Source organism: Actinoplanes sp. URMC 104 (assembly GCF_051386375.1).
In the GTDB taxonomy this organism is placed as follows: domain Bacteria; phylum Actinomycetota; class Actinomycetes; order Mycobacteriales; family Micromonosporaceae; genus Actinoplanes.
Map to the genome: position 1 here is coordinate 954,300 of NZ_JBPQTO010000002.1, position 112,723 is coordinate 1,067,022.

At 71.5% G+C, this 112,723-nt stretch carries 107 protein-coding genes and 1 riboswitch (1 of these 108 running past the window's edge); of the genes, 35 read left to right on the forward strand and 72 right to left on the reverse strand.

Translation table 11 applies throughout. The annotated features are described in order from the left end of the window. Positions 1-1,124: the 3' portion of a 3-hydroxyacyl-CoA dehydrogenase NAD-binding domain-containing protein gene (locus ACSNN8_RS05365; RefSeq protein WP_436647278.1), read on the forward strand. The gene continues 931 nt to the left of window position 1, outside the view; the window shows 1,124 of its 2,055 coding nt (coding positions 932-2,055); its start codon lies off the left edge, out of view; it ends in the stop codon at positions 1,122-1,124. 151 nt (positions 1,125-1,275) lie between these two features. Further along, positions 1,276-2,232, forward strand: coding sequence for a hypothetical protein (locus ACSNN8_RS05370; RefSeq protein WP_436647279.1), 957 nt, complete (start codon positions 1,276-1,278; stop codon positions 2,230-2,232). Positions 2,233-2,288: 56 nt separating this feature from the next. Here the strand turns inward: ACSNN8_RS05370 and ACSNN8_RS05375 are convergent, their stop codons facing one another. The 9 genes from ACSNN8_RS05375 to dxs form a co-directional block, all read right to left on the reverse strand. Then, positions 2,289-2,585 carry a hypothetical protein gene (locus ACSNN8_RS05375; protein ID WP_436647280.1) on the reverse strand — a complete coding sequence of 99 codons (297 nt, stop codon included), beginning with the start codon at positions 2,583-2,585 and terminating at the stop codon, positions 2,289-2,291. A gap of 404 nt (positions 2,586-2,989) precedes the next feature. Then, entirely contained in the window at positions 2,990-5,560 is a 2,571-nt protein-coding gene (locus ACSNN8_RS05380) for a trypsin-like serine peptidase (RefSeq protein ID WP_436647281.1), read from the reverse strand. Then, positions 5,550-5,837 carry a CU044_2847 family protein gene (locus ACSNN8_RS05385; protein WP_436647282.1) on the reverse strand — a complete coding sequence of 96 codons (288 nt, stop codon included), beginning with the start codon at positions 5,835-5,837 and terminating at the stop codon, positions 5,550-5,552. Before ACSNN8_RS05385 ends, ACSNN8_RS05380 begins: the two co-directional genes overlap by 11 nt. Before the next feature lie 287 nt (positions 5,838-6,124). Further along, on the reverse strand, positions 6,125-7,342 hold the full coding sequence (locus ACSNN8_RS05390) for a sensor histidine kinase (RefSeq protein WP_436647283.1): 1,218 nt from the start codon (positions 7,340-7,342) through the stop codon (positions 6,125-6,127). Further along, entirely contained in the window at positions 7,339-8,013 is a 675-nt protein-coding gene (locus ACSNN8_RS05395; RefSeq protein ID WP_436647284.1) for a response regulator transcription factor, read from the reverse strand. The genes ACSNN8_RS05390 and ACSNN8_RS05395 overlap by 4 nt, the downstream gene beginning before the upstream one ends. Positions 8,014-8,079: 66 nt before the next feature. Next, complete coding sequence (locus tag ACSNN8_RS05400; protein ID WP_436647285.1) at positions 8,080-9,360, reverse strand: hypothetical protein; 1,281 nt, start codon at positions 9,358-9,360, stop codon at positions 8,080-8,082. Between the two features lie 35 nt (positions 9,361-9,395). After that, positions 9,396-10,745, reverse strand: a complete 1,350-nt coding sequence (locus tag ACSNN8_RS05405; RefSeq protein WP_436647286.1) for an outer membrane protein assembly factor BamB family protein — start codon at positions 10,743-10,745, stop codon at positions 9,396-9,398. 9 nt (positions 10,746-10,754) lie between these two features. Further along, positions 10,755-12,059 (reverse strand): outer membrane protein assembly factor BamB family protein, encoded by a 1,305-nt coding sequence (locus ACSNN8_RS05410; RefSeq protein WP_436647287.1) that lies wholly within the window; start codon positions 12,057-12,059, stop codon positions 10,755-10,757. Positions 12,060-12,138: 79 nt separating this feature from the next. Continuing rightward, a complete protein-coding gene (gene dxs, locus ACSNN8_RS05415; protein WP_436647288.1) occupies positions 12,139-14,055 on the reverse strand; it encodes a 1-deoxy-D-xylulose-5-phosphate synthase in 1,917 nt (638 codons plus the stop codon). 162 nt (positions 14,056-14,217) lie between these two features. Further along, a riboswitch (ZMP/ZTP riboswitch) is annotated at positions 14,218-14,297 on the forward strand. A 15-nt stretch (positions 14,298-14,312) separates the two neighbouring features. Here dxs and ACSNN8_RS05420 point away from each other — a divergent pair. After that, entirely contained in the window at positions 14,313-15,185 is an 873-nt protein-coding gene (locus ACSNN8_RS05420; RefSeq protein WP_436647289.1) for a bifunctional 5,10-methylenetetrahydrofolate dehydrogenase/5,10-methenyltetrahydrofolate cyclohydrolase, read from the forward strand. Here ACSNN8_RS05420 and ACSNN8_RS05425 read toward each other — a convergent pair. The 3 genes from ACSNN8_RS05425 to ACSNN8_RS05435 all read right to left on the reverse strand — a co-directional run bounded on the left by ACSNN8_RS05425 (position 15,172) and on the right by ACSNN8_RS05435 (position 19,273). Beyond that, the gene (locus ACSNN8_RS05425; protein ID WP_436647290.1) at positions 15,172-15,867 is read right to left on the reverse strand and encodes a carbonic anhydrase; all 696 of its coding nucleotides are present in this window, start codon (positions 15,865-15,867) and stop codon (positions 15,172-15,174) included. The two genes, ACSNN8_RS05420 and ACSNN8_RS05425, sit on opposite strands and share 14 nt — an antisense overlap. Before the next feature lie 62 nt (positions 15,868-15,929). Beyond that, a complete protein-coding gene (locus ACSNN8_RS05430) occupies positions 15,930-17,183 on the reverse strand; it encodes a class I SAM-dependent RNA methyltransferase (protein WP_436647291.1) in 1,254 nt (417 codons plus the stop codon). Further along, positions 17,180-19,273 (reverse strand): APC family permease, encoded by a 2,094-nt coding sequence (locus ACSNN8_RS05435; protein ID WP_436647292.1) that lies wholly within the window; start codon positions 19,271-19,273, stop codon positions 17,180-17,182. Before ACSNN8_RS05435 ends, ACSNN8_RS05430 begins: the two co-directional genes overlap by 4 nt. Before the next feature lie 35 nt (positions 19,274-19,308). Here ACSNN8_RS05435 and ACSNN8_RS05440 point away from each other — a divergent pair, with 35 nt between their 5' ends. Further along, a complete protein-coding gene (locus ACSNN8_RS05440; protein WP_436647293.1) occupies positions 19,309-19,974 on the forward strand; it encodes a potassium channel family protein in 666 nt (221 codons plus the stop codon). Next, the gene (locus tag ACSNN8_RS05445; protein WP_436647294.1) at positions 19,971-20,654 is read left to right on the forward strand and encodes a potassium channel family protein; all 684 of its coding nucleotides are present in this window, start codon (positions 19,971-19,973) and stop codon (positions 20,652-20,654) included. The genes ACSNN8_RS05440 and ACSNN8_RS05445 overlap by 4 nt, the downstream gene beginning before the upstream one ends. Here the strand turns inward: ACSNN8_RS05445 and ACSNN8_RS05450 are convergent. The 4 genes from ACSNN8_RS05450 to dut all read right to left on the reverse strand — a co-directional run bounded on the left by ACSNN8_RS05450 (position 20,651) and on the right by dut (position 23,100). Beyond that, positions 20,651-21,451, reverse strand: coding sequence for a DUF3159 domain-containing protein (locus tag ACSNN8_RS05450; protein WP_436647295.1), 801 nt, complete (start codon positions 21,449-21,451; stop codon positions 20,651-20,653). The two genes, ACSNN8_RS05445 and ACSNN8_RS05450, sit on opposite strands and share 4 nt — an antisense overlap. Further along, positions 21,448-21,825 (reverse strand): OB-fold nucleic acid binding domain-containing protein, encoded by a 378-nt coding sequence (locus tag ACSNN8_RS05455; RefSeq protein WP_436647296.1) that lies wholly within the window; start codon positions 21,823-21,825, stop codon positions 21,448-21,450. The genes ACSNN8_RS05450 and ACSNN8_RS05455 overlap by 4 nt, the downstream gene beginning before the upstream one ends. 102 nt (positions 21,826-21,927) lie before the next feature. After that, the gene (locus tag ACSNN8_RS05460; RefSeq protein WP_436647297.1) at positions 21,928-22,599 is read right to left on the reverse strand and encodes a DUF3710 domain-containing protein; all 672 of its coding nucleotides are present in this window, start codon (positions 22,597-22,599) and stop codon (positions 21,928-21,930) included. A gap of 18 nt (positions 22,600-22,617) precedes the next feature. Further along, positions 22,618-23,100, reverse strand: a complete 483-nt coding sequence (gene dut, locus ACSNN8_RS05465; RefSeq protein ID WP_436647298.1) for a dUTP diphosphatase — start codon at positions 23,098-23,100, stop codon at positions 22,618-22,620. A gap of 92 nt (positions 23,101-23,192) precedes the next feature. Here dut and ACSNN8_RS05470 point away from each other — a divergent pair, with 92 nt between their 5' ends. Then, positions 23,193-23,696: a DUF3093 domain-containing protein gene (locus ACSNN8_RS05470; protein WP_436647299.1), complete on the forward strand. Its 504-nt coding sequence runs from the start codon at positions 23,193-23,195 to the stop codon at positions 23,694-23,696. On the opposite strand, the gene ACSNN8_RS05475 is transcribed toward ACSNN8_RS05470, so the two are convergent. Both ACSNN8_RS05475 and ACSNN8_RS05480 read right to left on the reverse strand, forming a co-directional pair. Next, positions 23,693-24,505, reverse strand: coding sequence for a hypothetical protein (locus ACSNN8_RS05475; protein ID WP_436647300.1), 813 nt, complete (start codon positions 24,503-24,505; stop codon positions 23,693-23,695). The genes ACSNN8_RS05470 and ACSNN8_RS05475 overlap by 4 nt on opposite strands. A gap of 139 nt (positions 24,506-24,644) precedes the next feature. Next, positions 24,645-24,941, reverse strand: a complete 297-nt coding sequence (locus ACSNN8_RS05480; RefSeq protein ID WP_436647301.1) for a DUF4193 domain-containing protein — start codon at positions 24,939-24,941, stop codon at positions 24,645-24,647. Positions 24,942-25,311: 370 nt separating this feature from the next. On the opposite strand from ACSNN8_RS05480, the gene ACSNN8_RS05485 reads away from it, so the two are divergent. Beyond that, positions 25,312-25,860, forward strand: coding sequence for a LytR C-terminal domain-containing protein (locus ACSNN8_RS05485; RefSeq protein ID WP_436647302.1), 549 nt, complete (start codon positions 25,312-25,314; stop codon positions 25,858-25,860). A 14-nt stretch (positions 25,861-25,874) separates the two neighbouring features. Here the strand turns inward: ACSNN8_RS05485 and ACSNN8_RS05490 are convergent, their stop codons facing one another. Next, on the reverse strand, positions 25,875-26,705 hold the full coding sequence (locus tag ACSNN8_RS05490) for an inositol monophosphatase family protein (RefSeq protein ID WP_436647303.1): 831 nt from the start codon (positions 26,703-26,705) through the stop codon (positions 25,875-25,877). Between the two features lie 215 nt (positions 26,706-26,920). Between ACSNN8_RS05490 and ACSNN8_RS05495 the strand changes: the two genes are divergently transcribed. Both ACSNN8_RS05495 and ACSNN8_RS05500 read left to right on the forward strand, forming a co-directional pair. Then, complete coding sequence (locus ACSNN8_RS05495) at positions 26,921-28,552, forward strand: RNA polymerase sigma factor (protein ID WP_436647304.1); 1,632 nt, start codon at positions 26,921-26,923, stop codon at positions 28,550-28,552. Between the two features lie 242 nt (positions 28,553-28,794). Next, positions 28,795-29,034 (forward strand): DUF7455 domain-containing protein, encoded by a 240-nt coding sequence (locus ACSNN8_RS05500; RefSeq protein ID WP_436647305.1) that lies wholly within the window; start codon positions 28,795-28,797, stop codon positions 29,032-29,034. 94 nt (positions 29,035-29,128) lie between these two features. Here the strand turns inward: ACSNN8_RS05500 and ACSNN8_RS05505 are convergent, their stop codons facing one another. The 4 genes from ACSNN8_RS05505 to ACSNN8_RS05520 form a co-directional block, all read right to left on the reverse strand. Continuing rightward, complete coding sequence (locus tag ACSNN8_RS05505) at positions 29,129-29,383, reverse strand: helix-turn-helix transcriptional regulator (protein WP_436647306.1); 255 nt, start codon at positions 29,381-29,383, stop codon at positions 29,129-29,131. After that, on the reverse strand, positions 29,383-29,874 hold the full coding sequence (locus ACSNN8_RS05510; RefSeq protein WP_436647307.1) for a hypothetical protein: 492 nt from the start codon (positions 29,872-29,874) through the stop codon (positions 29,383-29,385). Before ACSNN8_RS05510 ends, ACSNN8_RS05505 begins: the two co-directional genes overlap by 1 nt. A gap of 79 nt (positions 29,875-29,953) precedes the next feature. Next, positions 29,954-31,687, reverse strand: a complete 1,734-nt coding sequence (locus tag ACSNN8_RS05515; RefSeq protein ID WP_436647308.1) for a DEAD/DEAH box helicase — start codon at positions 31,685-31,687, stop codon at positions 29,954-29,956. 112 nt (positions 31,688-31,799) lie between these two features. Further along, positions 31,800-32,018 carry a DUF3039 domain-containing protein gene (locus ACSNN8_RS05520; RefSeq protein ID WP_202990106.1) on the reverse strand — a complete coding sequence of 73 codons (219 nt, stop codon included), beginning with the start codon at positions 32,016-32,018 and terminating at the stop codon, positions 31,800-31,802. A 151-nt stretch (positions 32,019-32,169) separates the two neighbouring features. Here ACSNN8_RS05520 and ACSNN8_RS05525 point away from each other — a divergent pair, with 151 nt between their 5' ends. Further along, complete coding sequence (locus ACSNN8_RS05525) at positions 32,170-33,120, forward strand: pseudouridine-5'-phosphate glycosidase (protein ID WP_436647309.1); 951 nt, start codon at positions 32,170-32,172, stop codon at positions 33,118-33,120. Beyond that, the gene (locus tag ACSNN8_RS05530; RefSeq protein ID WP_436647310.1) at positions 33,117-34,007 is read left to right on the forward strand and encodes a carbohydrate kinase family protein; all 891 of its coding nucleotides are present in this window, start codon (positions 33,117-33,119) and stop codon (positions 34,005-34,007) included. Before ACSNN8_RS05525 ends, ACSNN8_RS05530 begins: the two co-directional genes overlap by 4 nt. Here ACSNN8_RS05530 and ACSNN8_RS05535 read toward each other — a convergent pair. From ACSNN8_RS05535 to ACSNN8_RS05610, 16 genes are all read right to left on the reverse strand, one after another. Beyond that, complete coding sequence (locus ACSNN8_RS05535) at positions 34,004-34,399, reverse strand: DUF3099 domain-containing protein (RefSeq protein ID WP_436647311.1); 396 nt, start codon at positions 34,397-34,399, stop codon at positions 34,004-34,006. The genes ACSNN8_RS05530 and ACSNN8_RS05535 overlap by 4 nt on opposite strands. Positions 34,400-34,465: 66 nt before the next feature. Further along, positions 34,466-34,978 (reverse strand): GAF domain-containing protein, encoded by a 513-nt coding sequence (locus ACSNN8_RS05540; protein WP_436647312.1) that lies wholly within the window; start codon positions 34,976-34,978, stop codon positions 34,466-34,468. Continuing rightward, on the reverse strand, positions 34,975-35,244 hold the full coding sequence (locus ACSNN8_RS05545) for a hypothetical protein (RefSeq protein ID WP_436647313.1): 270 nt from the start codon (positions 35,242-35,244) through the stop codon (positions 34,975-34,977). The genes ACSNN8_RS05540 and ACSNN8_RS05545 overlap by 4 nt, the downstream gene beginning before the upstream one ends. 19 nt (positions 35,245-35,263) lie before the next feature. Further along, positions 35,264-36,313, reverse strand: coding sequence for a methyl-accepting chemotaxis protein (locus ACSNN8_RS05550; protein WP_436647314.1), 1,050 nt, complete (start codon positions 36,311-36,313; stop codon positions 35,264-35,266). A gap of 49 nt (positions 36,314-36,362) precedes the next feature. Then, the gene (locus ACSNN8_RS05555; RefSeq protein ID WP_436647315.1) at positions 36,363-36,734 is read right to left on the reverse strand and encodes a response regulator; all 372 of its coding nucleotides are present in this window, start codon (positions 36,732-36,734) and stop codon (positions 36,363-36,365) included. Next, the gene (locus tag ACSNN8_RS05560; RefSeq protein ID WP_436647316.1) at positions 36,731-37,003 is read right to left on the reverse strand and encodes a hypothetical protein; all 273 of its coding nucleotides are present in this window, start codon (positions 37,001-37,003) and stop codon (positions 36,731-36,733) included. The genes ACSNN8_RS05555 and ACSNN8_RS05560 overlap by 4 nt, the downstream gene beginning before the upstream one ends. Then, a complete protein-coding gene (locus ACSNN8_RS05565; protein ID WP_436647317.1) occupies positions 36,984-39,329 on the reverse strand; it encodes a chemotaxis protein CheA in 2,346 nt (781 codons plus the stop codon). The genes ACSNN8_RS05560 and ACSNN8_RS05565 overlap by 20 nt, the downstream gene beginning before the upstream one ends. Beyond that, positions 39,326-39,712: a response regulator gene (locus ACSNN8_RS05570; RefSeq protein WP_436647318.1), complete on the reverse strand. Its 387-nt coding sequence runs from the start codon at positions 39,710-39,712 to the stop codon at positions 39,326-39,328. Before ACSNN8_RS05570 ends, ACSNN8_RS05565 begins: the two co-directional genes overlap by 4 nt. Then, a complete protein-coding gene (locus ACSNN8_RS05575; RefSeq protein WP_436647319.1) occupies positions 39,709-40,584 on the reverse strand; it encodes a CheR family methyltransferase in 876 nt (291 codons plus the stop codon). The genes ACSNN8_RS05570 and ACSNN8_RS05575 overlap by 4 nt, the downstream gene beginning before the upstream one ends. Beyond that, on the reverse strand, positions 40,581-41,180 hold the full coding sequence (locus ACSNN8_RS05580; RefSeq protein ID WP_436647320.1) for a HEAT repeat domain-containing protein: 600 nt from the start codon (positions 41,178-41,180) through the stop codon (positions 40,581-40,583). The genes ACSNN8_RS05575 and ACSNN8_RS05580 overlap by 4 nt, the downstream gene beginning before the upstream one ends. A gap of 33 nt (positions 41,181-41,213) precedes the next feature. Continuing rightward, the gene (cheB, locus tag ACSNN8_RS05585; protein WP_436647321.1) at positions 41,214-42,266 is read right to left on the reverse strand and encodes a chemotaxis-specific protein-glutamate methyltransferase CheB; all 1,053 of its coding nucleotides are present in this window, start codon (positions 42,264-42,266) and stop codon (positions 41,214-41,216) included. 13 nt (positions 42,267-42,279) lie between these two features. Beyond that, positions 42,280-43,830, reverse strand: coding sequence for a chemotaxis protein CheW (locus ACSNN8_RS05590; RefSeq protein ID WP_436647322.1), 1,551 nt, complete (start codon positions 43,828-43,830; stop codon positions 42,280-42,282). Between the two features lie 5 nt (positions 43,831-43,835). After that, entirely contained in the window at positions 43,836-45,770 is a 1,935-nt protein-coding gene (locus ACSNN8_RS05595; protein ID WP_436647324.1) for a methyl-accepting chemotaxis protein, read from the reverse strand. 930 nt (positions 45,771-46,700) lie between these two features. Next, complete coding sequence (locus tag ACSNN8_RS05600) at positions 46,701-47,267, reverse strand: HhH-GPD-type base excision DNA repair protein (RefSeq protein ID WP_436647325.1); 567 nt, start codon at positions 47,265-47,267, stop codon at positions 46,701-46,703. 62 nt (positions 47,268-47,329) lie between these two features. Next, positions 47,330-47,977: a response regulator transcription factor gene (locus ACSNN8_RS05605; RefSeq protein WP_436647327.1), complete on the reverse strand. Its 648-nt coding sequence runs from the start codon at positions 47,975-47,977 to the stop codon at positions 47,330-47,332. Continuing rightward, positions 47,974-49,143 carry a sensor histidine kinase gene (locus ACSNN8_RS05610; RefSeq protein WP_436647329.1) on the reverse strand — a complete coding sequence of 390 codons (1,170 nt, stop codon included), beginning with the start codon at positions 49,141-49,143 and terminating at the stop codon, positions 47,974-47,976. Before ACSNN8_RS05610 ends, ACSNN8_RS05605 begins: the two co-directional genes overlap by 4 nt. 121 nt (positions 49,144-49,264) lie before the next feature. Here ACSNN8_RS05610 and ACSNN8_RS05615 point away from each other — a divergent pair, with 121 nt between their 5' ends. From ACSNN8_RS05615 to dtd, 6 genes are all read left to right on the forward strand, one after another. Further along, positions 49,265-49,999 (forward strand): ABC transporter ATP-binding protein, encoded by a 735-nt coding sequence (locus tag ACSNN8_RS05615; RefSeq protein WP_436649420.1) that lies wholly within the window; start codon positions 49,265-49,267, stop codon positions 49,997-49,999. Then, entirely contained in the window at positions 49,993-52,302 is a 2,310-nt protein-coding gene (locus tag ACSNN8_RS05620) for an FtsX-like permease family protein (protein WP_436647330.1), read from the forward strand. The genes ACSNN8_RS05615 and ACSNN8_RS05620 overlap by 7 nt, the downstream gene beginning before the upstream one ends. Before the next feature lie 112 nt (positions 52,303-52,414). Next, complete coding sequence (locus ACSNN8_RS05625) at positions 52,415-52,765, forward strand: hypothetical protein (RefSeq protein ID WP_436647332.1); 351 nt, start codon at positions 52,415-52,417, stop codon at positions 52,763-52,765. 76 nt (positions 52,766-52,841) lie between these two features. Next, positions 52,842-53,219, forward strand: a complete 378-nt coding sequence (locus tag ACSNN8_RS05630) for a phosphotransferase (protein WP_436647333.1) — start codon at positions 52,842-52,844, stop codon at positions 53,217-53,219. Positions 53,220-53,278: 59 nt separating this feature from the next. After that, positions 53,279-53,428 carry a hypothetical protein gene (locus ACSNN8_RS05635; protein WP_436647335.1) on the forward strand — a complete coding sequence of 50 codons (150 nt, stop codon included), beginning with the start codon at positions 53,279-53,281 and terminating at the stop codon, positions 53,426-53,428. Continuing rightward, positions 53,428-53,850 (forward strand): D-aminoacyl-tRNA deacylase, encoded by a 423-nt coding sequence (gene dtd / locus ACSNN8_RS05640; protein ID WP_436647336.1) that lies wholly within the window; start codon positions 53,428-53,430, stop codon positions 53,848-53,850. The genes ACSNN8_RS05635 and dtd overlap by 1 nt, the downstream gene beginning before the upstream one ends. 10 nt (positions 53,851-53,860) lie before the next feature. On the opposite strand, the gene ACSNN8_RS05645 is transcribed toward dtd, so the two are convergent. Further along, on the reverse strand, positions 53,861-54,634 hold the full coding sequence (locus ACSNN8_RS05645; RefSeq protein ID WP_436647338.1) for a sporulation protein: 774 nt from the start codon (positions 54,632-54,634) through the stop codon (positions 53,861-53,863). Positions 54,635-54,943: 309 nt separating this feature from the next. Between ACSNN8_RS05645 and sigB the strand changes: the two genes are divergently transcribed. Continuing rightward, positions 54,944-55,894, forward strand: coding sequence for an RNA polymerase sigma factor SigB (gene sigB, locus ACSNN8_RS05650; protein WP_436647340.1), 951 nt, complete (start codon positions 54,944-54,946; stop codon positions 55,892-55,894). Positions 55,895-56,012: 118 nt separating this feature from the next. On the opposite strand, the gene ACSNN8_RS05655 is transcribed toward sigB, so the two are convergent. Then, positions 56,013-58,559: a bifunctional acetate--CoA ligase family protein/GNAT family N-acetyltransferase gene (locus ACSNN8_RS05655; RefSeq protein ID WP_436647341.1), complete on the reverse strand. Its 2,547-nt coding sequence runs from the start codon at positions 58,557-58,559 to the stop codon at positions 56,013-56,015. Positions 58,560-58,588: 29 nt separating this feature from the next. Beyond that, on the reverse strand, positions 58,589-59,773 hold the full coding sequence (locus ACSNN8_RS05660) for an acetoin utilization protein AcuC (protein ID WP_436647342.1): 1,185 nt from the start codon (positions 59,771-59,773) through the stop codon (positions 58,589-58,591). Positions 59,774-59,980: 207 nt separating this feature from the next. Between ACSNN8_RS05660 and ACSNN8_RS05665 the strand changes: the two genes are divergently transcribed. Further along, on the forward strand, positions 59,981-60,697 hold the full coding sequence (locus ACSNN8_RS05665) for a metal-dependent transcriptional regulator (RefSeq protein ID WP_436647344.1): 717 nt from the start codon (positions 59,981-59,983) through the stop codon (positions 60,695-60,697). Between the two features lie 55 nt (positions 60,698-60,752). Here the strand turns inward: ACSNN8_RS05665 and ACSNN8_RS05670 are convergent, their stop codons facing one another. Then, entirely contained in the window at positions 60,753-60,986 is a 234-nt protein-coding gene (locus ACSNN8_RS05670) for a DUF5522 domain-containing protein (RefSeq protein WP_436647346.1), read from the reverse strand. A gap of 54 nt (positions 60,987-61,040) precedes the next feature. On the opposite strand from ACSNN8_RS05670, the gene ACSNN8_RS05675 reads away from it, so the two are divergent. After that, complete coding sequence (locus ACSNN8_RS05675; RefSeq protein ID WP_436647348.1) at positions 61,041-61,505, forward strand: hypothetical protein; 465 nt, start codon at positions 61,041-61,043, stop codon at positions 61,503-61,505. Next, positions 61,505-62,407 carry an alpha/beta fold hydrolase gene (locus ACSNN8_RS05680; RefSeq protein ID WP_436647350.1) on the forward strand — a complete coding sequence of 301 codons (903 nt, stop codon included), beginning with the start codon at positions 61,505-61,507 and terminating at the stop codon, positions 62,405-62,407. Before ACSNN8_RS05675 ends, ACSNN8_RS05680 begins: the two co-directional genes overlap by 1 nt. Before the next feature lie 17 nt (positions 62,408-62,424). Here ACSNN8_RS05680 and ACSNN8_RS05685 read toward each other — a convergent pair whose 3' ends face one another. Both ACSNN8_RS05685 and ACSNN8_RS05690 read right to left on the reverse strand, forming a co-directional pair. Beyond that, on the reverse strand, positions 62,425-63,612 hold the full coding sequence (locus ACSNN8_RS05685) for an MFS transporter (RefSeq protein WP_436647351.1): 1,188 nt from the start codon (positions 63,610-63,612) through the stop codon (positions 62,425-62,427). A 43-nt stretch (positions 63,613-63,655) separates the two neighbouring features. Further along, a complete protein-coding gene (locus ACSNN8_RS05690) occupies positions 63,656-64,252 on the reverse strand; it encodes a hypothetical protein (protein WP_436647352.1) in 597 nt (198 codons plus the stop codon). A 546-nt stretch (positions 64,253-64,798) separates the two neighbouring features. On the opposite strand from ACSNN8_RS05690, the gene ACSNN8_RS05695 reads away from it, so the two are divergent. Beyond that, positions 64,799-65,284, forward strand: a complete 486-nt coding sequence (locus ACSNN8_RS05695) for a hypothetical protein (RefSeq protein ID WP_436647354.1) — start codon at positions 64,799-64,801, stop codon at positions 65,282-65,284. 168 nt (positions 65,285-65,452) lie between these two features. Here ACSNN8_RS05695 and ACSNN8_RS05700 read toward each other — a convergent pair whose 3' ends face one another. The 4 genes from ACSNN8_RS05700 to ACSNN8_RS05715 form a co-directional block, all read right to left on the reverse strand. Further along, complete coding sequence (locus tag ACSNN8_RS05700; RefSeq protein WP_436647356.1) at positions 65,453-65,830, reverse strand: hypothetical protein; 378 nt, start codon at positions 65,828-65,830, stop codon at positions 65,453-65,455. Positions 65,831-66,096: 266 nt separating this feature from the next. Continuing rightward, positions 66,097-69,003: a vitamin B12-dependent ribonucleotide reductase gene (locus ACSNN8_RS05705; RefSeq protein WP_436647358.1), complete on the reverse strand. Its 2,907-nt coding sequence runs from the start codon at positions 69,001-69,003 to the stop codon at positions 66,097-66,099. A 32-nt stretch (positions 69,004-69,035) separates the two neighbouring features. Continuing rightward, positions 69,036-69,551: a transcriptional regulator NrdR gene (nrdR, locus tag ACSNN8_RS05710; RefSeq protein WP_436647359.1), complete on the reverse strand. Its 516-nt coding sequence runs from the start codon at positions 69,549-69,551 to the stop codon at positions 69,036-69,038. Between the two features lie 271 nt (positions 69,552-69,822). Beyond that, complete coding sequence (locus ACSNN8_RS05715; protein ID WP_436647360.1) at positions 69,823-70,146, reverse strand: LysM peptidoglycan-binding domain-containing protein; 324 nt, start codon at positions 70,144-70,146, stop codon at positions 69,823-69,825. Positions 70,147-70,430: 284 nt separating this feature from the next. Between ACSNN8_RS05715 and lexA the strand changes: the two genes are divergently transcribed. Then, entirely contained in the window at positions 70,431-71,216 is a 786-nt protein-coding gene (gene lexA / locus ACSNN8_RS05720; protein ID WP_436647361.1) for a transcriptional repressor LexA, read from the forward strand. A 45-nt stretch (positions 71,217-71,261) separates the two neighbouring features. Here lexA and ACSNN8_RS05725 read toward each other — a convergent pair whose 3' ends face one another. Together ACSNN8_RS05725 and hflX are read right to left on the reverse strand one after the other, a co-directional pair. Next, entirely contained in the window at positions 71,262-73,163 is a 1,902-nt protein-coding gene (locus ACSNN8_RS05725; protein ID WP_436647362.1) for a hypothetical protein, read from the reverse strand. Between the two features lie 82 nt (positions 73,164-73,245). Further along, positions 73,246-74,661 (reverse strand): GTPase HflX, encoded by a 1,416-nt coding sequence (hflX, locus tag ACSNN8_RS05730; protein ID WP_436647363.1) that lies wholly within the window; start codon positions 74,659-74,661, stop codon positions 73,246-73,248. 171 nt (positions 74,662-74,832) lie between these two features. Here hflX and ACSNN8_RS05735 point away from each other — a divergent pair, with 171 nt between their 5' ends. After that, a complete protein-coding gene (locus ACSNN8_RS05735; protein ID WP_436647364.1) occupies positions 74,833-76,296 on the forward strand; it encodes an NAD-dependent malic enzyme in 1,464 nt (487 codons plus the stop codon). A gap of 205 nt (positions 76,297-76,501) precedes the next feature. Here ACSNN8_RS05735 and ACSNN8_RS05740 read toward each other — a convergent pair whose 3' ends face one another. The 3 genes from ACSNN8_RS05740 to miaA are packed head-to-tail and all read right to left on the reverse strand — an operon-like array spanning position 76,502 to position 78,991. Beyond that, positions 76,502-77,224, reverse strand: coding sequence for a glycerophosphodiester phosphodiesterase (locus ACSNN8_RS05740; RefSeq protein WP_436647365.1), 723 nt, complete (start codon positions 77,222-77,224; stop codon positions 76,502-76,504). Further along, positions 77,224-78,054: a diaminopimelate epimerase gene (dapF, locus tag ACSNN8_RS05745; protein WP_436647366.1), complete on the reverse strand. Its 831-nt coding sequence runs from the start codon at positions 78,052-78,054 to the stop codon at positions 77,224-77,226. Before dapF ends, ACSNN8_RS05740 begins: the two co-directional genes overlap by 1 nt. A gap of 7 nt (positions 78,055-78,061) precedes the next feature. Further along, entirely contained in the window at positions 78,062-78,991 is a 930-nt protein-coding gene (gene miaA / locus ACSNN8_RS05750; RefSeq protein WP_436647367.1) for a tRNA (adenosine(37)-N6)-dimethylallyltransferase MiaA, read from the reverse strand. Positions 78,992-79,150: 159 nt separating this feature from the next. Here miaA and ACSNN8_RS05755 point away from each other — a divergent pair, with 159 nt between their 5' ends. Further along, positions 79,151-80,359 (forward strand): DUF349 domain-containing protein, encoded by a 1,209-nt coding sequence (locus ACSNN8_RS05755; RefSeq protein WP_436647368.1) that lies wholly within the window; start codon positions 79,151-79,153, stop codon positions 80,357-80,359. A gap of 127 nt (positions 80,360-80,486) precedes the next feature. On the opposite strand, the gene ACSNN8_RS05760 is transcribed toward ACSNN8_RS05755, so the two are convergent. Continuing rightward, positions 80,487-81,428 (reverse strand): threonine ammonia-lyase, encoded by a 942-nt coding sequence (locus ACSNN8_RS05760; RefSeq protein ID WP_436647370.1) that lies wholly within the window; start codon positions 81,426-81,428, stop codon positions 80,487-80,489. 84 nt (positions 81,429-81,512) lie between these two features. Between ACSNN8_RS05760 and ACSNN8_RS05765 the strand changes: the two genes are divergently transcribed. Continuing rightward, on the forward strand, positions 81,513-82,436 hold the full coding sequence (locus tag ACSNN8_RS05765) for a LysR family transcriptional regulator (RefSeq protein ID WP_436647371.1): 924 nt from the start codon (positions 81,513-81,515) through the stop codon (positions 82,434-82,436). Here the strand turns inward: ACSNN8_RS05765 and miaB are convergent. Together miaB and ACSNN8_RS05775 are read right to left on the reverse strand one after the other, a co-directional pair. Beyond that, a complete protein-coding gene (miaB, locus tag ACSNN8_RS05770; RefSeq protein ID WP_436647372.1) occupies positions 82,360-83,844 on the reverse strand; it encodes a tRNA (N6-isopentenyl adenosine(37)-C2)-methylthiotransferase MiaB in 1,485 nt (494 codons plus the stop codon). The two genes, ACSNN8_RS05765 and miaB, sit on opposite strands and share 77 nt — an antisense overlap. A 27-nt stretch (positions 83,845-83,871) precedes the next feature. Beyond that, positions 83,872-84,318 (reverse strand): hypothetical protein, encoded by a 447-nt coding sequence (locus tag ACSNN8_RS05775; RefSeq protein ID WP_436647374.1) that lies wholly within the window; start codon positions 84,316-84,318, stop codon positions 83,872-83,874. A gap of 141 nt (positions 84,319-84,459) precedes the next feature. On the opposite strand from ACSNN8_RS05775, the gene ACSNN8_RS05780 reads away from it, so the two are divergent. From ACSNN8_RS05780 to ACSNN8_RS05800, 5 genes are all read left to right on the forward strand, one after another. After that, entirely contained in the window at positions 84,460-85,203 is a 744-nt protein-coding gene (locus tag ACSNN8_RS05780; protein WP_436647375.1) for an amino acid ABC transporter ATP-binding protein, read from the forward strand. Positions 85,204-85,237: 34 nt separating this feature from the next. After that, the gene (locus ACSNN8_RS05785) at positions 85,238-86,098 is read left to right on the forward strand and encodes a glutamate ABC transporter substrate-binding protein (RefSeq protein ID WP_436647376.1); all 861 of its coding nucleotides are present in this window, start codon (positions 85,238-85,240) and stop codon (positions 86,096-86,098) included. Between the two features lie 63 nt (positions 86,099-86,161). Then, the gene (locus ACSNN8_RS05790; RefSeq protein ID WP_436647377.1) at positions 86,162-86,836 is read left to right on the forward strand and encodes an amino acid ABC transporter permease; all 675 of its coding nucleotides are present in this window, start codon (positions 86,162-86,164) and stop codon (positions 86,834-86,836) included. Next, positions 86,833-87,726, forward strand: a complete 894-nt coding sequence (locus tag ACSNN8_RS05795; RefSeq protein ID WP_436647378.1) for an amino acid ABC transporter permease — start codon at positions 86,833-86,835, stop codon at positions 87,724-87,726. Before ACSNN8_RS05790 ends, ACSNN8_RS05795 begins: the two co-directional genes overlap by 4 nt. Positions 87,727-87,783: 57 nt before the next feature. Further along, positions 87,784-88,284, forward strand: a complete 501-nt coding sequence (locus ACSNN8_RS05800; protein ID WP_436647379.1) for a DinB family protein — start codon at positions 87,784-87,786, stop codon at positions 88,282-88,284. Here ACSNN8_RS05800 and rny read toward each other — a convergent pair. From rny to ACSNN8_RS05835, 7 genes are all read right to left on the reverse strand, one after another. Continuing rightward, on the reverse strand, positions 88,258-90,021 hold the full coding sequence (gene rny / locus ACSNN8_RS05805) for a ribonuclease Y (RefSeq protein WP_436647380.1): 1,764 nt from the start codon (positions 90,019-90,021) through the stop codon (positions 88,258-88,260). The genes ACSNN8_RS05800 and rny overlap by 27 nt on opposite strands. Positions 90,022-90,383: 362 nt before the next feature. Next, a complete protein-coding gene (locus tag ACSNN8_RS05810; protein ID WP_436647382.1) occupies positions 90,384-90,998 on the reverse strand; it encodes a hypothetical protein in 615 nt (204 codons plus the stop codon). A 663-nt stretch (positions 90,999-91,661) separates the two neighbouring features. Then, complete coding sequence (locus ACSNN8_RS05815) at positions 91,662-92,444, reverse strand: regulatory protein RecX (RefSeq protein ID WP_436647383.1); 783 nt, start codon at positions 92,442-92,444, stop codon at positions 91,662-91,664. A gap of 15 nt (positions 92,445-92,459) precedes the next feature. Further along, positions 92,460-93,506 carry a recombinase RecA gene (gene recA, locus ACSNN8_RS05820; RefSeq protein WP_436647384.1) on the reverse strand — a complete coding sequence of 349 codons (1,047 nt, stop codon included), beginning with the start codon at positions 93,504-93,506 and terminating at the stop codon, positions 92,460-92,462. Between the two features lie 199 nt (positions 93,507-93,705). Beyond that, complete coding sequence (locus ACSNN8_RS05825) at positions 93,706-93,906, reverse strand: DUF3046 domain-containing protein (protein ID WP_436647386.1); 201 nt, start codon at positions 93,904-93,906, stop codon at positions 93,706-93,708. A gap of 35 nt (positions 93,907-93,941) precedes the next feature. Next, positions 93,942-94,721: an ABC transporter permease gene (locus tag ACSNN8_RS05830; protein ID WP_436647387.1), complete on the reverse strand. Its 780-nt coding sequence runs from the start codon at positions 94,719-94,721 to the stop codon at positions 93,942-93,944. Next, the gene (locus ACSNN8_RS05835) at positions 94,718-95,662 is read right to left on the reverse strand and encodes an ATP-binding cassette domain-containing protein (protein ID WP_436647389.1); all 945 of its coding nucleotides are present in this window, start codon (positions 95,660-95,662) and stop codon (positions 94,718-94,720) included. Before ACSNN8_RS05835 ends, ACSNN8_RS05830 begins: the two co-directional genes overlap by 4 nt. Positions 95,663-95,739: 77 nt before the next feature. Here ACSNN8_RS05835 and ACSNN8_RS05840 point away from each other — a divergent pair, with 77 nt between their 5' ends. Then, positions 95,740-96,501, forward strand: a complete 762-nt coding sequence (locus tag ACSNN8_RS05840) for a TetR/AcrR family transcriptional regulator (protein ID WP_436647391.1) — start codon at positions 95,740-95,742, stop codon at positions 96,499-96,501. Here ACSNN8_RS05840 and ACSNN8_RS05845 read toward each other — a convergent pair. Together ACSNN8_RS05845 and ACSNN8_RS05850 are read right to left on the reverse strand one after the other, a co-directional pair. Beyond that, positions 96,473-97,135 (reverse strand): UdgX family uracil-DNA binding protein, encoded by a 663-nt coding sequence (locus ACSNN8_RS05845; RefSeq protein ID WP_436647392.1) that lies wholly within the window; start codon positions 97,133-97,135, stop codon positions 96,473-96,475. The two genes, ACSNN8_RS05840 and ACSNN8_RS05845, sit on opposite strands and share 29 nt — an antisense overlap. A gap of 46 nt (positions 97,136-97,181) precedes the next feature. Continuing rightward, a complete protein-coding gene (locus ACSNN8_RS05850) occupies positions 97,182-98,528 on the reverse strand; it encodes an aminotransferase class I/II-fold pyridoxal phosphate-dependent enzyme (protein WP_436647393.1) in 1,347 nt (448 codons plus the stop codon). A 49-nt stretch (positions 98,529-98,577) separates the two neighbouring features. On the opposite strand from ACSNN8_RS05850, the gene ACSNN8_RS05855 reads away from it, so the two are divergent. Together ACSNN8_RS05855 and leuE are read left to right on the forward strand one after the other, a co-directional pair. After that, positions 98,578-99,840 (forward strand): bifunctional pyridoxamine 5'-phosphate oxidase family protein/GNAT family N-acetyltransferase, encoded by a 1,263-nt coding sequence (locus ACSNN8_RS05855; protein WP_436647395.1) that lies wholly within the window; start codon positions 98,578-98,580, stop codon positions 99,838-99,840. 9 nt (positions 99,841-99,849) lie between these two features. Next, complete coding sequence (gene leuE, locus ACSNN8_RS05860) at positions 99,850-100,503, forward strand: leucine efflux protein LeuE (protein WP_436647396.1); 654 nt, start codon at positions 99,850-99,852, stop codon at positions 100,501-100,503. A 60-nt stretch (positions 100,504-100,563) separates the two neighbouring features. Here the strand turns inward: leuE and ACSNN8_RS05865 are convergent, their stop codons facing one another. The 6 genes from ACSNN8_RS05865 to ACSNN8_RS05890 all read right to left on the reverse strand — a co-directional run bounded on the left by ACSNN8_RS05865 (position 100,564) and on the right by ACSNN8_RS05890 (position 107,768). Further along, entirely contained in the window at positions 100,564-101,577 is a 1,014-nt protein-coding gene (locus tag ACSNN8_RS05865) for a sporulation protein (RefSeq protein ID WP_436647398.1), read from the reverse strand. 42 nt (positions 101,578-101,619) lie between these two features. Continuing rightward, positions 101,620-102,678, reverse strand: a complete 1,059-nt coding sequence (locus tag ACSNN8_RS05870; RefSeq protein WP_436647399.1) for a hemolysin family protein — start codon at positions 102,676-102,678, stop codon at positions 101,620-101,622. After that, the gene (locus ACSNN8_RS05875) at positions 102,675-103,967 is read right to left on the reverse strand and encodes a hemolysin family protein (protein WP_436647400.1); all 1,293 of its coding nucleotides are present in this window, start codon (positions 103,965-103,967) and stop codon (positions 102,675-102,677) included. The genes ACSNN8_RS05870 and ACSNN8_RS05875 overlap by 4 nt, the downstream gene beginning before the upstream one ends. 108 nt (positions 103,968-104,075) lie before the next feature. Beyond that, complete coding sequence (locus ACSNN8_RS05880) at positions 104,076-105,731, reverse strand: serine/threonine-protein kinase (RefSeq protein ID WP_436647402.1); 1,656 nt, start codon at positions 105,729-105,731, stop codon at positions 104,076-104,078. 78 nt (positions 105,732-105,809) lie between these two features. Then, positions 105,810-106,907, reverse strand: a complete 1,098-nt coding sequence (locus ACSNN8_RS05885; RefSeq protein WP_436647404.1) for a class F sortase — start codon at positions 106,905-106,907, stop codon at positions 105,810-105,812. A 9-nt stretch (positions 106,908-106,916) separates the two neighbouring features. Next, positions 106,917-107,768, reverse strand: coding sequence for a DUF4397 domain-containing protein (locus ACSNN8_RS05890; RefSeq protein ID WP_436647405.1), 852 nt, complete (start codon positions 107,766-107,768; stop codon positions 106,917-106,919). A 184-nt stretch (positions 107,769-107,952) separates the two neighbouring features. Here ACSNN8_RS05890 and ACSNN8_RS05895 point away from each other — a divergent pair, with 184 nt between their 5' ends. Continuing rightward, positions 107,953-112,494 (forward strand): ATP-dependent helicase, encoded by a 4,542-nt coding sequence (locus tag ACSNN8_RS05895; protein ID WP_436647407.1) that lies wholly within the window; start codon positions 107,953-107,955, stop codon positions 112,492-112,494. The last annotated feature ends 229 nt before the right edge of the window (positions 112,495-112,723 follow it).

Consider the following 112,723-nt stretch of genomic DNA (forward strand, 5'->3'; position numbering starts at 1 on the left):
CCGACAAGTCGCTGGCCCGCAAGGTCACCAAGGTCGGCATCGTCGGCGCCGGCCTGATGGCCTCGCAGCTCGCGCTGCTGTTCGCGCGGCGGCTTCAGGTCCCGGTCGTGCTCACCGACCTCGACCAGGCCCGCGTCGACAAAGGCGTGCAGTACGTGACCGGCCAGATCGACAAGCTGGTCGGCAAGGGCCGCCTCGACGAGGGCACGGCCGCCAAGCTGCGCGGCCTGGTCAGCGGCTCGGTCGACAAGTCGGTCTTCGCGGACGCGGACTTCGTGATCGAGGCGGTCTTCGAGAACCTCGACCTCAAGAAGCAGATCTGGGCCGAGCTCGAGAAGATCGTCACGCCCGAGGCCGTCCTCGCGACGAACACCAGCTCGCTGTCGGTGACCGAGATGGCCGCCGACCTCGAGCACCCCGAGCGGGTCGTCGGCTTCCACTTCTTCAACCCGGTCGCCGTGCTGCCGCTCCTCGAGATCGTCAAGGGCGAGCGGACCGACGACGCGACGCTGGCCACGGCGTTCGCGGTGGGCAGGGAGCTCAAGAAGTCGTCCGTGCTGGTCAAGGACGCCCCGGCGTTCGTGGTCAACCGGCTGCTCACCCGGGTCACCAGCGAGATCTTCCGGGCCATCGACGCCGGCACCCCGCTCGAGGTGGTGAACGTGGCGATGGACCCGCTGGGCCTGCCGATGCGTCCCATCGCGCTGCTGCAGCTCGTGGGGCCGGCCGTCGCGTACCACGTCGGCGAGACGCTGCACCGGGCGTTCCCCGACCGGTTCGCCGAGTCGCCGAACCTCAAGAAGATCGTGGACTCCGGGCTGCCGGTCATGGTCGACGACGAGATCAACCCCGCCGTGGCCGAGCTGGTGGCGGGCGGCTCGGAGCCGCTGACGGCCGAGGACGTACGGCGGAAGGCCCTCGACGCTCTGGCCGAGGAGATCCGCATCATGCTCGACGAGGGCGTGGTCGCCGAGCCGCAGGACATCGACCTATGCATGATCCTCGGCGCCGGCTATCCGTTCCACCTGGGCGGCGTCACGCCGTACCTGGACCGCAGCGGCACCTCCGAACGGGTGACCGGCAAGCGGTTCCTGCCCCGGGGCGTCGCGAGCCTGCCCGCCTGACGTTCCCGCCGCCGACGTCCCGCGCCCTGCCCCCGGGCGCGGGACGTCGCCCTTTTCGCCCGTACGACCCGTCTCACCTCGCAGAACGGCTGACGTGCGAGATCATCGGCGGCCGCTAGGCTCGGCCGGTACCCGATCTCTGGAGCGCTTGATGTCGCAGCCCCCGTACCCCGGCCAGCCGTACCCCGGCGAGTCCTCCTCCGGCCAGCCGCCGTACCAGCCGCCCGCGGGGCAACCCGACTACCCGCCGACCACCCCGTACCCGTCCTCCGGCCAGCCTTCCTACGGGCAACCGTCGTACGGTCAGCCCTCCTACGGTCAGCAGCCCGAGTACGGCCAGACGCCGCCGCCACCCCCGCCGCCGTACGGGCAGCAGTACGGCCAGCCGCAGTACGGCCAGCAGCCCGGATACGGCCAGCAGCCCGGATTCGGCCAGCCCGGCTTCTCGCCGCAGCCGCCCCCGAAGCGGAAGTCCAAGGTCCTCCCGATCGTCCTGATCTCGGTCGCGATCGTGCTGGTGCTCTGCGTCGGCGGCGTGGTCGCGCTCTACATGATCGGCAAGAACCAGATCGACGACACCACCGTCACCGGCGTCACCACCACCGCGCCGACCGGGACGACCGGCGACCCCGCGCCCGAGCCGACGACCGCGACCGTACGCATCTCGGAGCCCACCAAGCTGGGCGGCCGCGACAAGCTGACCTCCAACCGCTTCGACGCGATCGCCGAGCAGCTCAAGAACGGCCTCGCCGACGTGCCCGGCGCCACCGACACGGTCGGCGCGCTCTACGGCGACGTGGCCGACCGCGACATCGTCATCCTCGCCGCCGCCGAGGCCCCCATCCCCGACCCGCAGAAGGAGCTCGACGCCACCTTCACCGGCGCCGGCATCGGCGGCCTGAAGATCGACAAGATCTCGAACGCCCCCACCGGAGCGCTGGGCGGCGCCGCCAAGTGCGGCGCCTCCGAGACCTCGGACATCGACCTCGCGATCTGCGCGTGGGCGGACGAGGGCAGCGTCGGCATGTTCATCTGGTACTTCAAGTCGGTCGGCAGCGCCAAGTCCGAGTTCCCCAAGCTCCGCGCCCAGGTCGAAAAGAAGGACTGACCCTGTCAAGCATGGCCGCCGCGGCCTCCAAAAATGAACGTTATACTCCACCCAACTTAACCGAGGGGGCGGTCGACTCCACCGGCCGCCCCCTCGCGTGTTGCACCAAGGCCATGCTCAGCGGCCAGGCGCGAATCAAGACGCAATATAGCGTCCTTCAGTACATCCATCGCCGCCATGACTTCCCCATGCGCCTCGGTCTTACTGGCGAGGTCGTTCCATGCATTCATAATTGGAGCCCACCAACTTTCCGAAGCGCGAAAGCTATCGGATAGCCGCCGGAACTCATCGAGTCGCGCCATGTTCAAATCCTGGTCTGGATGGCGATCAAAATGCAGTAGAGCGACAAGCATAGGGTCCGAGTATACTGTTTCCTTCATATACCGGAGACGCTCTGTTAGTGCCTTATCAGCCCTCGAAGCTGCCGCAATCTGACGCGCGTCTTCCGCTACTGAAACGCGGACTTCGGCAGTTAGGTCCCGAAACGTGCCTTGCCTACTGTCGACCGGGACACCAAGGCAAGCGTTGATTGCATCTTCGAAGCTTCTTGGCTGGTCTGCATCCCAGCCGGTGCTAACTTCACATATTACATCCGCGACGTACGCACGAACGCAGCTTAGAGGATCTCGATGAAACGCTGGACCGCATTTGAAGTAGGCCTTGAAGGCAACTGAGAAATTAGCACCTGCAGTGGCCGACGGTGCCCATAACGGCTCTAAGCTAAAGGCGCTCATCTGCGACCGACCGGGCCATAACTTCATACCGCGGGAGCACCTTCACCATCAAGGTTTCCTACGTGGCTCAATTTCATACGAGCCGACAAATCTCGAAGGACATCTCTCGAGGGAACATCGTCGAGGCGTCGAATTCTGTCAGCCAACCGCATCAGAACGCTGATCGATCCAGTGAAGGCTGCAGCGGAAGCGAGGCTATCAACCGCCCTGGCGTACATAAGAGGATCATCCCCGACCTCCTGCAAAAGATTTACGAGCGGTTCAGCCAACGAAGCATCATAGATTACCTCACTCAACATCACATTGAGGTCAAACCCATGAGCCTCCGCGGAAAAAATCCAGGGAATGCTGCCGACACGAACGGTCAATAGAGCAGCGAAAGCCATTCTGGAGGATTTCATTGTGGGCGCTTCGCGAAACCAGGAAATAAGCGCTGGTAATACCTTTTCCCTAATGAGGTCTTCGCCGAACGCCCCAGCGAAGACGTCTTGTACTTTACTTAATGACGTAGCCGCCGTCTTGGGATAGTCACTGACGCGCTGCAACCTCCGCAAACCAATAACCGACCTATCAGAACGCAATATTCTAGCGGAAACGTCAATAACAACTTCTTGGAAGTCAAGTCGAACGGACCAATCGTATAAAACTCTCTCACATCTTCGGCGCAAGTGTTGATTTAATATCAGCTCAGCTAGAACAGCGGCCAAAACTTGCGTCTGTTGTCGACTCTTAGATGCTTTCGCCAAGTCAGTGCGAACGAAATCAATACTCTCATTACGCCGTATAAGTTCGGTCAGCCATGCGACGGCAGTTTCCTGCGCCATCCTACCTTCGCCAACCGCGCCAACTAACCAGTCGGCGAGCGCAGCTCGAACCGGCTCATAGTTATCCCATACGTAGAAAACTACTGCATCAGGCATACTAGACCTATCAAATACGACGGCCTCGCCCCTAGTAGGACTTGCTTTTATTCTTTTTAAACGGCCACGCAGGCCTGCTCCAGCAAGAGTTAATGCAGCCGATTGACGACCGGCTAAGTTTGCCTGACTAGACCCTGAAAGGACCGCCTCCAGACTTCTGGCATCTGTTTCTATTTGACCAATGGTAGATGATCTACGCAAAGCTAAAGACAGCATAAGACAGCGGTCCGGCAATGACAGTGGGGCGCTTTTAGCTCCGCTCCCGTCTTGCGTCACTGCCGTATGAGAATCCGCGAATAAGTCGTCCAACTCCTCCGCATGATCATCGAGCACTTCAGTTAATGCAGCAACGAAACCTGGTTGATTCCTGCCAGTGCTGGCTTTCAAGAACGTCGCAGTAATCACCTCGACGGCCTCTACAGCCTGCACGACATTCATACCGCCGACGTACTTTCTGAAGTCGAAAGCACCTAGCGAAGAAAGAATTTCTGGATTTCGCACCTCGAGGTAGTGGTGAACGATTTCCACTGGATCTGGCGACGCAGTCAGCCTGACGGTGGTCAACTTCGGTATTTGCCGGACTTCTAAGCCGCGCCAGATTTGTTCACGGACGGTCACGACCAAGTAGCTTTGTAGGCTGCTCAAACGCTCAGTAAGTCGGCTTAGCCCTTCCAAAAAGGCTAGAGACGGCCGATCATGCTCGGGGTCACGGAGATCTAAGATGTAAGCGTGCCGCGCCTTGAATGCCATCGCGCCGATCTGCGGCTCGTTCCAGTCACTGGGGTCCAGCCTGACAAGCGTAACGAACTCTGGCGTTGCCTCAGCCAGTATCTTTTCTGCGAATGTCGTCGCCCCGACGCCGGCCGTTGCCGCGATGACCGGTATTTCGCCCCGCAAAACCGCGTCTTTAGTCGTAGACCATGGGTCCTGCCAGGCCGAGGGAACGACGATAACGGGGTTACTTTTAACACGATTCCTATCAATTAGGGTTTCGTTGAGAAAATTATTCGGGCTGGCGAGACCCTTCGCTCGTCGATCTACTGGAAGGTCCGCGAAACCTCGTAGAATCTGAAGCAAGCTTTCAGCTGAGGTTAACCAAACGCGGCCAGCCGACCAGCCGTCGTCGCTGTTGTAACGCCCGCTCAGGACACCGACTACTGCACCGTCATCAACCCGTAGCACCGGGCAACCGCTCATTCCCGGCTCTACACCATCCGCCTTTACACGTTGGCGCACCGTCCCATCCAGCTGCCTGGCCGGCCCTTCCCAAGATCCATTTGTTGCCAAAACATCGAAATGGCGCTGCGACAGACCTTCATCGAGTATAGCGGCACCGACGAAGTGCACGTTTGTTCCAGGGAGCTGGTCAGCAGACATTGCGACTAGTGGGACTGTTTCATCAAGCGTTAGGTCGGAGGCCAGCACTGCGAGGTCATCCTCGGGGGCAACTCGTTCGACAGAGGCAGCCTGAGGAAAAGCGCCGTCCGATCTTTCTAGCGGAACGATGAAGACTTCACCATCTGGATTTGCCAGCCTCGCCTGCTCCGTCACGTGATACGCCGTAATAAAAACTCCCGGCGCTACTTGAAAACAAGTGCCATGGCTTTCGCCATCAATAGACACAACCCTACCAATGAATGGTGGCGCAGGATTGAAGTCGTAGCTACTCGACATCTTCGGAAGCCTCCAGATCTGGGAGACTTTCGCTTTCTGGGTCTTCGAAGTTTCGAATGCGTCCATATATCAACTTCACGTTCAGTGAAACTTCAGTACCAGCACTAGCAAAAATAATCTTTCCCTCAGTGGAGAATTTGAGGCCAAACTGCACCTCCAACTGCTCGGCATCACCGACCGTCGCAGCGATGCTTCTTGCCGCCCGCGCGCCGGCACGAGCAACCTCGACGACCACCTCTTGAGCATCTGTAATTAGCTCGTCGAAGCGTTTGGGCATTGGACGCCTTGTTGACGTTGGTTCGGTACCGGGCAAGGCGACCGTCTCCACCAGCACAGTCGCGCCCTCGACCCTCGTCTCGAGGTACTTCCCTGGCATGAAAGCTCCATTGGCAGTATGGCACCCGGACAGGGCCCTCATTTAGCCTAGGATTCGCGTTCGCCGAATTCAAGGCTGCCGATCGAGCCTAGAAGTCCGTAGTATCTATGCCTGCGTGAGCCGGGTGCTAAGGCAAGTGCGGCGCTGCAGTAGTCCACCGAGGAGTTCGTATTCCGACAGAACGGGCGTCATCTGGCGGTTTTCACTGTTGCGGTAGCAGCTACCACTGGAGTAGAGGATGCCCCCGGAAGTAGGACTGTTACCTCCAGTCCTCCGCCGGCCTGGGCGACCGCCGACACCGTCCCGCCGTGCGCGTCGCACACGGCCCGGACGATCGACAACCCCAGCCCCGACCCCCGCGACCCGGTCCGCTCCCAGCCCCCGCGCCGGAACGGCTCGAACAACCCCGGCACGTCCCCCGGCTCGACCTCGTAGCCCGTGTTCCCCACGACCAGCTTGGCCTGCCCGCCGACCGTCGACGTGCGCAGCCACAGCCGCCCCAGCAGGTGGTTGTAGCGGATCGCGTTCTCGATCAGGTTGCCCGCCAGCCGGTCGAGCAGCGACGGGTCGCCCACCACCTGCGCGGGCTGGAGGTCGGTCGTCACGTCCAGCTTCAGCCGTTCCGCCTCCGCCGACACGGCCGACAGCGCGTTGGTCACGCTCATGGCCAGGTCGGCCGGCACCTTGCGCACCAGCCGCCGCCCGGACTGCGCCTCCGAGCGGGCCAGCACCAGCAGCGCGTCCACCAGCCCGTTGGCCCGCTCGGACGCGTTGCGCACCACCTTGGCCATCCGCCGGTACTCGGCGACGTCGGCCTCGTCGTCGCTGAGCGTCACGTCGATCTCGGTGCGCATGACCGCCAGCGGGGTGCGCAGCTCGTGGGAGGCGTTCGCCACGAACCGCTTCTGCGACTCGAACGCGCCGGCCAGCCGGTCGAGCATCGCGTCGAACGTGCGCGCCAGCTCGGCGACCTCGTCGTCCGCCCCGGAGTAGCGGATGCGCTGGTCGAGGGTCTCCTCGCCGAGCCGCCGCGCGGTCTGGGTGACGTTGTGCAGCGGGCGCAGCGCCCGCCCGGCCACCGCGTAGGCGCCCGCGATCGCGATGATGCCGATCGCCACGAGCGCGATCAGGCCCTTGACGAGCACCTCGCGGGACGCCTCGCCGACCAGCGTGTCCTGCCACTTCACCGCGTCGACGCTGGTGCCGTCGGCGAGCGTGACCGTCGACCCTTCCTGCAACCCCACGGCCGGGTGCATCACGTCGCCGACCAGCAGCCACGCCAGCAGCACCAGGATCGCCCCCGCGCCGACGAGCAGGATGCCGTTGAGCAGGGTGAGCCGCAGCCGCAGCGTGGGCCGCAGCGTGAAGCCGGGACCGCGCCGGTTGCGGCCGAGGTAGACCGTCATGAGAGGACGACCGGTTCCGGCACCCGGTAGCCCGCGCCGACCACGGTCTCGATCAACGGCGGGTCGCCCACCTTCTTGCGCAGCGTCATCACGGTCACCCGCACGGTCGTGGTGAACGGGTCGGTGTTGGCGTCCCAGACCCGTTCCAGCAGCTCCTCGCTCGACACCACCCCGCCGCGCGCCTTGAGCAGCTCCTCGAGCACGCCGAACTCCTTGTTGGTCAGCTCGATCGGGACGCCGCCGCGGGTCACCACCCGCCGGGTCTGGTCGAGCGAGAGGTTGCCGACGGTGAGCACCGGCGGGGCGGCGGGCGTGGCGCGCCGCCCGAGCGCCTGCACCCGGGCCACCAGCTCCTCGAAGGCGAACGGCTTGGCCAGGTAGTCGTCGGCGCCCTTCTGCAGCCCCTCGACGCGGTCGGCGACCGTGCCGCTGGCGGTCAGCATCAGCACCCGGGTGAGCGCGCCCGACTCGACCAGCGCCGCGCAGATCTCGTCGCCGTGCATGCCGGGCAGGTCGCGGTCCAGCACGACCACGTCGTAGCGGGTGACGTACGCCATCTCGTGGCCCTGGAGACCGTCGTACGCGACGTCGACCGCCATCCCCTTGCGCCGCAGGCCCCGCGCGATCGCGTCGCAGAGGTTCCGCTCGTCTTCCACCACCAGCACACGCACCGCAGACCTCCGAGAATCGCCGCGCACAGCCTCGCCGACCGGGTGTGAAGAGGCCGTAAGTGAAGGCTACCGAAGCGGCCAGAGCGCCACCGAGGCGTCGATCAGCCGGCAGATCAGCAGCCCCGCGGTGGCCTGGCAGCTGTTGGACACGTCGGCGGCGGTCCCGAGGACGCGTACCGAGAGGGTCTCCGGGTCGAGCAGCCCGTAGTGCACCAGGTACTCGCCGCGCACGTCGAGCTTGGCGTAGAAGCGCCCGTCCCCGGCCGGCGCGAGGTACTCCCAGCGGCCGAAGTCGCCCCGCGGCTTGCCGGTCGCCGGATCGAGCACCCACAGCCCGGGTTCGTCCAGCCCGCGCTCGGCCCGCGTGGCCAGCAGATAGTTCCCGACCCCTTCCGCGTACGCCCAGAGGTCCGAACGCCACAGCTCACGCCCGGTCGCGGGGTCGATGGCGGTCACCCCGCGCTGGTGCCGGAAGGTGCAGATGAGCCGCCCGCAGCCGGCCTGCATCCAGCTCTGCGACAGATCCGCGTCGGTACGCCAGAGCGGCGCGAGGTCCGGCAGCCGGTACGCGGCGAAGCCGGGCCCGCCGATGTCGGCCATGACGAGGTTGTCGACCGGCCAGATCAGCCCGTGCGCCCGGCCCGCCCGCGGCACGAGGGTCCGCGCCGCCAGCAGGGCGCCGGTGCGCGGATCGTGCGCCTCCAGCCGCCCGGAGCCGGTGAGCAGCACCAGCCAGCGCGGGAACTCGCCCTCCCAGCCGGTCTCGGCGATGTAGCCCTCCGCCGGGCGCGGCAGCCTCCAGCGGGTGTCACCCGTGCGCAGGTCGACGCCGAGCACCGCGTCGTCGGTGCCGAGCAGCACCAGGTCGTCCGGCAGCGAGACGGCGATCAGCTGGGCGGTGCGGCGCCACCGGGCCCGGTCGGTGCCCTCGGCGACCGCCACCGCGGCCCACGTGCCGCTCGCGTCGACCTGGTACGACACCACCACCGTGTCGCCGGCGAGCAGCACCTGGTTGATGCCGCCCGAGACGGCGACCGTGGTGCGGCTGAGCAGCCGCGCGTCCGGCAGGGCGTACGTGCTGACGACCCGGCGGCTCACCTGGGCGACCAGCGTCTTGGACCCGGTGACCAGCAGCATCCGGTCGGCGCCGAGGAACATGGTGTCGCCCAGCCGGGCCGGCACGACGGTCGGCGCGCGCACGGCGGGCACCGGCGCCCCGGCGGTCAGCAGCGCGACCAGCGCGAGCGAGAGCAGCGTCAGCAGTGCCCGGCGCGGGACCAGCCGGTCCTCCTCGACGGGCGCGGCTGCCTCGCGGGGCATCTCGCCGAGTTCGATCACTGAGCTCACTGGGCGCACCCCCGCCCATTGTGCGCCCGGCGGGATCAGGCCCGATAGGCCCAGATGCGCAGTTCGCCACCCACGCGGCAGACCACGTGGCGCTCGTCGGCGGTGCAGTCGCTCAGCGCGCCGCCGGCGGTGCCGAGCGGCTGGATCCGGCCGCGCCCGGCCGGCACCACGGCGAAGGCGCTGGCGCCGTCGCCGGCACTGCGGCGCAGCAGGAGGGGCCGGCTGCTGGGCGCCGTCTCGATGGTCCAGCCGGACAGGTCGATGCGGGTGGCCCCGGTGGCCGGGTCGACCAGCCGCACCGGCAGGCCCGAGTCGCTGCCCAGCTCGCCGACGTACTCGCCGTGCCGGAACAGGTCGACGTCGGCGGGCGCGCGCCACCGCACCTCGCCGGTGCGCGAGTCGAGCACGTCGAGGGCCTGGGTGTTGCCCGAGCAGTGCACGCCGCCGCAGTTCGCCGGGTCGCGGGTGATCTCGGGCACGGGCCGGTCCCACAGCTGTTCGAGGCTGTCCACCGCGTACACCACCTCGTCGCTGACGGCGCCGCCGCGTCCGTAGTACACCGTCAGCGTCCCGTCGATCAGCTCGCTGCCGGTGGGCCCGGTGCCGTTGCGCTCGGGCAGCGGGGTCGTGCGCACGACCTGGCCGGTCCCGCCGTCGATGCGCTGCAGCCGGTCGGACGAGAGCAGCAGGATGCCCGGATCGTCCGGCGGCACCGCCACGTTCACCGAGCCGGCGGCGGCCACGGTCCACAGCACGCGGCCGGTGGCGAGGTCGACGCCGCGGACCTCGCTGCGCAGCGGCGGCTCGGTGTGCGGCTCGCCGGTCGCCGAGAAGTACAGCGTCCCCGGCTCGCCGGAGGCCTGGTCGTACACCGTGTTCGCGCGGAACTCGTTGTCCTGCACCACCCCGACGCGCCTGCCGGGCAGCGGCGTGACGTAGATCCGCGAGGTCCACCGGGTCGCGCCGGTGCGCGCGTCGACGACCGTGGTGTCGGTGCCGTCGGTGAGCAGCACCACGTCGCCGGCGGGCTCGGCCTGCAGCCCGCCCCAGCTCATCGCGTCGGGGTCGGTGACGCGGATCGGGAACCGGGCGGTCCACAGCTTGCGCGGCGCCCCGGTCAGGCTCCAGGCGACCGCGACCCGATCGGCGCCGGAGCCGGCGACGGTGTAGGCGCGCCCGCCGGCGAGCTGGAACGGCGACTCGGCCCCCTCGGGGGAGGGCACGGAGCCGAGGTAGCGCCAGAGCACCGACGAGATCGGCGCGGCACCCCCGGCGACCAGCGTCAGCACGGCGGCCAGCAGCAGGCCGGGCAGGCGGTAGCGGGAGGCGGGCGGCGGGGAGCTGGGCGTCTGATCGGCCGGGGCGGTCAGGTCCAGCTCGATCACCGCCAAGGCCTACCCCTTTCCGCCGTACGCCCAGACGACGAGCTTGCCGTACAGGGAGCGGCACACCAGCCGCTCGGGCGCTGCCTGGCAGTCGCCGGTGCCCTCCGGCAGCGGCCCCAGCACGCGCAGCTGCCTCTCGCCCGGTCGGGCGACGGCGACCATGGTACGGCCTCCGTTCTCCTCGGTCCGCGTGACCAGCAGGTTTCCGTCGCCGCCGGAGCCGATGACGGGCCGCCAGCCGGTGAGGTCGGTCGCCAGGGCGCCGGTGTCCGGGTCGATCAGCCCGAGCGGCCGGAGGTTCTCCGCCGACCCGAAGGCGACATACCGGGCGCCGACCTGTTGCAGGTCGCGCCACTGCGGCCGCGACCAGCGCTCGTCCCCGGTGGCCGGGTCGATCGCGCGCATGCCGTCCGGACCGGTCAGGCAGGCGAGCACCCCGCAGGCGACCGCGTCGGAGAACCCGTCGGCCGGCCGGCTCCACAGGTTGCGCAGCGTCGACGGGTCGTACGCCGAGAACTCCATGCCCGGGTTGCCCGGGTGGCGCAGCAGGATGACGCCGTCGACGACCACGGGGTTGGACGCGTCGTAGTCGGCGGCCGGCACCGGGGCGACGGCCAGCCGCTCGCCGGTGACCAGGTCGTGCACGGCCATCGTGCGGTCGTCGTGCACCAGCAGCATCCGCGTGCCCGAGTCGCCGGGGCCGGGCAGCCCCATCAGCGCGGCGCTCGACGGCACCGTGACGGTCCACCGCGTCCGCCCGGTCACCGGGTCGACCGCGTCGATCGGGCCCTGCACGCGCCGGCTGCCGCCCGCGCCGCGCGGGAACGAGACGGCGAGCAGCGTCGGCGAGCCGGCGAGCGTCATCACGGAGCCGGACCGGGTCCACCGCGGCGCGCCGTCGGCCAGCGAGATCGCGGTGGTGTCCGGTTCGCGGAACCCGGCGGTCCACGGGCGCATCAGCACCAGGCCCGAGCCGAGCCGCAGCCGGAAGGCCGGCGGCGTGTGGCCCGCGTCCCACTGGGTGCGGCCGTCGCTCAGGGCGTACGAGCTGAGCACGCCGAAGGTCTGGGCCAGCAGCCGGCCGTCCTCGGTCACCGCGTACGCGTCGGCCGACCCGATCGGCAGGCTGAACACCTCGGTGAGCACCGGCTTGGCGGGCGCCACCGAGGCGCCCGCGGTGAGCAGCACCAGCGCGGTGAGGACGGCCGCCGGGAACCAGCGCGGGAAGGTGGAGCGCCGCGGCGAGTCGTACGAGTCCGGCTCTCCGCGCTCCAGACCCAGATCGATGACCACCGTGTCACCCTGAACCGTCATGCTCCAAAAGTAACGAGCGGATAACGGCGACGCCCTCGGCCGGTCCGGTTTCGCGGTCTATCGCCGTTTTTCCGGCACGTCAGGCCTGGAGCTCCGGCTGCTCGGCGAGCTGCGACATCCACGCGGTGACCTCGCGGGCCACGTCCTGCGCGGTGAGGCCGAGCGCCGCGAGGATCTCGGCGCGCGAGCCGTGCGGGTGGAAGCCGGCCGGGATGCCGAAGTCGCGCAACGGCACCTCGACGCCCGCGTCGCGCAGCGCGCTGGCCACCGCGTCGCCCACGCCGCCGGCCCGGACGCCGTCCTCCAGCGTGACCACCATGCGGTGCGAGGCGGCCAGCCCGGTCAGCTCGATCGGCACCGGCCGCACCCAGCGCGGGTCGGCCACGGTGACGCCGAAGCCCTGCCCGGCCAGCCGCTCGGCAACCTCGAGGCCCAGCCCGGCGAACGCGCCGACGGCCACCAGCAGCACGTCCTGGCGGTCGTCCTCGCGCAGCACGTCGACCTGCCCCACGCGGCGCACCGCGGGCAGGGCGGCGGGCACCGCGCCGGTCGGGAAGCGCACGATCGTGGGCCCGTCGTCGACCGCGATCGCCTCGCGCAGCTCCTCGCGCAGCGACGCCTCGTCGCGCGGCGCCGCGATGCGCAGGCCCGGCACGACGCCGAAGACGCTCATGTCCCAGATGCCGTAGTGGCTGGGGCCGTCGGGCCCGGTGATGCCCGCCCGGTCGAGCACGAACGTGACCGGCAGCTCGTGCATCGCGACGTCGAGCAGCACCTGGTCGAACGCGCGGTTGAGGAACGTGGCGTAGACGGCTACCACCGGGTGCAGCCCGCCCATGGCGAGCCCGGCCGCGCTGGTCGCGGCGTGCTGCTCGGCGATGCCCACGTCGTACGCCCGCTCGGGGTACTTCTTGGCGAGCGCGGCGATGCCGGTCGGCTCGGCCATGGCAGCCGTGATGCCCACCACGTCGGGGCGCTCGTCGGCGATCTTGACCAGCTCGTCGGCGAAGACGTTGGTCCACTTCAGCTTGGGGGCGGCGAGCAGCTTGCCGGTCTCGATGCTGAACGCGCTGCTCGGCCCGTGCAGGCAGTCGGCCTCGTCCTGCTCGGCGGGCCGGTAGCCGTAGCCCTTGCGGGTCACCGCGTGCACGATCACCGGCGCGTTGAAGCCCTTGGCCCGGCGCAGCGCCGACTCCATGGCCTGCACGTCGTGGCCGTCGACCGGGCCCAGGTACTTGATGCCGAGGTCCTCGAACATCGGCTGCGGGCTGACCGCGTCCTTGATGCCGCGCTTGACCGCGTGCAGCACCTCGTAGACCGGCTTGCCCACCACCGGGGTCGAGCCCAGCGCGTCCTTCACCAGGTCGAGCACCTTCTCGTAGCCGGGGTTGAGCCGCAGCGTGGAGAGGTGGTCGGCGAGGCCGCCGATGGTCGGCGCGTAGGACCGGCCGTTGTCGTTGACGACGATGACCAGCCGGTTGCCGGTCGCGGCGATGTTGTTGAGCGCCTCCCAGCACATGCCGCCGGTGAGCGCGCCGTCGCCGACGACCGCCACCACGTGCCGGTCCTCGCCGCGCAGCGCGAAGGCCTTGGCCATGCCGTCGGCGTAGGACAGCGCGGTGGAGGCGTGCGAGTTCTCGATGAAGTCGTGCTCGCTCTCGGCCCGGCTCGGATATCCGGTGAGGCCGCCGCGCTGGCGGAGCAGGTCGAACCCGTCCTGCCGGCCCGTGACGATCTTGTGCACGTACGCCTGGTGGCCGGTGTCGAACAGGATCCGGTCGCGTGGCGAGTCGAACACCCGGTGCAGCGCGAGGGTGGTCTCGACGACGCCGAGGTTGGGCCCCAGGTGGCCGCCGGTGCGCGAGACCTTGGCGACCAGGAAGTCACGAATCTCCGCCGCCAGGAGGGTCAGCTGCTCGGTGCTGAGGCGCTTGAGATCACCGGGTGCGGTGACGGTCGCCAGAATGCCGTCCGGGGCGGGGAGGGATTCGCTCATGAGAGTGAAGTCTATCGGCGCGAAGCTGAGACGCACCTGGGCCGATGGGCCGTCCTCAGCTCCTCCACAGAACCGACGCATTGCCGTGACCTGCGGTCCTTGGTGATCTACCGCACAGTAACAACCCCCTCGCCGCGGCCCTGCGCCGGTCGGGCATGCTTGTACGACGCAACTGGCGGCACCGGGGATGGATCGACCATCGGGGAGCCTGTCACGGGGAGTCGACCGCCTGGGCCCCCGTGCGACGAGGGGGTCGCATGCCTGCAGAAGCCCGACTGTTGCCCGGCAAGCCCGTGGCCGAGGCCGTGCTGGCCGACGTCTCCGAGCGCGTGACGAAGCTCAAGGCGCAGGGCGTGACGCCGAGCCTGGCCACCGTGCTCGTCGGCGACGACGACGCGAGCGCCGGCTACATCCGCATCAAGCAGCGCCAGGCCGCGGAGCTCGGCTTCGACTCGCCGCACCGGCACCTGCCCGGCGGGACCACCCAGGAGCAGCTGGACGAGGTGATCGCCGAGCTGAACGCCGACGCGGGCGTGCACGGCGTGCTCATCCAGTACCCGATCCCCGCCCACCTGGACTACGACGCCGCGCTGATGACGCTCGACCCCGACAAGGACGTCGACGGCATGCACCCGCTGAACATGGGCCGGCTCGCCATCGGCATGCCCGGCCCGCTGCCCTGCACCCCCGCCGGCATCGAGGCGCTGCTCGCCCACTACGACATCCCGGTCGCCGGGCGCGAGGTGGTCATCCTCGGCCGCGGCGCCACCCTGGGCCGCCCGCTGGCCATGCTGCTCGCGCAGAAGCGGCCGACCGCCAACGCCGCGGTGACCGTGGTGCACACCGGCGTGCCCGACTGGCAGCGCTACACCAAGCGCGCCGAGATCCTGGTGGCGGCCGCCGGCGTGCCCGGCATCATCCAGCCCGAGCACGTCCGCCCCGGCGCGACGGTGATCGGCGCGGGCGTCCGCTACGCGGGCAAGCGGCTGCTGCCCGACGTGGCCGAGGAGTGCGCCGAGGTCGCCGGGGCGATCACCCCGCGCGTGGGCGGGGTGGGCCCGACGACCGTCGCGATGCTGTTCCGCAACGCGATCACCGCCGCGGAGCGGGCGGTCGCTACAGCAGCGTGACCTTGCCGGTGTCCAGGTCGTAGCGCGCCCCGGCCACCCCGAGCCTCCCGGCCTCCACCTTCTCGCGGATGATCGGGCTGCTCGCGGTGAGCGCCGCGACCTGGGCCCGCACGTTGGCCCGCACACCGTTCTCGACCGCGTCGCCGGGCTGCGAGAGCACCGGCTCGACGATCGGGCGCAGCGCGTCGACGATCGCGGCGATGTGCCCCGGCGCCTGGCCGCCCGAGCGGATCAGATTGACGGTCGCCGAGACCGCGCCGCAGCGCTCGTGGCCGAGCACCAGCAGCAGCGGCGGCTCGAACTCCTCGACGGCGTACTCGATGCTGCCCAGCAGCAGGTCGTCGACGATGTTGCCGGCGACCCGGTTGTCGAAGACGTCGCCCAGCCCCTGGTCGAACAGGATCTCCGAGGCGACCCGCGAGTCGGCGCAGCCGAGCACGATCGCGAACGGGTCCTGGGCGGCGGCCAGCCGGTGGACGGCGGCCACGTTCTGGTGCGGGTGCCGGGTGCGGCCGGTGACGAAGCGGCGGTTGCCGCGCAGCAGCTCACGCAGCGCGGCGTCGTAGGTGGCGGGCGGCTCGGGCTCCGGGCGAGCCGGTGCGGCCTGGGCGGCGGCGGGAACGAGGGTCGCGGTGAGCGCGGTGGCGCCCGCGGCGAGCAGGGAACGACGTCCGACGGACATGGATCTTCTCCGATCATGGCGGAAGCGGATCGGAGTTTATTGATGCTCGCGGGGCCCGTCTGTCAGCGTTCCAACAGTGCGACGCACTCCACGTGCTGGGTCATCGGGAAGCAGTCGAAGGCGCGCAGCGCGCTCATCCGCCAGCCGAGCTGCCGGAACGTGCCCACGTCGCGGGCCAGCGACGCCGGGTCGCAGGCCACGTACGCCACCGCGCGCGGCCCGGCCGCCACGACCGAGCGCACCACCTTGGCGCCGGCGCCGGCCCGCGGCGGGTCGAGCACCACGAGGTCGACCGGTCCGGTGATCCGCCGGCGGGACAGCGCCACGTCGACCCGCGCCTCGACCACCTCGGCCGCCGGCAGATCGGCCAGGTTGGCGCGGGCGGCGGCCGCACCGGCCGGGGACGCCTCGACCACCGTCGTACGCCCTCCGGTGCGCGCCGCGAGCGCCGCGGCGAACAGCCCGGCGCCGCCGTAGAGGTCCCACACGGACTCGCCCTCGTCCGGCCGCAGCATCTCGACCACGGTGGACGCCAGCGTGCCGGCCGCGGCCGGATGCACCTGCCAGAAGCCCTCCGGCGGCACCCGCCAATGCCGCCCGGCCGCCACCTCGGTCACCTCGTCGGGCCCGGACAGCCGGACCCGTCCGCCGGCGCCCAGCGTGGTGCCCTCGGCCGGGTCGTCGGGCGGGAGCGGGCCGCCGGTGCCCGACGGGCGGGCCAGCACGGCCACGTCGCCGCCGGTGGTCGCCACCGCCTCCAGGGCGTCCGCGTCGGGCCACTCGCGCGCCAGCAGGTCGAGCTGCTGGATCGCCGGGTGCGCGATCCGGCACCGGTCGATCGGCACGACCTCGTGCGAGCGGTGCCGCAGCAGCCCGGGCCGGTCGGCGGCGTCCACCGCGTAGCGGACCCGGCTGCGCCAGCCGAGCAGCCCGCCGGGCAGCTCCTCGACCTCCACGTCCCACGACAGCTTCGCGAGCCGCCGCAGCTGCTCCTCGACGACCGCGGCCTTCCACCGCCGCTGCGCCTCCCCGGTGGCGTGCTGCAGGTCGCAGCCGCCGCAGAGGCCGGGCCGGGCCCACGGGCACGGCGGCTCCACCCGGTCGGGCGAGGCCTCGTGGACCTCGACCGCCTCGGCGCGCAGAAACCCCTTGTGCAGCTCGGTGATCTCGGCGGTCACCCGCTCGCCGGGCAGCGCGTTGCGCACGAACACCACGCGGCCGTGCCCGCCGCCCAGCCGCGCGACGCAGTGCCCGCCGTGCGCCGGGGCGCCGACCGTCAGCTCGACCCGGTCGCCCTGCACCAGTTCGTCGGTCACGAGCGCGACTCCGGGTCGGGCGCGGTCGGCACCGGCTCGACGGCGCGCTGCCGGGGACCGCGCGCGGGCACATGGGTCAGGCTCTGGTCGAAGCGTTCGAGGTCGCGGTCCTGGCTGGAGCGCAGCTGCCACGGCACGCTGGTCACCATCACCCCCGGCTCGAACAGCAGCCGGCCCTTGATGCGCAGCGCGCTCTGGTTGTGCAGCAGGTTCTCCCACCAGCGGCCCACCACGTACTCGGGCACGAAGACCGTCACCACGTCGCGCGGCGACCCCCGGCGCACGCCCTTGACGAAGTCGATGATCGGGCCGGTGATCTCACGGTAGGGCGAGTCCACCACGGTCAGCGGCACCGGGATCTGCCGGCGCTCCCACTCCTGCTGGATCACCCGGGTGTCCTTGTCGTCCACGTTGACCGTGACCGCGGTGAGCGTGTCCGGCCGGGTGGCCTGGGCGTACGCGACCGCGCGCAGGGTCGGCATGTGCACCTTGCTGACCAGCACGACCGCGTGGTTGCGCGAGGGCAGCACGGGTCGCTCGTCGGTGGGCTGCAGCTCCTGCGAGACCCGGGTGTAGTGCTTGCGGATGGCCAGCATCAGCCCGTAGATGACGACCATGGCCGCGATCGCGATCCACGCGCCGAGCAGGAACTTCGTGATCAGCACGATCACCAGGACCGCGCCGGTCAGGCCCATGCCGAACGCGTTGATCGCGCGCGACCGGATCATCCGGTGCCGCTTCTCGGGGTCGCGCTGGGTGCGCAGCAGCCGGTTCCAGTGCCGGATCATGCCGCCCTGCGACAGCGTGAACGACACGAACACGCCCACGATGTAGAGCTGGATCAGCCGCGTGGTCTCCGCCTGGAACGCCACCACCAGCACCATCGCCGCGATCGCGAGGAAGATGATGCCGTTGCTGAACGCGAGCCGGTCGCCGCGGGTGTGCAGCTGCCGGGGCAGGTAGCGGTCCTGCGCGAGGATCGAGCCGAGCACCGGGAAGCCGTTGAACGCGGTGTTCGCGGCCAGGAACAGGATCAGCGCGGTGACGGCGCCGACCACGTAGAGCAGGATCGACCCCGGCCCGAACACGGTCTCGGCGAGCTGGGCGGTGACCGTCTTCTGCACGTAGTTGGCCGGGCCCGACACGATCTGCAGCGAGGGGTCCTCGACGTACTGCAGGTGGGTGGCCCGGGCGAGCAGCACGATGCCGACCAGCATGACGATCGCGATGCCGCCCAGCAGCATCAGCGTGGTGGCCGCGTTCTTGCTCTTCGGCGGCTTGAAGGCGGGCACGCCGTTGGAGATGGCCTCGACGCCGGTCAGCGCCGCGCAGCCGGACGAGAACGTGCGCAGCAGCAGATAGGCGAAGCCGAAGCTCGTGAGGTGGTCCTCCTCGGCCGTGATGGTCAGCCCCGCGCTGGGCGCCCGCAGGTCCTCGCCCAGCACGAACACCCGGACCAGCCCGACGAGGATCATGCCGACGACCACGACGATGAACGTGTACGTCGGGATGGCGAACGCGGTGCCGGACTCGCGCAGCCCCCGCAGGTTCAGCGCGGTGAGCACCGCGATCGCGCCGATCGCGAAGGCCACCTTGTGCTCGGCGACGAACGGCACCACCGAGCCGAGGTTGTTCACGCCGGCCGCGGTCGACACCGCCACCGTCAGGATGTAGTCGACCAGCAGCGCGCTGGCCACGCCCAGACCCGCGCGCGGCCCGAGGTTGACGGTCGCCACCTCGTAGTCGCCGCCGCCGGAGGGATAGGCGTGCACGTTCTGGCGGTAGCTGGCGACCACGGTGACCATCACGACCGCGACGGCCAGGGTGATCCACGGGGAGATGTAGAACGCGCCCGCGCCGGCGATCGACAGCGTCAGCAGGATCTCGTCGGGCGCGTACGCCACACTCGACAGGGCGTCGCTGGCGAAGACCGGCAGGGCGATCCGCTTGGGCAGCAGCGTGTGCTGCAGCTTGTCGGATCGGAACGGCCGGCCCAGCAACAGCCGCTTCGCGAGGGAGGTCGTACTGGCCACGAGTGCCAAGCGTACGGGCGTGTATCCCGCCCCGCCCGCCGCCCCTGGCGGGCGCATGGCAATCTCTGCTGCAGAGAAGGAGGACGCGACACGTGCACGTGGTGATCATGGGATGCGGCCGGCTGGGTTCGACGCTGGCCCACAACCTCGAGGGACGCGGCCACACGGTGGCCGTCATCGATCAGAACGCGGACGCCTTCCGACGGCTGGGCTCCGACTTCCGCGGCACCACGGTGACCGGTGTCGGCTTCGACCGTGACGTGCTGCGCTCGGCCGGCATCGAGCGCGCCGACGCCTTCGCGGCAGTCTCCAGCGGCGACAACTCCAACATCATCTCGGCCCGGCTCGCGCGCGAGACGTTCGGCGTCTCCCGCGTGGTGGCCCGCATCTACGACCAGAAGCGCGCCCAGGTCTACGAGCGGCTGGGCATCCCCACCGTCGCGACGATCCGCTGGGCCGCCGACCGGATGGTGCGCCACCTGGTTCCCGAGGGCACCGTCGAGGTGTTCCGCGACCCGACGAGCGTGGTGTCGATCGTCGAGGCGCCGTTGCACACCGACTGGGTCGGGCGCACGCTCAAGGCGCTCGAGGACCGCACCGGCGCCCGGGTGGCCTATCTGATGCGCTTCGGCATGGGCACGCTGGGCACCCCGTCCACCGTCATCCAGGACGGCGACCAGGTCTTTCTGCTGGTCACCGACGAGACCGTGGGCGCCGTGCTGGACCTCGCCTCGGGCGCCGACAAGGAAGGGCAGTGACCATGCGGATCGCCATCGCCGGGGCCGGCAACGTCGGCCGGTCGATCGCGCAGGAGCTGATCGGCAACGGCCACCGCGTCATGCTGATCGAGCGGCAGCCCAAGCAGCTGCGGCCCGAGCGGGTGCCCGAGGCCGACTGGGTGCTTGCCGACGCGTGCGAGCTGAGCAGCCTCGAGGAGGCCGACGTGGCCGGCTGCGACGTCGTGGTGGCCGCCACCGGCGACGACAAGGCCAACCTGGTGGTCTCGCTGCTCGCCAAGACCGAGTTCGCGGTGCCGCGCGTGGTGGCCCGGGTCAACCGCGCCGAGAACGAGTGGCTGTTCACCGAGCAGTGGGGCGTCGACGTGGCGGTCAGCAAGCCCCGGCTGATGGCGGCGCTGGTCGAGGAGGCGGTCACGGTCGGCGACCTGGTGCGCCTCATGACCTTCCGCCAGGGCGAGGCCAACCTCGTCGAGATCACACTGCCGAAGGACGCGCCGTACGAGGGTCAGCCCGTCCGCGCCGTGCCGCTGCCGCGCGACTCGGCGCTCGTGGCGATCCTGCGCGGCAAGCGGGTCATGGTGCCCACCGCCGACGACCCGCTCGAGGCCGGCGACGAGCTGATCTTCGTGTGCACCGCCGAGGTGGAGGACCAGATCCGCGCCGTCGTGCTCGGCAACGAGGGCCGCGAGCTGGGCTAGGAGGCCTCGGGGGCCTGCTGCTGCTGGGTGCTGGTCACCCGGTGGATGGCCCAGGCGGTGAAGGCGAACGTGGCGGCGTAGATCGGCCAGCTGATCAGGATCCGCACGATGCCCAGCGCGTTCGCCTCGCCCATCTGCCAGAGCACGAACTGGATGCCGGCGCGCACGCTCAGCGAGGCCACCCAGACCAGCGTCAGCCACTGGAACGTGCGGAACAGCGGGGCGTTGTCGAACCAGTCCTGGTGACCCTTGTTGGCCATGACGCCCCACACGTACCCGATGATCGGCTTGCGGACCAGTACGGAGATCAGCAGCGCCGCGGCCTGGGCGAAGGTCAGCAGGATGCCGGGCAGGTAGAAGTCCTCGGCGTTGCCCGTGCGCCAGGCCAGGAACGCGCCGACCGCGATGCCGAACAGGCCGTTCACCGCGTGGCGGACGGGCTGCCTGCGGCTCAGCCGGAACGCGCCGATCGCCAGCGCCGTGAACACCGCGCCGCCGATCGCCCAGTACAGCGCCGTACGCTTCTCGAGCCCGGCCACGGAGTCGCCGAGCACCACGTTGAGCAGCACGAAGGCGAGCACCGGAAGGCTCGACTCGATCAGCCCGCGCACGCCGCCGAGCTGCTCGGCGATCTGCTCGCTCATCGACGGGAACGGCTCTTCCTCGTCCGTCTCCGCCGCCTTGCCGGCAGTCGGCTCGGCGACCGGGTGGAGGTCGAGCTCCTCGACGACCTCCTCGGCGAGCCGTTCCTCCACGGATTCGTGCGCGGCGTGACGCGGCTCGCTGCCGGGTGTCACCGGGGCGCCTCCAGCTCGTAGTACGGGTTGTAGATCACCTTGCGGTCGTCCCGGAGCGCGATGCGGCCGCGCGCGGTGAGCTGCCGTCCCGGCTCGATGCCGGCAATCGAGCGCCGGCCGAGGAAGACCAGGGTGACGACGTCGCTGCCGTCCCAGAGGTCGGCCTCGAGCGTCGGAAGGTTGGTGCGGGGAGTGTACGCGACCGTGCGCAGCCGCCCGGACACCGAGACGACCTGGCCCCGGGTGCACTGCCCGGCGGGCATCGCCCCGCACTTGGCGCTCTCGCGCAGCAGATCGCGCGCGTCGAGCTCGGAATCGGTGGCGGTCAACCGGTCGAAGAACCGGCGCAGGCCGGTGCGCTCGTCGGTGGTCATGCCTTCTCCTAGCCCGCAGGTGGCCCGCAAGTGAGCGGCACGACCTCGTACGCCGTGCCGCCCCTCTACGGTACGCCCCGGGTGACCTCTGTCACGAGCCGCCTAGACCGGCCGGCTGCCGTTGGTCTGGTCCTCCTGCTGCTCGGCCTGCTCGGTCATCTCCTTGGGCAGCCGCAGCGGCAGTGCCTCACGCACCGGACGGGCCTCGTTGTCGCGCACGACCACCAGCCCGGTGAGCACCTCACCGAGCCGGCCCTCGCGTGACGGGTCGGACGCGGCCGCGCCCTGGAACAGCGCCCGGACCATCCAGCGGGGCCCGTCCACGCCCACGAACCGCACGTCGGCCGGACCCTCCGGGGTGTTCACCCGGGCGGCCAGCTCGGTGCCGTACGGCCCGTCGAGCTCACGGGGCGCCACGCCGTCGCCCCGCATGGCCTCGGCGATCTCGGTGCGCACCTCGTCCCAGATGCCCTCGGTGCGCGGCGCCGCGAACACGCCCAGCTGCAGCGCGCTCTCGCCGTCGACGAGCACGACCTGCTCGATCGCGCCGTCGGGGTTGGCCTGCACCCGCACCTCGACGCCCTCGACCGCCGGGATCTGCAGGCTGCCCAGGTCGAGCCGCTGCACGTCGCCGGGGGCGTGCTGGGCGTCCCAGGGCCCGCGGTCGGGCCGCGCCGGCTCGTCGCTCGCGGCCATGCTCTGCTGGAGCGCCTCGGAGGGCGGCGCGTCGGTGGGGCGGACGTGCTTCGGGCCACCGCGCTTACGGGAGAACATCACTGCCAACCTTCCGTCTCAACCTTGCTGCTGCTGCTGCGGCTGCGGGGGCAGCGCGCTGTGCCCGCCGGTCGACCCGTGCCCACCGGCGCCGCGAGCGGTGTCGCCGAGCTCGTCGACCACGTGGAACGAGGCCCGCTCGACCCGCTGGATCACGAGCTGGGCGATGCGGTCGCCGCGGGCGATCTTCACCGTGTTCGCCGGGTCGTGGTTCACCAGAATCACCAGAATTTCACCGCGATAACCCGCGTCGACCGTACCGGGCGCGTTGAGCACGGTCACGCCCAGGCGGGCGGCCAGCCCCGACCGTGGATGCACCAGGCCGACGTACCCCTCCGGGATGGCCACCGCGATGCCCGTGCGCACCTTGACCCGCTGCCCCGGCGCCAGCTCGGCCTCCTCGGCGGCGACCAGGTCGGCCCCGGCGTCCCCCGGGTGCGCGTAGGCCGGCAGCGGCAGGTCGGGGTCGAGCAGGCGGATCGGGATCACTACGTCGGTCAAGGCGGAAGCTTCCTCACTCGTGCGGCTGCGGGCGGCACTCACCCTGCCATCCTGCCGTGCCCGTTCGCGGAGGCGCGCCGTACCCTTCCAGGGTGACACCGCAGTCCCCCGCCCGCACCGCCGCGGCGCCCGCCTACACCGAGCGGCTGCGCCTGAACTGGTGGCTCTGGCCGGTCGCGCTGATCGTCGTGGCGATCCTCGGCGTCGAGCTGCTCCTCGGCTTCCCCGCCGCGCCGTTCTGGGTGCCGTTCGCCGTGCTGGCGCCCCTGACCGTCGCCGGGCTGCTCTGGATCGGCCGCATCCGCGTGGAGGTCGCCGAGGGCGAGTTCCGGGTCGACGACGCCCGGCTGCCGGTCGGCTTCGTCAAGGACGTGGTGGCGCTCGACACCGAAGGCAAGCGCGAGGCGCTGGGCGTGGGCGCGCACCCGTTCGCCTTCGTCATCCAGCGCCCGTGGATCGGCCCGGCCGTGCAGGTGCTGCTCGACGATCCGGCCGACCCGACGCCGTACTGGGTGATCAGCACCCGGCACCCGGTCGAGCTGGCGACCGCGCTGCTCACCGCCCGCGACACCGGCCGCGGGCAGGGCCCGGCCTAGCCGTCGATCACGCGGCCCTTGCGCAGGTCCTTCTGGATGTGCTCGCCCAGGTTGCGGGTCGCCCGCCGGTTCAGATAGCCGGCCACCGCGGCGCCGGTCAGCAGCGGGCCCAGGGTCGTGAGGTTGCGCCCGAACCGCTTGAGCAGCGTCGTCTGCAGTTCCTTGCGGGCGGCCGTGCCCAGCACGGTGGCCACCCCGACGCCGGGCACCAGCGGGTTCACCCCGCGCTGCTGCGACCAGGACTGCACCAGGGCGGCGGCCCGCTGGCCGATCCCGCCCCGGACGGGCCGGCCGTAGATCTCGTGGAGCTCGCCGATGAGCTTGAGCTCGATCGCGACGACGCCGATCGTCTCGGCGGCGAGCAGGATGGGCGCGGACAGCAGGGTCGGCGGGGCCACCCATTCGATGGATGCGACGCCACCCCCGGCGGCGCCGACGCCGGCCGTCGAGCGCGCGGCGTTGCGGATCAGGCGCTCCGCCAGGTCGTCGTCGCTCAGGCCGGGGAAGTGCCGGCGGAGCGTCTCGACGTCGCGGACCGGGACGTGCGGCGCCACGTCGGCGACCACGTCCGCCATCCAGCGCGCGGCGGCCTTGGGCTTGAACATCTGGCCCATCCCCCGGCGGCGGATGTCCGCCACGAGCCGGCCGAGGAGCTGCCGGCGGCCGGCCGGCTCCAGATCGTCGGCGGTGAGCGCGGCCACGGTCCGCCCGAGGTCGGCGTCGGCCGCGCTCAGCTCCTGGCTCCTCGCAGAGGTGTGCTCCAGGGCCGGCGGCGTGCTCGCCTCGGCAGGGTGGTCCGTTCCGCTCATCGTCGTCCTCCCGCTGTCGTGACCGGGCTCATCGCTTCATGGTGATGCCCGGTGTCGACCCGGGGTCAAACCCCCGGCAACGGCCTGACGCCCGACCACGTACCGCGGCCGGGTGGTGGTGCACTGCGCGAGCGCCCGGTCAGGCGCACTCGCGGCAGATCAGCTCCCCGTTGCGCTCCGCGGCCAGCTGGCTGCGGTGATGCACCAGGAAACAACGAGCGCAGCGGAACTCGTCCTGCTGCATCGGCAGCACCTTGACGGTGAGTTCCTCGTCGGCCAGGTCGGCACCGGGAAGCTCGAAGCTCTCCGCCACCTCGACCTCGTCGACGTCCACTGCACCCGACTGCGAGTCGGCTCGGCGGGCCTTCAGCTCCTCGAGGCTGTCCTCGCCGAGGTCGACCTCATCGCGACGCGGGGCGTCGTAGTCGGTGGCCATCGGTCTTCACTCTCCTGTATCGATGTGTCACTTGGCGTTAGTAACGCCCGCGACGTTGTTTCGGTTCCCGGTTCGGCCGGACGATTTCCGACACTGCCCCTGACTTGCCAAACTCCCCCGGGCGAGCGCGGAACACTACCGCCGTCGCGGCACTGTTGTACGCGCCGGGGCGGCCCATTGTTCCCGATGTGACCGAGGCGACATCAAAGTAGGGGTACCAGGCTCTGGATCATCGTCAACGCGCCGGAAGTATTCCCTGTTTCCGCATGCCTGGCGCACAGACGCTAACCTCTCGACAGGCCCCGTCCGTTCCCCGGCGGGCGCGACACCCCGGCTGTGCCACATTCGCGAACCACCTGGAGCCTGTCCCATGAGCTTTGCGCGCGTCCGAGCGCTCGTCGTCGTCGGCGTGCTTGCCGTGGCCGCGGTGGTGTTCGTCATCGTCGCGCTGGTCAAGGACACCCAGGGCGGCGCGACGACCGGTGCGGGGTGCCCCGCCGGCGCCCCCCGGGTGGACTTGCGCCTGCCCAACGACCCGGCCGAGGTCACCGTCAAGGTCTACAACGGCACCGAGAAGGCCGGGCTGGCCGACAGCGTCACCACCGAGTTCAAGAACAGGCGCTTCACGGTGCAGAAGCCGGCCGAGAGCAAGACCCGCTACAAGGGCGTCGCCGAGATCCGCTACGGCCCTGACACCGTCGGCAAGGCGCAGCTGCTGCGGGCGTACTTCCTCGCCCAGTCCAAGATGACCTACAGCGCCAAGCGCAAGGGCGCGGTCGTCGAGGTCGTGATCGGCAACCAGTTCCGCCAGCTCGCCACGAGCACCGAGGTCAACCAGTCGCTGGTCGAGGTCGGCGAGCCCACGCTGCCGCCCGGCACCTGCCTCAAGCCCGTCGACGAGAACGACAAGGACAGCTAGGCCGGGTACGGCCCTCAGGGGCCACCCGCGGCGTCGAGCTCGGCCAGTGCGTCGTGCAACGGTTCGAAGATCACCGGCGGCGCCGCCACGAGCATGTCGAGCCCGGGCGCGGCCCCGCGCAGCCCGGCGACCGTGATGCCCGCCTCCGTCGCGACGAGGCCGCCCGCGGCCCAGTCCCACGGGTTGAGGCCCTTCTCGTAGTAGCCGTCGAGCGCGCCCTCGGCGACCGCGCACAGGTCGAGCGCGGCCGCGCCCAGCCGCCGGATGTCGCGCACCTGCGGAAGCAGCTCGGCCACCACCCGGCCCTGGTGGGCGCGGCGCCGGGCGTCGTAGCCGAACCCGGTGCCGATCAGCGCCTGGCCCAGGCCCGCCGGCGCCGAGCCGCGCAGCCGCCGGTCGCCGCGCCAGGCCCCGCCGCCGCGGGTGGCCGTCCACTCGTCGCCGGTCGCCGCGTTGACGACCACGCCCGCGACCACCACGCCCTCGAGCTCCGCGGCGAGCGAGACCGCGTACTGCGGCAGCCCGTAGAGGTAGTTCACCGTGCCGTCGATGGGGTCGAGGATCCAGCGCACGGCCCCCGGCTGCGCCGTTTCGGAGGTGCCGTACTCCTCGCCGAGCACCCCGTCGCCCGGCCGGGCCGCCAGCAGCGCCTCGACCACCTGACGCTCGACCGCCTTGTCGGCCGCGGTGACCACGTCGGTCGCGGTGCTCTTGGTGCCGACGTCGCCGATCGCCCCGGCCCGCATGCGCCGGGCGGTGGCCGCGGCCTCCCGGGCGACCCGGACCGCGAGATCGAGCAGAACAGCGGGTGTCGATGGGGCCCGATCGGCCGCAAACTGGTTCACGTGTATGCCCTTTCCGCCGCTACCATTCTCCCGCCGGAGGTCACCGGCGAGGTCGGCGGGGGCCTGCGGCGTGCTGCGGCGGGAGGATCTCGCTCGACGGCGCTACAATTCACCCCTGCCCACCGCTTCACGGACACCGAGCCTCGATCGTCCGCGTCCCGGGGGTCCCCACACCAACACCGGCCAGCCTCCTCGCCGTGCGCTGCGCTGGGCTCATGGCCGTGCTCAACCTCATCGCCTCCGGAAGGTCTTTCGTGACAGAAGCCCACCAGAACGGTGCCGACGTTCGTTCCCTCACCGAGGCCCTGATCGCTCATGCCCAGGGTGCGGGCGGGCAGCTCACGTCGGCCGAGGTCGCGCACACGCTCGAGTCCGCCGAGGTCAATCCGGCTCAGGCCAAGAAGATCCTGCGCGGCCTCGTCGACGCGGGCGTCACCGTGGTCGTCGACGGCTCGGCGAGCACCCGTCGCAAGGTCGCCGCCGCCCGCGCCGCGACCCCGGCCTCCAAGGCCACCACCGCCAAGGCCGCCCCGGCCCGCAAGGCGCCCGCGCCCGCCCCCAAGCAGGCCGCAGCCGCGCCCGAGGCCGGCGAGGAGCCGCCCGCCGTGGCCGCCTCCGCCGCGGCTGCCAAGAAGGCGCCCGCCAAGAAGGCCGCCGCCGCCAAGGCCGTCCCCGCCAAGAAGGCCGCCGCTCCCGCCAAGGCCGGCAAGCCCGCCGCCCCCGGCGAGGAGGGCCCCGCCGACGGCGAGGAGATCGATCCCGAGGAGCTCGCCGCCGAGATCGAGGACGTCGTCGTCGAGGAGCCGGCCGCCATGGTCGAGGCCGCCGCGACCGACGCCGCCAGCTCGGCCACCGACGGCGACTTCGAGTGGGACGACGAGGAGTCCGAGGCGCTCAAGCAGGCGCGTCGCGACGCCGAGCTCACCGCCTCCGCCGACTCCGTCCGCGCCTACCTCAAGCAGATCGGCAAGGTCCCGCTGCTCAACGCCGAGCAGGAGGTCGAGCTCGCCAAGCGGATCGAGGCCGGCCTCTACGCGGCCGAGCGGCTGCGCGCCTGCGACGAGGGCGAGGAGAAGCTCGAGCGCAACCTCGAGCGCGACCTGCGCTGGATCGGCCGCGACGGCGAGCGCGCCAAGAACCACCTGCTCGAGGCGAACCTGCGTCTGGTGGTCTCGCTGGCCAAGCGCTACACCGGCCGCGGCATGGCGTTCCTCGACCTGATCCAGGAGGGCAACCTGGGTCTGATCCGCGCGGTCGAGAAGTTCGACTACACCAAGGGCTACAAGTTCTCCACGTACGCCACCTGGTGGATCCGCCAGGCCATCACCCGCGCCATGGCCGACCAGGCCCGCACCATCCGCATCCCGGTGCACATGGTCGAGGTCATCAACAAGCTCGGCCGCATCCAGCGCGAGCTGCTCCAGGACCTGGGCCGCGAGCCCACGCCGGAGGAGCTGGCCAAGGAAATGGACATCACGCCCGAGAAGGTCCTCGAGATCCAGCAGTACGCCCGGGAGCCGATCTCGCTCGACCAGACGATCGGCGACGAGGGCGACAGCCAGCTCGGCGATTTCATCGAGGACTCCGAGGCGGTCGTCGCGGTCGACGCGGTGTCGTTCTCGCTGCTGCAGGACCAGCTCCAGCAGGTGCTGCAGACGCTGTCCGAGCGCGAGGCGGGCGTGGTGCGGCTGCGCTTCGGCCTCACCGACGGCCAGCCCCGCACGCTCGACGAGATCGGCCAGGTCTACGGGGTCACCCGCGAGCGCATCCGCCAGATCGAGTCCAAGACGATGTCGAAGTTGCGACACCCGTCCCGCTCCCAGGTTCTGCGCGACTACCTGGACTAGGGGCGTTCGGTCAACATAACGTGCCCGAATGGTCACCACCCGTACATCGTCGGGTGGTGATCAGACCGTTGTGCAGAAGTGATCGTTGACGTGGCACCCTTGGATCACGGCACACTTAGCCCAGCACGTGTGACCTCGGTCCCCCCGGGGCACAGTGGGAAGGCCGCAACGGTGCAGGGTGTTGCACGATGTGAGCAGTAGCCGAGGAACATGTTCATCGGTTCGAACAGAGGAGGAAGGCGATGACCCCGACTCTCACGCCGCCGGCAGGTAGTGTGGCCGGCCCCGCAGCCGATGAACGGTGCGACCGCTGCAATGCAGCAGGAAAGCTCCGTTTGACCCTGGCTGGTGGCAGTGAGCTGGTGTTCTGCGGACACCACGCCAACCGTTACGCCGAGGACCTGGTGAAGATCGCGGTGCAGTACTCGGCCGACCCCGAGTTCACCTGGCGTGGCGCCGACAAGATGCAGAGTTCCAACTGAATCTCTTTCCCCCGACGAGCTAGGCCTTGAAAGGGGCGCCCACGGTGTGGGGCGCCCCTTTTCCATGCCCGCGCCGGCGGCCCCCAGCGGGCCGTCAGGACGCCTCGGCCGGTCCGGGGTCCCAGAGGTGCTCGACGGTCGTGTTGAGCGCCTTGGCGACCTTCAGGGCCAGATAGACCGAGGGCGCGTAGTCGCCCGTCTCCATGGCGATGATGGTCTGGCGGCTCACCTGCACGGCGCTCGACAGCCCCGCCTGGGTCAGGCCGACCTCCTTGCGGGCGGCCCGGATGCGGACCCCGGCTGTGCCGTCCGCCTCCGGAGCGCGCACCGGCCCCGCGGGAGGCGCCATCAGTCCTCGTCCACGGCGAGGGCCTCGAGGCGGCGCCGGCGCCGGCTCGTCGCCACCTGGATGCCGAGGCTGATCGCGCCGCCGAGGACGGTGCCGAGGGCGGCGCCCTTCCAGGTGGAGCCCTGCGGGTCGTAGGCGTGCAGGGCCCCGACCATGAAGACCGCGTAGGGGATGCCGCCGATCAGGCCCCAGAAGACCCGTTTGGCGCTCCAGAAGCGCGGGAGCGTCTCGACCTGCCGACGGCGCACGTAGGCCGTGCAGAGCAGCATGGGGATCATCAGGGCGACCAGCACGACCGCCAGCGGGATCACCGACGAGCGGCCCAGCGTCCACACCAGGACGACCGCGGCCCACGGGACGGCGAGCCACTGCATGGAGGCGGCGGCGGACATGCCCTCGTACCACCGGAAGCGCTCGCGCTCGTCGCCGTACATGTCGCCGTCACGGTCGAGGTTCCACTGAATGACCCGGTCGAACAACGTCGTCGTCATGCGTCCATCATCGGGTCAAGTCTCCTTGACAGTCAAGAGGACTTAACATCAAGAAGACTGGACACCTGAAAACGGCCGCTCAGAGCGTCTGGATCGTCGCGATCCGCTCCTCGAGCTGCTCGATGGTGGCCTGCGCGCTGGGCGGCCCGCCGCAGAGCCGGCGCAGCTCCGCGTGGATCTTGCCGTGCGGCAGGTTGGTGCGGTGGTGGTGGGCGGCGACCAGGGTGTTGAGCTGCCGGCGCAGGCTGTTGCGCCGCTCCCCCGCGGTCATCGGCACGGGCGCCTCCCGCTGGGCGGGCGCGGGCGCGGCGGCGGCAGCGGCGGCCGAGGCACGCTTCTGGGCGGCCAGCTGGTCGGCCTGCCGCTTGTTCAGCAGCACCGACACCTGGTCGGGCGTGAGCAGGCCGGGCAGGCCGAGGTATTCCTCCTCCTCGGCCGTGCCGGTGCGCGCGCCCGTGCCGAACGAGGTGCCGTCGTAGATGACCTGGTCGAGCTCGGCGGTCGCCGACAGCGCCTCGAAGTGCTTCTCCAGCGCGCCCTCGGCGTTCTCCTCGCGCTGCGCCCGCTCGAGCAGGTCGTCGTCGAGCCCGTCCTTCTGCTTGGGCAGGCCCAGCACGTGGTCGCGCTGCGCCTCCATCTCGCTGGCCAGCCCCAGCAGGTGCGGCACGCTGGGCAGGAACACCGTCGCGGTCTCGCCCTGGCGGCGGGCCCGCACGAAGCGGCCGATCGCCTGGGCGAAGTAGAGCGGCGTGGAGGCGCTCGTCGCGTACACGCCGACCGCGAGCCGGGGGATGTCGACGCCCTCGGACACCATGCGCACCGCGACCAGCCAGCGCTCCTGCGAGGCGGCGAACGTCGCGATCCGCTTGGAGGCGCCCTCGTCGTCGGAGAGCACGACCGTGGCGGGCTCGCCGGAGATCTCGCCGATGAGCTTGGCGTACGCCCGGGCGGTCTGCTGGTCGCTGGCGATGATCAGCCCGCCGGCGTCGGACATGCCGTGCTCGCGCAGCTTGCTGAGCCGCGCGTCGGCGGCCCGCAGCACCTGGGGCATCCAGTCGCCGCGGTGGTCCAGAGCCGTGCGCCAGGCCTGGGCGATCAGGTCCTTGGTCATCGGCTCGCCGAGGCGGGCGGCGAGCTCGTCACCGGCGTTGGTGCGCCACCGGGTCTCGCCCGAGTACGCCATGAACAGCACCGGCCGCACGACGCCGTCGCGCAGCGCGTCGGAGTACCCGTACGTGGAATCGGATCGCGACCGCTGCAGGCCGTCGTCGCCCCGCTCGTAGGTGACGAACGGGATCGGGTTCTCGTCCGAGCGGAACGGCGTGCCGGTGAGCATGAGCCGGCGCACGGCGGGCTCGAACGCGGCCTTGACGCCGTCGCCCCAGCTGCGCGAGTCGCCGGCGTGGTGGATCTCGTCGAGGATCACCAGCGTGGGGCGGGTCATCGTGCGCCGGCGGTGCACGGCAGGGGCCATGCCGACCTGGGCATAGGTGAGCACGGCGCCGTGGAAGTCGCGCGAGGAGTGCACGTCGGCGTTGCGGAACTCGTGGTCGAGCTGGATGCCGACCCGCGCCGCGGCGGACGCCCACTGCACCTTGAGGTGCTCGGTGGGGCAGACCACGGTGACCGCCTCGACGGTGCGGTCGGCGAGCAGCTCCGCGGCGATCCGCAGAGCGAAGGTGGTCTTGCCCGCGCCGGGGGTCGCCACCGCCATGAAGTCGTCGCTGCGGCGGCGCAGATAGCTCACCAGGGCCTTGCGCTGCCAGTCGCGAAGTGGCGGGAAGGTCTCCAGGTCCGGCAGTTTCGGGCTCAAGCTGCGTCGATCCTTCCCAGGCAGAAAACAACCCCCGGCACTTGGACCGGGGGCGGCAACCAGCATAGCCGCGACGGCGAGCCGGGCGCGGCTATGCGCAGCGGTGGCGAGGTCAGTGCTGCATCGACTCGTAGATCTCCTTGCACTGCGGGCACACCGGCGAGCCGGGCTTCGGCGACTTCGTCACCGGGAACTTCTCGCCGCACAGCGCCACGACGTACGTGCCCATGACCGCGCTCTCGGCGATCTTCTCCTTGCGCACGTAGTGGAACATCTCGGGCCCGGTGTCGGCGTCCTTGGTCTCCGGGCGCTCCAGGATCTCCGTGCTCACGACATCTGCCTCTCGGTTGACGATCTCGTCGGTGGGTGCGCTGCCGGTCCCCCCGGCCTCGACAGCTCCAAGCTCCAACCCGCAAGTCTGACAGCTCACGCCGAACCGGTCCAACGGCAAACGCGCAGGCGGGCCCCGTACGGTAGCTGGCGTGACTGACTTCGCAATTCGCTACGGCGAGCACGTGACCCGCGCCCGCCGCGAGGGCCGGCCGGTGGTCGCGCTGGAGAGCACGATCATCTCGCACGGCCTGCCGCACCCGGACAACCTGCGGGTGGCGCGCGAGATCGAGCAGACCGTGCGCGACCGGGGCGCCGTGCCCGCCACCATCGGCATGATCGGCGGCGAGCTGACCGTCGGCCTCGACGACGCGCAGATCGAGCACCTCGCGCTCGCCGAGGGCGTGGCCAAGCTCTCCGTACGCGACCTGGCCGTCGCCGCCGCCCGCCGGGCCGACGGCGCCACGACCGTCGCCGCGACCAGCGCCGTCGCCGCCGCGGCGGGGATCGGCGTGTTCGCCACCGGCGGGCTGGGCGGCGTGCACCGCGAGGCGAACGTCACCTTCGACGAGTCGGCCGACCTCACCACGCTGGCCCGCACCCCGATCGTCGTGGTGTGCGCGGGCGTGAAGTCGATCCTCGACGTGGGGGCCACGCTGGAGCGGCTCGAGACGCTGGGCGTCGCCGTGGCGGGCTACCGCACCCGGCGCTTCCCCGGCTTCTTCATCACCGACGGCGGCTTCGACGTCGACTGGGAGCTGGACTCCCCCGAGCAGGTGGCCGACGTGATCCGGGCCCGCTCCGACCAGAACGCCGGCGCCGGCGCGCTGATCCTGGCGAACCCGCTGCCCGCCGACGAGCAGCTCGACCCGGAGCTGCACGACCGCACCCTGGCCGAGGGCCTGTCGCTGCTGTCGCGCGGCGGCATCACGGGCAAGGCGGTGACCCCGTTCCTGCTGAGCCACTTCCACGAGAGCACGCAGGGCAGGAGCCTCGAGGTCAACGTACGGATCATCCTGCGCAACGCGGAGCTGGCCGCCCGGATCGCGGTCGCCACCGCGTCGTCCGCCACGGCCCCGCTCGGCTTCAGCGTCCCTGCATGATCCGTCCCTGCATGATCGTCGTCGTCGGCGACCTGGTCACCGACGTGCTGGTGGCGCACGACGGGCCGATCGAGCCGGGCTCGGACACGGCCGCGGCGATCACCGTGGGCGGCGGCGGCCAGGCCGCGAACACGGCCGCCTGGCTGGCGCGCACCGGCCGGCCGGTCACGCTGGTCGCCGCGGTGGGCGACGACCCGGCCGGGCGGGAACGGGTGGCGGAGTTGACCGCGGCCGGGGTGCGCTGCGCGGTGCGGGCCCATCCCGGCGCGGTCACCGGCAGCGTGGTGGTGCTGGCCGGCCCCGACGAGCGGACGATGATCACCGATCGGGGCGCGGCGCTGCTGCTCGACCCCGCCGACGTACTGCGGGCGATCGACGCGGCCGGCGCCACCCACCTGCACCTGTCGGGCTATCCGCTGCTGCACGAGGGGTCGCGTCCGGCGGGTCTGCAGGCGCTGGCGGCCGCCGCCGGGCGCGGGATGACGACCAGCGTGGACGCGGCCTCGGCGGCCCCGCTACGGGCGGTGGGCGCGGAGGCCTTCCTGGGCTGGGTGCGCGACTGCGACGTGCTGCTGTGCAACGCGGATGAGGCGGACGTGCTGGCCGGGGATGGTCCGGCGCAGGAGCAGGCCCGGCGGCTGACCGCGCATGCGCGCAACGTCGTCGTCAAGCAGGGCGCGGCCGGGGCGACCTGGGCCGGCCGCGACGGTGTCGTGCGGGCCGTGCGGCCGGAACGCGTACGCATGAAGGACCCGACCGGAGCCGGTGACGCCTTCGCGGCGGGGCTGCTCGCGGCCTGGTGCGCCGGGGAGCAGCCGGAGGCCGCGCTGAAGGCCGGAGCCGCGCTCGGCGCCGAGGCGGTCTCGGCGATCGGCGCGCGGCCCTAGCGTTTGTCGCGGCCCTCCGCATGCGCCCAGTCGGTGGGCTCGAGGTCGATGGTCAGGTAGTCCTGCTGCTCGGCGGAGTGCTGCGGCAGCGTGGCCTGCGGCTTGGAGTCGCGGGCGAGCGCGTCGGCGGCGCGCTCCTCCTTGGTCTTGGCCGGGCGGTCGTTGGCGATGAGCACGGCCGCCCAGGGCAGGAACACCATGCCCGCGGCGCACAGGATCAGCCAGAGAGCCAGTAGTGGTGGATGGACACTGACCAGCACCGCGCCGGCGATGACGCACAGAGCGCGGATGGCCATCATCGATACGTAACGGATCTGCCGGCTGCGGAACTGGTCGTCCTGACTGCGAGCGGCGTTGGTGATGAGCACCGCTCGGTCCGGCTGCTTCTTCACGATGGGGTCTCCGATCGACCCCCCATACTTGCACCGTTCTTGATGCGTTGCCCACCACTGCCGGAGCTAGTCGTCGGCTCGTGCCTCGAGCCGGGCGATCACGTCGTCGGCCAACTGCTGGAGCAGTTCGACCGAGCCGGGCGCGAAGTCGCGCGGCTGCACGTCGAGGGCGCACAACCCGCCGACGACGTGCCCCGCCCGCGACACCAGGGGCACACCGATGTACGCCCGGGCGCCGTCGATCGTGACCAGCGGGTTGTCCCGCCAGAGCGGGTCGGCGGTGAGGTCCGGGATCGCCCGCGGGGCGGGGTCCGAGACGAAGGGGCGGCAGAAGGCCCACTCGATCGGCGTGCCGGCCGCTCCGGCCAGCCACTCCGGCACCGGGCCCTGGACGGCCACGAAGATCTGCGCCTCGTCGAGCAGCACGTCGACGAGGGCGATCGGTGCGCCCAGGCGTTCGGCGGCCTCCTCCACGATCTCCTGCAGGTAGGGCCGGGACAGCTCCCTGTCCAGGCCGAGCCGGGCCACCTCGCGCAGGCGGTCCCGGGCGCGCAGCCGGCTGCGCTCGACCGACGTCATGATCCGATCCCGGAGAGCGCGTCGAACGTGATCGCGCGGACCTTCAGCGACCGGCCGGTGACCCGCATCAGGTCGCCGGTCTCCATCAGGTGCTCGGCGACCCGGCGCAGGTCCGAGACCGCCTCGACGGGCCGCGGCAGGTACAACGCGCGGCACGAGATGTCCCACAGCCCGGCGGCCGTTCCGGGGCCGACCAGTTCGCCGAGCGCCTCGAGGGCGGCCTCCTCGGTGGGCGGCACCAGTCCGTATTCGTCTGTCTTAGCCACAGCAGACCTCCTCGCTTCGTCAGAAAAGCTCGATGATCGGTGAATCGTCCTGGACCACGGCGGTGCCGGCCTGCTCCCCGTGCGTGGCCCGCTGACGGGCCATCACGTGCTTGCTCTTGAGGGCGTCCAGCGAGATGGTGCGCTCCTGCACGGCCTCGGCGGCGAGCGCCCCCTCGGCGTACCCGATGACGTCCTCGGCCTGACGCTTGACCTGGCCGACCGCGTCCTGCACGTGCTCGAGCATCTGCCGGCTGATGTCCTGGAACTGGACGTGGCCCACGGCGCCGGTGGTCTCCGCGGTCAGCGCGTCCGAGCTCTGCTCGACCTGACGGGCCGCGGCGATGGTCTCCTGCAGGATGCCGGAGACCATGGCGGACATCTCCCGCTGAGCGTTCGCGATGCCGGACAGCCGCCGGGTCATCGCGGTGTCCCCCGCCGGGATGCCGACCTCGACGTTCTCCTTGTCGAACTGGGTGTCGTCGGACAGCACCGCGTCGAGCCGGGCGGTCAGGTCGGCGATGCTGCTGCCGATGCCGTTGGCCGCCTTGGCCGAGCGGTCGGCGAGCTTGCGCACCTCGTCGGCGACCACCGCGAAGCCCTCGCCCTTGTCGCCGGCCCGGACCGCCTCGATCATCGCGTTGAGCGCGAGGATGTTGGTGGCCCGGCTGACCTCCTCGATCTGGCTGACGTGCTGCTTGAGGCCGCGCATCTCCTCGACGAGCCCGCGGATCTGCTCGTCGCGGTACAGGAAGTACCGCACCAGCCGATCCACGAGCTGGTCGTTCGACGACGTGACCTGGCCCAGCTCCGCCTCGGTGCGCCCCAGCGTGCCGGCGAGCTGGGCGACGTCGCCCGCCATCACCTCGGCCAGCGAGTCGACCTTGATGAGCTGCCCGACGATCGACTCGGCGGCCTCGCCGGTCAGCGCGATGACGTCCGCGACATGACCGTCGACGACCTCGCAGAAACCGGGAACAGCCCGCAGAGCCTCGGCGACGACCTCCGCCCGCACCGCCGGCTCGCCCGGGACGGCGGGCGGCGGCGTACGCCGGCTGAGAAGGCTGGGCATGGATACCTCCGGTGCGGGTGACACTCTGCTAACGGATTTCTCGGGCCGGTCAGGCGCCGGGGACGACCTGCTTGATGACGCCGAGCAGCTGCTCGGGGCCGACCGGCTTGACCAGCCAGCCGGTGGCGCCGGCGCTCTTGGCCTCGTTGCGCTTGGTCTGCTCCGACTCGGTGGTCAGCATCAGCATCGGGGTGAACCGCATCCCGGGCGCCTTGCGCGCCTCGCGGACGAACGTGATCCCGTCCATCTGCGGCATGTTGACGTCGCTGATGATCAGGTTGGGCTTGACGCCCTTGGCCAGCTTGTCCATGGCTTCCTTGCCGTGGCCGGCGGTCTCGACGGTGTACCCGGCCTTGGTCAGGATCGACTTCAGGCTCATCAGCATGGTGGCGGAGTCGTCGACGAGCATCACAGTGGTCATGGAGGTTCGCTTTCCGGTTGGGCGGTCCCGCTGCTCCCCCTGAGCAGAGGCATCACCTCCGTCGCCAGGAAGGCGTTGGTTGGTGACGAGGTAATCCTCGGCTGGAAAAGCAGCAGGGCCTGGAGCGCCCCGGTGTGCAAATGGTTGCATCGCCTCAGGTTGACCTTCGGCTTGTCGGTGGCCCGCAGCCAGGCCACCAACGCCTCCACCTCATCCACGGTCACGACGTCGGTGAGCGTCGCGGTCGTCTCATTGAGCTCGAGCGGCAAGGCTGAGCACCTCCTTCATGTTCAGCACCAGCAGCACCAGGCCGTCGCCGAGCAGCGCCGTGCCGGAGAACTCGTTCGCGTACGCGAGCAGGCCCTCCATGGGCTTGAGGATGACGTCGACCTCGCGGTGGAACTGCTCGACCAGCAGCCCCACCCGCTGGCCGTGCAGGCTGACGATGAGGATCGCGCGGTCCGCGGCCGGATCCGGCGTCCACGGCATCTCCAGCGCCCGGGCCAGGTCGATCACGGGCACCACCTCGCCGCGCAGCACCACCACCTCCTGGTGCAGCACCCGGCCGATCTCGCTGCCGGGCACCCGTACGGTCTCGACCACCAGGTCGACCGGGATGCCGAAGCGCTGGCCGGCCACGCTGACCACCATGACCTGAGTGACCGCCATCGACAGCGGCAGCCGCAGCCGGGTGGAGGTGCCCTGGCCCAGCTGCGAGCGCATGGTGACCGTGCCGCCCAGCTTCTCGACGCTGGCCCGTACGGCGTCCATGCCCACGCCGCGGCCGGACAGGTCGGACACCTGGTCGGCGGTCGAGAAGCCCGGCCGGAAGACGAGGTCGACCGCGTCGGCGTCGCCGAGGGTCTCCAGCTCCTCCTCGGTGATCAGACCCTTCTCGTACGCCTTGCGCTTGACCTTGGCGGGGTCGATGCCCCGGCCGTCGTCCGCGATCTCCACGATCACGGCGTCGCCGTCGGCCACCGCGGTGAGCGTGATCCGGGCCGTCGGCGACTTGCCCGCCGCCACCCGCTCGGCGGGGGTCTCGAGCCCGTGGTCGAGGCTGTTGCGCACCAGGTGCACCAGCGGGTCGCCGAGCGCCTCGATGACGTCCTTGTCGGCCATCGTGTCCTCGCCCTCGGTGACCAGCTCGACGGTCTTGTCGAGCCGGCGCGAGAGGTCGCGGATCAGGCGCGGGAACCGGGAGAACGCCACCGACAGCGGCAGCATCCGCACGTCCATCACGGCCGCCTGCAGCTCCTCGGCGATCCGGTGCAGGCCCGAGTACTGGTCCTTGATCCGGCGCCCGAGCACCCGGCTGCCGAACTCCTCCTCGGCCGCGTCGGCGAGGAAGGTGAGGCCGTTCTTGGCCACGTTGAGCTCGCCGACCAGCTCCATCAGGTGGTCGACCTTCTCCTGGTCGACCTTGAGGATGCGGGTGCCGACCTGGCCGCCCGGGTCGTCGGCGCGGCCGCGGTCGACCGGCGCGGGCGGGGGCGCCGCGACGGGCGCCTCGGGTGGCGGCGGTGGGGTGTCGCTGAGCAGCGTGGCCACCCGGGCGGTCAGCGTCTCGACGTCGGGCTCGGCCGTGTCGACCGGCATGCCCAGCGCGGCCGCGGCGGAGGCCACCGAGTGCGCCACGGCGGCCAGCCGGGGGCCGGTGGGGGCGTCGACGCTCAGCGAGCGCTGGGCCGCGGCGAGGATGGCGTACGCGTCGCGGGCGAGCTCGAGGTTGGCGGCCACCGCCTCGGCGACCGGGGCCGCGGCGGCCTCCGCGACGGGCGGGGGCGGCTCCTCCCCCGCCAGGTGGCGGCGGATCGCCTCGCCGTCCAGCTCGACCGTCTCGACCTGGTCGGGGACGTAGCGGAGCAGGTGGTTGAGCTCCCCCATCGCGGCCCGGGTCGCGACCACGAAGCCGACCAGGCAGGTGTACTCGTCGTAGTCCTCCGGGGCCGGCCACTCCGCCGGCTGGATCAGGCCCAGCTTGGCGATCGCGGGCACCTGGCTCATCAGGTGCAACGGGTCCTCGGCGCGGAAGAAGCAGCCCTCGTCGGGGGTGTAGCGCACGAAACGCATCGTGGCCGACGTGGTGGTCAGCCAGGTGGCGGTCTCCTCGAGCCACTCGGCGTCGAACAGGTCGAGCCAGCCGGGCGCCGCGTCGATCCGCGGCCCGGCGGGCTGAGCCGGGCCGGCGGCGCTCTCCGGCGCGGGATCGCCGCCCAGCGGGCCCCGCAGCTTGGTGATCAGCTCGGCGGCGGCGGGCCCGGCGGTCGCGGGCAGCCGCTCGTGCGTGGTGACGTGCGCGAGCCAGCCACGGATCAGGTCGAACGCGGCCAGCAGGTCGTCGGTCATGCCGGAGTCGAGCGCGAGCCGCCCGCCGCGTACGGCGTCCAGCAGGTCCTCGGCGGCGTGCGTCAGCCGGGTCAGCTCGGGGAAGTCGAACAGCCCCGAGGAGCCCTTGAACGTGTGCGCCGCGCGGAACACCTCGTTGACGAGCTCGGGGTCACCCGGGTCGCGCTCGAGCTGCAGGAGGCCCTCGTCGACCTGGACGAGCAGGTCGGCGGCCTCCGCGAGGAACTGGGCGAGCAGCGGGTTCATGCGGCGACACCCGCGGTCAGCATGCGGGCGACCCGGGCCAGCCGTTCCGCGTTGACCGGCTTGACCATGTACAGGTTCGCCCCGGCCGCGTACGCCCGGTCGGCGTCGCCCGGCCGGTCCTCCGTGCTGATCATGAGGATCGGCGCGGGGGTGCCCACGGTCGCGGACCGCAGCGTCTCGACGCAGGTGTAGCCGTTCATCTTCGGCATGTTGACGTCGATCACGAACAGGTCGAACGCGGTGCTCAGCGCGGCCTCCACGGCCTCGAGGCCGTTGGCCGCCTCGGCCGTTTCGAAGCCGGCGTCCGTGAGCAGCGTCGTGTGGTAGAGCCGCACCGTCGCGGCGTCGTCGACCACGAGCACCTTGGGACGGGTCTCGGTCATCGGTTCGCTCCGCTCGGTCGTTGGTAGACGATGCCCTCGGGCAGGCGCGTGGGCGTGAAGATGGGCGAGATGCGGCTCATCGACTCGGAGTGGCCGAGGAACAGATAGCCGCCGGGGCGCAGGGCGCCGTACAGGTTCTCGGCCGCCCGCCGGCTGGACAGCTCGTCGAAGTAGATGAGCACGTTGCGACAGAAGATCACGTCGAAGTCCTTGAACGGCCGCATGGACGCGGTGTCGGTGACGTTGACCTGGTGCAGCGTGACCGCGCCGCGGACGCCCTCGTCGAGCTGGTAGCGGCCCGCGCCCACGGAGGTGAAGTACTTCTGCCGCCACGCCGGCGGCACCCGCTGCAGCGACCGGTCGCCGTAGCTGGCATGGCCGGCCCTGGCCAGCACGTCGCTGTCGATGTCCGCGCCGTGGATCTCGACGTCGATGTGGTCGATCTGATCCCACTCCTCGAGCAGGCGCAGGGCGATCGAGTACGGCTCCTCGCCGGTCGAGCAGGGCAGCGACAGGATCTTGACGGGACCCACCATCCGGTTCGGTCCGCCCCGCATCGACAGCACGTCGGGCAGCACCGTCTTGATGAGCGAGTCGAACTGGTAGTCCTCGCGGAGAAAGTACGTCTCGTTGACCGTGAGCTGGTTGATCAGCTCCTGCAGCAGGTCGGGCCGGTCGCTCAGCCGCAGCGCCGCGAACCACGAGGCGAAGCCGGCGAACCCGCCCTGGCGGATGCAGGTGTCGATGCGCTTGTCGACGAAGTACCGCTTGGACTCGCTGAACTGGATGCCGGTGCGCTTGTAGAAGTACTCGCGGAACTTCTCGAAGTCGGCCGCGGTGAGCCCGGCGCCGGCCGTGGCTGAACTGGTCATCCCACCGCCGCCTCGACCGTGAACCGCAGGAACGGGTCGTCGGGGAACCGCCCGACGGCCTCGCGCAGCAGCTCATGGTGCTCCGGGCCGAGCGACGGGAGCAGCGCGTCGATCGCAGCTGTCACGACATTCGGATGCGGATCGTCGCGGATCATGTCGGTGAGCCAGGTGAGCGAACCCGGGTGCGGCAGGTCGGCGAGCACCATCGCGGTCATCACCCGTACGTCGTGGTCCGGGTCCTCCAGCAGCCGCGGCACGATCGCCGGCACGGAGCCCGGCATGGTCGCGAGCGTCTCGGCCACCGATGTGCGCAGGTCGGCGTCGTCGCTGGCCAGGTGGACGGCGAGCGCCTCGGCTACCTGGTCGGTGTCGTGCGCGGCCAGCGTGGTGAGCATGGCGTCGCGTACGGTCTTGGCGCTCTCGCCGGCCACCCGGTCGAGCAGGGCCGGCACCGCCTCCGCCACACCGTCCAGACCCAGCGCCGCCTCCCGCCGCCGGTCCGGGTCCGGGTCGTCCAGCTGCCGCAGCAGCGTGTCGGCCGAGGGTGCGGTCGTCTCCTGCTCGGCTGATGGCTGATCTCGGCGTACGAGTCCCATGGTTCTCCTCCTCGGTGCCTGCGCTTGTGCGCCTCAGCGGACCCACTCGGCCAGGCGCTCGGCGATCGCGTAGGACGGCAGCACCTCGGTGGCGCCGCCCCGGCGGGCGAGCTCGCCCGGCATGCCCCAGACCACGGCGGTCTCCTCGGCCTCGGCGATGGTGCGCCCGCCGCCCTCACGCACCAGCGACATCTCGGCTGCGCCGTCGTCGCCCATCCCGGTCAGCAGCGCGCAGACCAGGCGGTCGTCGGGGATGTGCCGGCGCGCCGAGGCGACCAGCCGGTCGACGCTCGGGTGCCAGCGGTACTCCGCGCCCGCGGGGACGCTCTTGACGATCAGCCCGTCGGTGCGCCGGGCCACCACCACGTCGTTGCTGCCCCGGCCCAGATAGATCGAGCCGGGCCGGACCGTCATGATCCGGTCGACCTCGTGCACCCGCAGTTGGCACGTCTCGTCGAGACGCCGGGCCAGCGTGGCGGTGAACGAGGCCGGGATGTGCTGGGCGACCACCACCGGCGCGGACAGCGTCGCGGGCAGCAGCGGCAGCAGTTCGCCCAGCAGCGCGGGGCCGCCGGTCGACGATCCGATGAGGACCAGATCGGTCTGCTGCGCCCGCGAGGCCCGCACCGGTTCCGGCGCCGGAACGGCCTTCTTCATGCGGGCCGACAACCCGCGCGCCCGGCCGATCCGGGCGCCGGCGGCCGCGCGCACCTTGCCGGCGATCTCGGTGGCGACGTCGCTCATGTTCAGCGACACCGTGCCGCCGGGCTTGGCGACGTAGTCGACCGCGCCCAGCTCCAGCGCCTCCAGCGTGACCAGCGCGTTCGCCTCGGTCAGCGAGGACACCATCACGACCGGGGTGGGCCGGTCCGCCATGATCTTGGCCAGGCAGGTGAGACCGTCCATCTCGGGCATGTTGACGTCGAGCGTGACCACGTCGGGTTGCACCCGGTCGAGCTGGTCCAGGGCGTCGGCGCCGTTGCGCGCCGTGTGCACCTCGAACCCGCCGGCCTCCTCGAGGATGCCCTTGATCGCCCGGCGCATCAGCGCGGAGTCGTCGACGACGAGCACGGATGTGGCAGCCATGGTGCTCCCGGGTTCAGGCGGGCACGAGGTCGTCGCAGGCCCCCTGGAGGACCTCCTCGAGCGCGGTGGTCTGGTCGGCGGCGAGCAGCTGGTCGACCTGCACCAGCAGGAGCATCCGCTTCTGCTCGGGCAGGTTCGCGACGCGCGAGACCACCCGGGCCTGCTCGGCGGAGAGCTCCGGGGCCGGCTCGAGCACGTGCCGGCCGACCCGGCCGACCTCGGCCACGGAGTCGACGATGAAGCCGGTGCGCATCCCGCCGATGATCAGCACCACGATCCGCTGCCGTTCGTCGCGGTCGACCCGCGGCAGCCCGAGCCGGGTGCGCAGGTCCACCACGGGCAGCACGGTGCCGCGCAGGTTGACCAGGCCCTCGACGAAGTCGTACGAGCGGGGCACGCGGATGAGCGACTCCGGCACGCGGATGATCTCCTGGACCGTGTCCACGTCGACGGCGTACTCCTCGTTGTCCAGCCGGAAGACGACGAACAACTCCTCGTCGCCCCGGCCGTCGTCGGCTTGCTGTTCCTCGGCCATCGGCGGACCGTCCTCCCCGTCCTGGTGCTCGGCGATCTCGTTGCGGACCTCCGGCGAGTCGAACATGCGGTTGACGTTGAGGACCGACACCAGACGCTTGCCGTCCTCGAGCCGGCAGACCGACTCCACCTCGCTGCGGCGGCCGTCACCCGCCATGAACGTCGGCAGCGGCGCCACCAGCTGGTGCGGGACCCGCAGCACCTCGCGCACGGTGTCCATCACGACACCCACCACGCCGCCGTCGAGCGAGACGACCACGATCCGGTTCTTCGGCTCGATCGGCGTGACCGGCAGCCCGAACACCCGGCGCATGCTCACCACCGGCAACAGCCGCCCGCGCAGGTCGATCACGCCCAGCACCCGGCTGCCGGAGTTGGGCACGTGGCTGACCGTCTGCGGGGCCTGCACGATCTCCTGCACCTGGTCGATCGGCAGCGCGTACTCCTGGCCCTGCACGGCGAAGCTGACCAGCTCGAGCGTGTCGTCGCTCTCGCCTTCGTCGTCCTCCGGGACGGTCCGCTCGGCCGGGCCGCGGGCCGCCTCCCGCGACGCCGCGGCCTCCGCCAGCCCCTGGAACTGGCTGCCGACCAGCTCGTCCACGTCGAGCACGCTGGTCATCTCGCCGTCGCCGGACTTGATCACCCCGACCAGCACGTCGGAGCGGACCGTCGACTGCACCGAGTCGGCCGACTCCAGGGCGGACGCGTCGATGCTGATCACGCTGGCCACCCGGTCGACCACGAAGCCGAGGGCCAGGCCCCCGTCGACCACGATGACCCGGGTGGTCTCGTCGTGCTCCGCGTCGAGCATGTCGCAGCACTGCCGCAGGCTGACCACCGGGAGCACCCGGCCGCGCAGGTTGGCCAGCCCCTCGAGGGCCGGCGGGCCGAGCGGCACCCGCACCACGGCGGGCATCCGGATGATCTCCTTGACGCGGTTCATCGGGAAGGCGTACCGCTCGCCGCCCATGTCGAAGGTGACGTAGTCGGTGTTGACGTCGTCGACGCCATCATCGTCCTCAGTGGTCATCGCGCTCACCCGTTCTGCAGCTCGTCGGCGAGCGCCGCGATCTCCTCCACCGCGGCGGCCAGCTCCTCGGCGCCCTGCGCCTGCTCGCGGGCCGCGGTGGACGCCTGCCCGGCCAGCTGCTCGGCCTGGTTGGCGGCCGTCGCGATCTGCTCCAGACCGGTCTTGACCTCGCCCAGCACGCCGACGATCTGCTGCGCCGACTCGCGCACCTCGTCGTTGCCCGCCCGCACCTGCTGCATGTCACGCTCGATCTCCGCGAGCCGGGCGGTGGTGGCCTTGGCCGCCTCCGCCTCCGCGAGCGCCTGCCGGCTGGTCTCCTCGAGGTCGCCGCGCACCTCGTTGATGCGGTCCTGCACCGCCTTGACGAGGTCCTTGATGCGGTCGGCGTTGTCGGCCGAGTCGCGGGCCAGGTTGCGGATGTCGGTGGAGACGACCGCGAAGCCCTTGCCGAACTCGCCCGCGCGGGCCGACTCGACCGAGCCGTTGACGGCGAGCATGTTCGTCTGGATCGAGACGTTCGCGATCGCGTCGACGATCTTGTCGATCCGGCGGGAGATCTGCTCGAGCTCGGTCACCTTGCGGACGTTCTCGATGCCGTCGCGGGCCGCCTGGCCGATCGCGTCGATCATCACGTCGACCGACGTCTTGTTGACGGCCAGCAGCTCGAGGATGGCGTCGGAGCGCTCGACCGCGGTGGCGCCGCGCTCCGACGAGAGCTGCGCGCCGCGCTCGATCTGCGTGACGGCCTCGGCGGTCTGCTGACCCTTCGCCGCCGCCGTACGGGCGCCGGCGTTGATCTCGCTGATCGCGGTGTTGATCTGGACGGCCGCCCGGTTGATCTCCTCGACCGCCGCGGACAGCTCCTCGGCCGCCGAGGCGACCTCCTCCGCGCTCTTGGAGATGTCGGTGCTCGAGCGCAGCGTCTCCGAGACCTCGGCCAGCGACTCGGCCGCCTGCTCGCTCTGCCGCAACGCCTGGGTCTGCTGGTTGACCGTCTGCAGCGACTCCTCGCACGCGGCGGACTGCTGCTCGGCGGCCGCGGCGATCTCCTCCGACCGGCTCTTGGCCAGGCCCGCGGCCGCGCGCGCCTGCACCGCTGCCGTGGCCATCTCGGTCGCCCCGGCCATGATCGAGCCCATGTCGGCACGGATCGTCTCGAGCTGATCCGTGATCGATTTGCCCTTCTCGACCTGGTCGCGGGCGGTCTCCGCCGACGTCTGCACGCCGGAGGCGATCGTGGTGACGCTCGCGCGCACCTCGTCGATCAGGTCACGGATCTGCCGGGCGCTGCGCTCGCTGGTCTCGGCCAGCGTGCGCACCTCGTCGGCGACCACCGCGAAGCCCTTGCCGTGCTGGCGGGCGCGGGCCGCCTCGATGGCCGCGTTCAGCGCGAGCAGGTTCGTCTGGTCGGCGATGTGCGCCACCGTCTTGACGATCTCGCCGATCTCGTCGGCCTGCTTCTCCAGCTCGGTGATCGTCACAACCGAGGCGGTCTGCCGCGTGGACGCGCTGTCGACGTTGGCGAGCAGGCCGTTGATTCCCGTACGGGTCTCGTTGAGCAGGTTCTGCAGGGCCTGGCTCAGCTCGGCGACCTGCCGGGTGGTGGATTCCTGGCGGCTGACCCGCTCCTCCACCTGGTTCATGGCGGCGAGGCTCTCCTGGGTGGCGCCGGAGGCCTGCTCGGCGCCCGCGGAGATCTGCTGCATGGACTCCGTGAGCTGGCGGGACGCCTCGGCCGCCTCCGCGTTCTGGGCGGAGATCTCGGCGGTCGCCGCCGCGATGCGCTCGGCGGCCTGCTGCTGCTTGGCGACCGACCGGGCCTGGCGGCGGCTCGCCTCGGTGTCGCCGCCGCCTCGCGGTGGGCGGGTCGACGCCGGGGCGGCGGCGGCCGGGCGGGTGGTCGCGGCCCGGCCGTTGGCGGTGCTCGTGGTCAAGGGCATAGGGGTGCACTCCCCTCTCGTGGGATCTGCCGTACGCAAGGAGCGTCAGCGACTCCGGTGGCGCGGCCGCCGCGTTGGGGCAGGTAGCGCGCCCGTCCGACGGGCTTGAATCACCTGAGTCGAATCCTGGCACCGCCACACGGGGCGGCGAGGCGATTTCGACGCATTCGCGCGTCGTTGTTCGGCCCGACTTTTCCCACGTAGTCCCACTCGTCACGGCCGTCCCCCGACGCCCTCCAACCACGCCCTCCCACCCCGTGCGGCGTCTCCACACCGCCCACAGCAGACACCCACGCCCCGGCCCGCACGACGCCCCTATTCCGGGCGCCCGCCCCCGCGCCGTCAGCCTTCCCCGCGCCACCCGCCCCGCGCATCGCCGGCCTTCTCGGCGCGCCGACCTCTGCGCGTCGCCGGCCTTCCCCGCGCCGCCAGCCCGCGCATCGCCAGCCTTGCCGGCGCGCCGACCTCTGCGCGCCGCCCGCCTTCTCCGCGCCGCCCGCCCTCCGCGCGTTGCGCGCTTTTCCGAGCCGCCAGCCCTCTGCGCGTTGCACGCTTTTCCGCGCCGCCAGCCGTCTGCGCATCGCTGGACTTTCCGCGCCGCCAGCCGTCTGCGCATCGCCAGCCTTCTCCGCGCCACCAGCTCATTGCGTGTCGCTGGCCTATCCGCGCCGCCGACTCATTGCGCGTCGCCGGTCTTACCAAGCCACCAGCCCTCCGGGCGACCACCAGCCCTCCGCGAGTTGCGCGCATTTCCGCGCCGCAAAGCCTTCGCCGCCGCCCGCCCTGCGGCGCCGCAAGCTCCTCCACGCGGCGCAGCCTTTCCGCGGCGCAGGTCCTCGCCGCCCCGCCCGGACCTTCTCCGCCCTCCGGCCGTCTCCGCGTTGTCGGCGTTATCCGTGCCGCCGCCCGCTCCGGCCGGACGTCGCGTCGTCAGCCTTTGGCGGCGGCCTTCATTTCCTTCTTGTAGGCGCGCACCTTGCCCAGCGACTCGTCGTCGACGATGTCGGCCACGGACTTGAACGAGCCCTCCTCGCCGTATCCGCCCGCCGCCTCCCGCCAACCGCTCGGCTGCACCGCGTACTGCTTCCCGAGCAGCGCCACGAAGATCTGCGACTTCTGTTTGCCGAACCCCGGCAACGACGCCACCCGCTTGAGCAGCTCGTTGCCGTTCTCGACCCCGGCCCACAGGTTCGCGGCGTCCCCGTCGTACCGGTCGACCAGCGCGCGGCACACCTCCTGCACCCGCCCTGCCATCGACTTGGGGAACCGGTGCAGAGCCGGCGGCTTCGCGAAGATCGCGACGAGCTCGTCGGGATCGAACTCCGCGAGCTCGACAGCGGTCGGCGTGTGCCCCAGCCGCTGCGCCAGCACGTACGGCGAACTGAACGCCTTCTCCAGCGGAATTTGCTGGTCGAGCACCATGCCGATCAGCAGCGCCAGCGGGTCGGCGGACAGCAGCTTGTTGGCCTCGGCGTCGATCGGCAGCGAAAGCGTCATGGCGCTCATCCTCGCAGGCCGACCGGCGCCCGCGCTGCTCCGAGCCTCCGCCACTCATCGGATCATCGCAGACCTCCCTCGTAGGCGGCGATCACGAGGTGCGAGCGGTCACGACCGTTGAACTTGGCCAGCAAGCGGTTGACGTGCGTCTTGACCGTCGAGATGCTGACGCCCAGGTCGGCGGCGATCTGGTCGTTCGAAAGCCCGCGCGCCACCAGAATCAGCACCTCCCGCTCGCGGCCCGTGATGTGCGGCAGCGGCGTCACCTGCCTCTCGGGCATCTCCACGTACGCGTCGATCAATTGCCCCTGAGCCGTCGGCGCCAGCAGCCGGCCGCCCTCCGCGACGTGCCGTATGCCGGCGATCAACTCCTCGGGCAGCGCCTCCTTCATCAGGAAGCCCTGCGCGCCGGCGCGCAGCGCGCCCAGCACGTACTCCCGCAGGTCGAAGGTCGTCAGCACGATCACCTTGGTGTCGAGGCCCGGGATCCCCTGACAGATCTCGCGGGTCGCCTCGATCCCGTCCATGTCCGGCATCCGGATGTCCATGAGCACGATGTCGGGATGCTCCCGCCGCACGACCTCGACGGCCTCGCGTCCCGTACCCGCCTCGCCGACGCAGACCAGTCCGGGCGTGTGGTTGATGAGCAACCGGAAGCTGCCCCGCACCAGCACCTGGTCGTCGGCCACGACCACCCTGATGTCGCTCATGGCGCGTACCGCATCGTCGTCGTCACCGCCCACCCGCCGTCCGGCCCCGGCCCGGCGCTCAGCCTCCCGCCGAACTGCGCCGCCCGCTCGCGCATCCCGATCAGCCCCTGACCCTGTCCCTGCGCCGACCCCTCCTTCACGGGATGCTGGGAGCCGTTGTCGGTGACGCGCACACTCACCTCGCCGCTGCGCACCACGATCTCGACGCGACAACGGGTCGCTCTCGCATGCCTGACCACATTGGTCAGAGCCTCCTGCACGAGCCGATAGACGGAAAGCGCGACGTCGCCCGGCAGATCGTCGAGTGATGCCGCGTCCTCCGCGCGGGTGTCGAGCTCCACGGTCAGCCCGGTCGAACGCGCCCCCTCCACGAGCCCACCGAGATCCGACAGCCGCGGGACCGGACGCATCGCCGCCTCGGCGCGGATCACACCGAGCGCCCTGCGGATCTCGCCCAGCGTCTCGCGGCTGGTGGACGCGATGACCCGCAGCGCCTCGCGCATCTCCTCCGGATGCTCGTCGCCGACATGGTCGGCGATCGTCGCCTTGACCGCGATCATGCTCATGCTGTGTGCGACGATGTCGTGCAGTTCGCGCGCGATGCGCAGCCTCTCCTGCTCGACCGCCAGCACGGTGGCCTGCTCGACGCGCGAGGCCGCATGGGCACGGCGCTCGCGAACCACCCGCCCCGTGGCCCAGCAGGCGCCCGCCACCCACGTCACCAGGCCGGTGCCCAGTACGTCGTGCGAGGTCGCCCCGAAGACTGCCGCGACGACGACCGCGGTCATCACGATGACGGGCAACGAGCGGCGCCGTCCGATTTGGAGGCCGACCGTGTAGAGGGCGAGGCCCAGCGACACGATCGGCGCGCTGCCCGCGTAATAGGGAACAGCACCGGTGCCGACCGTGAACGCCGTCGCGGCGAGGACAGCGGCCACCGCGGCGATTGGCCACACCCGACGGACCGCCACCGGCAGCCCCAGGACGAGGCCGATGAGGAAGGAAGCCCACCCGGGCTCGAGCCAGCCCGGCTGCGAGCCGGCCGGCGGCTCGCTCGCGGCATAACCGCAGAGAAGCACGGTCGCCGCGGCCAGCAGGCCGTCGACGGCAAGCAGCTGGCCACGGCTGAGCCTTCGGATGAGGAAGGAGGGCGTAGCGGCAGTCACGCCGGGGACGCTATCCAGTCGACAGGATCCGGCGCGTCAACCCAGGGTTCGATTTTTTGCCCCGGCCGCTCCGAACCCCGGTTTGACGACATCCGAGCCGCCACCCGCGAGGCTCGACGCCATGACACCACCGATGATTTCGCTACGGGAGCTGCGGATGGCATACGGCTCAGGTGCCGGCCGCGTGACCGCGCTCGACGGGGTCTCCTTCGACCTCGCCGCAGGCACCTTCACCGCCGTGATGGGGCCGTCCGGCTCGGGCAAGTCCACGCTGCTTCATTGTGCCGCGGGCCTCGACCGCCCCACCTCGGGCGACGTCATCATCGACGGCGTGCGCCTGGCCGAGCTCGACGAGACCGGCCTGACCCTGCTGCGCCGCCGCCGGATCGGCTGCGTGTTCCAGGCTTTCAACCTCATCTCGTCGCTGACCGCGGCGCAGAACGTCGCCCTGCCCGTCCAGCTCGACGGTCGCCGCCTCACATCGGAGGAGGCGACGGCCGCGCTGGGCGCCGTCGGCCTGGCCGATCGGGCCGGGCACCGCCCGGTCGAGCTCTCGGGCGGTCAGCAGCAGCGTGTCGCCATCGCTCGGGCGATGGTGACCCGGCCCGCCGTCATCTTCGCGGACGAACCGACCGGCGCCCTCGATACCCAGACCTCCCGTCACGTTCTCGAGCTCCTGCGCGAGCTCGCCACGGCACAGGGCCAGACGATCGTCATGGTGACCCACGATCCCGTGGCCGCCGCCTGTGCCGACTCCGTATTGCTGCTGACCGACGGACAGCTCACCGACCGTCTCGACGGCGCGTCCGCCGAGGTCATTGCCGCCCACATGGCCAGGGCGGAGGCGGCATGCTGACGCGCGACCGGTGGGGCTCGTTCCTCGCCGTTCTCGTCGGCGCCGCCGTGGTAACCGTCGCCCTGACGCTGCTCGCGTCGGCGACGCCGCATCGGCCCGACCGGTTCGCCGCGGTGACGATGGCCGTGCAGGGCCCGGCGGTGAAGACCCCGGCCGACCCGTTCCCTGAGACCCGTCCCTGGTCGGCCGACGAGACTGCGACGCTTGTGGCCCGGCTGGCGGCGGTTCCGGGCGTGACAGCGGCCGTCGCAGACCGCGGGTTCTACGCGCAGCCGGTGCTGGGCGGGCGCCCGGTCGCCGGCATCGAGCAGGGACACGGGTGGGCGAGCGCGAAGCTGGCGGGCGACGGCTTGATCGCTGGACGGCAGGCCGCCGGCCCTCGCGAGGTGGTGCTCGGTAAGAGCCTCGGGATTCCGGTCGGCGGTGCGGCCACCGTGCTGACGGCTGCGGGCCCTGCGACGGTCACCGTGACGGGCCTGATCGAGGCGACACGGCTCTATGTCGCCGACGCCGAAGCCGCCCGGCTGGCCCCGGGCGTACGGGTCGTCGCGTTGACCGGCGACCCCGACCCGGAAGCTGTGCGTGCGGCCGCCGGCGGGGCGACGGTGCTGGCAGGCGACGCGCTCGGCGAGCTGGAGCCGCGTTCCGACGCGCGCAGCCGCTGGATCGGGCTGCAGGTGCTGAGCGCCATGACCGCGCTCTCGGTGTTCTCCTCCGTCTTCGTGATCGCGTCGACGCTCGCGCTCTCGATCAACCAGCGCCGCCGCGACATCGGTCTGCTGCGCGCGGTCGGCGCGACGCCGCGCCAAGTACGGTTCGCGGTGCTGCGCGAGGCTGCGACGGTCGGGTTGCTGGCTGGGTCGGCCGGCACGGGGTTGGGGCTGGTGTCGGCCCCGATGATCGACGGTCTGCTGGTCGATGCGGGGTTCCAGCCGGAGTCGTTCCGGGCCGGCGTGCATGTGTGGCCGGTGCTCGCGGGGATCGCGATCGGTCCCGTGGTCGCCGTGTGCGGTGGCGTTGTGGCGGCGCGACGGGCCGCGCGGGTGCGGCCGCTCGAGGCGCTGCGGCGGGCCGAGGTCGAGACGCGGCCGATGACCCGGACCCGCTGGGTGGTCGGGCTGCTGTTCGCCGGAGGCGGCGCGGCCGCGGGAGCGGCGACGGTGCTGACCGACGATCTGTCGGCGTTGGGAACGTACGCGCTGGCCGGCGCGATGGCGCTGATCGTCTCCGCCACGGTGCTCGCGCCGGCGGTGGTGCCCCTGCTCGTGCGGCTGGTCCTCGGGCCGGTAGGCGGGGCGTTGGGCACGACGATCAGGGAGAGCGCGTTGACGGCCTCACGCCGGACCGCGTCCACGGCCGCGCCGGTCCTGCTCACCGTGGCGTTCTCGGTGTTCATCGCGGGCAACGTGCAGACGGCCGAGAGTGCATACGCGGATCGGAGGGCGGACGCCACCGCAACCCAGGAGGTGCTTGTCCCGAGCGGCACACCCGGGCTGAGCGACGCGGCCGCGCCCGGGGGCGACCTGATCACGAACGTCTACGTGCACGACACGGTGATCGCAGCAGCCGGATCGCGCTCGGCGCCCGGTCCCGGTCCCGGGGAGGTGATCCTCGGCGAGTCCCGAGCACGCGAGTTCGGCGTCGCCGCCGGCGGCACGGTCACGGCGACGTTCGCCGACGGCGACCAGGTGTCGCTGCGAGTGTCCGCCGTCCGGCCGGACGGTTCCGGTTCCGGCGTGGGCGGCATGCTGCTGTCCCGCGAGACTGTGCGCTCACACGACCCTTCCGCCTTGGTGCCCGCGCTGCCGCTCGCGCCGGGCTCGGCCTCGGCAGCGCCGCTCGGCGCGCGGGTGGTCGACGTGGGCGAGTATGCGCGCGAGGCCGACGCCGAGGAGGACCGGCAGGTATGGATCTTCACGTTGCTGCTGATCGGCGTCTCGGTGGGGTACGGCGCGCTCGCCGTCGTCAACACGCTGGTCATGGCGACCGCGCGGCGGGCGAACGACTACCGGCTGCTCCGGCTGGCGGGCGCAACCCGGCGCCAGGTGCTGCTGACGGTCGCGGGCGAGTCGGCGCTCGTCGTCCTGATCGGCTCCCTGCTCGGCAGCGCGGCGGCAGTGCTGGCCCTGTACGGCGCGGCCTCGGGCTTCCGGGCACAGACCGGCACGTCGGTCGCTCTCACCGTGCCGTGGCCGGTTCTGACCGCCGCGGTGAGCACCTGCCTGGTCCTCGCCGTCGTCGCCGCCATGCTTCCGGCCAGGGCGCACCTGGCGGCCGCCCATCCGCTGCGGGAGCGGGCATGAGCCGAGTGACGCCGGCACGCCGTCGGTTTACCGGCGGGCCAGAGGGGCACGTTTGGTGCCGATCTGTCGGAAGGCTGATCGGTTGGAAGGCTTAGCTGTCGGAGGACATGAGATGAGCGACTCGCAGGAAGACATCGCCCGGGACATCGCGGGGAACGCGTACGGCCCCGGTGTGTTCGACGAGCCCAGCACGTACCGCCCTGAGAAGGGCAACGACGACGAGGGGCTGACGAGCACGATCGCTGCGGGCACCGACACCGAGCAGCTCCAGGACGGCGGGCCGCGCCCCGAGCACGGCATCATGACCACCACCGGCGGCAATGCCGGGCCCAACAGCTTCAAGACGCGGCCGCGGTCGGGCCCGGGCGTCGCCAACACGACGACCGGCGACGCCACGACCGGCGCCATGGAGACGCCGGTGGACAGCTACACCAGCGACGCGAGCAGCAACGCAGTCGACTGACGCACCGCAACAGGCGCTGGGCGAGCCGGTCGCCTCCGGGCGAGAGGCTGACGTCTACGCGCTGGACGACGCGAGGGTGCTGAGGCGCTACCGCGACGGCGGCGACGCCGGTCCTGAGGCTGCCGTGATGGCCCATGTCGGCGGGCACGGCTTCCCCGTGCCAGAGGTGTACGAGGTGAACGGCGGCGACCTCGTCCTCGAGCGGCTCGACGGCCCGACGATGGCGACCATGCTGTTCGCGGGCACGATGACGCTGCGCGAAGGGGCCGCGATCCTGGCCGACCTGCTCCGCGAGCTTCACGCCCTTCCGTCGCTGTCGGGCGATGCTCGCTCGGTGATCCACCTCGACCTGCACCCGGAGAACGTGGTCGTCACCGCGGCCGGGCCCGTGGTGATCGACTGGCGGAACGCGCGGGACGGCTCGGCCGCCTGGACACGGCGCTCACCGCGCTGATCCTCGGGCAGGTTGCGACCGGTGCCATCGAGCACCCGATCCGTGATCAGGCCGGCGAGATGCTCGACATCTTCCTGGAGCTAGCGCCCGGGGATCCGGTCCGCGAGCTGGACCTCGCCGTCGCGCTGCGGACGCAACAGCTCACGCTTTCGGTCGGCGAGATCGCCATGCTGCCCGCCGCGGCGGCACGCGTACGAGGGGTGAAGTGATGCGAGCACTGGTGCAGACGGTCAGCCGGGCCAGCGTGACCGTGGACGACGAGGTCACCGGCAAGATCGAGGACGGCCTGCTGGTGCTGGTCGGTGTGACCCACGACGACACCCCGGCCAAGGCCGCCGAGCTGGCACGCAAGACGTACGAGCTGCGCATCCTCGACGACGAGGCGTCCGCGGCCGACCGGGGCGCGCCGCTGCTGGTGGTCAGCCAGTTCACGCTCTACGGCGACGCCCGCAAGGGACGCCGCCCCACGTGGAACGCGGCGGCGCCGGCCGAGGTCGCCGAGCCGCTCGTCACCGCGTACGTCGAAGCTCTGCGCGCCCGGGGCGCCACGGTCGAAACCGGTCGCTTCCGGGCGCACATGCTGGTCGAGAGCGTGAACGTCGGCCCCCGGACGATCCTGCTCGAGTTGTGACGAGCGAGCTCTAGAAGAACAACCCGCGCCGCTGGGCCGACTGCCGCAGCCAATTGTCGAGCTGCCCGGCCCAGTCGACCCGGTCGACCGTCGCGTAGTCGACGTCGAACTTGCCGAACGCGTCGTGACCCTCGGTGAACAGGCCGCCGCGCTTGTCGATCTCGAGGACGACCTGCAGACGCTGCGGCGTGGGGATGAACGTCAGCTCGAGCTGGTTGATGCCGCTCGCGTACGCCGACGGCGGATAGAACTCGATCTCCTGGTAGAACGGCAGGTGCTGCTGCACCCCGTACACCCGGCCGCGCTCGACGTCGGCCCGGCTGAACCGGAAGCCCAGCCGCAGCAGCGCGTCGAGGATCCGCTCCTGCGCCGGCAGCGGATGCACAGCGACGCTGTCCAGATCGGACTTGTCGACCGCCCGGGCGACCTCCAGCTCGGTGGCCAGGCCCATGGTCATGCCGTGCAGGTGCTGCCCGTACACCTCGGTGATCGGGGTCTCCCACGGCACGTCGAAGCGGAACGGCACGTCGTACTTCGCGCCAGGGTCGAGACGGAACGAACCGGTCAGCCGCTGCCGGTGGAACTCCTGGTTGGTGTTGTACTCGCTGTCGCCGCTCTCCACCTCGACGCGGGTCAGCAGCCCGATCGCCAGGTATTCGACGTCGACGGCGTGCTCGCCGCCCACCACGTGAACCTGGCCTTCGAGGAATCCGCCGGGCCGGCAGTTGGGGTTGGCCAGCACGGTTTCGACCGACGGACCGCCGACACCGAGTGCCGCCAACATCTTTTTGAAGACCACTGAACCTTCTCCTCGTCGAGGGCGTTTGGGGAACAGTATCGGCGCGCAACACGCGGCGAGTACCGGCAAACCGGTCACTTGTCGGCTTGGCGACGTCAGGGTTCTCCCTGATTCATGCCACCTGGACGCTTGCCTCACCTCGGCTTAACGCGTCCCAGGCCAAGCTATCGATCACCGGGCACGCATGCGGGCTGGGTGCACGACGAAGATCAATGCACGACAGACGGTTATCAGCGGGGAGGGGACTGAAAGATGGTCCTGCAGATGAAGGCGTCGGAGTCCATGGAAAACAGCATGACCGACGGTGTCGAGCTCCTGACCGACCTGGACGCCACGGACGAGCGCGGCGTCTCGGCCGACCTGGTTCGTGCTTACCTGAACGGCATCGGCCGCACCCGGCTGCTGACCGCCGTCGAGGAGGTCGAGCTCTCCAAGCGCATCGAGGCCGGCCTGTACGCCGAGGAGAAGCTTCCCGAGGCCGGCGACGACCTCGCTCCCCTCCTCGAGATCGTCGTCGCGGAGGGCAAGGCCGCCAAGAACCACCTGCTCGAGGCCAACCTCCGGCTCGTCGTGAGCATCGCGAAGCGTTACACCGGCCGCGGCATGGCCTTCCTCGACCTCATTCAGGAAGGCAACCTCGGCCTGATCCGCGCGGTCGAGAAGTTCGACTACACCAAGGGCTACAAGTTCTCCACGTACGCCACCTGGTGGATCCGCCAGGCCATCACCCGCGCCATGGCCGACCAGGCCCGCACCATCCGCATCCCGGTGCACATGGTCGAGCAGGTCAACCGCATGGTCCGCAGCCGCCGCGACCTGGCCGCTTCGCTCGGCCGCGAGCCGAGCATCGCCGAGATCGCCAAGGCCATGGGCGTCCCCGAGTTCCAGGTGATCGAGCTGATCTCGTACGACCGTGAGCCGGTCAGCCTCGACCAGGCCGTCGGCGAGGACGGCGAGAGCGCCCTCGGCGACTTCGTGGCGGCGGCCGAGCAGCAGCCCGGCGTCGCCGTCGGCCAGGGTGAGCTGCGCAGCGAGGTCGAGATCGTGCTGGCCACGCTCAGCGAGCGCGAGTCCGCGGTGATCCGCCTGCGCTTCGGCCTCGACGACGGTCGCCAGCGCACCCTCGACGAGGTGGGCCGCGAGTTCGGCCTGAGCCGCGAGCGCATCCGCCAGATCGAGAAGGTCACCATGCTGAAGCTGCGGGACCCGGAGCGCTCCTCCCGTCTCGAGGCCTACGCCGGCTGACGAGCGGCGAGCCCGCACCGCCCGGCGAGCACCCGCTCGGCCGGGCGGTCGCCGTCCAGGGCTTGTCCTGCCGGTCACGCGGCGCGAGGCGCGGTCCGGGTGGTGGCTGGACGAAGCCCTAGGGGGTGCGGAGCCGGCGCGGGCCGGTGTCGAGGCGGCGCGCGGGGTCGCCGACCTCGGTCGCGGCGTGCAGCACCGAGTAGCCGTCGGGGCGGGCCAGCACCGGGTTGAGCGAGAGCTTGCGCAGCCGCGGATGGTCGTCGGCGAGGCGGCCCACGCGCAGCAGCAGGTCGATCAGCGCCTCGCGATCCACCGGCGCGGAGCCGCGGTAGCCGTGCAGCAGCGGCGCGGCGCGCGGCTCGACGACCAGGGCCTCGGCCGCGCGGTCGGTGAGCGGGGCGGCCCGCCAGGCCAGGTCGCCGAGCAGTTCGCTGGCGACGCCGCCGAGGCCGAACCCCACGACGGGGCCGAAGGCGGGGTCCTCGATCACCTCGATGCGGCAGGCCACGCCCGCGGGGACCATGGACTGCACCAGCACGTCGGGCCCGAAGGCGCCGGCCAGCTCCGCGTACGCCGAACGGACGTCGTCCTCGTCGGCCAGCGCCAGTCGCACCGCGCCCAGGTCGATGCGGTGCCGCAGCGCGCCGCCGGCCGCCTTGAGCGCGACCGGGTAGCCCAGGGCCGAGGCGGCGCCGACGGCCTGGTCGGCGTCGGCTGCCAGCGTGGAGGGAACCACGTCGATGCCGTACGCCGCGAGCAGGTCGGAGGGCGGGCCGTCGACCACGGCCGCCTCGGGACGGACGCCCTCGAGCAGCGGAAGCTTGCCGGGCGGGCGGCGCAGCCATTCCGCGTACGTGGCCACGCGCGCGAGAGCGCGTACTGCCTCCTCGACCGACGGGTAGGCGGGGACGCGCGAGGGCAGGCTGCCGAGCAGGAACGTCGCAACCGTGGGTTTCTCGCCGGCGAGCGCGACGCTGGCCAGCGCGGCGGCGAAGTCGGCGTCCTCGTCGGCGAGCTGGCCGGGTAGCGGGGGCGCGAAGCTGACGACCAGGGCGTCGGCGCGGTCGTCGACGGCGGCGTCGGCCAGGGCGTCGGCGAAGTCGTGCGCGCCGGCCTGGGGGCTGATGTCGATCGGGTAGCCCGCGGCGACGGTGAGGCCGTTGGCCCGGCAGGCGGCCACGGCCAGCTCGGACAGGGCCGACGAGTTGCCGACCACGGCCACGCGACGACCGGCGGGCAGCGGCTGGTGGGCGAGCAGCAGGCCGATGTCGAACATCTCCTGCACGGTGTCGACGCGGATCACGCCCGAGCGGGCGAACAGCGCGGTGACCGCGTGCACGTCGGGGCCGGGCAGGTCACCGGCGAGACCCGGCGGGCGGGTGGCGGAGGCGACCGCGACCACGGGTTTGACCCGGCTCATGCGGCGGGCCAGGCGGGCGAACTTGCGCGGGTTGCCGAACGACTCCAGGTAGAGCAGGACGACGTCGGTGCCCGGGTCGTCCTGCCAGTACTGCAGCAGGTCGTTGCCGGAGACGTCGGCGCGGTTGCCGGCGGAGACGAAGCTGGACAGGCCCAGGCCGCGACGATCGGCCTCGGCGAGCAGCGCGACACCGAGCGCGCCGCTCTGGCTGAAGAACCCGACGCGACCGGCGGCGGGCAGTCGCGGGGCGAGCGTGGCGTTCAGCCGTACGTCCGGGTCGGTGTTGGCGACTCCCATGCTGTTGGGACCCACCACGCGCAGCCCGGCGGCGTGCGCGCCCTCGATCAGCGAGCGTTGCGCCGCCGCGCCCTCGGGCCCGGTCTCGGCGAAGCCCGCCGAGATCACCACCAGGCCGCCCGCTCCGCTGGCCGCCGCGTCGGCGAGCACCTCGGCCACCCCCTCGGGCGGAACGGCCACGAGCGCGAGGTCGACGGTCACGCCGGCCTCGACCGCCGAGCGGTACGCGCGCAGACCGGCCACCCGCCCGGCGGTGGGGTGCACCGGCACGATCGGACCGGGGAAGCCGCCGTCGCGCAGGTGGCCGAGCAGGGCCGCGCCGATGCCCTGGCCGCTCGCGCTGGCGCCGTAGACCGCGACGGCGCGCGGCGACAGCAGGCGGGCGATCGAGCGGGCCTCGGTGAGCTTCTCACGCGACTCCTGCACCTCCCGCGATTTCTCGGTGGGCGCGATCGGGAAGCTGAGGTGCACCACGCCGTCGGCGTATTTGCGCTGCACCTGATAGCCGAAGTCGCTGAACACGCGGAGCATGCCGCCGTTCTCGGGCAGCACCTCGGCGACGAAGCGGCTGATGCCGTTGGCGCGTGCGGTGTCGGCGAGGTGCTCGAGCAGGACGGAGCCGATGCCGCGACCTTGATGCGCGTCCTCCACCACGAACGCGACCTCGGCGTCGGGCGAGCCCGGGCCGAGGCGCTCGTAGCGGCCGACCGCCATGATGCGCCGGCCGGTGACGATCACGAAGGCCTCGCGATCGTGATGGTCGACGTTGACGAAGCGTTCGAGGTCGCGCTCCGGAATGCGCGGATAGGGCGAGAAGTAGCGCAGGTAGCGCGTACGGTCGCTCATGCGGGAGTGGAACTCCACGATGGCGGGCGCGTCCGAGGGCTGGATCTGTCGCATGTGGACGGCTGTGCCGTCGGAGAGCAGGACGTCCGCGCTGAGGTCCATGTCGCTCTCCTCCTCTCGGCGCTCGGCGGTCAGTCGCGGGGATCGTGGGGGTCGAGGCCGTGCAGCGGGAAGACCGCCATCCGGCTGGCGAGGATCGCGCGGTCGACCGCGTCGGGCGTGGTGCCCGGCTGCCAGTGCTCGACCTGTGGCTCGGCGCCGTCGGTCATCGTCTCGGGAATGTCCGACCGGGGGCAGCGCTCGGCGGCGAGGCGGCGCCAGGCGGCCGGGATGCGGGTGGCCGGGTCGATCGGGTCGCCGGTGGCCGTCGCGAGCAGGTGGGACCAGGCGCGCGGGACGACCTCGGCCAGCGCGTATCCCCCGCCGCCCATCGCCACCCAGCGGCCGTCGCACAGCTCGTCGGCCAGGTCGCGCATCGCGAGGTAGGCCGCGCGCTGACCGTCGACGGTGAGCCGCAGGTTGGCGAGGGGGTCGAGGTGGTGCGCGTCGGCGCCGCACTGGCTGAAGATGATCTCGGGTGCGAACGCGCGCAGCACCGAGGGCACGATGGCGCGGAAGGCACGCAGCCAGCCCGCGTCGCCGGTGCCGGGCGGGAGCGGGATGTTGACCGCCGAGCCCTCCGCGCCCGGGCCGCCCGTCTCGTCGGCGAAGCCCGTGCCCGGGAAGAGGGTGAGCGGCGTCTCGTGCAGGCTCACCGTCAGCACCCGGGGGTCGTGATAGAAGGCGGCCTGCACGCCGTCGCCGTGGTGGACGTCGACATCCACATAGGCCACCCGCTGAGCGCCCTGGTCGAGCAGGCGGGCGATCGCGACGGCCGGATCGTTGTAGACGCAGAAGCCGGAGGCGCGGGCTGCCTGAGCGTGGTGCAGCCCGCCGGCCACGTTGACGGCGCGGGTCGTCGTGCCGTGCCAGACAGCCTCGGCGGCCGCGATGCTCGCGCCGCAGATGCGGGCGGAGGCCTCGTGCATGCCCTCGAAGACGGGGTTGTCCGGCGTGTTGAGGCCCCAGCCGCTGAAGAACGGGTCGACCGGGGCATGGCGTACGGCATCGAGGTAGTCGGCGTGGTGGATGCGGGTCAGGTCGGCCTCGGTCGCGGGCTCGGGTGTGACCATGCGCACCCCGGGCCGGTCGAGAATGCCGAGCTCGCGGGCGAGCGCCATGGTGAGCTCGACGCGCACCGGATTGAGCGGGTGATCGCCCATGTCGTAGCCGAGCAGCGCTCGATCCCACACCACCGTGGTCGTCGCATCCACCATGACCGTCATGCTGCCACGCCCGTCCGACAGTTTCCGTACGCGTCGGTTGCCGGAATGGTCGGGTAAGCTTCGTGCACCTGCTCGGGTTATCTGTCAACCCCCGGTGACGAGGTATTATCGCTGCTGGGAGGGCCGCATTGTGAATTTTTCCGTCGTCAGCAGCCCTGGCGAGCTGGTGGTCCGCCGCGACCGCTTGGAGGTCGGAGCATGAAGACGTCGCTGCACAAACACGACCTTGTCGACACCACGGAGATGTATCTGCGCACCATCCTCGAGCTCGAGGAGGAGGGCGTGCCGCCGCTGCGCGCGCGCATCGCCGAGCGCCTGCATCAGAGTGGTCCCACGGTCAGCCAGACGGTCGCGCGCATGGAGCGCGACGGCCTCCTGACCGTCGAGAACGACCGGCACCTGGTGCTCACCGACGACGGCCGGACCACCGCCGTGTCCGTCATGCGCAAGCACCGCCTGGCCGAGCTGCTGCTCGTCAACGTGATCGGCATGCCCTACGAGGAGGCCCACGAGGAGGCCTGCCGCTGGGAGCACGTGATGAGCGACACGGTCGAGAAGAAGGTCTACGAGCTGCTCAACAAGCCGACCCGCTCGCCCTACGGCAACCCGATCCCGGGGCTCGAGGCACTCGGCGTCCCCGACGAGGAGCCCGTCGAGAGCAGCGCCGCGCAGGTCAGCGTCGGCGAGCGCAACCTGGCCTTCCCGGGCCTGTCGGGCACCGTGGTGGTCCAGCGCATCTGCGAGAGCGTGCAGACCAACGCCGACGTGCTGCGCCAGCTGCACGCCGCGGGCATCGACCCGGGCACGACCGTGACGGTGGCCCAGGAGCGCGACGGCGTCACCATAGACCGCTCCGGCGACAAGATCCGGCTGCCTCGCGAGGTGGCGTCGCGGGTCTTCGTCGCGGCGCGCTGACGTTCCCTCGGCCGCCGTCGTGTCCTCTCCGGACACGGCGGCGGCTGAGGTGTTTTCAAGGGCCTTCGGTGTACGGGCAGTGGCGGCACCCCCGGCCGCAGCACGTGCCGCGGCGAGCGAGGAAGCCGGCCGTGAGCACGAACAGGCCCGTGTCCGGATCGAGGTAGCCCGGCTCGCCCGCGGTCAGGGCGGCGGCGTGCCGGTCGAGGATCTCGGCGCGGCGGGGATGGTCGAGCGGCAGCCGCGAGGGGTGCGGCTCGGTCAGGTCCCGGGGCGCACGCTGATCCACCTGTCCGACTGTACGTACTTGACACTCGTCGTCAAGCACCGGGAGGATGGCGGCATGGCCCGGGACGATGCGCTCGTCGAGCAGATCGCGCGGCTCCTCGACGTACGCCTGCTCGATCCGCTCGAGATCCTGCTCGAGGGCGACGACGCCGTGGACGCGTTGCGGCAGCTGGCGCGGCTGCGGGCGCGGGGGTGGGCGGCGACGATCGGCGGGGACGACGACACGGCTGCGACCATGGCGCTCGCGCGGCTGATCGCGGCGCTCTATCCGGCGGACGGGCCGTTCGATCCGCCGGCCGACTGGTGGGCCACGCCGCTGGGGCAGGTGGTGGCCCGTCGGGTGGGGCATCCCTGGGCCGAGTCGATCTCGTACGCGACCGCGGGCGCGATGCTCGGCATCACCCGCCAGGGCGTCCATGATCTCGTACGGCGGGGGCGGCTGCCGCGGCATCCGGATGGCGGCGTGCCGTCGGTGGCCGTACGCGATCGGCTCCGCGCTTCTTCTGATGGGGGACTGTGATGATCAACGACCGGCTGATCGACGCGGGCGACGTTCCGCTCGCGGTGCGCGACTTCGGCGGGGACGAGCCGCCGCTGCTCCTGCTACACGGCGCCGGGGGCAATCTGGCGATGATGACGACGCTGGCCCGGGCGCTGCGCCCCCATCACCGGGTGATCACGGTGGACCTGCGCGGACACGGGCGGTCGGGTGAGGGCGCCTGGACGTCGTGGGACACGGCGCTCGGCGACCTGGCGGCGGTCTGCGTGCAGATGGAGATCGAGCGGCCGGCCGTGGTCGGGCACTCGCTGGGCGGCATGCTGGCGGCGCTGTGGGGCCAGCGCCATCCGGAGGCGCCCGGGGTGGTGAGCCTGGACGGCAATCCGCCGCCCACCTCGCCCGACCAGCTGCCGGGGCTGGACCCCGAGAAGGCGGCGGCCGAGCTGGCCCGGTTGCATGCCGTGTTCGACCAGGTGGAGACCCAGGCGGGCCAGGTGATCGAGGCCGACCAGCTGGCCGACCTGGTGGAGCGCCAACGCGCGGCGGCGCGCGACATGGGTGCCAACGAGAAGGTGTGGATCGAGGGATTCCGGCGGAACCTCGCCCACGAGAACGGCGAGACCTCGATCCGTCCCTCCGCGGCGGTCACCACCCAGCTGCGTACGTTGATGAACTCGCTCGACCTCGGGCCGGTGTACGCGGGGACGTCGTGCCCCGAGCTGGTCGTGCTCGCCACCCGCAACCTGCCCGCGCAGGAGCCGTTCGCCGAGCTCTACGAGGCCCACCGGCGCTACCTGCTCGAGCAGGTGCGCGCGGCGGGACATCCCCGCTACCTGCAGCTGGCCGACGCCTCGCACGCCATGGTGATCGAGCAGCCGGCCGTGCTCGCCGGCCTGATCACCGACTTCCTCCGCGGGGAGTAGCCGCCCACGCCTACCGGTCAGTTCCGGGACGGCGGCAGGGGTCTGGTCGCGGCGGAGGCGAGCAGGCCGATGGCGAGGGCGCCGAAGACGCAGAGGATGGCGCGCAGGACGCCGAAGTGTTCGGCCAGCAGCCCGATCAGGGGTGGGCCGGCGAGGAAGGCGCCATATCCGACAGATCCGGCCACGGACACGCGGATCGCGGCGCGGGCGGGGTCGTCGGCCGCGGAGCTCATGCCGATCGGGAAGCCGAGCGATGCGCCCGCGCCCCAGAGCAGGGCGCCGGCGATCGCGACCGGGACGGCGACCTCCGCGACGACCAGGAACAAGCCGAGCGCGGCGGAGACCGCGGTGACGCGGAGCGTGATGACCCGGCCCCAGCGTTCGATGGCGTAGCCGCCGAACAGCCGGCCCAGCGTCATCGCGGTGACAAAGCTGCCGAATGCGACAGCGCCGACGGTCTCGCCGGCGTGGTAGCCGTCGACCAGGCCGATGGCGAGCCAGTCGTTCGCGGTGCCCTCGGTGAAGCCGAAGCCGAGCATGACGAGGCCGATGAGGACAGTGCGGGGCTCCCGCCACGCGCGGCCGACGCTCATCGCGGGCTTCTGACCGGCAGGCAGGGGCTGGTAGGGAAGGAACCTCCGGACGGTCGGTGCCGTGACGGCCGCGGCCAGCGCGGCGGTGATGTAGAGCTGCGCCCAGATCGGCAGGGCGGCGGCTGCGGCCACGGCGCTGAAGGAGGCGCCGAGCACGGTGCCGAGGCTGAAGCCGGCGTGGAAGCGCGGCATGATCGTGCGGCCGAGGCGGCGTTCGACGTCGGCGCCCTCGACGTTCATGGCCACGTCCCACGTGCTGTTGCCCATGCCGGTCAGCACGAGGCCGAGGCCGGCCAGCGGGACGGAACCGAGGAGCGTGCCGGTGGCCAGGCCGGTGAGCCCGAGGACCATCGACGTGCTGCCGATGAGCACGGCGCGGGCCGGGCCGACACGCTGGACGAGCGGGCCGGCCAGCGGAATGGCGGCGACCGCGGCGGCGGACAGACAGAGCAGGAGCAGACCGAATCCGCCGACCGACAGATGGAGGCCGTCGCGGACGGCGGGGGCGCGGGCCAGCCAGCCGGCAAATGCGAGGCCGTTGGTCGCGAAGGTGAGGCCGACCGCTACCTTCGCTCGTTCGACTCGCGGGCGATCGAGCTCCGTAGCGGTCACCACCTCAACTTACACGTTAAACCTGCCGCCCCCTGGGCCGGCGCTACGAGGCCCACAACGACTCGTCGGGCCAGCCCATGCGGCGGTCGTGCTCGGTCAGGGGGAAGTAGCGCTCGACGCCCCGCACGTTTCCGGCCTCGTCGAAGCCTCGGAACTCGGCGACGTCATCGGGCGAGCGGATCAGCCCGGGCAGCGTCACCAGGCCACTGGGCGGAACGGGGACGGTGATCTCGGCACCGCCGTAGCGCACCTCGACGGTGGTGACGGCGCGGCTGGCCATGACGGTCAGCTCCGCCAACCAGCGGCCACCGACGGCGGCCAGCTGGGCGCCGAGGTTCACCAGGTGGCTGCCGCGGGTGTCCGGCAGCGGACCGTCGGGACGGTCGAGCACCCACTCCGGCATGCCGGATCCCGACGAGCCGTTCGGAGCCGGCCATCGGCCGTCCGGCAAGCGTTCCAGCAGATAGACGTCGTCGAGCAGCGCGTTGTCCTCCTCCCAGTCACGCGAGAGGACGACCACCGAGCCGTACCGGCCCCAGGTGCCGGCCGCCGCGACGACGACGTCGTGCGGCGAGATCACGGGCGGGAGCGCGGGAGCGCCGTCCTCCAAGGCTGCGAGAAGTCGATCAGGCTCAAGCACGGAACCCACCGTAGTAGCGCCGAAGGCGTTCCCCCAGGGCATTGAAGCCCGGGGGAACGCCTTCGGTCGGGCTCAGCTGTTCCCGGGAACTATGGGGGTGTCTCTTCAGTACCGCTGTCTCCTGGCACGTCTCAAATCTCCGTGATCGTCTCGCGCAGTTGACAGGGACCGCCATCCGTCAGCGAACGAACACCCGCGACCCGAGCCGTCGGTTGCTCGCCTTGATTCGTTTCCTCGAGTCGCGCCACGCCTGAACCCGAGAAGCAGTACTCGAACCACGACTGGACAAGCCAGCATCCAAGCAGCGACCACTACGCCGCTTCAGATTGAACAGTAGAGAGGATGCAGCTATCCGAACGCTCGATCGCCTGCCGCCTAACGCCGCGACTTCCCACCGCAAAGCGCCTTAACACGCCCTCACGTAGCGACACCTTGCTCGGTATGTGCATCAACTGTAGAGTCGTGCGAGCAAACACTAGAGCCCGGTCCGGGGCACCTGTGGTTGGTAGCCTGCGACGCCCTCGGACCAGACAAGGAGATGCTCTCATGCAATCCGCGATCGCTGCTCCACGAGAGCAGGTAGTTGTAGACGTCACGGGATGGGCACCGCACCACCGCCATGCACTGCTGAGCGCGATCAACGACGTCATCGATGTGGTCGTCAAGGTTACCGAAGCCGACGATTACAACGAGGATCACGGCTGGACAAAGGCGGCGCTGACAAGGCTTCTGAGCCGACTGTCCGTCGAGCGCGGCTGGGTCGTTGCGAAGGCCTTTGAGGCGGCCGTCGCGAACGGCGGCTTCGTCAGCCGGGAGACGGTGTATGAGCTCGGCGAATACGACCCCAGTCGCCAACTCAAGGGCTTCACTCGACCGATCAAGCGGATCGCCCAGCTGATGCGTGATCGTGGGGAGATCGCGTCCGATGCGATCGAGCCGTTCTACCCGGATTACGACCCGGACGTCGCTGGCTATCGGCCAGCTAGAGGCTTCATCGTGCCGTCGGCGCTCGTCACCCTGTACTCCGAATAGCCCGACCCACGGCCCCCGCGCATCACTCACGCGGGGGCCACCGAGGGGCAACCAGCCTGCGAGTTGCCACAGGTTTCCCTGACCAACCGCGGCCGACCAGGCTGAGAGTTTGGGTCGTCAGTCATCGCAGTCACTCGGAAGCGGATGTTGTCTACTGCCGCGATCTGCTCACCTCGGGTCATCGGTTTGCCAAGGGTGCTGAAAGCGGCCTGGCGGGAGATCCCACGAATGGAGAAGCGCGGCGAGCGCTTCTTCGCCTACAACGGCCGCAGAGCGCACGAGTACCGCGCCGATGTCGTAGTCGAAACCATCCAGCTGTTCGGCGTCGTACTCCCAGTGCGCCAGCTCGAAGGTGCGATCACGGTCGGGCCGAGCCCAGCCTTCCCGGTTGGCGGCATGATCGGCATCGGCGGCAACCGGCCGGATGTCGACGAAGGCCCTCCGCCCCGGTCCCGAGGAAGCCACCTCGGTTACCAGCCGTCGGCCGAGGCGTAGCGCATTCAGCTTGTCGGTCTGCCACTGAGCCGGATCGGGTGAGTCGATCATTCGTCTTCCCCTGCCGGATCGGGAGTAGGCCTCAGGTGGCGAACCTTTTGTCGAACAGTTCTGCGGCGCTCGGCGCTTCGCCGAGGACAGCGAGCTCGCCCAGACGACGACTGGAATGTTCTTCCGGATGTTCGCACCCCAGAAGCAGATGCCTCCCGCCCAGAAGCGGGCGGGAGGCATATGCTTTAGGCCTTCACCAGGAGCGATGTCAACCAGTAAATCCTCTTAGGAGGTACTCACGGGAGACATGCTTCAACTTTCTCATTTCAGCTGCAGCCGGAGGTCGAGCCGCAGCCCTCGCAGACGTAGCAGCTGCCGGCGCGGCGCATCTTGGTGCCGCAGGTGAAGCAGAGCGGCGCGTCGGCGGACTGGCCCGTCACGATCTCGAACAGCTCGGTGGACGAGCCGACCGAGGTGGGCGCGGCCTTGTCGGCCTCGTCCGCGGTCGGGGCCTTGGCGTCGGCCGGTGCGGTGGCCGCGCCGACGGGGGCGGACACCGGCGCGGACGCGGCCATGCCGGCCAGGTCGACCGCGGCCGCCTCGGCGGCTGCCTCGGCCTGCACCTGCGCGGCGCGCTCCTTCGCCGTGAAGATGCCCAGGTCGGCCCGGGTGTCGTAGGGCAGGAAGTCCAGCGCCAGGCGACGGAAGATGTAGTCCATCACCGAGGACGCCATGCGCACGTCCGGGTCGTCGGTCATGCCGGCCGGCTCGAAGCGCATGTTGGTGAACTTGCTGACGTACGTCTCGAGCGGCACGCCGTACTGCAGCCCTATGGAGATCGCCACCGAGAAGGCGTCCATGACGCCCGCCAGCGTCGAACCCTGCTTCGACATCTTGAGGAAGACCTCGCCGAGGCCGTCGTCCGGGTAGGACGACGCGGTGAGGTAGCCCTCGGCGCCGCCGACCGAGAACGACACCGTCTCGGACGGGCGCTTCTTCGGCAGCCGCTTGCGGACCGGGCGGTACTCGATGACCTTCTCGACGACCTTCTCCACCTCGGTGGAGGCGGCCGGCGCGGCCTCGGTCGACGTCGAGGCCTTCTTCGACCCGGCGGCCGACAGCGGCTGGCCGACCTTGCAGTTGTCGCGGTAGATCGCGAGCGCCTTGAGGCCGAGCTTCCAGCCCTGGTAGTGGATGTTCTCGATCTCCTCGACGGTCGCCGACTCGGGCATGTTGACCGTCTTGGAGATGGCGCCCGAGATGAACGGCTGCACCGCGGCCATCATGCGCACGTGGCCCATCGGGGCGATCGCGCGCTCACCCATGGCGCAGTCGAAGACCGCGTAGTGCTCGGGCTTGAGGCCCGGCGCGTCGACGACGTTGCCGTGGTCGGAGATGTGCTCGACGATCGCCTCGACCTGCTCCTCGGGGTAGCCGAGGCTGCGCAGCGCGCGCGGCACGGTCTGGTTGACGATCTGCATCGAGCCGCCGCCGACGAGCTTCTTGAACTTGACCAGGGCCAGGTCGGGCTCGATGCCGGTGGTGTCGCAGTCCATCATCAGGCCGATGGTGCCGGTCGGGGCGAGCACCGACGCCTGGGCGTTGCGCCAGCCGTTCTTCTCGCCGATCCGCAGGCCCTCCTGCCACTGCTTGGTGGCCTCACGGACGATGTCGGTGGCGACCGCGCTGGTCGGACGGATGTCGTCGTTGGCGGCGGCGTGCTTGCGCATGACCCGCTTGTGCGCCTCGGCGTTGCGGGCGTAGCCCTCGTAGGGGCCGACGACGCCGGCGATCTCGGCGGAGCGGCGGTACGCGGTGCCGGTCATCAGCGAGGTGATGGCGGCGGCGACCCCGCGGCCGGCCTCCGAGTCGTACGGCAGGCCCGAGGCCATCAGCAGGGCGCCGATGTTGGCGTAGCCGATGCCGAGCTGGCGGTAGGCGCGGGTGGTGATGCCGATCTTCTCGGTCGGGAAGTCGGCGAACGAGATCGAGATCTCCATCGCGGTGATGATGAACTCGACGCTCTTGGTGAACTTCTCGACCTCGAAGCCGCCGTCGGCCTTGAGGAACTTCATGAGGTTCAGCGACGCCAGGTTGCAGGACGAGTCGTCCAGCGACATGTACTCCGAGCAGGGGTTGGACGCGGTGATCCGGCCGGTCTCGGGGTTGGTGTGCCAGTCGTTGATGGTGTCGTCGTACTGCAGGCCGGGGTCGGCGCACTCCCAGGCGGCCTGGGCGATGTCGCGGAAGAGCTTCTTGGCGTCGACGGTCTCGATGACCTCGCCGTCGAGCCGGCCCCGCAGGCCGAACTCGGTGCCCTCCTCGTACGCCTTCATGAACTCGTCGCTGACTCGCACCGAGTTGTTGGCGTTCTGGTACTGCACGGAGACGATGTCGTCGCCGCCGAGGTCCATGTCGAAACCGGCGTCGCGCAGCGCGCGGATCTTGTCTTCCTCGCGCGCCTTGGTCCGGACGAACTCCTCGATGTCGGGGTGGTCGACGTCGAGGATGACCATCTTGGCCGCGCGGCGGGTGGCGCCACCGGACTTGATCGTCCCGGCGCTCGCGTCGGCGCCCCGCATGAAGCTCACCGGTCCGCTGGCGGTCCCCCCGGACGACAGCAGTTCCTTGGACGAGCGGATGCGGGAGAGGTTGACGCCGGAGCCGGAGCCGCCCTTGAAGATCAGCCCCTCCTCCTTGTACCAGTCGAGGATCGAGTCCATCGAGTCGTCGACCGACAGGATGAAGCACGCGCTGACCTGCTGCGGCGACTTGGTGCCGACGTTGAACCAGACCGGGGAGTTGAAGCTGAACACCTGGTGCAGCAGCATCCAGGTCAGCTCGTGGTCGAACACCTCGGCGTCCGCCGGGCTCGCGAAGTAACCGTTCGTCTCGCCGGCCTTGCGGTAGGTCGAGACCACCCGGTCGATCAGCTGCTTGAGCGACCACTCGCGCTCGGGCGTGCCGACGGCGCCCCGGAAGTACTTGGTGGTGACGATGTTCGCCGCGTTGACACTCCACGCGGTCGGGAACTCGACGCCCTTCTGCTCGAAGTTGATCGAGCCGTCGCGCCAGTTCGTCATGACGACGTCGCGGCGCTCCCATTCCACCTCGTCGTACGGGTGGACGCCCTCGGTCGTCCAGACCCGCTCGACCCGCAGCCCCCCGCCGGCCGCGCTCGAGCCGTTCGCCCGGCTGCGCTGCCGACCTGCTGTGATGCCGTCCCCGGCCATACTGCTCCCCCTCGTTCCTTCTGCAAACCTATTCAGCTGTTGATCTTGGGCGCGCGACCGCTCGGTCGCGGCGCCACCGGATGGCGCCCGGACTCACGGACGGCCGGCGCCTCACGCAGCGCGGCGATCTCCTTCTCGAACTCGTCGAGCGAGTCGAAGGACTTGTAGACGCTGGCGAACCGGAGATAAGCCACCTGGTCGAGCTCCCGCAGCGGGGTGAGGATCGCCAGCCCCACCTCGTGGCTGGGCACCTCGGCCGCGCCCTTGGCCCGGACGGTCTCCTCGACCTTCTGCGCGAGCAGCGCGATCGAGTCCTCGTCGACCGGGCGGCCCTGACAGGCCTTGCGGACGCCGCTCATGATCTTCGTGCGGCTGAAGGGCTCCGTGACGCCGCTGCGCTTCACGACGGCGAGGACGGCCTCCTCGACCGTGGTGAATCGCTTGCCGCACTCGGGGCACGATCGACGACGGCGGATCAGCTGACCGTCGTCGGCCTCGCGCGAGTCGACCACCCGAGAATCGGCGTGGCGACAGTACGGGCAGCGCACCGTGGACTCCCTCCGGCACCCTCCGAGCCGGAATCCGGGCATGGCGAAGCACGGCGAGCCGCTGGTGTCTCACCAGCGAGCGCCGTTCACCGCCTGTGGATAACCGGGGAGGGAAACCCCAACCTGTGGATGACTTACACCCTTGTAACTACTAGATGTTGGGGTAGACGCTATGCCCCGGCGGACGCGGACGCAAGCGCAGCGGCGGGTCGGCGCGCCGTATTTTGCCAGCGAACACGAGCGGTTGACCGGCAATCACCGACCGCTTCGATCAAGCAGCCCGCGGCAAGATCAAAACATCGCCGGGCAGTGCGCCATAGCCCGACAGGCCGTTGATCCGGCGCAACTCGTCGACGGCGCTGTGACCGTCGCGCCGCGGCATCGTGCGAGCGGCGATGTCCCACAACGTGTCACCCGACCGGACGACGATCGTAGGAGGCGGGCCGGCGGGCGGCTCCTCGGCCCGCGACGCGGTGGTGAACAACACGGCACTCGCGAGCGACGCCAGCAGCACGAGGAAGCCGAGGACGACGGCGCGGCCGCGCCGGGTCAACCGTAGCGGCGGCTGCACCTGCCGGAATCCGTTGGCCACCATGGCGTTCTCCCCCGTCGGGAACGTTGTTCGGACAGGCGTTCGATCGAACGCCTGTCCGACGGTTTATCAGAACAGGCGTACGGAAGTCGAGCACTTCTGGGCGACACGCCGGAAGAAACTCGTACAGATGTTTGAATCTGTCGTACCCCGCCATTACGGTCTTCCCTCAAAGGGGTCAGCCGGCCCTCCGCCATCCCCACGGCGGAAAAGCCGACTCCTGACATGCGAACGCGAACGCAAGCACCACGTGCCGCGCGAGGCACTGGCCGACAGGGAGGGCGGACGTGTCGACCGACGACCGGACGAACATCCGGCAACACCAGACCAAGCCAGACAACGGAGCCGCTCTGCGCCGCCGCACACCGAGCCGTGGGCGCGCTGCCGACGCGCCCCAGCTGCGTGCGGTCACCCCGGTGGTCAGCCAGTTCCCCGAGCCGGTCACCGCCGACCTCACCGCGCGGCAGCGCCGGATCCTGGAGTTCATCCGCGACTGGGTGGAGCGCTACGGCTACCCGCCGAGCGTCCGCGAGATCGGCGAGGCGGTCGGCCTGGTGTCGCCGTCCAGCGTGGCCTACCAGCTCAAGGCGCTCGAGACCAAGGGCTTCCTGCGCCGCGACCCCAACCGGCCACGTGCCGTCGACGTCCGCTCCCCCAGCGAGCTGGTCGACGACGACGCGATGCGCTCGGCGCGCCCCCAGCCGGCCTACGTCCCGCTGGTCGGGCGCATCGCCGCCGGTGGCCCGATCCTCGCCGAGCAGGCCGTGGAGGAGTTCTTCCCGCTGCCGCGCGAGCTGGTCGGCGAGGGTGAGGTCTTCATGCTCGAGGTCAAGGGCGACTCGATGATCGACGCGGCGATCTGCAACGGCGACTGGGTGGTCGTGCGCCAGCAGCCGACGGCGAACGCGGGCGACATCGTGGCGGCGATGATCGAGGGCGAGGCGACGGTGAAGAGCTACCGTCAGCGCGACGGGCACGTCTGGCTGATGCCGGCGAACCCCGCCTTCGACCCGATCCCCGGCGACGACGCGACCATCATGGGCCGGGTCGTGGCGGTCCTGCGGCGGGTCTGACAGCGGACCCGCCGGGCTCCGCGGGGAGCCGGCGGGTCCGGACGATCAGCGCCGGGGGCCGTAGCCGTCGAAACGGCCCTCGGGGTGACGCTGGAAGTCGTTGTGGTTGTTGCGCGCCGAGGGCGGCTGACCCGGGCCGCCGTAGACGCCGCTGCCACCGCCGCGCGGCGGCTGCCCCTGCGGACCGCGGGGCTGCTGACCCTGCGGGCCGCGCGGGGGCTGCCCCTGGGGCCCACGGGGAGGCTGGCCCTGGGGACCGCGGGGCTGCTGACCCTGCGGACCGCGCGGGGGCTGCCCCTGCGACCCACGGGGAGGCTGACCCTGCGGGCCGCGCGGAGGCTGCCCCTGCGGACCTCGAGGCGGTTGACCCTGCGGCGCACGGGCCGGCTGTCCCTGCGGGCCGCGGGCCGGCTGACCTTGCGGCCCACGGGGAGGCTGACCCTGCGGACCCCGCGGAGGCTGACCCTGCGGACCTCGAGGCGGTTGACCCTGCGGATCCCGCGCGGGCTGGCCCTGCGGGCCCCGCGGCGGCTGGCCCTGAGGCGCGCGAGCCGGACCGCGCGGAGGCTGCTGACGGCCCTGGCCCTGGCCGGCGCCGCCGTAGACCCCGGCACGAGCCGGCTGCGGCTGGCCGTTGGCGGGACGGCCGTACGCCGGACCGGCGCCCGCGCCGCCGTACACCCCGCTCGACTTGCCCCCGGCCGCGCCGTTGACCGCCGGGCCCGACCGCGCCCCGCCGTAGACGCCGGACCCGGACCGCTGCGGACCCCCGCCGCCGACCCCGATCAGCTCGGTCTCGGGATCGCCGTCGAGCGGGTTCTCGAAGTCGTCCCCATCGTCGTCCGCCGGCGCGGTGGGCCGGCGCCGGTGCTTGACGATCCCCAGCGCGCCCACGCCCACGAGGATCAGCCCGAGCACACCCACGCCGCCGACGGCGTAGGTGATGTCGCTGAGCTCGAGGTTGGCGTACCACTTGTCGCCGCTGCCCTCGTCCGCGTTCTTGACCGCGGCCGCGACGGAGGTGGCCGGCGTGTAGCGCAGGATGTAGTTGGGGTCCTTCTCACCGCTCATGTCCGAGGTCGTGTAGAAGGACTTGCCGTCCGGGCTGTAGGTGATCGCCTCGCCCAGCGTCTCGTTCGGCAGGCCGGTGGTGCGCGGCTTGCCCTTGAGCGCCGCGAGCACGTTGCCGTTCTGCACGTCCCACTCGAGCGCGTCGGTGTACGTGCGCAGCACGACCTTGCCGCCGCCGGGAGCCACCGCGCCGCCGCTCACCGTCTTGTTGCCGATTCGCGCGTACGGGCCACCGGCCGTCTGCGTGGCCCCGATCTCGAGCTCGGCGACCCGCTTCATGGGCACGCCCGTCTCGCTCTTGGCCTTCAGCGGCGCGGTCGGCTGATAGACGTACGCGGGCTTGCCGATCTCCTTGGTAACGATCAGCGGCGTGCCGTTGCCGTTGAGCAGCAGCGCCTCGGCGTCGTGCGTGTCGCCCTGCGGATAGGTGAGCCGGTAGAGCACGGGTTCGTCCGAGCCGTCGGCCGGCATGGACCAGAGGCCGACGTTGGGGCGGCGGTCGTCGTTGTCGAAGTTGTTGTCCCCGATGTCCGCGATCCACAGCTTCTTGCCGTCGGGCGAGAGCACCATGTCCTCGGGGTCGCGGGGGCCGTCGCCGCTGAACTTGACGGCCCTGGTGACCTCACACTTGGTGTTGAGGAAAAAGATGCGCTTGTGGCTGCTCTCCTCGGTGCTGTCGTTGACCACGACATAACCGGTCCTGGTGGCGACGAGCCCGGACGCCTCGGTGATCTTCTCGTCGGCGATCTTGCACATCTTCTTGCCCGCGACGGCGGGAACGCTGACGGTCGGGGCCGGGTCCTCGGCAAACGCAGTGGACGGGCCGATCATCACCAGCCCGGAGGCCACGATCACCGGGAACACGAGACGCCGCATCCGATCAGTGTCGCATGCGGCGTCTCCTACCGTTGTTACGCGTTGAACACGTGGAACCGTGCGGAGTTCGAAGTCTCCACGCTCAGTGCCGGTACGACTCCAGTTCGCTCGCGAGCCGCTCGTCCACGCGGATCCGCATCTCGGTGCCCTCCTCCACATGGAGGGTGTGCAGCACCTGACCGGTCCGATGAATCCGTGCGACCAGATCGCCCCGGTCATAGGGCAACAGAACGCGCAGATCGACCGCCGGCTTCGGCAGCCGCTCGGCGATCGCCTGGTGCAGCTCGGCGATGCCCTGCCCGGACCGGGCCGACACGAACACCGCGTCGGGCCAGGTGCGCTTGAGCCGCAGAATCGTCTCCTCGTCCGCGGCGTCGACCTTGTTGATCACCAGCAGCTCGGGGATCGCGTCGGCGCTGACCTCGGCCAGCACCTCGCGCACCGCACTGACCTGACCCTCGGGATCGGGATGCGCGCCGTCGACGACGTGCACGACGAGATCCGCGTACGACACCTCCTCGAGCGTGGAGCGGAACGCCTCCACGATCTGGTGCGGCAGGTGACGGACGAAGCCGACCGTGTCGGACAGCGTGTAGACGCGCCCGTCCTCGGCCGCGGTGCGCCGGGTGGTCGGGTCGAGCGTGGCGAACAGCGCGTCCTCGACTAGCACGCCCGCCTGGGTCAGGCGGTTGAGCAGGCTGGACTTGCCGGCGTTGGTGTAGCCGGCGATCGCCACGGCCGGGACCCCGCTGCTCTGGCGACGCGAGCGCTTGGTCTGCCGTACGGTGCGCATGGCCTTGATCTCGCGGCGCAGCCTCGCGATGCGCTGGTTGATCCGGCGGCGGTCGGTCTCGAGCTTGGTCTCACCCGGACCACGCGTGCCGACGCCACCGCCGGCGCCGCCACCCGCGCCACCGCCCTGCCGGGACAGCGACTCGCCCCAGCCGCGCAGACGCGGCAGGAAGTACTGCAGCTGGGCCAGCTCGACCTGCGCCTTGCCCTCTTTGCTCTTCGCGTGCTGGGCGAAGATGTCGAGGATCAGCGCCGTACGGTCGACGACCTTGACCTTGGTCTGCTGCTCGAGGTTGCGCAGCTGGGAAGGGCTGAGCTCGCCGTCGCAGATGACCGTGTCGGCGCCGGTGGCGACGACCGCGTCGCGCAGCTCGTCGACCTTGCCGCGGCCGATGAACGTGGCCGTGTCGGGCCGGGAGCGACGCTGGATCAGGCCCTCGAGCACCTGGGAACCGGCCGTCTCGGCAAGCGCCGCCAGCTCGGTCAGCGAGTTCTCCGCGTCCTCCACGGAGCCCTCGGTCCACACGCCGACGAGGACGACCCGCTCCAGCCGCAGCTGGCGGTACTCGACCTCGGTGATGTCGGTGAGCTCGGTGGAAAGACCGGCGACCCGCCGCAGCGAGTGCCGCTCCTCGAGCTCAAGTTCGCCGGTCGTCACGTCCGGCTCGTCAAGTTCCAGTACGGGTGCCTGGTAAGAGTTTCGCAAGTGACCTCCTCGACCCCGATCGTGGCACGTCACGGGTGGCGGCGCATCCACATATGGAGCCGGGCGTTCTCGAAGGAGTGGTAAGCCTAGGTGTAACTACCCGGATGGACCCGGATATTCCGCCGGGAGCAAGATTACGGTGACGCACCCGCCAACGTCGGAGGGAACACCGTGGTTACCACCCGTCTGCCCAGCGCCGGATTCTCGATCACGATCCGGATCGCCGTGACCGCGGACGCCTCGTCCATCGGCCGCCTGACCACCTGTGTCGGCGAGGCCGGCGCCATCGTGACGGCCCTGGACGTCGTCGACTCCGATCCCACCCGCGTCCTGGTCGACCTCACCTGCGACACGGCCGACTCCAGCCATGCCGACCAGGTCGTCAAACAGCTCGAGGAGCAGGACGGCGTCGACGTCCGCAAGGTCTCCGACCGAACGTTCCTGCTGCACCTCGGCGGCAAGATCGAAGTGCACTCCAAGGTCGCCATGCGCAACCGCGACGAGCTGTCCCGGGCGTACACCCCCGGCGTCGCCCGCGTCTGCATGGCCATCGCCGAGAACCCCGCCGACGCCCGCCGCCTCACCATCAAGCGCAACACGGTCGCCGTGGTCAGCGACGGCTCGGCCGTGCTGGGCCTGGGCAACATCGGCCCCGCCGCAGCCATGCCGGTGATGGAAGGCAAGGCCGCGCTGTTCAAGCGGTTCGGCGGCGTGGACGCGTGGCCGGTCGTGCTCGACACGCAGGACACCGACGAGATCGTGCGCATCGTGAAAGCGATCGCGCCGGCGTACGGCGGCATCAACCTCGAGGACATCGCCGCGCCGCGCTGCTTCGAGATCGAGGCGCGCCTGCGCGAACAGCTGGACATTCCGGTCTTCCACGACGATCAGCACGGAACCGCGATCTGCGTGCTGGCCGCGCTGACCAACGCGCTGCGCGTCGTCGGCAAGCGCCTCGAGGACGTCCGCGTCGTCGTCTCGGGCGCGGGCGCCGCCGGCACGGCGATCATGAAGCTGCTGCTGCGCCAGGGCGTGGGCGACATCATCGCGTACGACCGGAAGGGCGCGCTGCACCGCGGGATGGCCGACATGTCGGAGACCTGGCAGTGGCTGGCCGACCACACGAACAAGTCGAACTACTCGGGCGACCTACCCGGGGCGATCGTGGGCGCCGACGTGTTCATCGGCGTGAGCGCGCCCAACCTGCTCACCGGCGACGACATCGCGCGGATGGCGGACAAGTCGATCGTGTTCGCGCTCGCCAACCCTGACCCCGAGGTCGACCCGCGCGCCGCCCGCCAGCACGCCGCGGTCGTCGCCACGGGCCGCTCCGACCAGCCCAACCAGATCAACAACGTGCTCGCGTTCCCCGGCGTCTTCCGCGGCATGCTCGACGTGAGCGCCGAGGAGTTCACCGAGGAGATGGCGCTGGCTGCGGCGCGCGCGATCGCGGACGTGGTGGGCGAGGACAAGCTGAACCCGACGGTCATCATCCCGAGCGTCTTCGACCCGAAGGTGACGCCCGCGGTGGCGGCGGCGATCCGGGCGGCCGTACGGGGACCGGCGGCGGCCGCGCACAACGCGGCCGCGCTGCCCGAGGCGGAGCTGGAGCAGGCGCCGGAGGAGACCTTCTAGGGGCTCGATCGGGTTCTGCTCGGAGAACTCGAGCGTGACGGCGGCGGGTCGAGGAGCAGCTCGGCGACGCTGGTTTTCCACAGTTCGAGGTTGTCCACAGGGCGGCCCGCGAAGATCGCCGAATGTCGTCAGAATGGCCGGTGGCGGGGGTCCCCCCAGGGAGGGCGGGCCCCTGCCTCCGGTTGAGCGGCGGATGAGCAGGAGCTCAGCGGGTGGCCAGCCAGCCGGTCAGCTCGCCCACGCGGTCGGTGATCAGGCCGGCGACGCCGGCGTGTGCCAGGGAGGCCCACGCGTCCATGTCGTTGGCGGTCCATGGCATGACGTCGATGCCGCGTTCGACGAGGGAGGCGACCGTGCCGGGGTCGCCCAGCACGTCGGCCGTGGACGGGTTGAGGCAGGCGACCTCGAGCTCGTCGGCGAGCGGCACGGTGTCGGGCTCGAAGCGCACGCGCAGCACGCCGCGGCGGACGGACGGCGCCACCTCGCGGGCGAGGCGGACGATCTCGGGGTCGAAGCTCTGCACGATCGTGCGGTCGGCGAGGCCGTGCAGGGTGACCAGCTCCATGATCGTCTTGACCTGGGGCAGGGTGGCGGGCGGCTTGATCTCCAGCAGCAGCCCGGGGCCGGCGGGGGCGAGCAGCTCCAGCGTCGCGGCCAGCGTGGGCACCCGGACGCCGGCGTAGGCGGGCGAGAACCACGAGCCCGCGTCGAACGACGCCACCTGCGAGTACTCCAGGTCCCACACGTGGCCCGAGCCCGACGTCGTCCGGTCGAGGGTGCGGTCGTGGATCACCACGGGGACGTCGTCGGCCGTGGTGCGGACGTCGAACTCGACCAGCGTCGCGCCCGCGTGGACGGCGGCGGCGAAGGCGGGCAGCGTGTTCTCGGGCGCGGCGGCGGAGTAGCCGCGGTGCGCGATCACCTGCATCAGCAGAGCTCACCCGAGGCCACCAGGACGGCCGGGCCGGCGAGCCACCAGCTGTCCTCGTCGTCGTGGGTGACGGTGAGCCGGCCGCCGGGCAGGTCGACGGCGACCACGCCCATGGCCAGGCCGGCGTCGCGCAGCGCGACCGCGCCCACGGCCAGCGCGCCCGAGCCGCACGACAGCGTCTCGCCGGAGCCGCGCTCGAAGACGCGCATGGTGACGTGCAGGTCGGCGTCCTCGACCGGCGCGGCGGGGACGACGAACTCCACGTTCGCGCCGGCGGGGAACAGCACCGGGTCGAAGCCGGGCGACCTGGTGAGGTCGAGCGAGTCGAGCGGGAGGCCGTCGTGCACGCCGCACACCAGGTGGGGGTTGCCGCAGTCGACGGCCACGCCCGGGAACGTCAGCGGACCCGTGGTCGCGGTGCTCGCCGCGTACACCCGGGGGCTTCTCATCCGCACCCGGATCTGGTCGCCCTCGACCACCGCGAGCACGACGCCCGCCCGCGTGGCGACCGGGATGCCCTCCGGCGAGACGGCGGCCAGACCGCGGGAGACCAGGTAGCGGGTGAAGACGCGGACGCCGTTGCCGCACATCTCGGCGACCGAGCCGTCGCTGTTGCGGTAGTCCATGAACCACTCGGCCTCGGCGGCCATGCCGGCGCCGGCCGGGTCCTTCGCGCTGCGCACGACGCGCAGCACGCCGTCGGCGCCGATGCCGAACCGCCGGTGGCAGAGGTCGGCGACCTGCCCGGGGGTGAGGTCGAGCGCGCCGTCCGCGTCCTCGATGATCACAAAGTCGTTGCCGGTGCCGTGGCCCTTGGTGAATTGCACCGAACCATCATTCCGTAAGCGCCAAGGCGTCCGCCAACACCGTCGGCGACGCGCCGTCCAACCAGGTGATGGACTTGTCCCGCCGGAACCACGAGCGCTGGCGCCGGACGAAGCGCCGGGTCCCCCGTACGGTGTCCGCCTTGGCCTCGTCCGTGGAGAGCACGCCGTCGATCTCGGCCAGCGCCTGCTGATAGCCGAGCGCCCGGCTTGCCGTACGCCCCTCGCGCAGGCCTAGCGGGATCAGCGCACGCACCTCGTCGAGCAGCCCGGCCGCCCACATCAGATCCACCCGCACCGCGATCCGCTCGTCGAGCTCGGCCGCGTCCCGGTCCACGCCGATCTGCACCGACGGATAGTGCGGCGCCGGGTCGGGCAGCGCCGCGGTGAACGGCTGCCCGGTCAGCTCGATGACCTCCAGGGCCCGCACGATGCGCCGCCCGTTGGAGGGAAGGATCCGCGACGCCGCCTCGGGGTCGCGCGACCGCAGCCGGTCGTGCAGCGACGCCGCGCCCACCACGGCGAGCTCCGACTCCAGGCGCGCGCGGACCTGCGCGTCCGTACCGGGGAACTCGAACTCCTCGAGCACCGCCCGCACGTACAGCCCGGAGCCGCCGACCAGCAGCGGCACCTTCCCCCTGGCGAGGATGTCGTCGATCGCGGCGCGGGCCAGCCGCTGGTATTCGGCGACGGCGGCCGGGAACGTCACGTCCCAGATGTCGAGCAGGTGGTGCGGCACGCCCTCGCGCTCGGCGGGCGTCAGCTTCGCGGTGCCGATGTCCATGCCGCGGTAGAGCTGCATCGAGTCGGCGTTGACCACCTCGCCGCCCAGCTCGTGGGCGAGAGCGATGCTCAGAGCGGACTTGCCGGCCGCCGTCGGCCCGACGACGGTGATCACGCGCGGAGCTCCTGCGAACGGCACGGAGCAACGGTAAGACAAGGTTGTGTCACGGTCATCGGCAGGCGCTTCCCCATAACCCGGTTGGACCTGTGACAATGCGCGAGAAAGAATGCCTTGGAGAAGTGTGGCGTTCACTGTGCCGTGGCGGTGGTCGCCGATCGGGTGAGATCGGGGACGCCGGGAAAACGAGGATGGGTCATGAACGACTGGACGGCCTTCGGGCGCGTGGATGCCGACGGCACCGTGTACGTGAAGACCGCGGAGGGCGACCGCGTGGTCGGCTCCTGGCAGGCGGGCACCCCCGAGGAGGGACTGGCCCACTTCGCGCGGCGCTTCGCCGACCTGGTGACCGAGGTCGAGCTCGTCGAGGCCCGCCTCAAGTCCGGCGCGGCCGACGCGTCGCACTCGCTGAGCAGCGTCAAGCGGCTGCGCCAGCAGCTCGACGAGGCGCACGTGGTGGGCGACATCGACGGGCTCGCCGCCCGGCTCGACCGGCTGGCGGCGCTGGCCGAGGAGAAGGCCGGCGAGGCGCGCGCGGCCCGCGAGGTGGCCCGCACCGAGGCGCTCGCCCGCAAGACGGCGCTGGTCGAGGAGGCGGAGAAGATCGCCACCGACGCCACCGGCTGGAAGTCGGCCGGCGACCGGCTCAAGGAGATCCTCGACGAGTGGAAGACGATCCGCGGCGTCGACAAGAAGACCGACGGTGAGCTGTGGAAGCGGTTCGCCACGGCGCGCGACAGCTTCACCCGCCGCCGCGGGGCCCACTTCGCCACCCTCGACGGTCAGCGCAAGCAGGCCCAGACCGCCAAGGAAGAGCTGGTCAAGGAGGCCGAGAGCCTGTCCGAGTCGACCGAGTGGTCGGCCACGGCCAACCGGCTCAAGGAGCTCATGGCCGAGTGGAAGGCCGCGCCGCGCGCCGCCAAGGAGGCCGAGCAGCGCCTCTGGGAACGCTTCCGGGCCGCGCAGGACGCCTTCTTCACCCGGCGCAGCGAGGTCTTCTCGGCCCGCGACGCCGAGTACAAGGGCAACCTCGACCGCAAGCAGCAGATCCTCGCCGAGATCGAGGCCATCGACGTCGACGCCGACCCGCGCGGCGCGCAGAACAAGCTGCGCGACGCCCAGGCCGCCTGGCACGACGCCGGCCGGGTCCCGCGCGAGTCGGCCGCTTCGCTCGACCGCCGCTGGCGGGCCGCCGAGGAGCGCATCCGCGTGGCGATGGACTCGGCGTGGCGCAAGACCACCCCGCAGGACAACCCGCTGCTGCGCCAGATGCGCGAGCAGGTCGCCGAGGCCGAGCAGCGTCTCGAGCGCGCCAAGGCCGCCGGCGACCAGCGCCGCATCAAGGAGGCCGAGCAGGCGCTCAACTCCAAGAAGCAGTTCCTCGCGCTGGCGGAGCAGGCCGGCTGAACCGGGGCTGTGGACAACCTCCAAGATCAGCCCCGGTTGCCGCGTAGGGTGGGGGCCCCCAGGGCGGGCGGGCTCCCGGTTGGGGTGTGATCACCGGGGGCGGGGGCGGGCTCCCGGCCGCGGGTGATCACGAGGTGGCCAGGGCGGCCAGCTCGCGCGGGGAGGCGTTGCCTCCGGTGCAGACGACGGCGACCGTGCGGCCGGCGAACCGCTCGCCGTGGGCCATGACGGCCGCCAGCGCCGCGGCACCGGCCCCCTCGGCGAGGGTGTGGGCCGCCGTGGCCAGCAGCCGCTGCGCCGACGCGATCTGGTCGTCGGTCACGAGCAGGAAGTCGCTGAGGTGCTTGCGCAGGATCTGCTGCGGCAGGTCGTAGCCGCGACCGGTGGCCAGGCCCTCGACGCGGGTGCCGTTGGGGCGGGTGGTGAGCTCGCCCGAGCGCCACGAGTCGTGCGCGGCCGGGGATGCGGCGGACTGCACGGCGATCACCTCGCACGTCGGGGCCAGCTCGCGCGCGACGACCGCGGCGGCGGCCGCTCCGGTGCCGCTGCCGACGGGCACGATGACGGCGGACAGGTCGGGCCGGGCGGTGAGGACCTCCGCGTACAGCGTGCCGACGCCGGCCAGCAGCTCGGGGGTGTCGCCGGGGCTGACGAGGCGGTGGCCGGTGCGTTCGGCGAGCGCGACGGCGTGCTGCTCGGCGTCGGCCAGCGTTGCGCCGGTCAGCACGACATCGGCGCCCCAGGCGCGTACGGCCTCGGCCTTTGCGGGGTTGGCGGCCGCGGGCATGACCACGGTGCACGGCACGCCGAACAGGTGGCTGGCGTACGCCATGGCCTGCGCGTGGTTGCCGGTGGAGTACGTGACCGTGCCGCGGCCGGGCGAGCAGGACAGCAGGTTGAGGGCACCGCGCACCTTGAAGGCGCCGATCGGCTGCGTGTTCTCGTGCTTGACGAGGACGGTGGCGCCCACGGCGGCGTCGAGGACCGGGTACGACCACATGGGGGTCGGCGGCAGGTGGCGGGCGAGTGTGTCGGCGGCGGCGCGGACGGAGGCGTACGTGAACTCCATGCCTTGATCGTCGGGGTCGCACCACCCATCGGTCCAATGCCTGATCTTGAACAAACCCATAGACGCGGTCGATAGGTTGGTCCCATGCTCGACGTGACGCGTCTGCGGGTGCTGGTCGCGGTGGCCCGGCACGGCTCGGTCACCGCCGCGGCCGAGGCGCTGCACTACGCCCAGCCCTCGGTGAGCCACCACCTGGCCCGGCTCGAGGCGGAGACCGGCAGCCGACTGGTGCAGCGGGTCGGCCGCGGCATCCGGCTGACCGAGGCGGGCCGCCTGCTCGCCGACCGCGCGCAGGAGATCCTGGGGCGCCTCGACTCGGCCGAGGAGGAGCTCGCCGCGCACGCCGGCCTGCGGGCGGGACGCGTACGGCTGGCCGCCTTCCCCTCAGCGCTCGGGACTTTCGTGCCCGCCGCCGCGGCCGCTTTCGACGCCGACCACCCGGGCGTCGACCTGCGGTTCCGCGAGGCGGAGCCGCCCGAGGCCGTGGGGCTGCTGCGCCGCGGCGAGGTCGACGTGGCGCTGATCTTCGCGCACGACGACGGCCCGGACCTGGCGGGGCTGCGCACCGAGGAGCTGTTCGAGGACGAGACCTACCTGATCGCCCCGGCGGGCTGGGACGGCGACCGGCTCGCCGACCACCGCGAGCGACGGTGGATCGGCGGGTGCGAGCGCTGCCGCGACGAGCTGCTGCGGGTGTGCGCGGCCGAGGGGTTCACCCCGGACATCCGCTTCACGACCGACGACTACGTGGCCGCCCAGCAGCTGGTCGCGCGGGGGCTGGGCGTCACCACGCTGCCCGCGCTGGCGCTGGCCGCCCACCGCAACGAGCAGGTGCGGGCCGTGCCGCTGCCCGGCCGCGCGCGCCGCGTGCTGGTGGCGGTCGCCGGTGAGCCGCCCGACCCGCCGGCGACGACCGCGCTGCTGGCGAAGCTCAGAGCGAGCAGGCCTGAGCGGCCGGCAGCGGCGCCGGCACGCCGATCGTGGGCAGACCCAGCGACACGCCCTTGAGCTTGGGCGTGCGGCCGGCCTCGAAGGCGTCGCCCGCGCGGGTGCGGCGGTGGCTCAGCGGCGCGCCGTCGGCGTTGAGGTGGTGCGGGGCCGCGTACGTCACCACGGTCTCGACGATGTCGCCGGGGCGCGGCGTGAGGTCGCCGGTCGCGAAGTGCACCAGCCGGCCGTCGCGCGCCCGGCCGCTCATCCGGCCCGTGCGCTCGTCCTTGCGCCCCTCGCCGACCGCGACGAGCACCTCGACCTTCTCGCCGACGAGCCGCTTGTTCTCGGCCCAGGTGATCTCCTCGAGCAGCGTGATCAGCCGCTCGTACCGCTCCTGGACGACGGCCTTGGGCAGCTGCTCGTCCATGATCGCGGCGGGCGTGCCGGGGCGCTTCGAGTACTGGAACGTGAACGCGCTGGAGAACCGGGCCCGGCGCACCACCTCGAGGGTCTGCTCGAAGTCCTCGTCGGTCTCGCCGGGGAAGCCCACGATGATGTCCGTGGTGATCGCGGCGTCGGGCATCGCGGCGCGGACCTTGTCGATGATGCCGAGGTACTTCTCCTGGCGGTAGCTGCGGCGCATGGCCTTGAGCACGCGGTCGGAGCCGGACTGCAGCGGCATGTGCAGCGAGTGGCAGACGTTCGGCGTCTCGGCCATCGCGGCGATCACGTCGTCGGTGAAGTCCTTGGGGTGCGGGCTGGTGAAGCGCACCCGCTCGAGGCCCTCGATCTGGCCGGTGGCGCGCAGCAGCTTGCCGAACGCGAGCCGGTCGCCGAACTCGACGCCGTACGAGTTGACGTTCTGCCCGAGCAGCGTCACCTCGAGCACGCCCTCGGCCACCAGCGCCTCGACCTCGGCCAGCACCTCGCCGGGGCGGCGGTCCTTCTCGCGGCCGCGCAGCGACGGGACGATGCAGAACGTGCAGGTGTTGTTGCAGCCGACCGAGATGGAGACCCAGCCGGCGTACGTCGACTCGCGCTTGGTGGGCAGCGTGGACGGGAACACCTCGAGCGCCTCGAGGATCTCGACCTCGGCCTCCTGGTTGTGCCGGGCACGCTCGAGCATCGCGGGCAGCGAGCCGATGTTGTGGGTGCCGAAGACCACGTCGACCCAGGGCGCGCGCTTGACGATGTCGCCGCGGTCCTTCTGCGCCAGGCAGCCGCCGACCGCGATCTGCATGTCCGGCTTCTTGAGCTTGGTGGGCCGCAGGTGCCCGAGGTTGCCGTAGAGGCGGTTGTCGGCGTTCTCGCGGACGGCACAGGTGTTGAAGACCACGACGTCGGCCGCGTCCGGATCGGCGGCGCGCACGTAGCCCGCGTCCTCCATCAGACCGGAGATCCGCTCGCTGTCGTGCACGTTCATCTGGCAGCCGTAGGTGCGCACGTCATAGGTGCGCGGGGCGCCGGCGCTGTCAATAGTCATGGCAATTGACCAGGGTACTGCTTTTCGTCAGGCGGCCGCGTCCTCGGGGGCCGCCGCGCACGCCGGATCGACGCCCGTGCACCGGCGGACCTGACGCCGCTCCGGGCCGTCGTCGGTCTCCACCTCGTCGACGTGCACGGGCGTCAGGCTGCCGTCGGGGCCGGCGAGCACGTACCGCGTCGGGTTGAGGGTGTCGTCCGGCAGCAGGATCTCCACCTCGAGCCGGACGGCGACGGCGCTCGCGGCCGTGGCCTCGGCGAGCGTCTCCGGCGCCAGGTAGACATCGATCAGCGTCGGGAAGTCGCCGCCGACGTGGTAGACGTCGCAGAGCACGGCGCCCTCGACGAGCTCGGGACCCAGAGGCACGACCGTGCGTTCCAGCGCCCCGGCGAGAGTGCCGTGGACCCGATCGGCGGGAAGGGACGTCGCGGCCGCCCAGTTCCAAAGGCCGCCTGTCGGATCCATGTCAGCCATACCGAACATGGTGGACAATGCCCCCGCCTCGCACTCGCTGTGTTACCGCTCCGTGACCATTCTCGGTGTGAACCGATACAAGGGCCCACATAGAGTGTGCCCATCCGGGTGATCCGCTTGAACAGGGACGGTGGTCCAGCAGTGTCCGACGAGGCTCTCATCGTCCTCGACAAGGTCAACAAGTGGTTCGGGCCGCTGCACGTTCTCGACGACGTGAGCCTCTCCGTCGCCAAGGGCGAGGTGGTCGTCGTGATCGGACCGTCCGGCTCCGGCAAGTCCACGCTGTGCCGCGCGATCAACCGGCTCGAACCGATCAACGACGGCACGATCGTCTTCGACGGCAAGCCGCTGCCCGCCGAGGGACGCCCGCTCGCGCAGCTGCGCAGCGAGGTCGGCATGGTGTTCCAGTCGTTCAACCTGTTCGCCCACAAGACGATCCTGCAGAACGTCATGCTGGGCCCGGTCAAGGTGCGCAAGGAGAAGCCGGCGGTCGTGCGCGACCGGGCGATGGCGCTGCTCGACCGTGTCGGCATCGGCAACCAGGCGGAGAAGTACCCCGCGCAGCTCTCCGGCGGTCAGCAGCAGCGCGTGGCCATCGCCCGCGCCCTGGCCATGCAGCCCAAGGCGATGCTGTTCGACGAGCCCACCAGCGCCCTCGACCCCGAGATGGTCGGCGAGGTGCTCGAGGTGATGACCTCGCTGGCCCGCGAGGGCATGACGATGGTCGTCGTCACCCACGAGATGGGCTTCGCCCGGCACGCCGCGAACCGCGTGGTCTTCATGGCCGACGGCCAGCTGGTCGAGTCCGCTCCCCCGGCGGAGTTCTTCGCCAACCCGAAGAGCGACCGCGCCAAGGACTTCCTTTCCAAAATCCTCACGCACTGAGTCCATAAGACCGAGACAAGCGAGGAGCGACATCATGCGCATCACCCGATTGGCCGCGACGTTCGGAGCGCTCACCATGGCGCTGGCGGTGGCCGCGTGCGGCGGGGACGACGAGGGCAGCGGCAGCGGCAGCAGCGGCGCCAAGGGCATCATCGGCAAGGCCGAGGGCGGCAAGCTCGTGATCGGCGTCAAGGCCGACCAGCCCGGCCTGGGCCTGCAGACCGGCAGCACCTACGCCGGCTTCGACATCGAGATCGGCAAGATCATCGCTAAGGGCCTCGGCGTGCCGGAGAGCGGCATCGAGTGGAAGACCACGGTGTCGGCCAACCGCGAGCCGTACATCCAGCAGGGCCAGGTCGACGTCGTCGTCGCGACGTACACGATCAACGACGACCGCAAGAAGGTCGTCAACTTCGGCGGGCCGTACTACATCGCCGGTCAGGACCTGCTCGTCCCGACCAACTCGACGATCACCGGACCGGAGTCGCTGGCCGGCAAGCGGGTCTGCTCGGTGAGCGGCTCGACGCCTGCCAAGCGCATCCAGACCGACTACAAGCAGGCCCAGCTCCAGCAGTTCGACTCGTACTCCAAGTGCGTGACGGCGCTGGCCGGCGGCAAGGTGGACGCGGTCACCACCGACGACATCATCCTCGCGGGCTACGCCGCACAGGACCAGTACGCGGGCAAGTTCAAGGTCGTCGGCAAGCCGTTCAGCGAGGAGCCGTACGGCATCGGCGTCAAGAAGGACGACACCGACGGCTGCAACAAGATCAACGACATCCTCAAGGCGGCCGCGACCGACGGGTCGTACAAGAAGGCCTGGGACGACACGCTCGGCAAGAGCGGCAAGGCGGCGCCCGAGCTGGACGCCTCGAAGCTCACCAACTGCAGCTGATCACTTCATGATTCGGCGGGGCCGCGATACCGGCCCCGCCGACTTCTTTGCCTGAAGGTGCCGATGGAAGTCTTCTCCGACCCCCTGAACCGGGACGTGTACGTCACCGGCTTCCTCTGGATCCTGAAGCTGACCCTCGCGGGCGGCGCCGGCGCCCTGGTGCTCGGCGTGCTGCTCGCGGCGATGCGGGTGTCGCCGGTCCCGGTGCTGCGCGCCTTCGGCACCGCGTGGGTCAACATCTTCCGGAACACGCCGCTCACGCTGATCATCTTCTTCTGCTACTTCGGTCTCTTCTCGACATTGGGGCTGTCGCTCTCCGACGACATCAACCTCAACAACTTCTGGCTCGGCGTGGTCGGCCTGGCGGTCTACACCGCGGCGTTCGTCTGCGAGGCGATCCGCTCCGGCATCAACACGGTCCCCGCCGGTCAGGCCGAGGCGGCCCGCGCGATCGGCATGACGTTCCGGCAGACGCTGACGATGATCGTCCTGCCGCAGGCCGGACGCGCCGTGGTCGCGCCGCTGGGCAGCATCCTCATCGCGCTCTGCAAGAACGCGACGATCGTCGGCACGATCGGCCTCATGGAGTCGTCGAACGCGATGAAGGACCTCATCAACGCGAACGGCGACCAGGTCATCCCGATCTTCCTGGTCTTCGCCGGCACGTTCGCGGTCGTGCTGATCCCCACCGGCTACGCGTTCGGCTGGCTGGCCAACCGTCTGGCGGTGAAGCGATGAGTACGGACGCCGTCCTCTACGACCACCCCGGACCCAGGGCCAAGGTCCGCAACCTCGTCCTCACCGTCGTCTTCGGCGTGGGGGCGCTCGCGCTGCTGTGGTGGGTGTACTCGCGCTTCGACGAGAAGGGCCAGTGGGCGGGCGACCTGTGGAAGCCGTTCACCGAGTCCAGCACGTGGACCGACTACATCCTGCCCGGGCTGCAGCACACGCTCGAGGCGGCGGCGGTCGCCATGGTCCTGTCGCTGGCGTTCGGCGTGATCTTCGCCGTGGGGCGGCTCAGCGACCACTGGTGGGTGCGATGGCCGGCCGGCGCGATCGTCGAGTTCTTCCGGGCCGTGCCGCTGCTGCTGCTGATGTTCTTCATCTTCTTCGGCGTGCCGTTCCTCACCGAGCAGCCGATGTCGATCTTCTGGGCCGTGGTGATCGGCCTGACCCTCTACAACGGGTCGGTGCTGGCCGAGGCGTTCCGGGCCGGCGTGCGGTCGGTGCCCAAGGGGCAGAGCGAGGCCGCGTACGCCATCGGCATGCGCAAGACGCAGGTCATGACCCACGTGCTGATCCCGCAGGCGGCCCGCGCGATGCTGCCGGTGATCGTCAGCCAGCTCGTCGTGCTGGTCAAGGACACCGCGCTCGGCTACATCATCTCGTTCAGCGAGCTGCTGCAGCTGGGCGTCAACAACCTGTCGGCGAACTTCGGCAACGTGGTGCAGGCGGCGATCGTGGCCGCCGTCATCTACATCCTGGTCAACTCGGCGCTCACCGCGTTCGCCGGCTGGCTGAGCCGCCGTACGCGACGCAAGGGCCGCGCGCCGCGCTCCCCCGGAGCCGCCGTGCAGCAGGTCGCCATCGAGCCCGGCCTGGGCGGTGGTGGCGGCGGCGCACTGTGACGTCCCCGTGGAGGTCCCGGCTTGCTCCGGGGCCGCCACGGTTGACATGCTGCCGTCATGATCTCCGCGGACGACGTCATCAACCAGCCGGAACGCGCCCAGTTCGAGGCCTTCCTCGACGAGCACCGCAAGGCGCTGCACGACTGCCTCGACGACCTCACCGAGGAGCAGGTGCGGCGCTCCCTGGTGCCGTCGCGGACCACGCTGCTGGGCCTGGTGAAGCACGCGGCGTTCGTCGAGCGGGTGTGGTTCGACGAGGCCGTCACCGGACGCTCCCGTGCGGAGATCGGCATCCCGGCCGACCCGGACGAGTCGTTCCTGCTGGACGACTCCGACACGATCGCTTCCGTACGGGCCTCGTTCCTGGCCGCTTGCGCGGACTCGCGCCGCGCGGTCGAGTCCCTGGAACTCGACGACAAGCTGCCGGGCAACCGGCGCGGGCCGATCCCGCTGCGCTGGGTCTACCTGCACATGCTGCGCGAGCACGCCCAGCACTGCGGGCACGCGGACATCCTGCGCGAGCAGCTGGGGCTAACGAGCGAGCTCGGTGACTCGTGACTCGCGCACGACCGTGACCCGGATCTGCCCCGGGTAGGTCAGCTCCTCCTCGATCTGCTTCGCCACGTCGCGGGCCAGCACCGCGGCGCCGATGTCGTCGATGTCGTCCGGGCGCACCATCACCCTGATCTCGCGCCCGGCCTGCATCGCGAAGACCTTCTCGACGCCCACCTTGCTCGCGGCGATCTCCTCGATGCGCTCCAGACGCTTGACGTACGCCTCCAGGCTCTCCCGCCGCGCCCCCGGGCGCCCGCCCGAGCAGGCGTCCGCTGCCTGCGTGAGGACCGCCTCGATGGTCTGCGGCTGCACCTCGTTGTGGTGCGCCTCGATCGCGTGCACCACGTCGTCGGACTCGCCGTACTTGCGGGCCAGGTCGGCGCCGATCAGCGCGTGGCTGCCCTCGACCTCGTGGGTGAGCGCCTTGCCGATGTCGTGCAGGAACGCGGCCCGCTTCATCGACGGCACGTCCAGGCCCAGCTCGGCGGCCATGATGCCGGCGATGTGCGCGGTCTCCACCAGGTGCTTGAGCACGTTCTGGCCGTAGCTGGTGCGATACCGCAGCCGGCCCAGCAGCTTCGCCAGCTCGGGGTGCAGATCGGTGATGCCGACGTCGACCAGGGCCTCCTCGGCGGCTCGGTCGCAGAGCAGCTCGACCTCGTTCTTCGCGCTGTCGAAGACCTCCTCGATGCGGTGCGGGTGGATGCGCCCGTCCAGCACCAGCTTCTCGAGGGTGAGCCGGCCGACCTCGCGGCGCACCGGGTCGAAGCAGGAAAGCAAGACGGCCTCGGGGGTGTCGTCGATGATCAGGTTGACGCCGGTGACCGACTCGAACGCCCGGATGTTGCGGCCCTCGCGGCCGATGATCCGGCCCTTCATCTCGTCGCTGGGCAGGTGGAGCACGCTGACCACGCTTTCGGCGGTCTGCTCGCTGGCGATCCGCTGGATGGCGTCGACCACGATCCGGCGCGCGCGGCTGTCGGCGGTGCTCTTCGCCTCGCTCTCGATGTCGCGGACCAGGATGGCCGCCTCGCGCTTGGCCTGGGCCTCGATGTTCTCGACCAGCTCGGCGCGGGCCACGTCGGCGGTGAGGCCGGCGATCCGCTCCAGCTCGCGCCGCTTCGCCTCCTCGATGCCGGCGAGCTCGGCCTCGCGGCGGGCCAGCGCGGCCTCGCGGGCGGCCAGATCGGCGTCCATGGTCGCGAGGCGGCGCTCGCGCTCGACCAGACGTTCCACCTCGTCGGCGTGCTGGCGCTCGCGCTCGTCGATGCGGGCGGCGCGGCGCTCGACCTCGGCGGCCTGCTCCTTGGCGGTCGTGTTGAGCAGTGCGACCTCGCGCTCGCCCTGGCGGCGGGCGGCCGCGCGGACCTGCTCGGCGTCGGCCTCGGCCTGGCGGTGCGCGTGCTCCAGGATCGTGTCGGCCTCGCTGTGCGCGGCCTCGAGCACCCGGCGGGCCTCGGCGCGGGCGGCGCCGGCCTCGGCCTTGGCGGCGGCGGCCTCGGCCCGCACGGAAGCCGCCTTGGCGTTGGCGTCGTCGACCTTGGCGTTCGCGTCCTCGACCTTGGCGTTCGCGTCCTCGACCTTGGCGAGCGCGTCGTCGACCACGGCCTGGTCCTGACCCGCGGCGTCCCCCCGGACGCGCAGCTGGCGCAGCGCGCGGGCGCCGAGCAGCATGCCGGCCACCACGACGACCGCCAGCACGACGATCGCCACCACCAGCACCCAGACCAGGGCGGTCATCTCGCCGCGTCTCCCTTCGCCGCCCGGCGCGCTGGGCGCGCGGGCCTCCTGCTGCGGGATGCCGACCAAGGCAAGAAGACCGCAGGCGTCATCGGACCGCCGCCCTCCACGGGTACAACGGTGCCGAGCGCCGCTATGGCGGGCCCTCGGGGGCCCTCTGTGCTGGCTGCTTGCTGGTTACAAGTGATGCCGTAATGTAATGCGATCTATGTTGTGCGTGTTGCTTGCGATGGTCGAACAAACCTTGTGTAACGCGAGGCTAGGTCGCGAGTGGCACTTCGGTCAAGGATCCATGATTCGGCCGGGGACGGGACTCAGGGCACGGAATCGCTTACGCCCAGCTCACGACACCGCTGGGCAATTCAGGCGTACCGGGACCAGAGATCGCGCATGGGCTCCCACTTCTCCCCCAGACCTTCCTTCCAGTACGCCAGCAGGTAGCCCGCGACCGGGGTCTGTGTGTTGTCCCACCAGAGGCCGCTGACCGTCCGGGTGGTGCCACTCTCCGTGAGACGGTACGCGTACTCCAGGTAATCGCCCGTCGTCCGCCCCGACGGTGTGGCCCCCTCGGCCGGCGCGGCCACGCCCGGGGTGAGCGTACGGGCCTCGGCCACCTGCGCCTCGGCCTTGGCCCTGACCCGATCCCGCTCGGCCGTCGAGGCGTACTCCACGAAGATCGCGCTCATCCCGTCGAGCGTGCACCGGACCCGGACCTTCTCGCCCGCGCCGAGCCTCGGCCCGCCCACCGTGCCGCTGCGGGCACAGGCCGACAGGTACGGCAGCCACCCCTCGGCGATCGTCGTGAGCCCGCTGCCGGCGAACTTGGGCCGGTTCACCGCGGCCTGGTTCTGCTCGAAGACGCCGCTCGCCGGGCTCGGAGGCGCCGCCCCGCCGGGGGCCGTGGCCCGGCCCGCGAAGTAGCCGCCCGTGCCGAAGAGCAGCAGTCCCGCCACGAGGCCCGCCAGGATGCCGAGCACGAGCTTGTTGCGCTCCGGCGGGGGCGAGGGTTCGATGCGGCGGCCGGGGGGTGCGGTGAAGCCGTAGGAGGTTTCCGCCCAGCGTTCTTGGTCGCTCCCGGGCGAGCCGGCCTGGAACGGGCCGTACGCGGGTGCGCCGCCGCTTGCCGGAGGCGACGTGTAGGGATAGGGAGGACTCGACGGGTGGGGGGCGCCGCTCGCCGGGGCGTCGCTGGCCGGGGCGCCCGGGTAGAAGACGCCACCTGCCGACTCCGGATAGAAGCTTGGCGGAGCGGACTCCCGCGCCTGCTGCGGAACGCCAACTGTCTGCGTCGGCTCGGAGCCTGCAGGCTCAGCGGGCGCCGGGCCGCTGGGCGCCGGGCCGGCAGACGCCAGCCCAGTGGGCGCAGGCGCGGGCCCTGCAGATGCAGGGTCGGCAGTCGCGGGGTCGGGCGCGTCCGGGGCCTGTCGCGGGACGCCCGGAGTGCCGGTGTCACCCGGCCGCCGCGCGCCGCTCGGGGCAGTCGGCTCGGCACCCTCCTGGAAGGGACCGTAGCCCTGCGTACCGCTCTGCGAGTGCTCGGTCACAGCACCGCATGCTACCAACCAGTGGCGAACGCCGATGTCTGCCGAAACCCGCCGCCACCTGCGAACACGATCAACAAGGGCCGCCGCAGAGGTCGGTCATGAAGTGGGGTCGGCGTCCGAGGCCAGGGCGTCGGGGTCTATCTGGTCGGCGAACTCGGCCGCCTCGGCGTCGCGGGCGGCCAGGGCCTCCTTGACGGCTCGGATGGCCACGCCGGCGGAGTAGCCCTTGCGGGCCAGCATGCCGACCAGGCGGCGGAAGACGGCGTCGGGCGGTCCGTTGGCCGTGCGCAGCTTGCGGTCGACGAGGGCGCGAGCCGTTGCTGCCTCCTCGTCGTCGTCCACGGTCTCGAGGGCCTCGCTCGCCACCTCGGCGTCGACACCGCGCTGGCGCAGCTCGTTGGCGAGCGCGCGGCGGGCCAGGCCGCGGCCGTGATGCCGGCTGGTCACCCAGGCCCGCGCGAACGCCGCGTCGTCGATGATGCCGACCTCGTCGTACCGGTCGAGGACCTCGGCGATCACCTCGGCGGAGATCTCCTTGCGGACGAGCACCTTGGCCAGCTCCGCCCGGGTGCGGGGGCGCACCGCGAGCTGCCGCAGGCAGATCTCCCGCGCCCGGTCGCTCTCGCTCTGCGCCGGCCGCGCGGCCTCGCCGCCGCCATCACGCTCGCCGGAGCGACGCCCGCCGGAGGCGGAGCGCTCCGTTTCTCCCGAGGGGATTCCGCCCGGCGAGGCCCGCCGGCGACGGGTGGGAACGTTGCCGCGTTCCGGATCGTCGCCGGCGGAGGGCTCGCCGGGCGGGTGCTCATCGTAGGCGCGGGCGGGACGGGGCGGGAGGGGGTCCCACCCGCGTCCGGAACGCGCGCCCCGTCGGGCCGGCATGACGTCCTACCTCGATCAGAAGTCGACCGGCGGGAGCTCGGGACCGCCGGCGGCGTCGCCCGTGGTCTGGCCGACGCCCAGCTTCTCGAGGATCTTCTTCTCGATCTCGGCGGCGACGTCGGGGTTCTCCTTGAGGAACTCGCGCGCCTTCTCCTTGCCCTGGCCCAGCTGGTCACCGTCGTACGTGTACCAGGCGCCGGACTTGCGGATGATGCTCTGCTCGACGCCGACGTCGATCAGCGAGCCCTCCCGCGAGATGCCCTTGCCGTACATGATGTCGAACTCGGCCTGCTTGAACGGCGCAGCCACCTTGTTCTTCACCACCTTGACGCGGGTGCGGTTGCCCACCACGTCGGTGCCGTCCTTCAGGCTCTCGATGCGGCGCACGTCGAGCCGGACCGAGGCGTAGAACTTCAGCGCGCGGCCACCGGTCGTCGTCTCGGGCGAGCCGAACATGACGCCGATCTTCTCGCGGAGCTGGTTGATGAAGATCGCGGTGGTGCCCGAGTTGTTGAGCACACCGGTGATCTTGCGCAGCGCCTGGCTCATGAGGCGGGCCTGCAGACCGACGTGGCTGTCGCCCATCTCGCCCTCGATCTCGGCGCGCGGCACGAGCGCGGCCACCGAGTCGATGACGATGATGTCGAGCGCGCCGGAGCGGATCAGCATGTCGGCGATCTCGAGCGCCTGCTCACCCGTGTCGGGCTGGGAGACCAGCAGCGCGTCGGTGTCGACGCCGAGCGCCTTCGCGTACTCCGGGTCGAGCGCGTGCTCGGCGTCGATGAACGCCGCGATGCCGCCGTTGCGCTGCGCGTTGGCGACCGCGTGCAGCGCGACGGTCGTCTTACCGCTGGACTCGGGCCCGTAGACCTCGATGACGCGGCCGCGCGGCAGACCGCCGACGCCGAGCGCCACGTCGAGGGCGATGGAGCCGGTGGGGATGATCGCGGTCTGCACGACCGGCCGCTCCCCCAGCCGCATCACCGAGCCCTTGCCGAACTGCTTGTCAATCTGTGCCAACGCCAGATCGAGCGCCTTGTCCCGGTCAGGTCCTGCCACCATGTCCGCCACCCCTGTACTCGATTTCGCGGGCGTCTTCGCCGATGCGCTTCTGTTCACCACGGGCAACAAGGTAAGCGGTGGGTATGACAAAAATCAGCCGCCCTGCTCCGGCCTGTGGATAACGAAGCCGTTGTGGACAATAGCCGAACAGGTGTACGACGAACGAGTGACACGCCAGAACGGGTGTACGAAAAACGGGTCATCGCAGGCGAGCGGGCACCCGATCGGGGTACGCGGCCACGACTGCTCGCCAGATAGTAGCGGTCTCGATACCGTCCGCAATCGCCTTGTCAATGGTGCGATCGCCGAGCGCCCCAAAAGATTGATCCGCCGCGATGCTCCGCGCATAGGCCGGCCCGAAAGCCTCTCCAAGCCGGGCCCAGAAATCCGTCAACCGCACCCTCCGAGCGTACCCAGCGGCCGTACGCCGTCGCCTCAGCCGCGCAGACGCCGATAGGCACGCGCCGACAGCGGCAGGAAGACCGCCGTGATGAGCACGGGCCAGCCCAGCGCCAGCCACACCGCCGCGTCCGCGAGCGGCCCTCCGGTGATGCCGGTCGGGTTGCCGAACAGCTCCCGCACCGCCGACGCCGTGGCGGACAGCGGGTTCCAGGCGGCGATCGCGCCCAGCCAGCCCGGCATCGTCTCGGCGGAGACGATCGCCGTCGACAGGAAGCCGATCGGCCACACCAGCACCTGCACGGCCATCGTCGCGCCGTCGCCCCGGAAGCTCAGGCCGACGAAGATGCCGATCCACAACATCGCGAACCGGAAGAGCACGAGCAGCAGGACGGCCAGCAGGGCCGACGCGGGATCCGAGGTGATCCGCCAGCCGATCAGCAGACCGCCGGCGAGCAGCACCAGCAGCTCCACCGTCGAGTTGGCCAGGTCGGCGCCGACCCGGCCGAGCGCCACCGAGGCACTGCCGATGGGCAGCGAGCGGAACCGGTCGGTGATGCCCTTGCGAGCGTCGGCGGCCATCGCGGTGGCCGTGCCCTCGACGCCGAACATCATGCTCAGCGCCAGCATGCCGGGCAGCAGGAAGGTGATGTAGTCGCCGCCGCCGGGCACGGTGATCGCGCCGCCGAAGAGGAAGCCGAAGACCAGCAGCAGCATGATCGAGAACATCAGGCCGAAGATCGGCGTCCACGGCTGACGCGCCCAGTGGGCGAGGTTGCGCTGGGTGAGCACCCATCCGGCACGTACGGCGGTCATCGCGCAGCCTCCCGGGGAGCGTCGGTGAGGGTGAGGAACACCTCGTCGAGGGTGGGCCGGCGCAGCACCAGATCCTCCGGGGTGACGCCGCACTCGTCCAGGGCCCGGACCACGGCGGAGAGCCCGGTGACTCCGGAGCCGACCTCGAACGTGAGCCTGCGCGTCTCGGCGTCGGGCACGGCCGGGATCCCGACCGCGGCGGCCAGCCGTTCGGCCACCTCGTCGAGCGACGCGTCCGCCGCGATGGTGACGGTCACCCGGTCTCCGCCGATCTGGCGCTTCAGCATGTCCGGGGTGCCGCTCGCGACGACCCGGCCGTGGTTCATCACCGAGATGCGCGCCGCCAGCTGGTCGGCCTCGTCGAGATACTGCGTCGTCAGCAGCACCGTCGTGCCGGCGGCCGCGACCTCGCGGACGGTAGCCCACACCTCGTTGCGCCCGCGCGGGTCGAGCCCCGTGGTCGGCTCGTCGAGGAACAGCACCGCCGGGGTCAGGATGAAGCCGGCCGCGATGTCGAGCCGTCGCCGCATGCCACCGCTGTACGTCGACACGGCGCGGTCGGCGGCGCCGGTGAGCCCGAACATCTCAAGCAGCCGGTCGGCGCGGGCTCGCGCGTCCGTCTTGTTCATGCCGTAGAGCCGCCCGAACATCACGAGGTTCTGCCGGCCGCCGAGGATCTCGTCGACCGCGGCGCTCTGTCCGATCAGGCCGATCCGGCTGCGCACCTGCGCGGCCTGGGTCCGTACGTCGAAACCCGCGACCCGCGCCGTGCCGGCGTCCACGTCGACGAGGGTGGCCAGCGCCTTGACCGCCGTCGTCTTGCCCGCGCCGTTCGGGCCCAGCAGTCCGTGGATCACGCCGGGCGGCACGCTCAGATCGAAGCCGTCCAGCGCCCGTACGTTCCCGTAGCTCTTCCGTAGTCCGTTCGCCACCAGGTTCACCGCTGCTCCTAACTCCGTATGCCTTACGGTATTGGATGCGCGCGAACACCGTACACCCCACGGGGTAGTGTCGTCACATGGATCAGGAAGTCGACCGCACCCTCACCCTGCTGTGGCGCCGGGTGCTCGGCACCCCGCAGGGGTCGCGCGGGCCGAAGCAGCGGTTCAGCGTCGACGAGGTGATCGCGGCCGGGATCGCGGTGGCCGACGAGGAGGGCCTACCGGCGTTCTCGATGCGCAAGGTCGCCGACCGGCTCGGCCTCAAGCTGATGTCGATCTACACCTACGTCCCGAGCCGCGACGAGCTGATCGGCCTGATGGTCGACGAGGTGATGGGCGAGCCCGGGCTGCCGGCGCACGAGGGCGGCTGGCGCGAACGGCTCGTGGTGGTGGCGCAGCAGATGTGGGACGAGTTCCACCGGCACCCCTGGCTGCTCCAGGTCGAGCAGAGCCGCCCGTGGATCGGGCCGAACGGCTCGGACCGGTGGGAGTGGCAGCTCTCGGCGATCGAGGGCGCCGGCTTCACGGATCTCGAGATGGACCACGTCATCACGGTGATCGGCGACTTCACGTCGGCCTCGGCGCGTGCCGACGTCAACGCCCGCCGCACGGCCCAGCAGTCCGGCATCTCGGACGCCGACTGGTGGGCCGTCAACGCGCCCGTGCTGGAACGGCTGATGCCGCCCGACGCCTATCCGATCTCCGGGCGCGTCGGCACCGTCGCGGGCCAGGAGTACAACGCGGTCCGCGATCCCGAGCGATCCTTCCGGTTCGGCCTCGACCGCATCCTCGACGGGCTCGAGCAGCTGCTCAGCTCACGGCCGAGGCCGCAATCTTGAGGTCGTCGACCAGGCCGCGGTAGGCGGTCTCGCGGTCGTCCGCGCGGAGCACGGCGGAGGGGTGGATCGTGGCCAGTGCCTGGATCTCGGCGACCGGGAAGTCCTCCGGATGCTGGGCCGAGGCGGGCCACGGCATCAGGCGGCCGCGCTGCTGGGTGACCCGGAACGACGGACCGAGCAGCGCCCGGCCGGCCGTGGCGCCGAGGATGACCACCAGCTCGGGCTTGAGCAGCGAGAACTCGGACACCAGCCACGGACGGCAGGCGGTGATGTGCGCCGGCCCCGGGTTCTGGTGGATGCGCCGCTTGCCGCGCATCTCGAACCGGAAGTGTTTCACCGCATTGGTGATGTAGACGTCGCTCGCGTCCAGGCCGGCGTCGTCGACCGCCTCGCGCAGCAGGCGACCGGCGGGGCCGACGAACGGCAGGCCCTTCTGGTCCTCCACGTCGCCGGGCTGCTCGCCGACCAGCACGACGCGCGCGTCCGCCGCGCCGCGGCCGAAGACGGTCTGCGTAGCGTCGGCGTAGAGCTCGCAGCCCTCGCAGCCGGCCGCGGCGGACTTGAGCTCGTCGATGCTCCGCGGCTCGGGCGGCACCCACTGCTGCGCGCCGACCGGCGCTTCGGTCCTAGGCATGAGAAAGGTTCTACCCGGAACGAACGCGAAGAAGCATCCCCGCCCCCTAACGAGTCGGCGCGGCAAAGGACGGCGGCCGTACGGCGGTGGCCACCGCATCGGCCAGGGCCGGGATCTCCTCCTCGTCCAGCGGCCCGATCGAGATCCGTACGCCCGGCGGTGACGACAGCCGGAACAGCGAGCCCGGCGCCACGGCGTAACCCGCCTCGCGCATCAGCCCGACGGCACGCGTCTCGTCGGGGACCGGCACCCACACGTTGATGCCGGTCTCGCCCTCGGCGTGCAGGCCCCGCACCCGCAGCGCCTCGCGCAGGGCCCGGCGGCGCAGCCCGTACGCCTCGGCGGCCCCGGCCACCGCCCGGGTGACCTCGTCGTCGTGCCAGAGGTGCACCAGCAGGCGCTGCAGCACGGTGGAGACCCAGCCCGAGCCGATGCGCATGCGGCCGACCACCCGCGCGATCGTGGCCTCGTCGCCCGCGAGCAGACAGATGCGCAGGTCGGGGCCGAACGGCTTGGACGCCGACCGGGTGACGGCCCACACGCCGGTGACCGGGCCGATGCAGTGCGGCGGCTGCTCGGCCAGCTCGGCGGCGTGGTCGTCCTCGATCAGCAGCACACCCGGACGGCGCGCGAACAGCGCACGGAGCTCTTGCGCCCGCCGCTCGGTGACCGCAGCGCCGATCGGGTTCTGCGCGCGCACGGTGATCACCGCGGCGCGGGCGCCGGACTGCAGCGCGATCTCCATCGCCCCGACGCCGGGGCCCTCCCGGTCGACGGCGACCGGAATCGGGCGCAGGCCGAGCGCCGCGAGCAGGTCGAGCAGGTTGGCCCAGCCCGGATCCTCGACCGCGACCGCGTCGCCCGGCCGCAGATGGGCGGTGAGCAGCCGCTCGATGGCGTCGAGCGTGCCGGAGGTGACGGTGAGGTCGGCGTCGGCGGCCGGGATGCCGTCGGCGACCAGCCGCGGGCGGGCCGCCTGGATCAGCTCGGGCATCGCGGCGGCCGACGCGTATCCCTGCGGGGGGCCGTTGGTCTCGGCCACCGCCCGCAACGCGCGGCCGAGCGGCGGAAGCAGCCGGACGTCCGGCTCACCGGACGAGAGATCGCGGACGTCGCCGGGCACGGGCAGGCGCAGAGCGGACCGCGGGCCGGCGACGGGCGGGCGCGACCGGATGCGGGTGCCGCGGCGGCCCTCGGTCTCGACGACGCCGCGCTGCCGCAGCTCCTGATAGGCCTTGGCGACGGTGGCGGGGCTGACGTGCAGCGACTCGGCGAGGATGCGGACCGGCGGCAGCGCCGTGCCGAACTCCCAGACGCCCGTGCGGACGCCTTCCTCGATGCTCGCGGAAATCGATGCGGCGCTGTCGCCGCTCACCTGATACTGTGCTGCCACAAGCCAGAGTGTGTACTAGAACAAACTGAAGCGCAAGCCGGGAGGCACGATGTCGGACCGCTATCAGCCGACGAGCCGCACCACCGCGACCCGCCACAGCGACCGCATGCACTACGACCGCGCGCTCGCCCACGAGATTCTCGACGAGGCCTACGACTGCACGGTGGGCTTCGTCGTCGACGGTGAGCCGCGCGTGCTGCCGACCCTGCACGTCCGCGTCGGCGAGACGCTCTACCTGCACGGCTCGTCCGGCGGTCGCCTGGGCCTGTCGGCGCGCGACGGCGGCGTTCCGGTCGCGGTCAGCGTCACGCTGCTCGACGGGCTGGTCTACGCGCGCTCCCACATGCATCACAGCGCCAACTACCGATCGGTCGTCGTGCACGGCGCCGCGCGGCTGGTCACCGATCCCGCGGAGCGCAGGAGCGCGATGGACGCCCTGGTCGACAAGGTGGGCGCGGGCCGCGCCGCCGACAGCCGGCCGCCCGACCGGCGGGAGCTGGCGCAGACCAGCGTGCTCGCGCTGCCCCTGGTGGAGGTGTCGGCGCGCGCCCGCAGCGGCGGCGTGATCGACGACGAGAAGGACGTCGCCCTGCCGCACTGGGCCGGCGTTCTTCCCGTCCGTCGCGTGTTCGGACCGCCGACGGCCGCCGACGGGGTCGACGCCGCCGAGCCCGCCTATCTTCCCGGCGGCGAGCCGCCGTGGGTCGTGCCCGTGCCGCTGACCGGCCGGCACGTCCGGCTCGAGCCGTTGACGCTCGGGCATGCCACCGACCTGGTGGAGTCCCTCGGCGACGACGAGGTCTGGCAGCACCTGCCCGTCCGCCGCCCGCGGACCGTCCCGGCCATGCGCGACTATCTCGCGGGGCTGCTGCGCGCCCGCTGGGAGGGCAACCAGGTCGCGTGGGCGCAGGTCGACCCGGCCACCGGCCGCGCGATCGGAGTGACCAGCTATCACGACATCGACCCCGACAGGCGGGCGCTGGCGATCGGGCACACGATCGTCGGCCGGCCCTGGTGGCGCACGGGTGTCAACACCGAGGCCAAGCTCCTGCTGCTCGAGCACGCCTTCGAGGTGCTCGGGGCCGAGCGGGTGTTCTGGAACACCGACATCCGCAACGAGCGGTCCCAGCAGGCGATCGCGCGGCTCGGCGCGGTGCGCGAGGGCGTGCTGCGGCGGCACCGAAAGAGGCCGGACGGCTCGTGGCGCGACACCGTAGTGTTCGGCATGACCGTCGACGACTGGCCCGCCGCGGGCCGCCGGCTGCGGGAAATACTGGCCTCGGGCGGTTCGACCGCCCTCGCGGTCGCCTAGGGGAGCGCGATGCTGGGGATCACGGACTTCTGGACGTACGTCATCGGCACGTTGGCGATCATCCTGCTTCCGGGGCCGAACTCGATCTTCGTGCTGTCGGTCGGCGCCCGGCAGGGGGTGCGGGCCGGCTATCGGGCCGCGGCCGGTGTCTTCGTCGGCGACGCCGTGCTCATGGTCCTGTCGGCGGCGGGCGCGGCCTCGCTGCTGCGGACATATCCGCCGTTGTTCCTGGCCATCAAGTACGCGGGCGCGGCCTACCTGCTGTGGGTGGGCTTCGGCATCGTGCGGGGCGGCTGGCGCAAGTGGCACGGCCGGGGCGAGCCGGAGGCGGAGGCCGTGGGTGACGTGTCCGCCGAGGCGCGCAGCCCGTTCCGCAGGGCTGTCGTGGTCAGCCTGCTCAACCCGAAGGCGATCCTGTTCTTCGTGTCGTTCTTCATCCAGTTCGTCGAGCCGGGTTATGCGCATCCGGCCCTGTCGTTCCTGGTGCTGGGCGCGGTGGTGCAGCTGTTCAGCGCGCTCTACCTGTCGGCGCTCATCTTCGGCGGCACGTTCCTGGCCGGGCAGTTCCGCCGGCGACGCCGCCTGGCCGCGGGGGCGGCGGCGGGGGTGGGGGCGCTCTTCGTCGGCTTCAGCATCAAGCTCGCGACCGCGAGCGTGGGCTGAGACGCAGCGTGGCGCCCCGGCCGGAGCCGGAGCGCCACGTCGGTCACGCGCCGCGGAGGGTCACTCGTCCCCGAAGTCGCCGCCGTCGTCCTCGAAGACCTCCTCCATGGCCTCGCCGAGGATCATGCCGCCCAGCACGCCGCCGGCCACACCGGCAGCCATGCCGCCCATGCCCATGCCGCCGTGGCCGCGGCGGTAGTGGCCGTGATGGCCGTACCCGCCGTGGCCGCCGTAACCGGGAGCGCCGTAGCCCGGGGCGCCATGGCCCGCGAAGCCGTGGCCGCCGAAGCCGCCGGCGGCGCGCAGGCCCTGGTAACGGCCCGCGGCCTCGGAGACCCACTTCTCGACGACCGCGGTCCAGTCGGTCGTGTCCGCCTCGGCGTGCGAGACGCGGAACCGGCCGTACGCGTCGTGGCCCGGCGCCAGGAAGCCGCCGCGCTTGTCGAACTCGAGCACGACCTCGACGCCCTGCGGGTCGGCGATGAAGGTCACCTCGACCTCGTTGATGGCGCCCGCGTACTGCGGCGGCGGGTAGAACTCGATCTCCTGATAGAACGGCAGCGTGGTGCGCACGCCGTAGATCGCCCCGTGCTCGAGGTCGGCGCTCTTGAAGCGGAAGCCCAGACGGGCGAACGCGTCGAGGATCCGCTCCTGCGCCGGCAGCGGGTGCACGGCCACGTGGTCGAGGTCGCCCTTGTCCACGGCCTTGGCCACCGACAGCTCGGTGCGCAGCCCCATCGTCATGCCGTGCAGCCGCTGGCCGTACACGTCCGTGATCGGCGTCTCCCACGGCACCGGGAACGAGAACGGCAGGTCCCGGTTCTCGCCCGCCCGCAGCTGGAAGGCGCCGGCGACAGGCAGCCGGTGGAACTCGATGAGGCCGTCGCCGTGCTCGGACTCGACCCGGGTGACCAGACCCAGGATGACGCCGTCGATGGTGACGTCGTGATCACCGCCGGCGATCCGCACCTGACCCTCCAGGGCCAGACCGGGCCGCGTGTTCGGGTTGGCCAGCACGGTGTCGACGGTCGGGCCGCCGACGCCGAAGGCGCGCATCATCTTCTTGAAGACCACCGGGTCATTCCTCCTTGAACAAACGATGGGGTGGCTTGGGGCTCACGCGCCGGCGGGCGCGGGCAGCTGGTCGGTCTCGTCGTCGAACCGGCCGATCACCTGCTCCAGCAGGTCCTCCAGCGCCACGAAGCCGACCTGCGCGGCGGCTGTGCCGGCGGCGTCCGGCTCGGTGACCACCGCCAGCTGGGCGCGGCCGGCACGGAGGGCGGCGACCGCGTCGACCACGGTCACGCCGGCGTCGAGCGGGAAAGCGGGCTCCATCAGCTCGCTCGCCGTCGCGGCCCGGCCGGTCGCGGTGGCCCGTACGGCCTCGCGGACGTGCACGATGCCGACGACCTCGCCGGACGGCCCGGTCACCGCCAGCCGCGACCGCCCGCTGGTCAGAGACGCCAGCTCGACGTCGGCGACCGAGGCGTCCGCGGGCACCGACACCAGCCGCGCGGTGGGCAGCATGACGTCGCGCACCCGCAGCGAGGCCAGGCCCAGCACGCTGGTGAGCAGCTCGCTCTGCTCGGCCTCGATCAGACCCTCGGCCCGCGAGCGGTCGAGCAGGATCCGCATCTCGGCCGGGCCGTGTGCCTGCGCCAGCTGGTCCTGCGGGTGGACGCCGAACGGGCGCAGCGCCGCGTTGGCCATCCAGTTCAGCACGCGCAGCGCCGGGCCGACGGCCCGCGCGTACAGCCGGAACGGCAGCGCCAGCAGCACGGCCGAGCGCTCCGGGTGGGTGATCGCCCACGACTTCGGCATCATCTCGCCGATCACCAGGTGCAGGAACGTGACGACGATCAGCGCGAGCAGGAACGCGACGACGTGGCTGGCCACCTCGGGCAGGCCGACCGCGTGCAGCGGCGGCCCGATGAGGTGCTCGAGCGACGGCTCGGCGAGCGCGCCGAGGCCCAGCGAGCACAGCGTGATGCCGAGCTGGGCGCCTGCCAGCATGACCGACAGCTGCTTCGTGCCGTCGAGCGCGGCCCTGGCGGCCCGGCTGCCCGACGCGGCGGACTGCTCGAGGCGGTGCCGCTTGCTCGCCACCAGCGCGAACTCGGCGGCGACAAAGAACGCGTTGCCGAGCAGCAGCAGCGTGACCCAGAGCGCGTTCATCGGCTGATCCGCACCGTGTGCGGGACGTGCCGGTCGACGCTCTCCACCCGTACGGAAAGGGAACCGCCGTCGAGGGTGACCGAGTCGCCGGGGGTGGCCACCCGCCCCAGCCGCGCCAGCACCAGGCCGGACACCGTCTCGTAGTCGTCGCCGGGGGGCAGGTCGACGCCGGTGGCGTCGGTGATCTCGTCGATGCGCCAGCGGGCCGGCACCAGCCACGAGCCGTCGGGCTGGCGCACCGGCGCGGGCTCGGCCTCGTCGTCCTCGTCGCGGATCTGACCGACCAGCTCCTCGGCGATGTCCTCGAGCGTGATGATGCCCGCGAAACCGCCGAACTCGTCGACCACGCAGGCGAGCTGGCGGTGCGCCGAGCGCAGCCGCTCCAGCACGGCCGGCAGCCGCAGCGAGGACGGCACCAGGATCGGAGCGGACATCACGGACGCGACCGGGATCGACGAGCGCTCGGCCGGAGCGACCGCCAGCACGTCCGAGATGCCGACCACGCCGACGATCTCGTCGAGCTCGTCGCCGCGCACCGGGAAGCGCGAGTGGTGGGTGTCGAGCAGCGCCACCACGTCGGCCGCGGTCGCCGTCGCCGGCAGGGTCTGCACGTCGACGCGGGGAATCATCGCCTCGGCCGCGGTGCGCCCGCGAAAGTCGAGACCGCGGTCGAGCAGCGTGGAGAGCTCGGCGTCGAGCCCGCCGTTGGCGCGCGACTCGCGGATGATCTGCTCGAGGTCCTCCTCGGTCGCGCCCTCGGGCAGCTCCTCGATCGGCTCGATGCCGAGGCGCCGCAGCAGGCCGGCGGCCGTGCGGTCGAAGAGGCGGATGACCGGGCCGAACACGGTCAGGTAGATGAGCGTGGACCGGCTGAGCGCCTTGGCCAGCGTCTCGGCGCGGGCGATCGCGAGGTTCTTCGGGGCCAGCTCGCCGAGGACCATCTGCACCACGGTGGCGATCAGCAGCGCGGCGGTGACCGAGAGCGGCATGCTCACCGCGGTGGGCACGCCGGCGCCGCCGAGCAGAGCGGACAGGCCCTCGCCGAGGAACGGCTCGGCGACGTAGCCGACGAGCAGCGCGGTCACGGTGATGCCGAGCTGGGAGCCGGAGAGCACGAAGGAGAGGCGTTCGGTGACCTTGAGCGCGCGGGCGGCGGCCTGGTCGCCCTGCTCGGCGTCGTGCCGCAGGCGACCGCGATCGGCGGCGACGTAGCCAAATTCCTGCGCGACGAAATAGCCGGTGACCGCGGTCACGACAAGCACGAGGAGAAGGCCCGTGAGGATCAACACGGCGGGGTGAATCTGACGGGGAGCCGGGCCGAGCCCGGCTGACTACTGCCGATCATGCCGCTGAACACTAACAGCGCAGGCTGAACGCTCGCTGTGAGTTGCCGGAACTCAGACGACGCCGAACGAGCTCAGCACCATGTTGATCTTCGGGACGTCGCTCGGCCAGTCGAACTCGCGGGTGGCCCACGTGATGGCGTAGCCGCGGCCTCCCTCGACGAACCAGCGGGTACGGGCGTGCACGAGCACGTCGTCCCTTTCGTACCGGTACTCCCAGTCCGCGGCCTTGTCCTTGAGCGGCGTCGCCGCGATGCCCAGCTCCTGATAGCCGGGCAGCGCGCCGGCCCGGACCAGCCTTGCGGCCTCGGTGCGACAGGCGCGCACGGGGTCGCCCTTGGGGTTGCGGCCGGTGTCGAGGGTCAGCACGGTGTCGCCGAACGGGTCGCGGAAGCAGTATGAGGTGCCGACCCGCTGCCACGTCCAGCCGTCGGGCACGGGCATGCGGAACCCGGAGCCGTTGGAGAAGTACGACCAGCCGGGCAGCAGCGCCCACCGTCCGTCGCCACGCTGCGCGCTGCGCAGGGGCGAGGTCGGCAGGTTGCTCGGAGCGGGCCGGTCGCAGACGACGGCCGAGAAGCCGGCGGGCGCCGCCGAGGCGGGCGGCGCGGCGGTCGAGGTCGCCGCGGAGGCGGCAGGTGGTGCGGAGGCTCGCGGTTCGGTGTCCCGGACGAGGTAGCCGGCGAGGATGCCGCCGATGCCCAGCACGGCGACCAGGGCCAGACCGGCCGCGACCAGGCCCGGGCGCGCGTGGTGGCGGTCGTCCGGAGGCGGCGCGGGGCCGTCGTCGGCAACGGGCAGGACGCGTACGCCCGAGGTCCTCGACCGGACCGCCGCGGACTGATCGATCTCGGCCCCGATGATGGCTCGTGCCTGCCGCGGCGACGGGATCCGCGGAGGGGCCGGCGTGGCCGCGACGATCATCCGCAGGCGACGCTCCACCTCCACCGCGGTGAGCCGCTGCTTCGGCTCGCGCCGCAGCAGCCCGGTCAGCACGGGCCCCAGCATCCCGGCCCGGGTCGGCGGGTCCGGCTCCTCGGTGGCCAGGGCCATCAGCGTCGCCATGGCGTTGTCCCGGGCGTACGGGGACCGGCCCTCGACGGTCGCGTAGAGGGTCGCGCCGAGCGACCACAGGTCCGACTCGGGCGTGGAGGTGCCGTCGCGGGCGCGCTCGGGTGAGACGTACTGCGGGGAGCCGACGATGAGGCCGGGGCCCGTGACGGCGCCGTCGTCGACGAAGGTGGCGAGACCGAAATCGGTCAGCACGACTCGGCCGTCGTGGCCGATCAGCACGTTGTGCGGCTTGACGTCGCGGTGCACCACCCCCGCCGCGTGCGCCGCCCGCAACGCGTCGAGCAGGGCCATGCCGATGCGCGCCGCGGTGGCCGGCGAGAACGGGCCGTCGTCCTGCAGCACCTGGTGCAGCGAGCGCGAGGGCACGTATTCCATGACGATCCAGGGCAGCCCGTCGGCGTGCACGACGTCGTAGATGCGCACCACGTGCGGATGGTTGAGCCGGCCGGCGCTGCGGGCCTCGCGCAGCGTGCGGTCGCGCAGCCGGACGCGTTCCTCGTCGGTCATCCACTCGGGCGGGACGAACTCCTTGACCGCCACGTCGCGGTCGAGCATCTCGTCGCGGGCCAGCCAGACGCGACCCATGCCGCCGGAGCCGACCGGCTCGCCGAGACGATACCGACCGGCGACGAGCATGCCACCGACCGCCATCCCGCCCCCACCCGTCGACTCGGTCTCAACCATAATTCGGCCCGCCTGCCCGCGGAATCACGATCACCCGGCCACCGCGTAGACCACGAGGTTGTCGCGGTAGGAGCGCAACGTGTGGTCGAAGACGCCGCCGCACGTGATGAGCCGCAGCTGGCGGTCGGGAGTGGGCCCGTACACCTCCTCGGTCGGGAATTCGGACTTGGGATACCACCGGATTGCCGTGACGGTGAAGCCGACGGTCGCGCCGCCGCGCACGACCTCGATGCGATCGCCGGCGGTGAGGTCGCGCAGGCGGTAGAAGACGGCGGGCCCGGAGCGGGAGTCGACGTGCCCGGCGATGACCGCGGGCCCGGTGTCGCCGGGTGCGGTGCCGTCGGCGTACCAGCCGGCGCGGGCGAACTGCTGCGGCGGTTGCAGCGCGCCGTCCGCTCCGATCCGCAGGGTCTCGAGCGGGGTGTCGACCTTGATCGCGCCGATCCGCAGCCGGGTGGGAGGGCCCTGGGGAGCCGCCACGACGCTGCCGAAGGGATCGCCCGCGGGCCTGGCGGTCGCGCCCGTCGTGGCCGCTTCGGTCGTGGCCGTCTGTGTCGCGGCCGGGGATGCCGCCCAGCGGCCGAGGTCGGCGGGCGTGCGGTCGGTCACGGCGAGATAGGCGGTGCCGGCCGCGAACGCAGCCACCACCGCGGCCGCCGCGGGCAGCACGGCACGACGCCCGAACCCCTTCTTTGGTACGGGTCGGGACCGGTCCTTCGGTAGCTGGCCGGCATCGCGCCCGGCCTCGAGAATCACTGCGTCCCGTACGAGCGAAGGAGCGTGAGGCACATGGCCGGGGTCAGCCGGGATCGCCGCCCGCAGGGGTGGCGCGGGTGTCGTCGCGGGCTCCGCCTGGGGGAAGACCCGCCGCGGAAAGGGCGTGGAGGGCTGGCCCAGCCTCAGGCGCCGGCTGGGCTTGGGGCGGGGCAGCGACAGCGCACCCGGCACGTAGGCGCGCGCCCGGATCGTGCCGGGCTTGACGACCTTGGCCACGCCGCGCGCGATCCAGCCGCGCTGCTCCTCCGCCTCCCCGCCGCCGTCCGCGTCCCCGTCCGCTTCCGGAGTGACGACCCCGGGCCGGGCGGACAGGCGGACGATCAGCGGGGTGTCGGTGTCGTCGGCTGCCACCGCGGGTCCTCAGGCCGCGCGGAGCCGGCGGCGCAGCACGACGACAAGGATGCCGGTGAGCAGAGCGGCCGCGGCCGCCGCCGTCAGCGCTCCGGGCAGCGGCGAGCCGGGGGTGCTGCCACCGACGCCGGTGGCCACGCTGCCCAGCGGCACGGTGCCCTGGCGTTCCGCGTCGACGTGCAGCTCGGGCTTGAGGCCGCCGGCGCCGTCGTCCAGCACGACCAGCGAATAGACGCTGCCGGCGCCGAGCGTGCAGGGCAGCTCGCTGGTGCGGCCGCCGCCCGTGGGCTCCACCTCGACGCTCCATTTGCCGGGTCTGACCTCGCGGTACGCGGTGGTGGTGGCGAAGGCGACGCCGTCCGCGATCGTCGTGCCGTTCTTGCCCGCGACGTCGAGCACCGGCGCCTTGACCGAGGCCTGGATGATGCGCACCTTCGACTTGCCGGGGTCGGGCAGGCGCAGGTCGTCCTGCAGCACGCGCAGGCCGAGGTCGGCGAAGCGGCCCACGCCCGCCACCGTGTAGGCGCCGTTGTCACGCACGCCGACCTCGGTGGTGATCACCGGCTTCTCGCCGGCGGGCGCGCCGGCCTTGCGCATCGCGACCTGATAGGTGCCGGCGGGCAGCCGCAGATAGCGCGACATGTCGCCGTAGGCGACCGCGCGGAAGGTCTGCGGCTCGACCGCGCCGGAGCCGGACTTCAGATAGACGTCGACCGCGGGCGTGTCGGGCGAGAGGTGCGCCAGGCGGACGTAGCCGGAGCCGGCCGCGGCGTGGGCCGGAGTCGCGCCGATCATCGTCGCGAGGGTCAGCGCCGCAGCGCCGGCCGCGAGGCGCCGCAGCTGTCGGACCGGGAGGGACACGGAGCCTCCTTCATCGAGATTATGGGCGGCTCTTCCAGTGGCGCCCATGTATATCCATCGGCCACCCGACTGCACCATGGTCCGGCACGCCAGGAGTATCCGCCGGACGTACGTCCGACCCGTGCCCGGATGACCAATACGCGCGGGTTCAGTTTTTGTCGTACCCCCGAGGGAGCATGGTGACGTGCGAGAAGTACTGGAGCAGTTCGGGCCGGCCACGCGAGAGTGGTTCACCGCGGCGTTCGCCGAGCCCACCGCCGCGCAGGCCGGCGCCTGGCGGGCGGTCGGCGCCGGGCGCAACGCGCTCGTGGTCGCGCCGACCGGTTCCGGCAAGACGCTGGCCGCCTTCCTCTGGTCGCTCGACCGGCTGGCCCGGGAGGGCGCTCCCGAGGACCCCAAACGCCGCTGCCGCGTGCTCTACGTGAGCCCGCTCAAGGCGCTCGCCGTCGACGTCGAGCGCAACCTGCGCGCGCCGCTCACCGGCATCCGCCAGGCGGCCGGGCGGCTCGGGCTCACCCCGCCCGACATCACCGTGTCCATGCGCACGGGCGACACCCCGGCCGACGAGCGGCGCCTGTTCGCCCGCACCCCGCCCGACATCCTGATCACCACGCCGGAGTCGCTGTTCCTGCTGCTCACCTCGGCCGCGCGCGACTCGCTGCGCGGGGTCGAGACGGTGATCATCGACGAGGTGCACGCGGTCGCGGCCACCAAGCGCGGCGCCCACCTGGCGCTCTCGCTCGAGCGGCTCGACGCGCTGCTGGGCCGCCCGGCCCAGCGCATCGGCCTGTCCGCCACCGTGCGCCCGATCGACGAGACGGCCCGCTTCCTCGGCGGCTCGCACGACGTCGAGATCGTCCAGCCGCCGACCGCCAAGACCATCGAGGTGTCCGTCGAGGTCCCGGTCGAGGACATGACCCGCCTCGACGAGGTGCCCGACGTCGACCCCGACGACCCCGGCGCCGGCCGCAACACGCCGTCGATCTGGCCCGCCGTCGAGGAGCGCGTGCTCGACCTCATCGAGGCGCACCGGTCGACGATCGTCTTCACGAACTCGCGGCGCGGGTCCGAGCGGCTCTGCGCCCGCATCAACGAGCTGGCCGCCGAGCGGGCCGGGGCGGCGCCGCCCGAGCCGTCGAGGCCGCCCGCCCAGATGATGGCCCAGGCGGGGCAGGCCGGCGGCGCGCCGCCGGTGGTCGCCCGGGCCCACCACGGCAGCGTCTCGCGCGAGGAGCGCAAGCAGATCGAGGAGGCGCTGAAATCCGGTGTGCTGCCCGCCGTGGTCGCCACCTCCAGCCTCGAGCTCGGCATCGACATGGGCGCGGTCGACCTGGTGGTGCAGATCGAGGCGCCGCCGTCGGTCGCGGCCGGGCTGCAGCGCATCGGCCGGGCCGGTCACCAGGTGGGCGCGGTCTCGCGCGGCGTGGTCTTCCCCAAGCACCGCGGCGACCTGGTCTCCTGCGCCGTCGTGGCCGACCGCATGACCGCCGGCGCGATCGAGGAGCTGCGCTATCCGCGCAACCCGCTCGACGTGCTGGCCCAGCAGATCGTCGCCATGGTGTCGCTCGACGCGTGGCAGGTCGACGAGCTGGCCGCCCTCGTGCGCCGTGCCGCGCCGTTCGCCGAGCTGCCCGAGTCGGCGCTGCACGCGGTGCTCGACATGCTGTCGGGCCGCTACCCGTCCACCGCCTTCGCCGAGCTGCGCCCCCGCCTGGTGTGGGACCGCGGCACCGACGAGCTCACCGGCCGTCCCGGCGCCCAGCGGCTGGCCGTCACCAGCGGCGGCACCATCCCCGACCGGGGCATGTTCGGCGTGTTCCTGGCCGGCTCCGAGCGCGCGTCGCGGGTCGGCGAGCTCGACGAGGAGATGGTGTACGAGTCGCGCGTCGGCGACGTGTTCCTGCTCGGCTCCACCTCGTGGCGCATCGAGGACATCACGCCCGACCGCGTGCTGGTCTCCCCCGCGCCCGGCGCCCCGGCGAAGATGCCGTTCTGGAAGGGCGACTCCCCCGGCCGGCCGATCGAGCTGGGCCGCGCGATCGGCGCCCAACTGCGCTCGCTGACCCGCGCCGACGACGACAAGGCCACCGCGACGCTGCGCGAGTCCGGGCTCGACGAGTGGGCCGCGGGCAACCTGCTGGCCTACCTGCGCGAGCAGCGCGAGTCCACGCGCAACCTGCCCGACGACCGCACCGTGGTGGTCGAGCGGTTCCGCGACGAGCTCGGCGACTGGCGCATGACCATCCACTGTGTGCTCGGCGCCCGGGTCAACGCGCCCTGGGCGCTCGCGATCGCGCGGCGGCTGTCCGAGCGCTACGGGGTCGACGGCCAGGTCATGCCCTCCGACGACGGCATCGTCGTGCGCCTGCCCGACACCGCCGAGGAACCGCCCGGCGCCGACCTGGTCGCCTTCGACGCCGAGGAGATCACCCAGCTGATCGAGGAATCGGTCGGCACGTCGGCGCTGTTCGCGTCGCGCTTCCGCGAGTGCGCCGCCCGTTCGCTGCTGCTGCCCCGCCGCGACCCCCGCCGCCGTCAGCCGCTCTGGCAGCAGAGGCAGCGCTCGGCCCAGCTGCTCGACGTGGCCCGCGAGTTCGCCGACTTCCCGGTCACGCTCGAGGCCGCCCGCGAGTGCCTGCAGGACGTGTTCGACCTGCCCGGGCTCACCGGGCTCATGCGCGAGATCGCCGGGCGCAAGGTGCGGCTGGTCGAGGTCGAGACGCCGCGGCCCTCGCCGTTCGCCCGGTCGCTGCTGTTCGGCTACGTGGGCGCCTTCCTCTACGAGGGCGACGCTCCGCTGGCCGAGCGGCGGGCCGCCGCGCTGGCGCTCGACTCGACGCTGCTCGGCGAGCTGCTCGGCCGGGTCGACCTGCGCGAGCTGCTCGACCCCGACGTCGTGGGCGAGACCGAGGCCCAGCTGCAGTGGCTGACGACCCAGCGGCAGCCGCGCGACGCGGAGGACGCGGCGGAGCTGCTCCGGCTGCTCGGCGACCTGTCCCCGGCCGAGCTGGCCGTGCGCGGGGTCGAGGAGGCGTGGCTGACCACGCTGGAGGACGCGCGCCGCGCGATCCGCATCCGGGTGGCCGGCGAGGAACGCTGGATCGGCATCGACGACGCGGGCCGCTACCGCGACGCGCTGGGCGTGGCCCTGCCGGTTGGGCTGCCGGAGGCGTACCTGTCCTCGGTCGCCGACCCGCTCGGCGACCTCGTGGCCCGCTACGCCCGCACCCACGGGCCGTTCGCCGCGGCGACCTGCGCGGCCCGGTTCGGGCTCGGCGTCTTCGTGGTGGAGCAGGCGCTCAAGCGGCTCTCGGCGACCGGTCGGGTGGCCTCGGGCGAGTTCTCCCCCGGCGGCGCGGGCAACGAGTGGTGCGACGCCGAGGTGCTGCGCATGCTGCGCCGCCGCTCACTGGCCGCGCTGCGGCGCGAGATCGAGCCGGTGCCGCCGCGGGTGCTGGCCGCGTTCCTGCCGCGCTGGCACCAGATCGGCGGCAACGCGCGCGGGGTCGACGCGCTGGCCGCGTCGCTGGAGCAGATGCAGGGCATCGCGGTGCCCGCCTCGGCGTGGGAACGGCTCGTGCTGCCGGCCCGGGTCGCCGACTACGCGCCCCCGATGCTCGACGAGCTCACCGGCGGCGGCGACGTGCTCTGGGCCGGGTCCGGGTCGATCGGCGGCCACGACGGCTGGGTGACGCTGGCCTACGCGGACAGCGCTCCCCTGCTGCTGCCGCCGCCCGACGAGGAGTTCGCCGCGACGCCGCTGCACCAGTCGGTGCTCGACGCGCTCGGCGACGGGCAGGCGCTGTTCTTCCGCTCGCTCTCCGACCGGGTCGGCTCCACCGACGACGCGAAGCTCGCGGCGGTCGTGTGGGACCTGGTGTGGGCCGGCCACCTCACCAACGACACGCTGGCGCCGTTGCGGGCCCTGCTCGGCGCCAGCGGCGCCCACCGGGCCAAGGCGGCGCCGGCCCGCACCCGCTATCGGCGCCCCGGCCGCCCGGTGATGCCGGCCCGCGGCGGCCCGCCGAGCATGGCGGGCCGCTGGTCCCGGCTGCCCGACCGCGACCTCGACCCCACCCGGCGCGCCGCTGCCCTGGCCGACCTCCTGCTGGAACGCCACGGCGTGGTCACCCGCGGCGCGGTCATGTCCGAGGGACCCGTCGGCGGTTTCGCCGGCGTCTACCCCGTGCTCGGCGCGCTCGAGGAACGCGGCGCAGCCCGGCGCGGCTACTTCGTCGAGGGCCTGGGAGCCGCCCAGTTCGCGGTGCCCGGCGCGGTCGACCGGCTACGCGCCCTGGCCGAGCCCGCCGAGCTGGCCAAGCGCACGGGCGCGACCGCCGTGGTGCTGGCCGCCACCGACCCGGCGAACCCCTACGGCGCCGCCCTGCCGTGGCCCGACCGCATCATCGACAGCGGCGACGGCGAGCCGGTCGCCAAGGCCGGCCACCGCGCCGGCCGCAAGGCGGGCGCCCTGGTGGTCCTCGTCTCCGGCGACCTGGTCCTCTACGTCGAACGCGGCGGCCGCACCCTGCTGTCGTTCGTGGACGACCCCGAGTCCCTGATCGCCGCCGGCCAGGCCCTGGCAGCCTCGGTCCGCTCGGGCGCCCTGGGCCCCATGTCCGTCGAGCGCGCCGACGGCGAGTCCGTCCACGCCTCCCCGCTGCGCGACGCGCTCACCGAGGCCGGTTTCCGAGCCACCCCGAGGGGGTTGCGCCTGCGCGGATGACAAGAACCCTTCGGGAGCCCTCTCCACACACCGGCACATGGCGCCATCGCGGGACCTGCTCTGGTCGCCCGTGGTCGAACGGCTCACCCCGGACGCGGGCCGCCGCCACCGCTCCAGCCAGATGCCATCCCACGGCCACGATGCACGATGCGGGCCGCCGCCACCGCTCCAGCCAGATGCCATCCCACGGCCACGATGCACGATGCGGGCCGCCGCCACCGCTCCGGCC

Excerpts from the sequence above, each read along its gene's own strand:
- ACSNN8_RS05370 (WP_436647279.1), top strand. The coding sequence starts at position 1,276 with ATGTCGCAGCCCCCGTACCCCGGCCAGCCGTACCCCGGCGAGTCCTCC.
- ACSNN8_RS05375 (WP_436647280.1), bottom strand. The coding sequence starts at position 2,585 with ATGCTTGTCGCTCTACTGCATTTTGATCGCCATCCAGACCAGGATTTG.
- ACSNN8_RS05380 (WP_436647281.1), bottom strand. The coding sequence starts at position 5,560 with ATGTCGAGTAGCTACGACTTCAATCCTGCGCCACCATTCATTGGTAGG.
- ACSNN8_RS05385 (WP_436647282.1), bottom strand. The coding sequence starts at position 5,837 with ATGCCCAAACGCTTCGACGAGCTAATTACAGATGCTCAAGAGGTGGTC.
- ACSNN8_RS05390 (WP_436647283.1), bottom strand. The coding sequence starts at position 7,342 with ATGACGGTCTACCTCGGCCGCAACCGGCGCGGTCCCGGCTTCACGCTG.
- ACSNN8_RS05410 (WP_436647287.1), bottom strand. The coding sequence starts at position 12,059 with ATGACGGTTCAGGGTGACACGGTGGTCATCGATCTGGGTCTGGAGCGC.
- dxs (WP_436647288.1), bottom strand. The coding sequence starts at position 14,055 with ATGAGCGAATCCCTCCCCGCCCCGGACGGCATTCTGGCGACCGTCACC.
- ACSNN8_RS05420 (WP_436647289.1), top strand. The coding sequence starts at position 14,313 with ATGCCTGCAGAAGCCCGACTGTTGCCCGGCAAGCCCGTGGCCGAGGCC.
- ACSNN8_RS05425 (WP_436647290.1), bottom strand. The coding sequence starts at position 15,867 with ATGTCCGTCGGACGTCGTTCCCTGCTCGCCGCGGGCGCCACCGCGCTC.
- ACSNN8_RS05435 (WP_436647292.1), bottom strand. The coding sequence starts at position 19,273 with ATGCGCCCGCCAGGGGCGGCGGGCGGGGCGGGATACACGCCCGTACGC.
- ACSNN8_RS05455 (WP_436647296.1), bottom strand. The coding sequence starts at position 21,825 with ATGACCACCGACGAGCGCACCGGCCTGCGCCGGTTCTTCGACCGGTTG.
- ACSNN8_RS05460 (WP_436647297.1), bottom strand. The coding sequence starts at position 22,599 with ATGTTCTCCCGTAAGCGCGGTGGCCCGAAGCACGTCCGCCCCACCGAC.
- ACSNN8_RS05475 (WP_436647300.1), bottom strand. The coding sequence starts at position 24,505 with ATGAGCGGAACGGACCACCCTGCCGAGGCGAGCACGCCGCCGGCCCTG.
- ACSNN8_RS05480 (WP_436647301.1), bottom strand. The coding sequence starts at position 24,941 with ATGGCCACCGACTACGACGCCCCGCGTCGCGATGAGGTCGACCTCGGC.
- ACSNN8_RS05485 (WP_436647302.1), top strand. The coding sequence starts at position 25,312 with ATGAGCTTTGCGCGCGTCCGAGCGCTCGTCGTCGTCGGCGTGCTTGCC.
- ACSNN8_RS05495 (WP_436647304.1), top strand. The coding sequence starts at position 26,921 with ATGGCCGTGCTCAACCTCATCGCCTCCGGAAGGTCTTTCGTGACAGAA.
- ACSNN8_RS05500 (WP_436647305.1), top strand. The coding sequence starts at position 28,795 with ATGACCCCGACTCTCACGCCGCCGGCAGGTAGTGTGGCCGGCCCCGCA.
- ACSNN8_RS05505 (WP_436647306.1), bottom strand. The coding sequence starts at position 29,383 with ATGGCGCCTCCCGCGGGGCCGGTGCGCGCTCCGGAGGCGGACGGCACA.
- ACSNN8_RS05510 (WP_436647307.1), bottom strand. The coding sequence starts at position 29,874 with ATGACGACGACGTTGTTCGACCGGGTCATTCAGTGGAACCTCGACCGT.
- ACSNN8_RS05530 (WP_436647310.1), top strand. The coding sequence starts at position 33,117 with ATGATCCGTCCCTGCATGATCGTCGTCGTCGGCGACCTGGTCACCGAC.
- ACSNN8_RS05540 (WP_436647312.1), bottom strand. The coding sequence starts at position 34,978 with ATGACGTCGGTCGAGCGCAGCCGGCTGCGCGCCCGGGACCGCCTGCGC.
- ACSNN8_RS05550 (WP_436647314.1), bottom strand. The coding sequence starts at position 36,313 with ATGCCCAGCCTTCTCAGCCGGCGTACGCCGCCGCCCGCCGTCCCGGGC.
- ACSNN8_RS05555 (WP_436647315.1), bottom strand. The coding sequence starts at position 36,734 with ATGACCACTGTGATGCTCGTCGACGACTCCGCCACCATGCTGATGAGC.
- ACSNN8_RS05565 (WP_436647317.1), bottom strand. The coding sequence starts at position 39,329 with ATGAACCCGCTGCTCGCCCAGTTCCTCGCGGAGGCCGCCGACCTGCTC.
- ACSNN8_RS05570 (WP_436647318.1), bottom strand. The coding sequence starts at position 39,712 with ATGACCGAGACCCGTCCCAAGGTGCTCGTGGTCGACGACGCCGCGACG.
- ACSNN8_RS05575 (WP_436647319.1), bottom strand. The coding sequence starts at position 40,584 with ATGACCAGTTCAGCCACGGCCGGCGCCGGGCTCACCGCGGCCGACTTC.
- ACSNN8_RS05580 (WP_436647320.1), bottom strand. The coding sequence starts at position 41,180 with ATGGGACTCGTACGCCGAGATCAGCCATCAGCCGAGCAGGAGACGACC.
- cheB (WP_436647321.1), bottom strand. The coding sequence starts at position 42,266 with ATGGCTGCCACATCCGTGCTCGTCGTCGACGACTCCGCGCTGATGCGC.
- ACSNN8_RS05590 (WP_436647322.1), bottom strand. The coding sequence starts at position 43,830 with ATGACCACTGAGGACGATGATGGCGTCGACGACGTCAACACCGACTAC.
- ACSNN8_RS05595 (WP_436647324.1), bottom strand. The coding sequence starts at position 45,770 with ATGCCCTTGACCACGAGCACCGCCAACGGCCGGGCCGCGACCACCCGC.
- ACSNN8_RS05600 (WP_436647325.1), bottom strand. The coding sequence starts at position 47,267 with ATGACGCTTTCGCTGCCGATCGACGCCGAGGCCAACAAGCTGCTGTCC.
- ACSNN8_RS05605 (WP_436647327.1), bottom strand. The coding sequence starts at position 47,977 with ATGAGCGACATCAGGGTGGTCGTGGCCGACGACCAGGTGCTGGTGCGG.
- ACSNN8_RS05615 (WP_436649420.1), top strand. The coding sequence starts at position 49,265 with ATGACACCACCGATGATTTCGCTACGGGAGCTGCGGATGGCATACGGC.
- ACSNN8_RS05620 (WP_436647330.1), top strand. The coding sequence starts at position 49,993 with ATGCTGACGCGCGACCGGTGGGGCTCGTTCCTCGCCGTTCTCGTCGGC.
- ACSNN8_RS05625 (WP_436647332.1), top strand. The coding sequence starts at position 52,415 with ATGAGCGACTCGCAGGAAGACATCGCCCGGGACATCGCGGGGAACGCG.
- ACSNN8_RS05635 (WP_436647335.1), top strand. The coding sequence starts at position 53,279 with ATGCTCGACATCTTCCTGGAGCTAGCGCCCGGGGATCCGGTCCGCGAG.
- dtd (WP_436647336.1), top strand. The coding sequence starts at position 53,428 with ATGCGAGCACTGGTGCAGACGGTCAGCCGGGCCAGCGTGACCGTGGAC.
- ACSNN8_RS05645 (WP_436647338.1), bottom strand. The coding sequence starts at position 54,634 with ATGTTGGCGGCACTCGGTGTCGGCGGTCCGTCGGTCGAAACCGTGCTG.
- sigB (WP_436647340.1), top strand. The coding sequence starts at position 54,944 with ATGACCGACGGTGTCGAGCTCCTGACCGACCTGGACGCCACGGACGAG.
- ACSNN8_RS05655 (WP_436647341.1), bottom strand. The coding sequence starts at position 58,559 with ATGGACCTCAGCGCGGACGTCCTGCTCTCCGACGGCACAGCCGTCCAC.
- ACSNN8_RS05660 (WP_436647342.1), bottom strand. The coding sequence starts at position 59,773 with ATGGTGGATGCGACGACCACGGTGGTGTGGGATCGAGCGCTGCTCGGC.
- ACSNN8_RS05665 (WP_436647344.1), top strand. The coding sequence starts at position 59,981 with ATGAAGACGTCGCTGCACAAACACGACCTTGTCGACACCACGGAGATG.
- ACSNN8_RS05675 (WP_436647348.1), top strand. The coding sequence starts at position 61,041 with ATGGCCCGGGACGATGCGCTCGTCGAGCAGATCGCGCGGCTCCTCGAC.
- ACSNN8_RS05680 (WP_436647350.1), top strand. The coding sequence starts at position 61,505 with ATGATCAACGACCGGCTGATCGACGCGGGCGACGTTCCGCTCGCGGTG.
- ACSNN8_RS05695 (WP_436647354.1), top strand. The coding sequence starts at position 64,799 with ATGCAATCCGCGATCGCTGCTCCACGAGAGCAGGTAGTTGTAGACGTC.
- ACSNN8_RS05700 (WP_436647356.1), bottom strand. The coding sequence starts at position 65,830 with ATGATCGACTCACCCGATCCGGCTCAGTGGCAGACCGACAAGCTGAAT.
- ACSNN8_RS05705 (WP_436647358.1), bottom strand. The coding sequence starts at position 69,003 with ATGGCCGGGGACGGCATCACAGCAGGTCGGCAGCGCAGCCGGGCGAAC.
- ACSNN8_RS05715 (WP_436647360.1), bottom strand. The coding sequence starts at position 70,146 with ATGGTGGCCAACGGATTCCGGCAGGTGCAGCCGCCGCTACGGTTGACC.
- ACSNN8_RS05725 (WP_436647362.1), bottom strand. The coding sequence starts at position 73,163 with ATGCGGCGTCTCGTGTTCCCGGTGATCGTGGCCTCCGGGCTGGTGATG.
- ACSNN8_RS05740 (WP_436647365.1), bottom strand. The coding sequence starts at position 77,224 with ATGCAGGTGATCGCGCACCGCGGCTACTCCGCCGCCGCGCCCGAGAAC.
- ACSNN8_RS05755 (WP_436647368.1), top strand. The coding sequence starts at position 79,151 with ATGAACGACTGGACGGCCTTCGGGCGCGTGGATGCCGACGGCACCGTG.
- ACSNN8_RS05760 (WP_436647370.1), bottom strand. The coding sequence starts at position 81,428 with ATGGAGTTCACGTACGCCTCCGTCCGCGCCGCCGCCGACACACTCGCC.
- ACSNN8_RS05765 (WP_436647371.1), top strand. The coding sequence starts at position 81,513 with ATGCTCGACGTGACGCGTCTGCGGGTGCTGGTCGCGGTGGCCCGGCAC.
- miaB (WP_436647372.1), bottom strand. The coding sequence starts at position 83,844 with ATGACTATTGACAGCGCCGGCGCCCCGCGCACCTATGACGTGCGCACC.
- ACSNN8_RS05775 (WP_436647374.1), bottom strand. The coding sequence starts at position 84,318 with ATGGCTGACATGGATCCGACAGGCGGCCTTTGGAACTGGGCGGCCGCG.
- ACSNN8_RS05785 (WP_436647376.1), top strand. The coding sequence starts at position 85,238 with ATGCGCATCACCCGATTGGCCGCGACGTTCGGAGCGCTCACCATGGCG.
- ACSNN8_RS05790 (WP_436647377.1), top strand. The coding sequence starts at position 86,162 with ATGGAAGTCTTCTCCGACCCCCTGAACCGGGACGTGTACGTCACCGGC.
- ACSNN8_RS05795 (WP_436647378.1), top strand. The coding sequence starts at position 86,833 with ATGAGTACGGACGCCGTCCTCTACGACCACCCCGGACCCAGGGCCAAG.
- ACSNN8_RS05800 (WP_436647379.1), top strand. The coding sequence starts at position 87,784 with ATGATCTCCGCGGACGACGTCATCAACCAGCCGGAACGCGCCCAGTTC.
- rny (WP_436647380.1), bottom strand. The coding sequence starts at position 90,021 with ATGACCGCCCTGGTCTGGGTGCTGGTGGTGGCGATCGTCGTGCTGGCG.
- ACSNN8_RS05815 (WP_436647383.1), bottom strand. The coding sequence starts at position 92,444 with ATGCCGGCCCGACGGGGCGCGCGTTCCGGACGCGGGTGGGACCCCCTC.
- recA (WP_436647384.1), bottom strand. The coding sequence starts at position 93,506 with ATGGTGGCAGGACCTGACCGGGACAAGGCGCTCGATCTGGCGTTGGCA.
- ACSNN8_RS05830 (WP_436647387.1), bottom strand. The coding sequence starts at position 94,721 with ATGACCGCCGTACGTGCCGGATGGGTGCTCACCCAGCGCAACCTCGCC.
- ACSNN8_RS05840 (WP_436647391.1), top strand. The coding sequence starts at position 95,740 with ATGGATCAGGAAGTCGACCGCACCCTCACCCTGCTGTGGCGCCGGGTG.
- ACSNN8_RS05845 (WP_436647392.1), bottom strand. The coding sequence starts at position 97,135 with ATGCCTAGGACCGAAGCGCCGGTCGGCGCGCAGCAGTGGGTGCCGCCC.
- ACSNN8_RS05855 (WP_436647395.1), top strand. The coding sequence starts at position 98,578 with ATGTCGGACCGCTATCAGCCGACGAGCCGCACCACCGCGACCCGCCAC.
- leuE (WP_436647396.1), top strand. The coding sequence starts at position 99,850 with ATGCTGGGGATCACGGACTTCTGGACGTACGTCATCGGCACGTTGGCG.
- ACSNN8_RS05870 (WP_436647399.1), bottom strand. The coding sequence starts at position 102,678 with ATGAACGCGCTCTGGGTCACGCTGCTGCTGCTCGGCAACGCGTTCTTT.
- ACSNN8_RS05880 (WP_436647402.1), bottom strand. The coding sequence starts at position 105,731 with ATGCTCGTCGCCGGTCGGTATCGTCTCGGCGAGCCGGTCGGCTCCGGC.